This is a genomic window from Stenotrophomonas sp. NPDC047960 (assembly GCF_043204395.1).
GTDB lineage: Bacteria > Pseudomonadota > Gammaproteobacteria > Xanthomonadales > Xanthomonadaceae > Stenotrophomonas.
Genome location: NZ_JBIDBX010000003.1, coordinates 55,065 through 168,672, shown reverse-complemented (window position 1 = coordinate 168,672; position 113,608 = coordinate 55,065). Strand labels below are relative to the sequence as shown.

The 113,608-nt window shown below is 67.5% G+C and carries 98 protein-coding genes, 1 other RNA gene, 1 pseudogene and 2 riboswitches (2 of these 102 only partly in view); of the genes and pseudogenes, 65 read left to right on the top strand and 35 right to left on the bottom strand.

What is annotated here, in order from left to right; translation table 11 throughout:
• From ACGFZ3_RS08760 to pncB, 9 genes are all read left to right on the top strand, one after another.
• Positions 1-457, top strand: the 3' portion of a protein-coding gene (locus tag ACGFZ3_RS08760) for a type II secretion system protein J (protein WP_392919294.1). It extends 176 nt beyond the left edge of the window; 457 of the gene's 633 nt are visible here — the last part of the coding sequence; its start codon lies beyond the left edge, outside the window; it ends in the stop codon at positions 455-457.
• Complete coding sequence (locus ACGFZ3_RS08755) at positions 454-1,314, top strand: general secretion pathway protein GspK (protein ID WP_392919291.1); 861 nt, start codon at positions 454-456, stop codon at positions 1,312-1,314. The genes ACGFZ3_RS08760 and ACGFZ3_RS08755 overlap by 4 nt, the downstream gene beginning before the upstream one ends.
• Positions 1,311-2,468: a PilN domain-containing protein gene (locus ACGFZ3_RS08750; RefSeq protein ID WP_392919289.1), complete on the top strand. Its 1,158-nt coding sequence runs from the start codon at positions 1,311-1,313 to the stop codon at positions 2,466-2,468. Before ACGFZ3_RS08755 ends, ACGFZ3_RS08750 begins: the two co-directional genes overlap by 4 nt.
• A complete protein-coding gene (gspM, locus tag ACGFZ3_RS08745; RefSeq protein ID WP_392919286.1) occupies positions 2,443-3,171 on the top strand; it encodes a type II secretion system protein GspM in 729 nt (242 codons plus the stop codon). Before ACGFZ3_RS08750 ends, gspM begins: the two co-directional genes overlap by 26 nt.
• The gene (locus tag ACGFZ3_RS08740; protein ID WP_392919283.1) at positions 3,161-3,976 is read left to right on the top strand and encodes a hypothetical protein; all 816 of its coding nucleotides are present in this window, start codon (positions 3,161-3,163) and stop codon (positions 3,974-3,976) included. The genes gspM and ACGFZ3_RS08740 overlap by 11 nt, the downstream gene beginning before the upstream one ends.
• 9 nt (positions 3,977-3,985) lie before the next feature.
• On the top strand, positions 3,986-6,184 hold the full coding sequence (gene gspD / locus ACGFZ3_RS08735; protein WP_392919280.1) for a type II secretion system secretin GspD: 2,199 nt from the start codon (positions 3,986-3,988) through the stop codon (positions 6,182-6,184).
• 43 nt (positions 6,185-6,227) lie between these two features.
• Positions 6,228-7,088, top strand: a complete 861-nt coding sequence (locus ACGFZ3_RS08730; protein WP_392919277.1) for a glycosyltransferase family 2 protein — start codon at positions 6,228-6,230, stop codon at positions 7,086-7,088.
• Positions 7,085-7,921 (top strand): glycosyltransferase family 2 protein, encoded by an 837-nt coding sequence (locus ACGFZ3_RS08725; RefSeq protein ID WP_392919273.1) that lies wholly within the window; start codon positions 7,085-7,087, stop codon positions 7,919-7,921. The genes ACGFZ3_RS08730 and ACGFZ3_RS08725 overlap by 4 nt, the downstream gene beginning before the upstream one ends.
• A 123-nt stretch (positions 7,922-8,044) precedes the next feature.
• Positions 8,045-9,220, top strand: a complete 1,176-nt coding sequence (pncB, locus tag ACGFZ3_RS08720; RefSeq protein ID WP_392919270.1) for a nicotinate phosphoribosyltransferase — start codon at positions 8,045-8,047, stop codon at positions 9,218-9,220.
• Between the two features lie 68 nt (positions 9,221-9,288).
• Here the strand turns inward: pncB and ACGFZ3_RS08715 are convergent, their stop codons facing one another.
• Both ACGFZ3_RS08715 and ettA read right to left on the bottom strand, forming a co-directional pair.
• Positions 9,289-10,605 (bottom strand): NCS2 family permease, encoded by a 1,317-nt coding sequence (locus ACGFZ3_RS08715; protein WP_392919267.1) that lies wholly within the window; start codon positions 10,603-10,605, stop codon positions 9,289-9,291.
• Between the two features lie 155 nt (positions 10,606-10,760).
• The gene (ettA, locus tag ACGFZ3_RS08710; protein ID WP_392919264.1) at positions 10,761-12,425 is read right to left on the bottom strand and encodes an energy-dependent translational throttle protein EttA; all 1,665 of its coding nucleotides are present in this window, start codon (positions 12,423-12,425) and stop codon (positions 10,761-10,763) included.
• 234 nt (positions 12,426-12,659) lie between these two features.
• Here ettA and ACGFZ3_RS08705 point away from each other — a divergent pair, with 234 nt between their 5' ends.
• Complete coding sequence (locus tag ACGFZ3_RS08705) at positions 12,660-13,115, top strand: RcnB family protein (protein WP_392919261.1); 456 nt, start codon at positions 12,660-12,662, stop codon at positions 13,113-13,115.
• Between the two features lie 43 nt (positions 13,116-13,158).
• Here ACGFZ3_RS08705 and ACGFZ3_RS08700 read toward each other — a convergent pair whose 3' ends face one another.
• A complete protein-coding gene (locus tag ACGFZ3_RS08700; RefSeq protein WP_392919933.1) occupies positions 13,159-17,316 on the bottom strand; it encodes an autotransporter domain-containing protein in 4,158 nt (1,385 codons plus the stop codon).
• 246 nt (positions 17,317-17,562) lie between these two features.
• Between ACGFZ3_RS08700 and glyA the strand changes: the two genes are divergently transcribed.
• From glyA to ribD, 4 genes are all read left to right on the top strand, one after another.
• Positions 17,563-18,816 carry a serine hydroxymethyltransferase gene (gene glyA / locus ACGFZ3_RS08695; RefSeq protein ID WP_392919258.1) on the top strand — a complete coding sequence of 418 codons (1,254 nt, stop codon included), beginning with the start codon at positions 17,563-17,565 and terminating at the stop codon, positions 18,814-18,816.
• On the top strand, positions 18,816-19,259 hold the full coding sequence (locus ACGFZ3_RS08690) for a hypothetical protein (RefSeq protein WP_392919255.1): 444 nt from the start codon (positions 18,816-18,818) through the stop codon (positions 19,257-19,259). The genes glyA and ACGFZ3_RS08690 overlap by 1 nt, the downstream gene beginning before the upstream one ends.
• Positions 19,260-19,352: 93 nt before the next feature.
• The gene (nrdR, locus tag ACGFZ3_RS08685; RefSeq protein ID WP_392919253.1) at positions 19,353-19,874 is read left to right on the top strand and encodes a transcriptional regulator NrdR; all 522 of its coding nucleotides are present in this window, start codon (positions 19,353-19,355) and stop codon (positions 19,872-19,874) included.
• Between the two features lie 35 nt (positions 19,875-19,909).
• Positions 19,910-20,995, top strand: a complete 1,086-nt coding sequence (gene ribD / locus ACGFZ3_RS08680; protein ID WP_392919250.1) for a bifunctional diaminohydroxyphosphoribosylaminopyrimidine deaminase/5-amino-6-(5-phosphoribosylamino)uracil reductase RibD — start codon at positions 19,910-19,912, stop codon at positions 20,993-20,995.
• Between the two features lie 124 nt (positions 20,996-21,119).
• Here ribD and ACGFZ3_RS08675 read toward each other — a convergent pair whose 3' ends face one another.
• Complete coding sequence (locus ACGFZ3_RS08675; RefSeq protein WP_392919247.1) at positions 21,120-21,752, bottom strand: outer membrane beta-barrel protein; 633 nt, start codon at positions 21,750-21,752, stop codon at positions 21,120-21,122.
• Between the two features lie 156 nt (positions 21,753-21,908).
• Positions 21,909-22,053, top strand: a riboswitch (FMN riboswitch).
• Between the two features lie 76 nt (positions 22,054-22,129).
• Here ACGFZ3_RS08675 and ACGFZ3_RS08670 point away from each other — a divergent pair.
• The 5 genes from ACGFZ3_RS08670 to thiL all read left to right on the top strand — a co-directional run bounded on the left by ACGFZ3_RS08670 (position 22,130) and on the right by thiL (position 25,850).
• On the top strand, positions 22,130-22,741 hold the full coding sequence (locus ACGFZ3_RS08670) for a riboflavin synthase (RefSeq protein ID WP_392919244.1): 612 nt from the start codon (positions 22,130-22,132) through the stop codon (positions 22,739-22,741).
• The gene (gene ribB / locus ACGFZ3_RS08665; protein ID WP_392919241.1) at positions 22,738-23,835 is read left to right on the top strand and encodes a 3,4-dihydroxy-2-butanone-4-phosphate synthase; all 1,098 of its coding nucleotides are present in this window, start codon (positions 22,738-22,740) and stop codon (positions 23,833-23,835) included. The genes ACGFZ3_RS08670 and ribB overlap by 4 nt, the downstream gene beginning before the upstream one ends.
• Before the next feature lie 80 nt (positions 23,836-23,915).
• Entirely contained in the window at positions 23,916-24,383 is a 468-nt protein-coding gene (ribH, locus tag ACGFZ3_RS08660; RefSeq protein ID WP_068854542.1) for a 6,7-dimethyl-8-ribityllumazine synthase, read from the top strand.
• On the top strand, positions 24,380-24,859 hold the full coding sequence (gene nusB, locus ACGFZ3_RS08655; RefSeq protein WP_392919237.1) for a transcription antitermination factor NusB: 480 nt from the start codon (positions 24,380-24,382) through the stop codon (positions 24,857-24,859). The genes ribH and nusB overlap by 4 nt, the downstream gene beginning before the upstream one ends.
• Before the next feature lie 19 nt (positions 24,860-24,878).
• Positions 24,879-25,850: a thiamine-phosphate kinase gene (gene thiL / locus ACGFZ3_RS08650; RefSeq protein WP_392919234.1), complete on the top strand. Its 972-nt coding sequence runs from the start codon at positions 24,879-24,881 to the stop codon at positions 25,848-25,850.
• Positions 25,851-25,888: 38 nt separating this feature from the next.
• Here the strand turns inward: thiL and ACGFZ3_RS08645 are convergent, their stop codons facing one another.
• From ACGFZ3_RS08645 to ACGFZ3_RS08625, 5 genes are all read right to left on the bottom strand, one after another.
• On the bottom strand, positions 25,889-28,357 hold the full coding sequence (locus ACGFZ3_RS08645) for an autotransporter outer membrane beta-barrel domain-containing protein (protein WP_392919231.1): 2,469 nt from the start codon (positions 28,355-28,357) through the stop codon (positions 25,889-25,891).
• A gap of 44 nt (positions 28,358-28,401) precedes the next feature.
• Complete coding sequence (locus ACGFZ3_RS08640) at positions 28,402-30,888, bottom strand: autotransporter outer membrane beta-barrel domain-containing protein (protein ID WP_392919228.1); 2,487 nt, start codon at positions 30,886-30,888, stop codon at positions 28,402-28,404.
• 137 nt (positions 30,889-31,025) lie between these two features.
• Positions 31,026-32,411, bottom strand: coding sequence for an FAD-binding oxidoreductase (locus ACGFZ3_RS08635; protein ID WP_392919225.1), 1,386 nt, complete (start codon positions 32,409-32,411; stop codon positions 31,026-31,028).
• Between the two features lie 42 nt (positions 32,412-32,453).
• Positions 32,454-32,834, bottom strand: a complete 381-nt coding sequence (locus tag ACGFZ3_RS08630) for a YraN family protein (RefSeq protein WP_392919222.1) — start codon at positions 32,832-32,834, stop codon at positions 32,454-32,456.
• A gap of 4 nt (positions 32,835-32,838) precedes the next feature.
• The gene (locus ACGFZ3_RS08625) at positions 32,839-34,560 is read right to left on the bottom strand and encodes a penicillin-binding protein activator (RefSeq protein ID WP_392919219.1); all 1,722 of its coding nucleotides are present in this window, start codon (positions 34,558-34,560) and stop codon (positions 32,839-32,841) included.
• A 68-nt stretch (positions 34,561-34,628) separates the two neighbouring features.
• Between ACGFZ3_RS08625 and rsmI the strand changes: the two genes are divergently transcribed.
• The gene (gene rsmI / locus ACGFZ3_RS08620) at positions 34,629-35,450 is read left to right on the top strand and encodes a 16S rRNA (cytidine(1402)-2'-O)-methyltransferase (protein WP_392919216.1); all 822 of its coding nucleotides are present in this window, start codon (positions 34,629-34,631) and stop codon (positions 35,448-35,450) included.
• Here rsmI and ACGFZ3_RS08615 read toward each other — a convergent pair.
• Positions 35,438-36,367, bottom strand: coding sequence for a hypothetical protein (locus tag ACGFZ3_RS08615; RefSeq protein WP_392919213.1), 930 nt, complete (start codon positions 36,365-36,367; stop codon positions 35,438-35,440). The two genes, rsmI and ACGFZ3_RS08615, sit on opposite strands and share 13 nt — an antisense overlap.
• Positions 36,368-36,496: 129 nt before the next feature.
• Between ACGFZ3_RS08615 and rnpB the strand changes: the two genes are divergently transcribed.
• Positions 36,497-36,848, top strand: an RNA gene (rnpB, locus tag ACGFZ3_RS08610) — RNase P RNA component class A.
• Between the two features lie 4 nt (positions 36,849-36,852).
• Here rnpB and ACGFZ3_RS08605 read toward each other — a convergent pair.
• Positions 36,853-37,341 carry a DM13 domain-containing protein gene (locus ACGFZ3_RS08605; protein WP_392919211.1) on the bottom strand — a complete coding sequence of 163 codons (489 nt, stop codon included), beginning with the start codon at positions 37,339-37,341 and terminating at the stop codon, positions 36,853-36,855.
• Between the two features lie 91 nt (positions 37,342-37,432).
• Positions 37,433-38,224 carry an NRDE family protein gene (locus ACGFZ3_RS08600; protein ID WP_392919208.1) on the bottom strand — a complete coding sequence of 264 codons (792 nt, stop codon included), beginning with the start codon at positions 38,222-38,224 and terminating at the stop codon, positions 37,433-37,435.
• A 324-nt stretch (positions 38,225-38,548) separates the two neighbouring features.
• Between ACGFZ3_RS08600 and mraZ the strand changes: the two genes are divergently transcribed.
• The 15 genes and pseudogenes from mraZ (at position 38,549) to lpxC (ending at position 55,323) form a co-directional block, all read left to right on the top strand.
• Positions 38,549-38,995, top strand: coding sequence for a division/cell wall cluster transcriptional repressor MraZ (gene mraZ / locus ACGFZ3_RS08595; protein ID WP_070207774.1), 447 nt, complete (start codon positions 38,549-38,551; stop codon positions 38,993-38,995).
• Positions 38,996-39,009: 14 nt separating this feature from the next.
• Positions 39,010-39,975 carry a 16S rRNA (cytosine(1402)-N(4))-methyltransferase RsmH gene (gene rsmH, locus ACGFZ3_RS08590; protein ID WP_093536204.1) on the top strand — a complete coding sequence of 322 codons (966 nt, stop codon included), beginning with the start codon at positions 39,010-39,012 and terminating at the stop codon, positions 39,973-39,975.
• Entirely contained in the window at positions 39,975-40,238 is a 264-nt protein-coding gene (ftsL, locus tag ACGFZ3_RS08585) for a cell division protein FtsL (protein WP_068849221.1), read from the top strand. The genes rsmH and ftsL overlap by 1 nt, the downstream gene beginning before the upstream one ends.
• Positions 40,235-42,082: a peptidoglycan D,D-transpeptidase FtsI family protein gene (locus tag ACGFZ3_RS08580; protein WP_392919201.1), complete on the top strand. Its 1,848-nt coding sequence runs from the start codon at positions 40,235-40,237 to the stop codon at positions 42,080-42,082. The genes ftsL and ACGFZ3_RS08580 overlap by 4 nt, the downstream gene beginning before the upstream one ends.
• On the top strand, positions 42,079-43,557 hold the full coding sequence (locus ACGFZ3_RS08575) for a UDP-N-acetylmuramoyl-L-alanyl-D-glutamate--2,6-diaminopimelate ligase (protein WP_392919197.1): 1,479 nt from the start codon (positions 42,079-42,081) through the stop codon (positions 43,555-43,557). The genes ACGFZ3_RS08580 and ACGFZ3_RS08575 overlap by 4 nt, the downstream gene beginning before the upstream one ends.
• Positions 43,554-44,948, top strand: a complete 1,395-nt coding sequence (gene murF, locus ACGFZ3_RS08570; RefSeq protein ID WP_392919194.1) for a UDP-N-acetylmuramoyl-tripeptide--D-alanyl-D-alanine ligase — start codon at positions 43,554-43,556, stop codon at positions 44,946-44,948. Before ACGFZ3_RS08575 ends, murF begins: the two co-directional genes overlap by 4 nt.
• On the top strand, positions 44,938-46,023 hold the full coding sequence (gene mraY / locus ACGFZ3_RS08565; protein ID WP_392919190.1) for a phospho-N-acetylmuramoyl-pentapeptide-transferase: 1,086 nt from the start codon (positions 44,938-44,940) through the stop codon (positions 46,021-46,023). The genes murF and mraY overlap by 11 nt, the downstream gene beginning before the upstream one ends.
• Positions 46,023-47,348, top strand: coding sequence for a putative lipid II flippase FtsW (gene ftsW / locus ACGFZ3_RS08560; RefSeq protein WP_392919186.1), 1,326 nt, complete (start codon positions 46,023-46,025; stop codon positions 47,346-47,348). Before mraY ends, ftsW begins: the two co-directional genes overlap by 1 nt.
• Positions 47,345-48,430: an undecaprenyldiphospho-muramoylpentapeptide beta-N-acetylglucosaminyltransferase gene (gene murG, locus ACGFZ3_RS08555; protein WP_392919183.1), complete on the top strand. Its 1,086-nt coding sequence runs from the start codon at positions 47,345-47,347 to the stop codon at positions 48,428-48,430. The genes ftsW and murG overlap by 4 nt, the downstream gene beginning before the upstream one ends.
• 22 nt (positions 48,431-48,452) lie before the next feature.
• Complete coding sequence (gene murC / locus ACGFZ3_RS08550; protein ID WP_392919181.1) at positions 48,453-49,889, top strand: UDP-N-acetylmuramate--L-alanine ligase; 1,437 nt, start codon at positions 48,453-48,455, stop codon at positions 49,887-49,889.
• A complete protein-coding gene (locus ACGFZ3_RS08545; protein WP_392919179.1) occupies positions 49,886-50,869 on the top strand; it encodes a D-alanine--D-alanine ligase in 984 nt (327 codons plus the stop codon). The genes murC and ACGFZ3_RS08545 overlap by 4 nt, the downstream gene beginning before the upstream one ends.
• A pseudogene (locus tag ACGFZ3_RS08540) lies at positions 50,866-51,543 on the top strand (cell division protein FtsQ/DivIB); the annotation flags it as partial. The gene ACGFZ3_RS08545 and the pseudogene ACGFZ3_RS08540, both read left to right, overlap by 4 nt.
• Before the next feature lie 62 nt (positions 51,544-51,605).
• A complete protein-coding gene (gene ftsA, locus ACGFZ3_RS08535; protein WP_068849240.1) occupies positions 51,606-52,841 on the top strand; it encodes a cell division protein FtsA in 1,236 nt (411 codons plus the stop codon).
• A gap of 173 nt (positions 52,842-53,014) precedes the next feature.
• Positions 53,015-54,241, top strand: a complete 1,227-nt coding sequence (gene ftsZ / locus ACGFZ3_RS08530) for a cell division protein FtsZ (protein WP_392919176.1) — start codon at positions 53,015-53,017, stop codon at positions 54,239-54,241.
• Positions 54,242-54,411: 170 nt separating this feature from the next.
• The gene (gene lpxC / locus ACGFZ3_RS08525; protein ID WP_392919173.1) at positions 54,412-55,323 is read left to right on the top strand and encodes a UDP-3-O-acyl-N-acetylglucosamine deacetylase; all 912 of its coding nucleotides are present in this window, start codon (positions 54,412-54,414) and stop codon (positions 55,321-55,323) included.
• Positions 55,324-55,591: 268 nt separating this feature from the next.
• Here lpxC and ACGFZ3_RS08520 read toward each other — a convergent pair whose 3' ends face one another.
• Positions 55,592-56,032: a DUF721 domain-containing protein gene (locus ACGFZ3_RS08520; RefSeq protein WP_392919170.1), complete on the bottom strand. Its 441-nt coding sequence runs from the start codon at positions 56,030-56,032 to the stop codon at positions 55,592-55,594.
• Between the two features lie 12 nt (positions 56,033-56,044).
• Here ACGFZ3_RS08520 and ACGFZ3_RS08515 point away from each other — a divergent pair, with 12 nt between their 5' ends.
• From ACGFZ3_RS08515 to ACGFZ3_RS08505, 3 genes are all read left to right on the top strand, one after another.
• Positions 56,045-56,995 carry a peptidoglycan DD-metalloendopeptidase family protein gene (locus ACGFZ3_RS08515; protein ID WP_392919167.1) on the top strand — a complete coding sequence of 317 codons (951 nt, stop codon included), beginning with the start codon at positions 56,045-56,047 and terminating at the stop codon, positions 56,993-56,995.
• A 163-nt stretch (positions 56,996-57,158) separates the two neighbouring features.
• Entirely contained in the window at positions 57,159-59,891 is a 2,733-nt protein-coding gene (gene secA, locus ACGFZ3_RS08510; protein WP_392919163.1) for a preprotein translocase subunit SecA, read from the top strand.
• 136 nt (positions 59,892-60,027) lie between these two features.
• A complete protein-coding gene (locus ACGFZ3_RS08505; protein ID WP_392919160.1) occupies positions 60,028-60,507 on the top strand; it encodes a hypothetical protein in 480 nt (159 codons plus the stop codon).
• Here ACGFZ3_RS08505 and ACGFZ3_RS08500 read toward each other — a convergent pair.
• Positions 60,450-62,048, bottom strand: a complete 1,599-nt coding sequence (locus ACGFZ3_RS08500) for an MASE1 domain-containing protein (protein ID WP_392919157.1) — start codon at positions 62,046-62,048, stop codon at positions 60,450-60,452. The two genes, ACGFZ3_RS08505 and ACGFZ3_RS08500, sit on opposite strands and share 58 nt — an antisense overlap.
• Positions 62,049-62,619: 571 nt before the next feature.
• Between ACGFZ3_RS08500 and ACGFZ3_RS08495 the strand changes: the two genes are divergently transcribed.
• Positions 62,620-66,258: an autotransporter domain-containing protein gene (locus ACGFZ3_RS08495; RefSeq protein WP_392919154.1), complete on the top strand. Its 3,639-nt coding sequence runs from the start codon at positions 62,620-62,622 to the stop codon at positions 66,256-66,258.
• A gap of 96 nt (positions 66,259-66,354) precedes the next feature.
• Positions 66,355-67,311 (top strand): Nudix family hydrolase, encoded by a 957-nt coding sequence (locus tag ACGFZ3_RS08490; RefSeq protein ID WP_392919151.1) that lies wholly within the window; start codon positions 66,355-66,357, stop codon positions 67,309-67,311.
• Here ACGFZ3_RS08490 and ACGFZ3_RS08485 read toward each other — a convergent pair.
• Together ACGFZ3_RS08485 and metF are read right to left on the bottom strand one after the other, a co-directional pair.
• A complete protein-coding gene (locus ACGFZ3_RS08485) occupies positions 67,301-67,888 on the bottom strand; it encodes a DUF4124 domain-containing protein (RefSeq protein ID WP_392919148.1) in 588 nt (195 codons plus the stop codon). The genes ACGFZ3_RS08490 and ACGFZ3_RS08485 overlap by 11 nt on opposite strands.
• Positions 67,889-67,941: 53 nt before the next feature.
• Positions 67,942-68,769 carry a methylenetetrahydrofolate reductase [NAD(P)H] gene (gene metF, locus ACGFZ3_RS08480; RefSeq protein WP_392919145.1) on the bottom strand — a complete coding sequence of 276 codons (828 nt, stop codon included), beginning with the start codon at positions 68,767-68,769 and terminating at the stop codon, positions 67,942-67,944.
• 120 nt (positions 68,770-68,889) lie between these two features.
• On the opposite strand from metF, the gene ACGFZ3_RS08475 reads away from it, so the two are divergent.
• A complete protein-coding gene (locus ACGFZ3_RS08475; RefSeq protein ID WP_392919142.1) occupies positions 68,890-69,768 on the top strand; it encodes a TIGR01777 family oxidoreductase in 879 nt (292 codons plus the stop codon).
• Between the two features lie 41 nt (positions 69,769-69,809).
• Complete coding sequence (locus ACGFZ3_RS08470) at positions 69,810-70,367, top strand: DUF3228 family protein (protein WP_392919139.1); 558 nt, start codon at positions 69,810-69,812, stop codon at positions 70,365-70,367.
• Positions 70,368-70,369: 2 nt separating this feature from the next.
• Here ACGFZ3_RS08470 and ybaK read toward each other — a convergent pair whose 3' ends face one another.
• The 3 genes from ybaK to ahcY form a co-directional block, all read right to left on the bottom strand.
• Positions 70,370-70,840, bottom strand: coding sequence for a Cys-tRNA(Pro) deacylase (gene ybaK / locus ACGFZ3_RS08465; RefSeq protein WP_392919136.1), 471 nt, complete (start codon positions 70,838-70,840; stop codon positions 70,370-70,372).
• A 117-nt stretch (positions 70,841-70,957) separates the two neighbouring features.
• Positions 70,958-71,485, bottom strand: a complete 528-nt coding sequence (locus tag ACGFZ3_RS08460) for a hypothetical protein (RefSeq protein ID WP_392919134.1) — start codon at positions 71,483-71,485, stop codon at positions 70,958-70,960.
• A 132-nt stretch (positions 71,486-71,617) separates the two neighbouring features.
• Entirely contained in the window at positions 71,618-73,063 is a 1,446-nt protein-coding gene (ahcY, locus tag ACGFZ3_RS08455; RefSeq protein WP_392919131.1) for an adenosylhomocysteinase, read from the bottom strand.
• Positions 73,064-73,095: 32 nt separating this feature from the next.
• A riboswitch (S-adenosyl-L-homocysteine riboswitch) is annotated at positions 73,096-73,183 on the bottom strand.
• Positions 73,184-73,309: 126 nt separating this feature from the next.
• Here ahcY and ACGFZ3_RS08450 point away from each other — a divergent pair.
• Complete coding sequence (locus ACGFZ3_RS08450) at positions 73,310-75,832, top strand: prolyl oligopeptidase family serine peptidase (protein ID WP_392919128.1); 2,523 nt, start codon at positions 73,310-73,312, stop codon at positions 75,830-75,832.
• 244 nt (positions 75,833-76,076) lie between these two features.
• Positions 76,077-78,785 carry a phosphoenolpyruvate carboxylase gene (ppc, locus tag ACGFZ3_RS08445; RefSeq protein ID WP_392919125.1) on the top strand — a complete coding sequence of 903 codons (2,709 nt, stop codon included), beginning with the start codon at positions 76,077-76,079 and terminating at the stop codon, positions 78,783-78,785.
• Between the two features lie 135 nt (positions 78,786-78,920).
• Here the strand turns inward: ppc and ACGFZ3_RS08440 are convergent, their stop codons facing one another.
• On the bottom strand, positions 78,921-79,424 hold the full coding sequence (locus ACGFZ3_RS08440) for an acyl-CoA thioesterase (RefSeq protein ID WP_392919122.1): 504 nt from the start codon (positions 79,422-79,424) through the stop codon (positions 78,921-78,923).
• A 71-nt stretch (positions 79,425-79,495) separates the two neighbouring features.
• Positions 79,496-80,707, bottom strand: coding sequence for a methionine adenosyltransferase (metK, locus tag ACGFZ3_RS08435; RefSeq protein WP_392919119.1), 1,212 nt, complete (start codon positions 80,705-80,707; stop codon positions 79,496-79,498).
• Between the two features lie 453 nt (positions 80,708-81,160).
• On the opposite strand from metK, the gene ACGFZ3_RS08430 reads away from it, so the two are divergent.
• Positions 81,161-81,922, top strand: a complete 762-nt coding sequence (locus tag ACGFZ3_RS08430) for a UDP-2,3-diacylglucosamine diphosphatase (protein WP_392919117.1) — start codon at positions 81,161-81,163, stop codon at positions 81,920-81,922.
• A 250-nt stretch (positions 81,923-82,172) separates the two neighbouring features.
• Complete coding sequence (locus tag ACGFZ3_RS08425; RefSeq protein WP_392919114.1) at positions 82,173-83,201, top strand: metal-dependent hydrolase; 1,029 nt, start codon at positions 82,173-82,175, stop codon at positions 83,199-83,201.
• A gap of 1 nt (position 83,202) precedes the next feature.
• Here ACGFZ3_RS08425 and ACGFZ3_RS08420 read toward each other — a convergent pair whose 3' ends face one another.
• From ACGFZ3_RS08420 to ACGFZ3_RS08405, 4 genes are all read right to left on the bottom strand, one after another.
• Positions 83,203-84,027, bottom strand: coding sequence for a methyltransferase domain-containing protein (locus ACGFZ3_RS08420; RefSeq protein WP_068849287.1), 825 nt, complete (start codon positions 84,025-84,027; stop codon positions 83,203-83,205).
• Between the two features lie 40 nt (positions 84,028-84,067).
• On the bottom strand, positions 84,068-85,060 hold the full coding sequence (gene dusB / locus ACGFZ3_RS08415; RefSeq protein ID WP_093536202.1) for a tRNA dihydrouridine synthase DusB: 993 nt from the start codon (positions 85,058-85,060) through the stop codon (positions 84,068-84,070).
• A gap of 433 nt (positions 85,061-85,493) precedes the next feature.
• Positions 85,494-86,450 carry a ribokinase gene (locus ACGFZ3_RS08410; protein WP_282247624.1) on the bottom strand — a complete coding sequence of 319 codons (957 nt, stop codon included), beginning with the start codon at positions 86,448-86,450 and terminating at the stop codon, positions 85,494-85,496.
• Positions 86,451-86,475: 25 nt separating this feature from the next.
• On the bottom strand, positions 86,476-87,774 hold the full coding sequence (locus tag ACGFZ3_RS08405; RefSeq protein WP_392919108.1) for a NupC/NupG family nucleoside CNT transporter: 1,299 nt from the start codon (positions 87,772-87,774) through the stop codon (positions 86,476-86,478).
• 204 nt (positions 87,775-87,978) lie between these two features.
• Here ACGFZ3_RS08405 and ACGFZ3_RS08400 point away from each other — a divergent pair, with 204 nt between their 5' ends.
• The 6 genes from ACGFZ3_RS08400 (at position 87,979) to ACGFZ3_RS08375 (ending at position 94,202) form a co-directional block, all read left to right on the top strand.
• Entirely contained in the window at positions 87,979-88,950 is a 972-nt protein-coding gene (locus ACGFZ3_RS08400) for a potassium channel beta subunit family protein (protein WP_392919104.1), read from the top strand.
• 191 nt (positions 88,951-89,141) lie between these two features.
• A complete protein-coding gene (gene hemP / locus ACGFZ3_RS08395; RefSeq protein ID WP_392919101.1) occupies positions 89,142-89,339 on the top strand; it encodes a hemin uptake protein HemP in 198 nt (65 codons plus the stop codon).
• Between the two features lie 162 nt (positions 89,340-89,501).
• Positions 89,502-91,703, top strand: a complete 2,202-nt coding sequence (locus tag ACGFZ3_RS08390) for a TonB-dependent hemoglobin/transferrin/lactoferrin family receptor (protein ID WP_392919098.1) — start codon at positions 89,502-89,504, stop codon at positions 91,701-91,703.
• Positions 91,704-91,708: 5 nt separating this feature from the next.
• Positions 91,709-92,278 carry a Hemin transport protein gene (locus ACGFZ3_RS08385; protein ID WP_392919095.1) on the top strand — a complete coding sequence of 190 codons (570 nt, stop codon included), beginning with the start codon at positions 91,709-91,711 and terminating at the stop codon, positions 92,276-92,278.
• Positions 92,279-92,393: 115 nt separating this feature from the next.
• Positions 92,394-93,308, top strand: a complete 915-nt coding sequence (locus ACGFZ3_RS08380; RefSeq protein WP_392919929.1) for a DUF6607 family protein — start codon at positions 92,394-92,396, stop codon at positions 93,306-93,308.
• A gap of 84 nt (positions 93,309-93,392) precedes the next feature.
• Complete coding sequence (locus tag ACGFZ3_RS08375) at positions 93,393-94,202, top strand: hypothetical protein (protein WP_392919092.1); 810 nt, start codon at positions 93,393-93,395, stop codon at positions 94,200-94,202.
• 64 nt (positions 94,203-94,266) lie between these two features.
• Here the strand turns inward: ACGFZ3_RS08375 and ACGFZ3_RS08370 are convergent, their stop codons facing one another.
• The 3 genes from ACGFZ3_RS08370 to ACGFZ3_RS08360 form a co-directional block, all read right to left on the bottom strand.
• Positions 94,267-94,620: a DMT family protein gene (locus tag ACGFZ3_RS08370; protein ID WP_392919089.1), complete on the bottom strand. Its 354-nt coding sequence runs from the start codon at positions 94,618-94,620 to the stop codon at positions 94,267-94,269.
• Positions 94,621-94,741: 121 nt separating this feature from the next.
• Complete coding sequence (locus tag ACGFZ3_RS08365) at positions 94,742-97,225, bottom strand: ABC transporter permease (protein WP_392919086.1); 2,484 nt, start codon at positions 97,223-97,225, stop codon at positions 94,742-94,744.
• Complete coding sequence (locus ACGFZ3_RS08360; protein WP_392919084.1) at positions 97,222-97,821, bottom strand: ABC transporter ATP-binding protein; 600 nt, start codon at positions 97,819-97,821, stop codon at positions 97,222-97,224. The genes ACGFZ3_RS08365 and ACGFZ3_RS08360 overlap by 4 nt, the downstream gene beginning before the upstream one ends.
• 120 nt (positions 97,822-97,941) lie before the next feature.
• Between ACGFZ3_RS08360 and ACGFZ3_RS08355 the strand changes: the two genes are divergently transcribed.
• The 3 genes from ACGFZ3_RS08355 to ACGFZ3_RS08345 all read left to right on the top strand — a co-directional run bounded on the left by ACGFZ3_RS08355 (position 97,942) and on the right by ACGFZ3_RS08345 (position 100,816).
• On the top strand, positions 97,942-98,607 hold the full coding sequence (locus ACGFZ3_RS08355; protein WP_392919082.1) for an arylesterase: 666 nt from the start codon (positions 97,942-97,944) through the stop codon (positions 98,605-98,607).
• Between the two features lie 73 nt (positions 98,608-98,680).
• On the top strand, positions 98,681-99,394 hold the full coding sequence (locus ACGFZ3_RS08350; protein WP_019182442.1) for a response regulator transcription factor: 714 nt from the start codon (positions 98,681-98,683) through the stop codon (positions 99,392-99,394).
• Positions 99,395-99,544: 150 nt separating this feature from the next.
• Positions 99,545-100,816, top strand: a complete 1,272-nt coding sequence (locus tag ACGFZ3_RS08345) for a sensor histidine kinase (protein WP_392919079.1) — start codon at positions 99,545-99,547, stop codon at positions 100,814-100,816.
• Between the two features lie 144 nt (positions 100,817-100,960).
• On the opposite strand, the gene ACGFZ3_RS08340 is transcribed toward ACGFZ3_RS08345, so the two are convergent.
• Positions 100,961-101,689, bottom strand: coding sequence for an SGNH/GDSL hydrolase family protein (locus tag ACGFZ3_RS08340; protein WP_392919077.1), 729 nt, complete (start codon positions 101,687-101,689; stop codon positions 100,961-100,963).
• Positions 101,690-101,922: 233 nt separating this feature from the next.
• On the opposite strand from ACGFZ3_RS08340, the gene ACGFZ3_RS08335 reads away from it, so the two are divergent.
• The 9 genes from ACGFZ3_RS08335 (at position 101,923) to ACGFZ3_RS08295 (ending at position 107,957) form a co-directional block, all read left to right on the top strand.
• A complete protein-coding gene (locus ACGFZ3_RS08335) occupies positions 101,923-102,303 on the top strand; it encodes a diacylglycerol kinase (RefSeq protein WP_392919074.1) in 381 nt (126 codons plus the stop codon).
• 44 nt (positions 102,304-102,347) lie between these two features.
• Positions 102,348-103,097 (top strand): TerC family protein, encoded by a 750-nt coding sequence (locus ACGFZ3_RS08330; protein WP_392919071.1) that lies wholly within the window; start codon positions 102,348-102,350, stop codon positions 103,095-103,097.
• A 66-nt stretch (positions 103,098-103,163) separates the two neighbouring features.
• Positions 103,164-103,802, top strand: a complete 639-nt coding sequence (locus tag ACGFZ3_RS08325) for a LemA family protein (protein ID WP_392919069.1) — start codon at positions 103,164-103,166, stop codon at positions 103,800-103,802.
• A 4-nt stretch (positions 103,803-103,806) separates the two neighbouring features.
• Positions 103,807-104,694, top strand: coding sequence for a TPM domain-containing protein (locus ACGFZ3_RS08320; protein ID WP_392919066.1), 888 nt, complete (start codon positions 103,807-103,809; stop codon positions 104,692-104,694).
• On the top strand, positions 104,694-105,182 hold the full coding sequence (locus ACGFZ3_RS08315) for a TPM domain-containing protein (protein WP_392919063.1): 489 nt from the start codon (positions 104,694-104,696) through the stop codon (positions 105,180-105,182). Before ACGFZ3_RS08320 ends, ACGFZ3_RS08315 begins: the two co-directional genes overlap by 1 nt.
• 51 nt (positions 105,183-105,233) lie before the next feature.
• Positions 105,234-106,130, top strand: a complete 897-nt coding sequence (lgt, locus tag ACGFZ3_RS08310; RefSeq protein WP_392919060.1) for a prolipoprotein diacylglyceryl transferase — start codon at positions 105,234-105,236, stop codon at positions 106,128-106,130.
• Positions 106,127-106,921 carry a thymidylate synthase gene (locus tag ACGFZ3_RS08305; protein ID WP_392919058.1) on the top strand — a complete coding sequence of 265 codons (795 nt, stop codon included), beginning with the start codon at positions 106,127-106,129 and terminating at the stop codon, positions 106,919-106,921. The genes lgt and ACGFZ3_RS08305 overlap by 4 nt, the downstream gene beginning before the upstream one ends.
• Positions 106,918-107,466, top strand: a complete 549-nt coding sequence (locus ACGFZ3_RS08300; protein ID WP_392919056.1) for a hypothetical protein — start codon at positions 106,918-106,920, stop codon at positions 107,464-107,466. The genes ACGFZ3_RS08305 and ACGFZ3_RS08300 overlap by 4 nt, the downstream gene beginning before the upstream one ends.
• Complete coding sequence (locus ACGFZ3_RS08295) at positions 107,463-107,957, top strand: dihydrofolate reductase (RefSeq protein WP_392919053.1); 495 nt, start codon at positions 107,463-107,465, stop codon at positions 107,955-107,957. The genes ACGFZ3_RS08300 and ACGFZ3_RS08295 overlap by 4 nt, the downstream gene beginning before the upstream one ends.
• Positions 107,958-108,224: 267 nt before the next feature.
• On the opposite strand, the gene ACGFZ3_RS08290 is transcribed toward ACGFZ3_RS08295, so the two are convergent.
• The 6 genes in view from ACGFZ3_RS08290 to lptD are tightly spaced (at most 21 nt apart) and all read right to left on the bottom strand, a layout consistent with a single transcriptional unit that may run on beyond the window.
• On the bottom strand, positions 108,225-109,220 hold the full coding sequence (locus tag ACGFZ3_RS08290) for a symmetrical bis(5'-nucleosyl)-tetraphosphatase (RefSeq protein WP_392919051.1): 996 nt from the start codon (positions 109,218-109,220) through the stop codon (positions 108,225-108,227).
• A 13-nt stretch (positions 109,221-109,233) separates the two neighbouring features.
• Positions 109,234-109,614 (bottom strand): Co2+/Mg2+ efflux protein ApaG, encoded by a 381-nt coding sequence (gene apaG / locus ACGFZ3_RS08285; RefSeq protein ID WP_392919049.1) that lies wholly within the window; start codon positions 109,612-109,614, stop codon positions 109,234-109,236.
• Between the two features lie 21 nt (positions 109,615-109,635).
• Positions 109,636-110,451, bottom strand: a complete 816-nt coding sequence (rsmA, locus tag ACGFZ3_RS08280; RefSeq protein WP_392919046.1) for a 16S rRNA (adenine(1518)-N(6)/adenine(1519)-N(6))-dimethyltransferase RsmA — start codon at positions 110,449-110,451, stop codon at positions 109,636-109,638.
• A complete protein-coding gene (gene pdxA, locus ACGFZ3_RS08275) occupies positions 110,448-111,428 on the bottom strand; it encodes a 4-hydroxythreonine-4-phosphate dehydrogenase PdxA (RefSeq protein ID WP_392919043.1) in 981 nt (326 codons plus the stop codon). The genes rsmA and pdxA overlap by 4 nt, the downstream gene beginning before the upstream one ends.
• Before the next feature lie 10 nt (positions 111,429-111,438).
• Positions 111,439-112,773 carry a peptidylprolyl isomerase gene (locus tag ACGFZ3_RS08270; protein WP_392919040.1) on the bottom strand — a complete coding sequence of 445 codons (1,335 nt, stop codon included), beginning with the start codon at positions 112,771-112,773 and terminating at the stop codon, positions 111,439-111,441.
• Positions 112,770-113,608, bottom strand: partial view of an LPS-assembly protein LptD gene (gene lptD / locus ACGFZ3_RS08265; RefSeq protein WP_392919037.1) — the 3' end only. The gene runs 1,618 nt beyond the window's last position; 839 of the gene's 2,457 nt are visible here — the last part of the coding sequence; its start codon lies beyond the right edge, outside the window — the gene reads right to left on this strand; it ends in the stop codon at positions 112,770-112,772. The genes ACGFZ3_RS08270 and lptD overlap by 4 nt, the downstream gene beginning before the upstream one ends.

Sequence of the window (113,608 nt, the reverse complement as noted above, 5' to 3'; positions counted from 1 at the left end):
GCGCCGTCGCCTGAGCATGGCGCTGCCGACCGCCGCCGAGCCGCCCGATCCCACCCGCGAACCCCTGTATTTCCGGGGCGAGCCGCAGCGCATGCTGTTCGTCTCCGAACTGCCGGGGTATCTCGGCCGCGGCGGGCCCTACGTGCATGAGCTGCAGGTCAACCGCAACGGCGATGCGCTGCGGTTGGAGGTGGCCCTCACCCTGGTGCAGAACGGCGAGCGCATCGACGAAACCCCGCCGCGGGCGCCGGAACTGCTGGCCGACGCGCTGCGCGAGGTCGCGTTCCGGTATCGCGGCATCGACCCGCGCAATGGCCAGCTGGGCGAGTGGCAGACGCGCTGGGATGACACCCGGCGGCTGCCGCTGCTGGTGGAGATCCGCATCGTGCCGCAGCAGGGCCCGGCGTGGCCGCCGATGGTGGCGGCGTTGTCGCAGTCGCGCGGGCCGCGCTCGTGAGGCGCGCGCGTGGTGCGGCGCTGGTGCTGGTGCTGTGGCTGATCGCGCTGCTCACTGCCGTGGTCGGCGCGTTCGCGCTCAGCGCGCGCATCGAACACCTGCAGCAGCGGGTGATCGGTGACGATGCGATCGGCCAGGAGTACGCGCGCGCTGGGCTTGAGTACGCCCTGTTCCGCCTGCGTCCCTCGGCGCTGCAGCCGCCGTGGCAGGCCGACGGCCGTCGCTACCGCTGGACCTTCGATGGGCGCCGGATCGACCTGCGGATCATCGACGAGAACGGCAAGATCAACCTCAACCTGGCCGATACCGCCTTGCTGACCGCGTTCCTGCGCGCGCTGGACGTGGAACCCGCGCGCGCGCAGCAGCTGGCGGGCGCCATCGCCGACTGGCGCGATCCCGACAGCCTCAAACAGCCCGGTGGCGGTGCCGAGACGGCTGACTACCAGGCCGCAGGCGTGCCTTATGGCGCGCGCAACGGGCGTTTTGAGACGCTCGGCGAGCTGCAGCGGGTGTTGGGCATGGACGCCGACCTGTATGAACGGATGGAACCGATGCTGACCCTGTACAGTCGGCAGTCGCGCCCGGATCCGCGGTTCGCGGCCGGGCCGGTGTTGAACGCGCTCGGGCTGGATGCCGAGCGCCTGCTGGCCGAACGCGAGCGAGCCCAAGCGGCCGGCGACGAAAACGTGACCGGCGCGCTTGCCAGTGGCAGCGGCACCTATAGTATCGAGAGCCGCGCTCTGGACGAACGCGGACGGGTTTCGGTGTTGCGTGCGGTAGTGCGCATGGGCGCCGCAGGCACGCCGGGAACGACTTACACGGTACTTCGCTGGGAACAGGGAATGGCAGCACGATGACGGCATGGCGGGACAGTCTGGCGCAGGCACGGGGACGGTTCGCGCCCGGCGTGGGCAATGGCCTGCGCTGGTGGCGGCGTTCGCTGCTGGCGTGGCTGCCACTGCGCTGGCAGTGGGCCATGGGCTGGTCGCGCTCGCGCCTGCTGCTGTCGCGGCACGCCGAACAGCTGGTGCTGCGCCGCGACACCGCCGCCCAGCTGCAGGCCGTGGCCGAACTGCCGTGGCCGACCACGCCGGCCGACCTGGAACGGGTGCTGGATGCGCGCCTGCGCGCGCTGCCACGGCACTGGGTGCTGCCGGCCGCCGCCGTGCTGCGCCGCCCGCTGCGCCTGCCGGCGGCCGCCGCACCGCGCCTGCGCGATGTGGTGGGCTTCGAGATCGACCGGCAGACCCCGTTCGAGGCCAGCCAGGTCCATTACGACGTACGCGAACTGGACACCTTGCCCGACGGGCAGCTGCAGGTGGAGCTGGTGGTCATTCCGCGCCAGGCGCTGGAGCAGTGGTCGCAGCAGGCCGGCAGCTGGGCGCAGCAGCTGGCCGGCGTGGATGCCGATGACGGTACCGGGCAGCCGCTGGGCGTGAACCTGCTGCCGCCGACCCAGCGCCGGGTCACCCACGACCCGATGCGGCGCTGGAACCTGCTGCTCGCCGTCGCCACGGTGGTACTGCTGGCCTTGGCCGGCACCCAGTTGCTGGACAACCGCCAGGCGGCCGCCGATCGCCTGCGCGAGCAGGTCGATGCCGCCGCACACGACGCGCGCCGCGTGGCGGCGCAGCGCCAGCAGCTGCAGGAGCTGGTCGACGGCGCTGCGTTCCTGGAGGCCAAGCGCGCCGAACATGCCAGCACCGTGGAGCTGTGGAACGAACTGACCCGGCTGCTGCCCGATGGCACCTACCTGGAAAAGCTTTCTGTTGAAGGCAACACGCTGCAGCTCATCGGGCTGAGCCGTGAGGCCTCGCAGCTGGTGTCGCTGCTGCAGGATTCACCGCTGTGGCGCAAGGTCAACCTGACCGGCGTGCTGCAGGCCGATGGCGGCGCCGCCGGCCGTGACCGCTTCACCCTCACTGCCGAACTGCAGCCGTTGCCGGGTGCCCCGGCCGCCGCCACGCCTGCTCCGGAGGTTGCCGATGGCAATGCCGCCAACACGCCGTGACCGCTGGCTGGCACTGGCGTTGCTGCTGGCGGTGATCACGCTGGCCTACCTGCTGCTGGTGCACCCGTGGTTCACCCGGCCGCTGCTGGACATCAACCAGGGCATTGCCGGGCTGCAGGAACGCGAGCAGCGCGTGCAGGCCCAGCTGCAGCAGCGTGGGCAGGTGCAGCAGCGCCTGCAGCAGGTGCAGACGGCACTGGAAGGACGCCCGGGCTTCCTGCGCGAGCCCACCGCCGAATCAGCCGCGGCCGCGTTGTCGAGCCGGCTGCAGGATGCGGTCGCGTCGGCCAGCCCCGGCAACCGCAGCTGCACCATCAGCAACCGCTCGCCGCTGACCGATACCGCGCGCGATGCGCAGTTCCCGCGCGTGGCCCTGCAGGTCCGCCTGCGCTGTGGCGTGCCGGAAATGGCCGCAGTGCTGCACACGCTGGAAACCGGCAGCCCGCGCCTGTTCGTGAACAACCTCAACCTGCTGGCGCAGCGGTTCCAGGCCTCGCCCAACGAGACCGGCACCGGCCTGGACGTGTCGTTCGAACTGGTCGGCTACCTCCGACCCGGTGCAGGCAACGAGGCTGCCGCCGCGCCGCTCGTGCCGGCCCCCGAACCTGCGCCGGCAGGGCTGGAACCCGTGGGGTCGGCCATGGCGGCGCCGACCGACCCCGGCACGGCCGAACCGGTCGAGGAGGGCGCCAATGAAGATTGAGCTGGCCCCCCTGAGAAGCTGGTGGCTGGGCGGCGTGGCCGCCTGGGCGGCCGCGATCTGGATTGCCACGCTGTTCGGCGCGGGCGGACGCATCGCCCCGGCCGGTGCCGGCGACCGGGCCGCACCGCCGCTGCCGACCCTGGCCGCGGCCGCGCCGGAGCGCATCGCCTCGGCCGAGGCCTACGCCGCCATCGGCGCGCGGCCGCTGTTCGCCGAAGACCGCAAGCCGCGCCCGTACCTGCTGGGCGGCAGCGAGCCCGGCAGCAGCGCGAGCGCGGTGACCCTCACCGGGGTGCTGCTCACCTCCGAATTCGGCATGGCCATTCTCACCACCGACCAGAAGCAGTCGCTCCGCCTGCGCCTCAACGGCGATGCGGTCAATGGCTGGCAACTGCTTGCACTGGAGCCGCGCAGTGCCACCGTCACCGGTCCCGGCGGCACCCAGACACTGGAACTGGTGACCTTCAGCGGGCAGGGCGGCGAACCGCCTACCGTGCTGGGCACCGCGGCCGGCGCTGCGCAGGCCAACGGCGCGCGCCCGCCGGCTCCCGCGCCGCTGCAGAACGCGGGCCGCGGACCCACAACGAACTTCACCGGCGCGCCGCCGCCGGCGGCGCAGGCAGCGGCGGAAGCCGCCGCCAATGCAGCCGCTGAAGCCGCAGCCGCAGCGCAGAAACCGGCCGCGCAGGGTCCAAGCGAAGAACAGATGCAGGCCATCCGCGCCCGCATCCAGGCGCGTCGCCAGCAATTGCAGCAGCAACAGTCGCAGCAGCCGCCCGCAGGCGGCTCCGGCCAAACCAAATAGAGTGAAAGCATGACATTGCGTCTTTTCTCCCTGTCGTTCGCCGTGGCCCTGCTTGCAGGCTGCGCCTCCGTACCCGGTCCCGAGGTGCGGCGTGATGCGGTTCTTGATGGCAAGCACCAGGTGGTGGCCGGTGACGGCTCGCGCGACGGCGTGGACGCGCAGCCGCTGAACGCCGACGGCGCGCCGCAGCCGGTGATCCGCCGCGGCAGCGGCACCATGATCAACCGCAGTGCCGCCGCGGCACCGTCGCCCGCGCTGGCGCAGGCCAGCACCGGCACCGCCACCTTCAACTTCGAAGGCGAGTCGGTGCACGCGGTGGTCAAGGCGATCCTGGGCGACATGCTGGGCCAGAACTACGTGATCGCGCCGGGCGTGCAGGGCACCGTGACCCTGGCCACGCCCAAGCCGGTGTCCTCGGCCCAGGCCTTGAACCTGCTGGAAATGGTGCTGGGCTGGAACAACGCGCGCATGGTCTACAGCGGCGGCCGCTACAACATCGTCGCCGCCGACCAGGCATTGGCCGGCACGGTAGCACCGAGCACCGCGCCGGCGGCCAATGCGCGCGGTTTCGAAGTGCGCGTCATCCCGCTGCAGTACATCTCCGCCACTGAAATGAAGAAGGTGCTGGAGCCTTACGCGCGCCCGAACGCGATCGTCAACGTCGACAGCGGCCGCAACGTGATCACCCTCGGCGGCACCCGCAGCGAACTGGAAAACTACCTGCGCACGGTCGAGATCTTCGATGTGGACTGGCTGTCGGGCATGTCGGTGGGCGTGTTCCCGATCCAGACCGGCAAGGCCGAGCAGGTCGCGGCCGATCTCGAAAAGGTGTTCGGCGAAGAGAGCAAGACCCCCAGCGCCGGCATGTTCCGCTTCCTGCCGCTGGAAAATGCCAACGCGGTGCTGGTGATCACGCCGCAGGCACGCTATCTGGACCAGATCCAGCAGTGGCTGGAACGCATCGACACGGCCGGCGGCAGCGCCAGGCTGTTCTCCTACGAACTGCGCTATGTCAAAGCCAAGGACCTGGCCGAGCGCCTGGCCGAAGCCTTTGCCAGCGAAAACAGCCGCAGCGGGCGCGGCGGTGGCGGTTCTCTTGCACCGGGTGCGATCACCCAGGAGCTGGGCAGCCGCGACGGCACCAGTGGCAACAGCCTCAACAGCACCGGCAGCACGGGTACCTCCCGCACCGGCGGCATGGGCGATGGCACCATGAGCCTGCCGCAGCGCCAGCCGGGCAACGCCAGTTTCAACCTGGAAATCCAGGGCGATACGGTCGGCGTATCGGCGGTGGAGGAAACCAACACCTTGCTGGTTCGGTCCACCCCGCAGGCGTGGCGTTCGATCCGCGAAGTCATCGAGAAGCTCGACGTGATGCCGATGCAGGTACACATCGAAGCGCAGGTGGCCGAAGTGGCCCTGACCGGCGACCTCGCCTACGGCGTGAACTGGTTCTTCGAACAGGCGGTGGCCACCGGCAAGACCGAAAGCGGCATCGACCTGCCCAGCGCGCTGGGTCGTTCGATCTGGGGCAGCATTTCCGGCCGTGTGGGTGACAACGGGCTGGGCTGGACCTTCCTGGGCAAGAACGCCGCTGCGGTGGTCACCGCGCTGGACAAGGTGAGCAACCTGCGGCTGCTGCAGACCCCGTCCATCTTCGTGCGCAACAACGCCGAAGCCACGCTCAACGTCGGCACCCAGATCCCGATCAACTCCGTATCGGTCAACACCGGCGTGGGCGGCGACAACACCTACAGCCAGGTGCAGTACCTGGACACCGGCGTGATCCTGAAAGTGCGCCCGCGCATCACCCGCGATGGCGTGGTGTTCCTGGACATCGTGCAGGAAGTCAGCTCGGCCGGCGCCATTCCGTCCGGCTGCGATCCCACCCGCACCACCTGCAACCCGCCCATCAACACCCGCAAGATCTCCACCGAAGCGGCGGTGCAGAGCGGCGACACCATCATGCTGGCCGGCCTGATCACCAATTCCGACGAGAACGGCGCCAACGGCGTGCCGGGCCTGAGCCGGATCCCCGTGATCGGCGCGCTGTTCGGCAGGAAGACCCAGAATACCGACCGCTCCGAAGTGATCGTGCTGCTCACTCCGACCATCGTGCGCAACGCGCAGGAGTCGAGGAACCTTACCGACGAGTACAGCAACCGCTTCCGTGCCATGGAACCGTTCCCGTCCCGCCCCAAGCGCTGAGTCCTGTTACGCTGCGGCCACGACGCCGCACACAGGGGGACGGATGGGAACGATCGTGTTGCTGCCGATCGGAGTCGATGACAGCGCGCTGGACCGCTGCCTGGCCGCGCTGGATGCGGGCACGCCGGCGCGGACGCCGGTGTGGCTGGCCGACGATGGCCAGGCCGGGCCGCGCGCGCAGGCGGTGATCGAGCACTGGCTGGAAAGCACCCCGCTGCGGGCCGAATACACCCGCCGCGCCCGCGCGATCGGCGAAGTGGCGCACCTGGATGAAATGCTGCGCGCCTGCGAAGGCGGGGACGTGGTGGTGCTGGCGCCCGATGCGGCGCCCGCGCCGGGCTGGCTGCAGCAGCTGGAAGCCTGCTTTGCGCGGGATGCCTCGATCGGCTCGGCCACGCCGTGGTGCAATGCAGGTGAAACGGCGGCCTGGCCACGGCTGGGCGAGATCAACCCGGTGCCGGACGATCTGTCCGCGGTGGCGCAGGCGTGCGCCGCACTGCCCACGCTGGACCCGGAACTGCCTTCGGCGGTGACCCACGCGGTCTTGCTGCGTGCCAACGCGCGACGCAGGGCCGGCGGCCTGGACGTGCACAGCTATGGCTCGTGGAACGCGGCGTTGATCGACCTGAGCCTGCGGATGGCCGGCCTGGGCTGGCGCAACGCGCTGTGCGCCAATGCGTATGTCGCGCGCGACGGTGAGGCGCAGGCGTACGACGGCGACCTGGAGGCGCTGGGGACGCGTTGGCCGACCTGGCAGCCACGGTTGGCCGGTTTCCTGATGGGCGATCCATTGCTGCAGGTCAGGCAGGACCTGCAGCGCCTGCACCAGCAGGCGATAATGCCCCGGTCGCAGGGCGATCTGTTCGGATCGCCCGCCGCACCCGCTCCGGAGCCGCCTGTTTGAATCCCTGCATTGCCGTCATCATCGTCAGCTACCAGAGTGCCAGCACCCTGGACGCCTGCCTGACGCGGCTGCGCGCGGCCGACGAAGTCGCCGAGATCCGCGTGGTCGACAACAATTCCGACGACGGCACGCTGGAGATCGTGCAGCGCCACGCCACGGCAGACCTGCGCGTGCGTTTCATCGCCAACCCCGACAACCCGGGCTTCGCCGCCGCCAACAACCAGGGCGTGGCCGACAGCCAGGCGCCGTGGCTGGCCTTCATCAACCCCGACCTGATGGTCGAAGCCGGCACGCTGGCACAGCTGCGCGCCCGCGGTGAGGTGTTGGGCGATTGCGTGCTGGGCGTGGAGCAGGTGGACGAGCAGGGCCAGCCCGATGCGGCGGTGCGCCGCCGCGATCCCGATTTCGGCGCCATGCTGCGCCACCCGGGGCAGGGCGCGAAGCTGGCCATTCCGGCCGACCCGTCGCAGGTGCTGCAGGTGGTGCCGGCGCTGTCCGGGGCGCTGCTGCTGATGCCGCGTACGCTGTTCGACCGCATCGGCGGCTGGGATGCCGGCTACCGCCTGCATGCCGAAGACCTGGACCTGTGCCGCCGCGCACGCGAGGCCGGCGCGGTGGTGGCCATCGCCAACGACCTGCGGGTGGTGCACGTGCGCGGTGTATCCAGCCGCTCGCGGCCGTTCTTCGTGGAATGGCACAAGCACCGTGGCCTGTGGCGCTACTTCCGCCGGTTCGAGGCGCCCCGGCGCAACCTGCTGGTGCAGGCCGCCGTATGGGGCGCGATCTGGGCGCACGCCGCGGCCCAGATCCCGCGGTTGCTCCGCAACCGCTGAGGCGCGTACCGACCAACGGTCGGTACCTGCCGGGGCGTGGGCATGATCCCGGGTGTCACTGAGGCGCGGCGCGGTAGGTACCGACCGTTGGTCGGTACATGCGGGCAGGCGCATAATCCGGGCATGATCATCCAGTCCCTGCTCGACACCGACCTGTATAAATTCACCATGATGCAGGCGGTGCTGCACCAGCACCCCGGCGCGCAGGTCCAGTACCGGTTCAAGTGCCGCACGCCGGGCATTGACCTGGCCCGCTTCATCGACCAGATCAACGCCGAAATCGACCACCTGTGCCAGCTGCGCTTCAGCACCGAAGAGCTGGACTACATGCGCGGGCTGCGTTTCGTGAAGCCGGACTTCGCCGATTTCCTCGGCCTGTTCCACCTGGACCGCAAGTACATCGACCTGCGTCCGTCGCAGGCCGTCCCGGGCGAGATCGAGCTGGACATCACCGGGCCATGGCTGCACACCATCCTGTTTGAAGTGCCGCTGCTGGCGATCATCAACGAAGTCTGGTTCCGCAACACCAGTAACCCGGACTTCGCCGAAGGCGAGCGCCGCCTGCAGGCCAAGACCGCGCTGCTGCGCGATACGCCCGGCTTCGAGCTGTGCCGCATTGCCGACTACGGCAGCCGCCGCCGCTACTCGCGGGACTGGCACGCACGCATGCTGCCGATGATGCGCGATGCGCTGGGCGAGCAGTTCGTGGGTACCAGCAACGTGCATTTTGCGCGCCTGTACGGCATGACTCCGCACGGCACCATGGCGCATGAGTACCTTCAGGCCTTCCAGGCGCTTGGCCCGCGGCTGCGCGATTCGCAGGTGGCGGCACTGGAATCGTGGGCGCGCGAGTATCGCGGCGACCTCGGCATCGCGCTGTCCGACGTGGTCGGGCTGGACGCGTTCCTGCGCGATTTCGACATGTATTTCTGCAAGCTGTTCGATGGCGTGCGCCATGATTCGGGCGACCCCTTCAGCTGGGGCGACCGCATGCTGGCGCACTTCAAGGAGCGCCGCGTGGACCCGCGCAGCAAGGTGCTGGTGTTCAGCGACGGGCTCAACATCGAAAAAGTGATGCGCCTGTTCGATTACTTCCGTGGCCGCTGCCAGGTCGCGTTCGGGGTGGGCACCCACCTCACCAACGACCTGGGCCCGACCCCGCTCAACATCGTGATCAAGATGGTCCGCTGCAACGGCCAGCCGGTGGCCAAGCTGAGCGATTCGCCGGGCAAGAGCATGTGCGACGACCCGGGCTACCTGGCGTACCTGCGCCAAGTATTCGAACTTCCGCCGGAATAGCGTAACGACCAACGGTCGTTACCTACCGCCGATGACGCATTGACCGTGTACGGACCAACGGTCGTTACCTACTCCAACGCGTACCGGGCAACGAACAACGCGGCAACCAACCACACGGCCGGATGCACTTCCCGCCACCGCCCGGTACCGGCCTTCAGCACCGCAAAGGCAATGAACCCGAACGCCAACCCGTTGGCGATCGAATAGGTAAACGGCATCGCCAGCGCACACAGCGCTGCCGGCACCGATTCGGTCAGGTCATTCCATTCCACATCCACCAGCTCACGCAGCATCAGACCGGCCACGAACAGCAGCGCCGGCGCGGTGGCATAGCCGGGCACCATGCCGGCCAGCGGCGAGAACAGCAGCGCGGCCAGGAACAACGCGGCCACCACCAGCGCGGTGAGTCCGGTGCGGCCACCGGCCTGCACGCCGGAGGCGCTTTCGGCGAAGGCGGTGGTGCTGCTGGTGCCCAGCAGTGAGCCGGCGACGATGGCGGTGCTGTCGGCCAGCAGCGCACGCCCAAACCGCTTCTGCGCACCGGGCAGCTTGAGCAGGCCGGCACGGCCGACCACGCCATACAAGGTGCCGGTGGCATCGAACACCTCGACCAGCACGAACACCAGCACCACCTGCAGCAGCACGGCGATGGGCGCGCCGCCGTCGTGGTGCAGCAGGCCGGGCAGGTCCAGTTGCAGGAAGGTGGGCGCCAGGCTGGGCGGCAGCGAGATCACGCCCTGGTACTGCACGGCGCCCAGCAGCCAGGCGGCGCCGGTGACCGCGAGAATGCCGATCAGGATGGCACCGCGCACGCGCCGTGCTTCGAGGATGGCAATCAGCAGGAAGCCGGCCAGGGCCAGCAGCGGCGGGGCGGCATTGAGCGGGCCAAGCGCGACCAGGGTGTCGGGGTTGGCGATGATCACGCCGGACTTCTGCAGGGCGATGATGGCCAGGAACAGGCCGATGCCAGCCACGATCGAGGCGCGCAGCGAGGCAGGAATACCGGCCACCAGCCAGGCGCGCACGCCGGTCAGCGACAGCGCCAGGAACACCAGGCCGGAGATGAACACGGCGGCCAATGCCTGTTGCCACGGCAGGCCGGCGGCACCAACCACGGTGAAGGCGAAGAACGCATTCAAGCCCATGCCGGGGGCCATGCCCACGGGGAAGTTGGCGGCGAACGCCATCACCAGCGAGCCCAGCGCGGCGGCCAGGCAGGTGGCGACGAACACGGCGCCGGGATCCATGCCGGTGGTGGACAGGATGTCGGGATTGACGAAGACGATGTAGGACATCGTCAGGAACGTGGTCAGCCCGGCCAGCAGTTCGGTGCGCACGGTGGTGCCGTGCTGTTTGAGCTGGAACAGGTTTTCAAGCAGTTTCATGGTGGGGGTCCATGGGTGTTGGCAGCTTTCGAGGGAGGCCGGCGGCCTCCCTGCGCGCAGCAATGAAACGCTGCCGCTGACCTCGCGCCACGACCAACGGCCGTGGCCTACCACAATGCAAAACGGCCGCGCGAGCGCGGCCGTTTTCGCTTTTCTTATTTCAGCGCCTTGAAGCGCAGGCGCTTCGGGGCGGCGTCGTCGCCCATGCGGCGGCGCTTGTCTTCTTCGTATTCGCGGTAGTTGCCCTGGAAGAACTCCACGTGCGAATCGCCTTCGAACGCCAGGATGTGGGTCGCGATGCGATCCAGGAACCAGCGGTCATGCGAAATGACGAACGTATTGCCCGGGAACTCCAGCAGTGCATCTTCCAGCGCACGCAGGGTTTCGATGTCCAGATCGTTCGACGGTTCGTCGAGCAGCAGCACGTTGCCACCCTGCAGCAGCGTCTTGGCCATGTGCAGGCGGCCACGCTCACCACCGGACAGCGAGCCGACCAGCTTCTGCTGGTCCTGGCCCTTGAAGTTGAAGCGGCCGATGTAGGCGCGCGACTGGATCTCGATGCCGTTGATGTTGAGGATGTCCAGGCCGCCGGCGATTTCCTGGAAGACGTTGTGGTTGCCTTCCAGCGCGTCGCGGCTCTGGTCCACGTAGGACAGCTTGACGGTCGGACCGACCACGATCTCGCCGGAATCCGGCTTCTCCTGGCCCGTGATCATCTTGAACAGGGTCGACTTACCGGCACCGTTGGGACCGATGATGCCCACGATCGCGCCGGCCGGGACCAGGAAGCTCAGTTCGTCGAACAGCAGGCGGTCGCCGAACTTCTTGGACACGTTCTTGAACTCCATCACCGAATTGCCCAGGCGCTCGCCCGGCGGGATGAAGATTTCATTGGTTTCGTTGCGCTTCTGGTAATCGACCGACTGCAGCTCTTCCAGGCGGGCCAGACGGGCCTTGCCCTTGGTGCGGCCGCCCTTGGCGTTCTGGCGCGACCACTCCAGTTCCTTCTGGATCGCCTTCTGGCGCGACTTTTCCTGGTTGTCTTCCTGCTTCAGGCGCTCGTCCTTCTGCATCAGCCAGTCGGTGTAGTTGCCCTTCCACGGAATGCCGCGACCGCGGTCCAGTTCCAGGATCCACTCCGCCGCGTTGTCCAGGAAGTAGCGGTCATGGGTGACGGCCACCACGGTGCCGGTGTAGCGCGCCAGGAACTGTTCCAGCCATTCCACCGACTCGGCATCGAGGTGGTTGGTCGGTTCGTCGAGCAGCAACATGTCCGGCTTCTGCAGCAGCAGGCGGCACAGCGCCACGCGGCGCTTTTCACCACCGGACAGCTTGCCCACGATGGCATCCCACGGCGGCAGGCGCAGCGCATCGGCGGCCACGTCCAGCTGGTTTTCCAGGGTGTGCGAATCGCCGGCGGCCAGGATCGCCTCGAGGCGCTCCTGTTCCTTGGCCAGCTTGTCGAAATCGGCACCTTCTTCGGCATAGGCCAGATACACCGCGTCCAGCGCGGCCTGGGCCTGCAGCACCTCGCCCACGCCTTCCTCGACCGCTTCGCGCACGGTCTTGGTCGGGTCCAGCTCCGGTTCCTGGGCCAGGTAGCCGACCTTGATACCGGGCTGCGGGCGGGCTTCGCCCTCGAAGTCGGTGTCCACGCCGGCCATGATCTTCAGCACCGTGGACTTGCCGGCGCCGTTCAGGCCCAGCAGGCCGATCTTGGCACCCGGGAAGAACGACAGCGAGATGTCCTTGATGATCTGCCGCTTGGGCGGGACCACCTTGCTGACTTTGTTCATCGTGTAGATGTATTGCGAGGACATGAGCTCTCCGAAGACGCGACCCTGCGCCCGTTCCGTCAGGAACAAGCACAGATGAAAAGGGATGACGCCAATTATAGCCGGAAGCGCCGGCCACCGCCGGGCGGGCCGTCAGGCGGGGCTTGCCGCTGCCTGAATGGGTCGTCAAGCTGCCTGGAATGGAAACCGTTTCCAGCCGGAAACCGTTCAGACGACGTCAGCATGATGGAGCCATCACTCCACCAAGCGAGGCCAGTCATGCGTATGAATCGAATTGTGGTCGGGACCGTTGCCTCGCTGCTTGCCCTGGGCAGCATCGCCCCGGCGTTCGCCGACGACCATCGCGGCCGCGGCCACGACCGCCACCACGACGATCGTCACGACCGTCGCCACGACCGCCACGACTGGCGCGACGACCACCGCCGTGAAGCCCGCCACGATCGCCGCTACTACGACAACCGTGGCTACTACCGCCCGGCACCGCCGCCGCGCGTGGTCTACCGCCCGGCCCCCGGCCGGGGCTATGGCTGGGCACGCGGTCACCGCTACAACGAGTACTACCGGGGCCCGGTCTACGTGGTCAACGACTACAGCCGCTACTCGGTGCGCCGTCCACCGCGTGACCACCATTGGATCCGAGACGACCGTGGCAACCTGCTGCTGGTCGCCATCGCCACCGGCATCATCGCCGACTACGTGATCAACAACCGGTAAGCCCGGAACGCAACTTCTTCGTTCTACAGAGCGAAACAGCCGGTCAGAACGCCATCGACCAGTCCAGCTGCGCGCCCACATCGCGCTGGCCGTCACCCTCACGCCCCTGCATCTGCAGCGACAGCCGGCTGTTGGCGCTGGGGCTGACCGCCACGCCCAGCTGGGCCAGCACGCTGCTGCGTGCCAGCGGTGCACCGGCAATGGTGAAGTCCTGCGTACCGCCGACGAAGCGCGCGGTGGTGGTGGGCAGACGGTCGCCATCGGCGTACTGCCAGCCCACGCGCGCGGTCAGCACGGCGCGGTCCTGCAGGCCCCCGCTGATGTCCCAGTCGGCCTTCAGCGCGGCCAGGCCGGTGCGGTACCGGCTGTCGGCCGCACCCAGGCGCAGCGCGCTGTCGCCGCCGCGTTCCTGCCCGCCATCGCTTTCCAGCCGTACCTGGGCCAGTTCGATTTCCGGGGTCAGCTGCAGGCGCGGACCGCCGAAGGACCAGCCGGCGCGCACGAACGCGGTGGTGCCGGTGGCGTCCTCGCGGGCCAGCAGCTCCTCGCTGAAGGTCGTACCCACCTGCGCGGTGCGGGTGGTGTCGGTGCGGTAGTCGGCCCGGGTCACGCCGCCGCGCAGGCTCAGGCCCTGCCAGCGGTAGCTGGCGTACACGCCGTACTCGGTCGCATCGGTCTCAGCCACCGCCGCACGCTCGCGCAGGCGGTTGTCCAGCTGCTGCTGGCCAGCGGCCACGCCCAGTTCCAGCGTGTCACCCAGCTGCCAGCCGGCACCGGCCATCAGGCCGTGCTGCTGGACGCGGGTGGCCGCATTCTGCGCGCTCGCATCGGTACGCATCTGCCCACCGCTGCCGGCCACCCAGGCCTGCACACCCGGCGCGATGTCACCGCTGATCGCGCGGCCATCCAGGTGGCGGTCGATCCCATCGTGCAGGAAGCGGTTCTGCAGCAGCGCGCCACGCGTGGCCGCATGCACTTCACCAGACAGGCTGTCGAAGGCCGGTACCACCTGCGGCACTTCCAGGCGCACCACCGCGTCGTACACCGCGTTGCCATCGCCCAGCGCTTCCACGGCGGTCGCCACTTCGCGCTGGTTGTCATTGACCACCACCTCGGGGAACGCCAGTTCCACCTCGGGCAGCGCGATGTCGTTACGCGCCATGGTCAGGTACACGTTGTTGGTGTCATAGCTCAGGGTGGGATCGAGGAAGGCGAAGTTGCTGGTCACACCGGCAAACGTGCCGTCCACGCCGTCACCGGCAGTGAGCACGGTGTAGCGCGTGGACACCTGCCAGTCGCCGGCCGCGGCCACCGCCACGGTGCCCGCGCCGCCCAGCGAGGCGATGCCGGCCACGTCCACCCGATCGCTGCGGCCATCGGCGGCCACGTCCACCGAGAAGGTGGCGCTCGGGTCGAACAGCAGGTCGCCTCGGATCGACAACCGGCCGATACCGCCGCTGACGCGGCTGCCCGGCGAGAGCACGCTGCCGCCCAGCAGCTGCACGCTGCCCAGGCTGCCGTTGCCGGCCAGCAGCGCACTGTTGTCCAGCTGCACCCAACCGCCCAGCGCGCCCTCCACTGCCAGCATGCCGCCGTTGACCACGGTGGTGCCGGTGAAGCCGCTGCTGTCGCCGGTGAGGGTCAGGAAGTGGCGTCCCTGGCGCAGGGTGCCTTCGCCGCTGAACTGACCGGCGTAGGTCAGCACGCGGGTGGTGTCGATCTGGAGCGTGCCGGCGCCGTCAATCTGCACGTCGCCGCCGTTGAGCGCATTGCCGGTCACGCGCAGGGTGCCGTCCTCGACACGGGTGAGGCCGCCGGTGGTGCCACCGCCCAGGGTCAGGGTGCCGCCATCGCGCTTGACCAGCGTGCTGCTGCTGTTGCCGCTGACATTGCCGGACAAGGTGGCGCTTTCACCGGTGGCTACCGCCACAGCGACTTCGCCCTGCAGCTGTACCGAATTGTTGAGGGCCACTGCATCGCCCAAGGCCAGGGTGGTGCCGTCGGCCATGCCCAGCCAGCCACCGCCCAGCGCGGCGCCGTTGGCCAGGGTCACGCTGCCTTCGTCGACCAGCAGCGCGCTGTTCCAGCCGGTGCTGTCGCCACGCAGCGTCAGCGTGCCGCTGCCGGTCTTGTGCAGTTTGCCCGGACCGGTGAAAGCGCGCGAGGTGGTCAGGCTGCCGTCGACCTCCACGTCGAACGTGGCGTCGGCGCTCAGCAGTACGGCCGTGTCGACCGACAGCGCGGTGCCGGTGCGCAGGGTGCCGCCGGCCATATCGAAGCGGGAGGCACCTTGGCCGTCGGACAGCACGGCGCTTGCGGTGCCAGTGCCCACGGCGAGCACCGCATCCTGCCCTACGGTCAGGGTGCCGCTGCTGCCCGCGTTGCGGGCCAGGAGGATGTCGCCGGCGATGTCGGCGCTGGCGCCATCGGCAACCGTGAAGGTGGCTTGGCCCGATTCGCCCACGCTCAGCGAGCTGCTGCTCCAGCTGGAGCCCGCGCCCGTCACCCCGATGGTTCCCTGGCCTTGGGCGGAATCCCCCACCAGCACGTTGCCCAACGCGACCGTGCCGCCGTTGGAGATGTCGAGGTTACCCACGCCGGCGTTGCCCACCCGCGTGGTGCCGCCGGTCTGTTCGACGCGGGCCCCGGTGCCGGACACCAGCAGGTCACCCCGTGAGCGATCGCTGGCCGAGATGGCGCCATTGCCGACCGCCAGGTCGCCCTGGATGTCCAGGCGGGCACCGTCGAGAACCTTGACCGTCGCCTTGCCCAGCTCACCGATGCTGAGCGCGCCGGTGTTCAGCCACTGGCTGCCCGCACCGGAGATTTCCGCTGACGCGTCGCCGGTGCGGGCCACGCCCAGCACCGCCGCCGCGCTGCTCAGCTGCCCGCCATCGAGCACCTGCAGCGTGCCGTAGCCCACATTGGCGATCCGCAGGGTGCCGCCGGTGGTGAACTGCGCATCGGCACCGTTGACCACCAGCACGCCGGTGCCATTGACACCGGCGCCCAGCTCGACATCGTTGGCGACTGCGACGGTGCCGCCGTTGTCGACATCCACCCGGCCCCAGCCGCTGGCGCCCAGGGTCAGCGAGGCCGCCTCCAGGCGCGAGCCCACGCCGGTCGCCCGCGCGGTGCCCACGCCGCTGGAGGCCATGCCCAGCGTGGTGGCGCCGAAACCGGCGCTGGCGCCGTCGGACACTTCAATGGCGCCCACGCCCGCGTTGCCCACGACCGTCTGGCCGCTGGTCTGCACGAAGCGGGCATCGGCACCGGACACAACCAGGTCACCACGCGAGCGCAGGCTGGCGGACAGCGCCTGGTTGCCCAGGTACAGGTTGCCGCGCACCTCGGCGCTGGCGCCATCGAGCACCTTCACGGTGCCCTTGCCGTACTCACCGATGTTGAGCACGCCGGTGTTCAGCCAGCGGCTGCCGGCACCGGAGATCTCGGCGACGCCCACGCCGGTGCGGGTGTTGCCGACGTAGCCGGTCACGCTGGTCATCTGGGCACCATCGAACACCTTGACGGTGCCGTTGCCTTCATTGCCCAGGAGCAGGGTCCGACCACTGGTGAAGCGCGAGGTGGCACCACTGACGTTGACCAGACCGGTGCCGGTAGGGCCCGCGCCGACATAGGCGTCGGTACCGATGGCCAGGGTGCCGCCGTTGTCGACGTCGACCTGGCCATTGCCCAGGTGGCCGACGCCGATGGTGGTCAGCGCGGTCCAGGTCGAGCCGGCGCCGGAGATGAGGATGCGGCCGTCGGCCGTGGAGGCGGTCCCCGCGCGATCACCGGTGCCGACGAAGATGGTGGCCGAGGTCAGCTGGCCGCCGCCGAGGATCGACAGGTTGCCGCGGCTGGTATAGCCGACGTGGATATGGTTGGTGCGCTCCCCGGTAAGGGTGACGTCGGCGGTACGGTTGCCATCGATATAGGCGGCCACCGAGCCGCTGGTCGGCTCGCCGGCTTCCCAGTTGCCGGCGTTGTCCCAGCGGGTGTCGAGGGTGCCGCGGAACTCGTTCCAGCCGTTGAGGCCGGCGAAGGCGGACGGCGCGGCGCAGGCCAGCGCGATGCCGGCAACCAGCGGCGCCACGCGCGGCGCGCGCCGGTCGATGCGGCGGGTGGCACGGCCGCCACGGGCGAACTCGGACACTACCTGAAGGCACTTCAGCGCGTGATTGAAGACCACGCGATACACATGATTCACAGCCAACCCCCGTTTTTATGAAAGCGATTCCCTGAGGGGGCGATAACGGCCGGCGGATGAACGTCTTTAGGGTGTTGGATCGATTAATCTGAACAATTCAAGGAACAGTGTCTCAGTTCAGATTTTTGGCCGGATCTACGCGCCCGAGCGCAATCCCGCCCTTCGGCACGGGCCAGCCCCGGCCGCCGGCCTTACAATGGAAGGCTGTCGTTCCCCTCACCCTGTCTGGAGTAAGCGATGTTCCCGCGTGACGTCCGCATCGAAACCTACGATCCCGAACTGGCCAAGGCCATCGCTGCCGAAACCCAGCGCCAGGAAGACCACGTCGAGCTGATCGCCAGCGAGAACTACACCAGCCCGGCGGTGATGGAAGCCCAGGGCAGCCAGTTGACCAACAAGTACGCCGAAGGCTACCCGGGCAAGCGCTACTACGGTGGCTGCGAATACGTGGATATCGCCGAGCAGCTGGCGATCGACCGGCTCAAGCAGCTGTTCGATGCCGACTATGCCAACGTGCAGCCGCATAGCGGTTCGCAGGCCAACCAGGCGGTGTACTTCGCGCTGCTGCAGCCGGGCGACACCATTCTGGGCATGAGCCTGGCCCACGGCGGCCACCTCACCCACGGTGCCAAGGTCAACGCCTCGGGCAAGCTGTTCAACGCGGTGCAGTACGGGGTGAACGAGCAGGGCCTGATCGACTATGACGAGGTCGAGCGCCTGGCCCTGGAGCACAAGCCGAAGATGGTGGTGGCCGGTTTCTCGGCGTATTCGCAGGTCGTGGACTGGGCGCGCTTCCGCGCCATCGCCGACAAGGTCGGTGCCTACCTGTTCGTGGACATGGCCCACGTGGCCGGCCTGGTCGCCGCCGGCGTCTACCCCAGCCCGCTGCCGCACGCGCATGTGGTCACCTCCACCACCCACAAGACCCTGCGCGGCCCGCGTGGCGGCATCATCATCGCCAAGGGCGCCGGCGAAGAGATCGAAAAGAAGCTGCAGTCGATCGTGTTCCCGGGCATCCAGGGCGGCCCGCTGATGCACGTCATCGCCGCCAAGGCCGTGGCCTTCAAGGAAGCGCTGGAGCCGGGCTTCAAGGCCTACCAGCAGCAGGTGGTGAAGAACGCCCAGGCGATGGCCACCACGCTCATCGGGCGCGGCTACAAGATCGTCTCTGGTGGCACCGAGAACCACCTGATGCTGGTCGACATGATCGGCAAGGACGTCTCCGGCAAGGATGCGGAAGCCGCGCTGGGCAAGGCCCACATCACGGTCAACAAGAACTCGGTACCCAACGACCCGCGCTCGCCGTTCGTGACCTCGGGCCTGCGCCTGGGCACCCCGGCAGTGACCACCCGCGGCTACCGGGAAGCCGACTGCGTGGAACTGGCCGGCTGGATCGCCGATGTGCTCGACGCGCCGGCCGATGAGGCCGTGATCGCCCGCGTGCGTGACGCGGTCAGCGCGCAGTGCCGCAAGTACCCGGTCTACGGGTAATGGGCGAGACCCTGCAGCGGCGCTTTTACATCGCGCAGGCGCTGCTGCTGGGGTTGCCCGCGCTGGTCGCCGGTGGCGGCGTGGCCGGGCTGGCGGTGTATGTGTTCTTTGACCGCCACGGCCACATGGCCAATCGTGAAGGCCTGTTCCTGCTGGGTTGGGCCTTGGCCGGGGTCTGCGGCCTGCTGGGCTGGGCCTGGCTGAGCGTGGTCTACCTGCGCAGGGGGCGAGCCGCCCTGCGCAGCACCGGCCTGCTGCCGTGGGTGGGGCTGGGGCTGGGCGTGGTGGCCGCGCTGGGCGTGGTCGCCCTGGTCATTTACAACTCGTTTTCCGGCAGCTCGTGGCGGGCACTGGGCTACCTGATGGTCGGGCCGCCACTGCTGGCCTGCAGCGCGCATCTGCTCTGGTTGCGGGCGGTTCCGGCCGCTGCCGGCGAATCCTGATCGACATCGCGATTTGTACGCTGGGGTCTTCTCAGGTACCGTTGCGACGCTGCCGTGACCACGGCATGACGTTTTTCTGATGCAAGGCGTTCCATGTACTGTCCGTTCTGCCAGCATGCCGATACCCGGGTGATCGACTCGCGCGTCTCCGAAGACGGTGCGACGATCCGCCGTCGGCGTGAATGCGAGGCGTGCAGTGAGCGCTTCAGCACGTTGGAAACCATCGAATTGAAGCTGCCGGCGATCGTCAAGAGCGACGGCAGCCGCGAAGCGTTCGACGTACGCAAGCTGCGGGTCGGCTTCGACCGCGCGCTGCAGAAACGCCCGGTGCCCGAAGACAAGATCGAACTGGCGGTGCGCGCGGTGATGCAGCAGCTGCGCATGTGCGGTGAACGCGAGATCCCGTCGATCAAGGTCGGCGAGTTCGTGATGAACGAACTGCGCAAGCTCGACCACGTGGCTTATGTGCGGTTTGCATCGGTGTACCGCAGCTTCGAGGACGTGGCCGATTTCCGCGAGGAAATCGAAAAGCTTGAACGCGAGCTGCCGTCCAGTACCGAACAGCTGCAGCTGCTGGGCGATGTGATCGCCCTGACCAAGAAGAAGAAAGGGTAGGGCGGGGCTCTGCCCCGCTGCATTACCATCAGGTAATGACCACCTTCACCACCCTCGATCACCTGCACATGGCGCGCGCGCTGCGCGTGGCCGAACGCGGCATGTTCACCGCCCGTCCCAACCCAATGGTGGGTTGCGTCATCGCGCACGGCGACCGGGTGGTCGGCGAGGGCTGGCACCAGCGCACCGGTGGCCCGCACGCCGAAGTGTTCGCGCTGCGCCAGGCCGGCGACGAGGCGCGCGGCGCCACCGCCTACGTGACCCTGGAACCCTGCGCGCATCACGGGCGCACCCCGCCGTGCGCGCTGGCATTGATCGAGGCCGGCGTAGCGAGGGTGGTGGCCGCCATGCGCGACCCGTTTCCCAAGGTGGATGGCGGCGGCTTCGTGTTGCTGCGCGAGGCGGGCATCGAGGTGGCCGAAGGCTTGATGGCGGCGCAGGCGCGCGAACTCAATCACGGCTTCCTGTCGCGCGTTGAGCGTGGCCGTCCGTGGCTGCGGGTCAAGCTGGCCGCCAGCCTGGACGGCCGCACGGCCATGGCCGACGGCACCTCGAAGTGGATTACCGGCGCCGCAGCACGTGAGGATGTACAGCACTGGCGCGCCCGTGCCGGCGCGATCCTGACCGGCGCCGACACCGTGCTGGCCGATGACCCGCAGTTGACCGTACGTCTGACGGACACCGAAGTAATGGCGCCGCTGCGCGTAGTACTGGATTCCCGCCTGCGCTCACTGGAACGTGCCCGGGTCCGTGAGGGTGGGGCGCCGACGCTCTACCTGCACGACGCCGCCGTGAGCCCTCCCGTTGCGGCCGATGCCGAGTTCGCGCGCGTGCCCAGCCACAATGGCCGGCTCGATCTGGGAGCAGTGCTGACCCTGCTGGCGGATCGCGGCATCAACGAAGTGCACACGGAAGCAGGCGCCACCCTATGCGGCGCGCTGCTGGCCGGCGACTGGGTGGACGAACTGCTGCTCTACCAGGCGCCGACCCTGCTTGGCGAGCACGGCCGGCCGCTGCTGGGCGGGCTGGGCATCCACGCCATGGAACAGCAGCGTCGGCTGCGGCTGGTTGACCAGCGTCAGGTAGGCGACGACCTGCGCTTGCTGCTGCGGCCCCACTGACAGGTTGCGCTGCCGAACGCAGAACGCAGATCAATCGATTCGCGCGAATCGATGGGCAATAAAAAACGGGCCCCTCGCGGGGCCCGTCGATCATGGCGCGGGTTAGCGCTGCCCGATCAGTAACTCAGAAGCTGGCGCGCACGCCGACCGAGTACTGGGTGATGTCGTCGAAGTACTGGACTTCGCCGATCAGGCCCCAGTTGCGGTTGAAGCTGACCTGGCCGCCCAGGGTGCCGATCCACTCGCCGTCCATGTCGCTGCCGTCGATGTAGCCGGCCTTCAACCAGGCTTCGGTCGCGCGCGAGGGCTTGCCACGCAGGCCCAGCGAACCACGGCCGGCATTGGTGTGCACCTTTTCGGTTTCGCTGAACGTGCCGTCATCGAACTTGATTTCGTTGTTGATGCGCATCCAGGCGATGTCGGCGGTGAAGTCCAGGCGGTCGGAGAACGGCATGTGGTAGCCGATGCCTGCCTCCGGCTGGTCGATGGTGTTCTTGATGCGGTATTCGCCGATGCTGTCTTCCAGGTGGTAGGTCTTGGAAACAGTGCTGTAGCCGCCGAACACGTACACCTGCTCGGCAATGGCGAAGGAACCACGGAGGAAGCCACCGTCCAGCTTGGGGTTGCTGCCGGGATTGCTGACCTGCAGCTGGGTCCAGCCGCCTTCAACATAGGTGTAGCTCATGGCATCGGCAGCAGAGGCGGCCATCGGAGCGGCGGCCAGCAGGGCGGCGGCCAGGACGAGCATCTTGCGCATCAGAATTCCTTGGAGAGTGAGGTCCATTTCAGCCGGTCCGTCGTGGGCGGCAGGGCGGCGATCTTCGCCGCGCGGGGCGCATCTTAACAAATTGTTTACAGAAAGCGAGCGCTCAGCCTGCGCTGCTACAATGGCGGGGCCGGTTCGCCGGTATACAAACGTCTTCAGGGCGGGGTGCGATTCCCCACCGGCGGTAGGTGCGCAAGCACGAGCCCGCGAGCGCTTCCGGCCCCGCCGGAAGGTCAGCAGATCCGGTCCGATGCCGGAGCCGACGGTATAGTCCGGATGAAAGAAGACGGTGCTACAGGGCCTGCATGGCCCTGCGCCCGCCTGTTTGCCTTGCGGCGTTTTTCGCTCACTTTTCGCGGAGAACGTTAGTGTTTACTGGAATCATCACCGGCGTCGGCCATCTGGCCGCGCGCGATCCCCTCGGCGGCGATGTCCGCTTCACCTTCCATGTCGGCAGCCTGCCGTTCGAGCACGTGCAGCTGGGCGAGAGCATTGCCATCAACGGTGTGTGCCTGACCGTCATCGCCTTCGACGAGACCTCGTTCCAGGCCGATGCCTCGACCGAGACGCTGGGCCTGACCACGCTTGGCCAGCTGGCCCCGGGCGCGGTGATCAACCTGGAACGCGCCATGCGCCCCACTGACCGCCTGGGTGGCCACCTGGTCAGCGGCCATGTGGACGGCCTCGGCCAGGTGCTGTCCATCCATGAGGACGCGCGCGCCCAGCGCTGGCGCTTTGCCGCGCCGGCCGGTCTGCTGCGCTATATCGCCAGGAAGGGCTCGATCTGCGTGGACGGGGTCAGCCTGACCGTCAACGAGGTGGATGACGCCGGCTTCGAGGTCGCGCTGATCCCGCATACGGTGGCCAACACCGCCTTTGCCGCAACCGGCGTGGGCAGTGCGGTCAATCTCGAAATCGATCTGGTGGCCCGGTACGTCGAACGGCTGGTCGCCCCCCAGGTGCAGGACATCCGCGCATGAACTTTGCTTCCATCCCCGAAATCCTCGAGGACATCCGCCTGGGCCGCATGGTGGTCATCGTCGATGACGAAGACCGCGAGAACGAAGGCGACCTGATCATGGCCGCCGAGCTGGTCAAGCCCTCGGACATCAACTTCATGGTTACCCACGGTCGTGGCCTGGTGTGCCTGCCGCTGACCCGCGAGCGCGCCGCTGACCTCGGCCTGGCGCCGATGGTGCAGGCCAATACAGCCCAGTTCCAGACCAACTTCACCGTCAGTATCGAAGCCGCTGAAGGCGTCACTACCGGCATTTCGGCCTATGACCGCGCGCATACCATCCGCACTGCGGTGAAGCCCGATGCCAAGCCGGCCGACCTGCACCAGCCCGGCCATATCTTCCCGCTGATCGCCCAGCCGGGTGGCGTGCTCACCCGCGCCGGCCATACCGAAGCGGGCGTGGACCTGGCCATGCTGGCCGGGCTGGAGCCGGCTGGCGTGCTGGTGGAAATCCTCAACCCCGACGGCAGCATGGCGCGCCGCCCGGAGCTGGAAGTGTTCGCGCGCGAGCACGGCCTGAAGATCGGCTCGATCGCCGACCTGATCGCCTACCGACTGGCCACCGAGAAGACCGTCGAGCGCGTCGATGAGCGGGAAATCGACACCGAATTCGGCCCGTTCAAGCTGGTCACCTACCGCGACCGCATCGCCCACGACCTGCATTTCGCGCTGGTCCGTGGCACCCCGGACACCCAGCCGACCCTGGTCCGGGTGCAGGTGGAGAACCCGCTGGCCGACCTGCTGCACTGGCGCCGCGACGATTTCGGCGTGGCCTCCACCGACGCCCTGCGCGCCATCGCGGCGGCCGGGCGCGGCGTGATGGTGGTGTTGTCCGCCCCGCGTGACAGCAACAGCCTGCTGGCCCGCCTGCGCCAGCAGCCGCAGCCGGTCACTCCGGGCAAGGACAAGGACGTGAGCCAGTGGCGCCGCAACGGCGCCGGCGCCCAGATCCTGTCCGACCTCGGCCTGGGCCAGCTGCGGGTGCTGGGCACTCCGCGTCGCCAGGTCGGCCTGTCCGGCTACGGCCTGGAAGTCGTGGAAACGCTTGCTCCGTGAGCTGACCCCGACCGCCGTACCTCCGGGCGATGCCTGGAGGTACGGTAGAATGTCCCTCTTTATTGAACAACCTGCCGATCATGAGCCACTACGAAGGCGATCTCCGGACACCGGAACAGGCCCGCTTCGCCATTCTCGCCAGCCGCTGGAACGCGCGTATCACCGACGTGCTGGTGGCCGGCGCGCGCCAGAGCCTGGCCGGCAACGGGATCCAGGAAGCGGCCATCGACGTGATCCGGGTACCCGGCGCGTGGGAACTGCCGTTGGTCGCCGCCCGCCTGGCGGCCGCGCACGAACATGCCGCGATCATCGCCCTGGGCTGCGTGATCCGCGGCGACACCCGCCACTACGAACACGTGGCTGACCGCTGTGCGGAAGGCCTGATGCGTGTCCAGCTGGATTTCGGCGTGCCGGTGCTCAATGGCGTGCTGGCGGTCGAACGCGCCGAGGATGCCGAGGCCCGCGCCGGTGGCAGCCACGGCAACAAAGGTGAGGAAGCCGCACTGACGGCGTTGGAAATGGTCAATCTTCTGGAGCAGTTGCCGTGAACAAGTCAAACCCGGGCAAGCCCTCCGGCAAGCCGGTCCGCCGTGATGGCATCGACCCGGTGCTGCGCTCGCGCGCGCGCCGTCGTGCCCTGCAGGCGATCTACGCCTGGCAGATCTCCGGCGGCAACGCACAGGCCCTGATCGCCCAGTTTGCCCACGAGCAGGCGCGCGAGATTGCCGACCTGGCGTACTTCGAAGCGCTGGTGAGCGGCGTGCTCGACCACCGCAAGGACCTGGACGAAGCGCTGGATCCGTTCGTGGACCGCGGCATCGAGGAAGTGGACGCCATCGAACGCGCAGCGCTGCGTGTGGCCGCGTTCGAGCTGCGCTACCGCATGGATGTGCCGTACCGCGTGGTGATCAACGAAGCGATCGAATCGACCAAGAAGTTTGGTTCCGAACACGGCCACACCTACGTCAACGGCGTGCTGGATCGCGCGGCGGTGGAGTGGCGCAAGGCTGAAAGCGGGCACTGAGCCGGGTTGGGGAACGCCCATGTCCCTCGCCGAATTCTCCCTGATCGAACGCATCCGCACGCGCACCCGCGCGCGCGCCGATGTGGTGCTCGGCATCGGCGACGATGCCGCGCTGCTGCAACCGCGAGCCGGCGAGCAGCTGGTGGTCACTGCCGATACGCTCAACAGCGGTGTGCATTTCCCCGCTGAAACCCCGGCGTACGACATCGGCTGGAAGACCTTGGCGGTGAACCTGTCCGACCTGGCCTCGATGGGCGCGCGACCGGCCTGGTGCGTGCTGGCGCTGTCGCTGCCGGATGCCGATCCGGAGTGGGTTGATGCGTTCGCTGATGGCTTCTTCGCCCTGGCCGACGTCCAGGACATCGTGCTGGTCGGCGGTGACACCACGCGCGGGCCGTTGTCGCTGTCGGTGACGGCGATGGGGCAGGTGGTTCCCGGCGCGGCATTGCGCCGTGATGGCGCACAGGTGGGTGACGATGTCTGGGTGAGCGGCACGCTCGGCGATGCGGCCGTGGCGTTGCGCGCCTGGCAGGGGGGAACCCTTGACGTGCGCACGCCCGCCGAGGACGCGCCGGTCGACTACCTGCGCCAGCGCCTGGCCCGGCCAACGCCGCGCGTTGCACTGGGCAGCGCACTGGTCGGCGTGGCACATGCGGCCGTCGACATCTCCGATGGCCTGTTGGCTGATCTCGGCCACATCTGTGAACGCAGCGGTGTCGGTGCGCAGCTGGATCCGGAGTGCCTGCCGGTGTCGGCCGCCGCACGTGCGCGCGTCGGCCTGGCGCATGCCCGCGACGCGGCCTTGCGCGGTGGCGATGACTACGAACTGTGCTTCACCGCCGCGCCGGCGCAGCGCCTGGCGATCGAGGCGCTGGCCACGCGCCTGGCGCTGCCACTGACCCGCATCGGCGGGATCGTGGCAGGCCAGGGCGTCACCACCGGCACCGAGCTGGATGGCCAGCGCGGCTATGAGCACTTCACCGAGCTGTAAACCGGACGGTAGCGAGGACGGTTGGTCCGCTGCCTTTCTCACCAGCGCCAGCCAACCCCCAGGCGCGCGCTGCTCTCGCGGAACCCGCCATCGCCGCGCACGTGGCTGATGCCCCCCCACGCCGACAGGCCCGGACGCCAGGCGAAACGCGCACCGGCATCCAGCCCGTAGCGGTTGGCCGGCGTACCTGCCTCCAGCAGCGCATCGTCGAACGCGATCCCGGCCCGCGTGTCGTCGCGATACCAGTTGGCCGCCAGGTACGGACTGATCCGTGCGCCGCTGTCGTCGCGCGGATTGCCCTGAAGCTGCACGCCCAGCCGGGTAGACAGTCCGTCCGTCCCCAGGCTGCGCACCACCGTGCCATTCACTTCGCGATGTTCGACGGATCCGGCAACGGCATGCACCAGCTGCAGTTCCGGTTGCAGGTGCACCGCCATCGCGCCCAGCTGCCCGATCCCGATGCGGTAGCCGGCTTCCAGCGAGGACTGCCACAGGCGGGCGCTGTACTGCTCTGCGTCCAGCCCATCGCCCTTGACGCGGTGGCGGAACCGGCCGTGCTGCATCGACGCATCCAGGTAAACGACGTCATTGCTCCAGCTGCCATACACGCCGGCGGCACCGCCTTCGATCAAACCCCGGGCCCGGTAGCCGGTGAGGCGCGACTGTGACGTGCTATCCGCCCTTGCGGCGGTCAGCATCACGCCCGCCCGTCCCCGCCCTGCATCGAACAGGCCGATATCCGCGCCCAGCTGCAGGCGTGAGCGCTCCTGTGTGACGTCAAGCTGATCGGCCACGACCGCCAACCGGCTGTCGGTCGCGTCGATGCCCGCCCACACATGGACACCTTCGGCCCCCTTCGCCCGTTCACCGTCGCGCTCGCGCCAGGTGTGGCGCAGCACATGGTGGAGTGCGAACTGGTTGGCCAGGTAGACGCCCGCCTCCGGTCGCAGCACGGGCATCGGGTTTACGGGGTCGATCGGATCAATGGGATCCACCGGGTCAACGGGATCTACCGGATCTACCGGATCAGCCGGATCAACGGGATCTACCGGATCTACCGGATCAACCGGATCAACCGGATCTACGGGATCCGTCGGCCCGCATTGCGGAAGCGTGGGGTCGATCTCGCACGGGTCCGGTGCCGTTGGCTGTTCCGAGCGCAGATACCAGTTGCCATCGATACCCTTGACGAGGAAGTACTCGTATTGCCCGCCCACGGCACGACCGATCAGATCGAACTGGGCGTTGGATTGGCCGGCGACATGGATCAGTTCGATACCCTGGTCGGTCTTCGCGCCCGCGCCGCCGGCGTTGAGCACGCGCACACCGGCCTGGCCGCTGGCATCGCCGCGGACCACCAGGGTGTCGGTGGCCGAGGTGTCATCACCCAGGACCGTGTTGAACACCAGCGTGCCGCCGTCACCGTCGAATCTGGCGACGCTGAGCGCGTTGAACGTGTTGCCATCGCCCAGCGCCACAGTACCGTTGCCATCAAGCGCGAGATAGGAAACGCTGCTGTCGCCGGTCAGCAGCCAGCTGCTGCCGCTGCCGACTCTGGTGGAGCTGACGTTGGTGAAGCGACCGGTGAGGCGGGCATTGTTCTCCAGCCGGATGTCGATGCGCCCGTAGCCAGCACTGCGATCCAGGGTGATGTCGCCGTCCAGTCTTGCGTTGTCGACCGTAAACAGGACGTGGGGCTGGCCGGCTCCGTCGCCGTCGACCGAATTGTGGACGCGCAGCAGATGGCCATCGCCACCGCTCAACGTGGCGTTGTTGGCGACGCGCACGTCGTAGCTGTAGTTGGCATCGTATACGTCGATGGCCGCGCCGCGCCGGGAAATGATCGTGGAGGCGTCCACGGTCAGGGTCGCGTGGTCCCGGTTATCGTGCAGCATCACACCGACGTTGCCCGCATCGATCAACGAGCCGTGTTCAAGGTGCACCCGCCCCGCACCCTGTCGGATGCCCAGGCCCCGCATGTAGTGGGGATCGGCCGGCTTGTCCAGCACGTGGATGCTGCTTCCCACCAAAGACACATTCGCTTCGCGGCTGCTGCCGACCATGACGATGCCGATGTTGGCGAGCGAGTCTGGCGTGTCCTCTGCGATGCGCACGGTGCTGTAATGCAGGTAAACACTTGAGCTGTCCCACGCGCGCACGCCGGCGCCCCTGATCTGGGAGTAACTGGATATCAGTTCCGACCCGGAGCGCAGCTGGATCAAATGGGAGGCCGATGGTCCCAGGTTGACGCGTGCATTGCTCAGCGTGACCAGGCTGCCGTTCTCTGCGTCGATGCTGTAGGTATCGCCCCCATTGACGAACAGGGATGCGCCGTTGGTCAGATGCCATAGTTCGGGGTGGTCGCCATAGCCGACTTCATGGAACTCGTTGTCCAGGTCGCGTGCAGACAGTGGCAGGCACCAGAAGCTGGTCGCCGCCAGTACCACGGCGTGGGCGAGCGGGCGCAGTGCAGGAATGCGACGACGAGCGCCGCAGTGGGTAGACATGAGGGTGTGATCCTGTGGGGGGAGGGAATCGGTGCGGACCTGGCCTACCAGCGGTAGGCCAGGTCCAGCTGCACCTGGGTCTGACGGAAGCCGCCATCGCCGCGCATGTGCCTGATGCCGGCCGATGTGGCCAGCCCGGTTCGCCATGCCACGCGCGCACCGGCGTCTACTGCATACCGGTTGCGCGGTGCGCTGGAGTCCAGCACCTCGTCGTCAAACGCCATGCCGCCGGGGTCACCGTCGCGGTACCAGTCGGCGGCCAACCACGGGCGGAGCGCAGGTGCACTGCTGCCGGTGGCGTCGCCCTGGAGGCGCAGACCGACCCGCCCGGACAGCCCGTTCCCGCCCATGCTGCGCACCACGGTGCCGTTGGCTTCGCGGTGGTGCACGCTTGAGGCTGCGGTATGCACCAGCTGCACCTGCGGCTGCAGGCGCATTGCCATCGCGCCCAGCGTGCCGATCCCGAAGCTGTAACCCGCCTCCACCGCAGATTGCAGCAGGTCGGTGTCGTGGCGCTCGACGCTCAGGCCATCGCCTTCGATGCGGTGGCCGAACCGACCGCGCTGCACCGAAGCGTCCAGATACAGCGCGTGGTTGCTCCAGCTGGCGTAGGCGCCGGCGGCGCCGCCTTCCACCTTGCCGCGCGCGCGGTACCCGGTGAGCCGCGAGCGCGAGGTGGCATCCGACTGCGCCGCAGTGAGCATGACGCCAACGCGACCACGGTCGGCGTCGAACCGGCCGATATCCGTACCGATCTGCAGGCGGGAGCGATCCACCTCCAGGGCGAGCTGGTCCTGCATCGCGCCCAGCCTGCTGTGGGTCGTGTCAATGCTGGACCAGGCGCGCGCTTTCGAGCCAGAGCGACCGTCGCGGTCGCGCCAGGTGTGTCGCAGCACGTGGTGCAGGGTGAACTGGTTGGCGAGATACGCGCCCGCTTCCGGTCGCAGCACGGGGGAGGGATCTGCGGGGTCGACCGGATCACCCGGATCACCCGGTCCACCCGGATCACTCGGATCGCTCGGATCAGCTGGATCCTCTGGATCAATTGGATCAATTGGATCAACCGGATCAACCGGATCAACCGGATCGCACTGGGGCAGGCTGGGATCCACTGCGCACGGGTCCGGAACAGGGGTCATCTCCGAACGGAGATACCAGTTGCCGTCCGTACCCTTGTGCAGGAAGTAGTCGTATTGTCCGCCGACCGCGCGACCGATCAGGTCGAAATGGGCATTGGACTCGCCACCGACGGTGATCAGCCGGATTCCCTGCGCGGTCTCGGCCCCCGCACCACCGGCGTTGCGCACGCGTACGCCGGCCTGGCCATTGGCATCGCCGATGATCCGAAGCGTATCGGTGGACGAATGGTCATCGCCGAGGACCGTGTTGAACAGCAGCGTGCCTCCGTTGCCTGTGAAGTCATCCACGCTCAGGGTGTTGAAGGTGCGGCCATTGCCGAGCGCCACGGTGCCATCGGCATCCAGCTGCAGCTGGCCCACGTTGCTGTCGCCGGTCAACCGCCAGGTGCTGTGGCTGCCAATGGCGGCCGACGCGACGTTGAAGAAGCGGCCGTCAATCCTGGCCCCGTTGCGAAGGGCGACGTCGACGCGCGTGCTGTCATCCGGCGCGTCTACGTTGATGTTCCCGGCGAGCTGCGCGTCATCGACGGTGAAGTTGACCCAGCGCCGTCCCGTATCGGGCAGGCCATTCACGCGCAGAATCTCTCCATTGCCCGCAATCAGCTGCGCGCCGTTGGCAATTTCGATGTCGTAAATCCGGTCGGTGTGATCGCGGTAGAGTGCACCGACTTGGATGGCCGCGCCCCGTCCCGTGCGGATCGTGGAATCGTCCAGGCGCAACCGTCCGACCCCTTCCCTGGACATGAGGCTTTCGAACAGCACGCCTACATTGTCCACGTCGATGGACGAACCGCCGACGATCTCAACATGGCCATGGTCCATGCGGACGCCGATTCCGCTGTCGCGGTCCGCCAGTCCCTCCACGTCGCGGACGAGAACTTCGGTGCCATCCAGGACGACATGCATCACCCCTGGCTCCGCGTCTCCATGGGGAAGCAGGCTCACGGCGACGCTGCTTCCACGGAAGTCAGCGCCCAGGTTGTCCATCCGGATGCTGCTGTTGACGAGGTGGGCCGAGGCGGGGCCCTTCAGCCAGACCCCGCCACCCATGAAGCTGGTGCGAACAGCCTCCAGGGCCGCACCGCCGCTCAGCCGCACGGTGATGTTGTCGTACGCGTTGCGGGTAACCCGGGCGCCGGAAAGGGTGACATGCGAGCCGCTGTCGGCGTCGATCAGTCGCGCCTGCCCAAGGTGCACCACCAGCCGTGCACCATTGCGCAGGGTCCACGCCTCGGCGCCGTCGCCGTCGCCCACCACCGCCTCCTGATCTTCCCCATCCAGCTCCCGTGCGGCGAGACCGCCCGGCGGAAGTGCCAGCAGCGCAAGCATCACGCTGCATGCCAGCGGTCGCATCGAAAGCGGGGAAGGGGCGGTACTGCGGGGTGGCGTCATCGTCGTACTTCAGGGGGCGAAGGGGCGACGAGAATGCGTAGCCAGGCGCAGGGCGCCCATACAATGAATTGCAAGCGTCCCAATCGAAGCGTGACGTGCGTGCGCCTTTGCGCCGTTCCAACGATAGGCTCAGCCGATCAATCCGGCGGCAGCACCTTGCCTGGATTGAGAATCCCGTCCGGATCCAGAGCGTGCTTGATCGCACGCATCGCCGTCAGCGTGGCGGGAGTGAACGCCTGTGCCATGAAGTCGCGTTTGGCCAGGCCGATCCCATGTTCGCCCGACAGCGTGCCGCCCAGTGACAGGGTCAGCCTGAAGATCTCCGGCAGCGCCGCGTGCGCACGTGCGTTCTCGTCCGCATCGTCAGGGTGGTACAGGATGTTGACGTGCAGGTTGCCATTGCCGGCATGACCGAACGTGACAATGGTCAGCGCGTAGTCGCGGGCAAGCGCCTGTACCCCGGCCACCAGATCGGGAATGCGCGATACCGGAACCACCACGTCTTCGTTGATCTTGCCCGGGGCGATGCTGCGCAACGCCGGCGAGAGTGCCTTGCGCGCGGCCCACAGCTTCTCGCGCGCGCTGCCGTCCATTGCCACGTCCAGCGCCAGCATGCCCTCGCCTTCGGCGGCCGTGGCCAGGGCCTGCAGCAGATAGGGCAGGGTATCGTGATCGCCATCGGCCTCGACCAGCAGCATTGCACCGGCCTCCGGCACCTCGGCGCCGTTGCGGCGCAGCAGCTCCAGGCTGCGCGCATCCATGAACTCCAGGCGGGTCGGTACCACCGGCTGCGCCATCAGCCGCGACACCGCCGCCGCCGCCGCGTCCGCGTCGCGGTACAGCACCCGCAGCCCGGCCTGGGTCACCGGCAACGGGGTCAGCTTCAACGTGGCTTCCACGATCAGCGCAAGCGTGCCTTCGCTGCCCACCAGCAGGTGGGTGAGGTCGTAGCCGGTGGCGTCCTTGGTATAGGCGCCGCCGCACTGGATCAGTTCACCGGTCCCGGTGACCGCGACCAGCCCGAGCACGTTGTCGCGGCTGGTGCCGTATTTCACCGCGCGTGGGCCGCCCGCGTTACAGGCCAGGTTGCCGCCGATGCTGCAGATCTCGGCGCTGGAGGGGTCAGGTGCCCAGAACAGACCGTGCACCGCCAGCGCGTGCTGCAGGTCGCCGTTGAGCACGCCGGGTTCGACCACCGCGCAGCGGTCGCCCGGCTGGATGGCAAGGATGCGGTTCATGCGCGCGAACGACAGCACGATGCTGCCGTTGACCGGTACCGCCGCGCCGGTGGTGCCGGTGCCGGCGCCGCGCGCCACCACCGGCACGCCATACGTGCGGCAGGCGCGGACGATCTGCACCACCTGCCCGCGCTCGCGCGGCAATGCCACGCCGTTGGGCAGGGCATGCCGCCAGGAGTTGTCCTGCGCGTGCGCGGTCAGCGTGGCGGCATCCGTCCGCCAGCCATCCTCGCCAAGCAGTGCCAGCAGGGTGGCGGAAAATCCAGCAGGCAGGGTCGTCGTCATTCCAGCCATCCGGTAGCGCCGCCCGTGGGGCGGCCCTCCTCATCATCGATCAAAACCACAGTCTTCCAGCCGGAACGCATCGCGCAACCAGTCCAGCCGGGGCGGGTCGCCACTGGCATCGACCACATCAAAGCGGCAGGGCCCCTGCGCCAGCGCCGGGTGCGACTGCAGGAACAGCTGCGCGGCCAGCACCAGCTTGCGTCGCTTGCGCAGATCGACCGAGGCAGCGCCGCCACCAAAATCGGCCGTGGCGCGGTAGCGCACTTCCACGAATACGGTAGTGTCGCCCTCGCGCATCACCAAGTCCAGTTCACCGCCCTTGTAGCGGACATTGCGGGCAACCGGGGCAAGTCCGGCGCGCCGCAGCTGCGCCAGCGCGGCGCTTTCAACCGCCGCCCCACGCTGTGCCCGTCCGGTGGGCACGGCGTCAGTTGTTGCTGGCTACGGGCATCGGCCGGCCGCCGCTGAAGGTCGACCACGCCGGCACCCGCAGCACATTGCCGTTGCTGTCCAGGAACAGGGTGCCGGTGGCGCCGGCCAGGCCGCCTTCGGTGGCCACCTTGTCCAGGTAGGCGCTGATCTTCCAGGCGTCGAAACCGAAGGCGAACAGGCGACCGGCCGCGCCGCGCGCGCTCGGCAGGATCTGCCCGGCGGTAGCGGCCGACGGCAGGCCGGCGACGCCGCGCACGTTCCAGGCCTCGTTCGGGTAGACGATGCCGTCCAGTGCCATGTCTTCTTCCGGCTTGCCGGTGCCCAGGGTCAGCTGCGAGGTGCCCACGCGGGTGGCACCGCCCGCGCCGGCCAGTGCAAGCTGCGGGGCCAGCGCGCGTGCCTGCGGTGCCTTTACCGCCAACAGCACGCCATCCACCGCGCCGGCCGCACGCACCTGCGCGCCGATATCGCCCACGGTGTCGCTCACGCCCACGGTGGCCAGCACCTGGCCGCCGCGCTGGGTGAAGCGCTCGCGGAAGGCGGCCGCAGTACGGCGGCCGCTGTCGTCATTGCTGTGGATCACCAGGACCTTGCTGCGCTCGCGGCCGCGCAGGTATTCGGCGGCGATGATGCCGTCGTCTTCCGGGGCCAGCGAGAAACCAGCGCTGCCGGCAGGCGGGCTGCTCTTGCCACGGTTAAGTGCCAGCACCGGCACCGGCAGTTCGGTGCGGCCGAATACCGCGTCTACTTCATCGCGGCCCAGCGGTCCGACGATGAAGTCCACCCCGGCAACGACGGCTTTGTCATAGGCGGCCACGGCACCGGCCGGCGTGCCGACGGTATCGATGAACTGGATGTCCGGGCGCTGCCGGCTTTCACCGTAGTAACCGCTGAGCAGGCCGTCGCGCACGGGCTGGGCAGCAGTGGCCAGACGGCCGCTGAGCGGCAGCAGCACGGCCATCTTCACCGGCGGGCGGTAGCCATCGCTCATCGCGGGCGGGCGCTTGCTGGTGTCGAACTGGGCCACACCGTCCCGATCAAACGGGCGCGGCAGCGGCAGGCCGCGCGCGATCAGGGCGCGGCCTGCGAAGTTGTACAGCGGTTCGTTGGCCGGCAGCGCGGCGGCGCGCGCGCGCAGGGTGGCATCATCCAGGGTGCCGAGCAGCCCGGCGATGGCCTGCTGGTTGTCGGTGCGGGCCTGGCCGGTCAGCGCCGCATGCGCGCGGGCGCGCTCGGTAGCCGCGCCGATCGCATCGCCGGTGGCCTGCAGTGCATCGGCGCGGGCCAGCTGCCAGCGCGTGCGCAGCGGTGGGGCGACCGTATCGGAGGATTCCTTCAGGAACGCCAGGGCCTGTGCGGGCTGCTTGTCGGCCAAGGCCAGCTCGGCGCTGGTCAGGTGGAAGCGCTGCAGTCCGACGCCGCTGAGCTGGCGTGCCGTGACCTGCGCAAGCAGGCTGCGCGCGCGGGCGTTGTCGCCGGCCTCGTGCCAGGCGAAGGCCGCATCGGCCAGCGCGGCGGCGCGGGCGTTGCCGCGCAGGGTGTTGGCCAGCGCTTCAAGCTGCACGGCGGCATCACGCGGCCTGCCCTGGTCGATCAGCACCAGCGCCTGGCTCTGCGCCGGCGATTCCGGGGCGCTGGTCAGGCTGGTCGTGGCGCAGCCGGCAAGCAGCAGCAGCGACAACGACAGGGCGGAGAGGCGTGCGGCGGGCTTGTTCATGATCAGGTCCATTCGAGGGTGGCTCGTACACGTTAGGATTCTACCCCTGACCTGTGAGTACCGTTGCGATGAGTGCTGTCCCCACGCTGTATGTCGTTGCCACCCCGATCGGCAACCTGTCCGACCTGACGCCGCGGGCGCAGGAGGTGCTGCGCTCGGTGGCTGCGATCTGCGCCGAGGACACCCGCCGCAGTGGCCAGCTGCTGGCCCACTTCGGTATCCAGCAGCCGCTCGTTGCGCTGCATGACCACAACGAAGAGGCGCTGGCCCAGCGCATCGTGGCGCGGCTGCAGGCCGGCGAATCACTGGCGCTGGTCAGTGATGCAGGCACGCCGCTGGTCAGCGATCCCGGCTACCGGTTGGTCCGCGCCGCGCGCGAGGCGGGCATCCGGGTCAGCCCGGTGCCCGGCGCCTGCGCGGCCATTGCCGCACTGAGCGTGGCCGGCCTGCCCAGCGACCGCTTCACCTTTGAAGGCTTCCTGCCGGCCAAGGGTTCCGGCCGCCGCGAACGCCTGCAGGCGCTTGCGGGGGAAACCCGCACGCTGGTGTTCTATGAATCCTCACACCGCATCGCGGAGTCGCTTGCGGACATGGTTGCCGCATTTGGCGCCACACGGCCAGCGGTGGTGGCGCGCGAATTGACCAAGCTGTTCGAGACCGTGCTGGACGGCGACCTGGCCAGCCTGCTGCAGCAGGTCGAAGCCGACGACAACCAGCGCAAGGGCGAATTCGTGGTGATGGTGCAGGGCGCGGCCAACGACGAGGAGTCCCAGCTGGCCCAGGGCCGGCGCCTGTACGCGAAACTCAGTGAGCACCTGCCGCCTTCCACCGCCGCCAAACTGGCCGCGGAACTCACCGGCGCCCCCCGCAAGGCGCTCTACGGCAGTTGAATGTCGGGCACATGCCCCTGTGCCGCTGGTGCTGTTGGTTTGGAGAGTGATTCCAGCAGCTTCACCTGCGGTTGGCGCTGGCTGGAGCTGGCCATGTGACCCCACGCGGTTACGGTGCTCGTGAAACCAAACCGGCGGTTGACCATCGCGGCGTGTTGGTAGGCTTCTGCTGCCAAGCGGCGGACGCGTTCGCGGCAGGCGTCGCGCGTCGCACGTGCTGCGGTGCTGTCGCTACCCCGGCTTGCGTCGAGCGCGGCGGTAGCCTGCTGCAGAGCGGTGGCGCGCGCGGGTGGCAGCAGCAGATCCAGCGTTGGCGCGAAATCGCGTACCCGCGTGCCGCTGTGGGGCGCATCGCTCTCTACATCCACAATCTCGGGCGTGTCTGCTTCCTCAAGGCTCAGGCCAAGCAAAGCACGCAGTGTGGCGGGCCGGCTGCCCACGTCACGCAGTACCCTGTACAGCTCAAGGCGCTGGGTGGGCGACAGTTCGCCCACGCGCATCCCGCGCAGCACCTCGGTCAGGCCCGCGTGCTGGATGCGCAGCTGCAGCCTGCCCGGGTCCAGCCTGGCGCCACTGTCCAGTTCGTCCAGCCAACGATGCAGGGTGGTGCTGGCGCGGCGGGCCAGCAGCCCCCGGAGTTCCTCCAGGGTTTCGATGGTATGGATGACGCGTTGCCGCCCGGGCGGATCCGCGCAGCGGGTGGGACGCTGCGCCATCCACTGGCACAGAAAAGCATCTCCTTCCGCAATACGCGCCATGAGCACTGCCGACGAAGGCGCGGACGCTTCTGGCCAGGTGGACGGGGCGTTGCTGACGGTATCAGGGGCAGAGGGCGCGGTGCGGACCGGGTGGCGAACCTCGGCTGCCGGGGCGGCCGGTAACGACGCGGTGGTGGCGGGCGATGCAGATCGGATCATGCGGGCGCTCCAGGGATTGGTGTGGCAAGCCTGTACGGTCCGGCTGCCAACGACTTCCAGAATTCCTCCCTGGTCGCGGGCCGCAGTGCGCTGGTCACCTGCGGCACGCTGTGGGATGATGTTCCTGGCAGAGTCGGCCAGGCAGTCGCGTCATTCCTTCGGGAATGCCGAGGAAAGTCCGGGCTCCGCAGGGCAAGGTGCCAGGTAACGCCTGGGCGGCGCGAGCCGACGGAAAGTGCAACAGAAAGATACCGCCTACGTTCCCTCCGGGGAGCCGGTAAGGGTGAAATGGTGCGGTAAGAGCGCACCGCGAGTCTGGCAACAGACCGGCACGGCAAACCCCACCTGGAGCAAGACCAAATAGGGTCCTCATGGCGCGGCCCGCGTCGGGACCGGGTAGGTTGCTTGAGCGCCACGGTGACGTGGCGCCTAGAAGAATGACTGTCCACGACAAAACCCGGCTTATCGGCCGGCTCTGCCTCTTTTCAGGATCCCGGTCCCGCCCGGTACTGCGCCGCCGAGATGAATTGACTGAAGGCTTCGCACCAGACCACCACGGTGGTGTAGTCCTCGATGTCCACGTGGTCGGGCACCTCCAGAAGGAAGCGATTGAAGGTCTTCACTTCACCGATCAGCGTGGCGTCCTGCTTGATCCGCAGGAAATCGCCCCGGGTGTCAACGAACTCGCGCGACAGGTACACCTTGTAATCCGGTCCCGGGCCCATGCGGCCATCGAAGGCGATCCGGTCGTGGCTCACGCTGACCTTGCCGTCGGCCCAGTGCACTGCGTCGCTGCCCTTGAGGTCACGGCGGAAGCGGGCTGCATGGGGGCTGTTGGCCATTGCGTCGGCAACGCTGGCGGCGCTGGGGCCCTTCGGTGCGGTCAGGACCGGCAGCAGGTATACGCCGCCACCGAAGCCGGCTGCCAGGGTGAGTACATGGGTGGCAAGAAACAGGGTGAGTCGTCGGTTCATCAAAGATCTCGAATGGCGGGGCGCTTACTGCGCCGGTACCAGACGAGAGGAACGGGCGAGCCGGATCGATCCGCGCGGCGCGCGGCGTCATTCACCCTGCGGCGGGGCTGGGCAGTGGCCCAGGTGGGCCGACCGTCAACGACGTTTCGCCGACGCACGCACCCGACGGGTCGAACCGACGCTCGCGGATGAAGCCCTGGCCCTGCGCGTCCAAGGCGATCACGGTGCTCGCGCGGGTGCCGTACTCCGGGCTGCGGATGAAGGCCGACGACAGCCAGCGCTCGCGTTCCAGGCCAATCCCGGTGTCGGGCAGGCGGGCGTCGTCGGCCTGATGCTCGTCGGCCAGTGCCGCCCACAATGGCGCAGGATCGTCTCGGCCGGCGTCCACCCAGGCGCGCATGGCCGCCTTCAAGGCCAGGGTTTTCGGCCACGGCGCGTCCAAGGGACCGTTGGACATGCCGTGGATCCCCGGGGCCAGCGACAGGCGCAGCAGCGGGTGGTTGCCAAGGAACTGGCAGCTTTCGCGGTCGGCCAGCAGCAGGTTGAACGGAGCAAAGGCCGGGGCGTTGCCGGCCAGGGTGTCGGCACATGCAGCCGCAGAACCGCTGCCGCGCAGGTAGTCGGCCACCAAGGCGCCGCGTGACGGGCCAGTCTGCCGGGCCAGTGGGTCGCGCACGTTGGTCACCACTGCCATCCGCCCCTCCCGGCCCACGCCGGCCCAGGTGCCGCCGGAGCGGAGGTCGCGCCCGGCGAGCACGCCGAGGTCCGGGGCGGGCCAGGCGGCCAGCCCGGCGGTCGGGCGCGCGTGGAGTTCATCGCGGTTGCCAGCCATCAGCAGCTGCCAGCGGGGGTGGACCTTCCAGGCCAGGGCGAGCAGACACATGCCGCACATTGTGCCGGGTTTGCGCAGGAGCGCGTCAACGGCGACGTGAAGGCCGATGAATGCGCAGCGCTGTTTCACGCGGCCTGCACAGGCCTGAACTTCGAGCAAATCTCAAAAGATGAGACGAAACAGCAACTTGTGGATAAGCCTTGAACAAGTCTCTAAACATTGCTGCAAGCCCTTGATGTCCAAGGCGATTTCCCCTTCGCAAAACTGTTGACAACCCAATCGGCACTGCTAAGGTGGGCAACAGAGGAGAAACCGGGTTTTTTGTGGTTTTTCGTGGTTCAATGTTTCACCGGGCGAAGGAAAGGTGCACGCGTCGTGTTTCAAGGCGAGACGGCCATCACGGTTGACGATAAAGGACGCATGGCGGTTCCCACCGCGCATCGCGACCTCGTCGCGCGTGTGAGCAACAACCGCCTTGTGCTGACCTACAACCCGTTTGAGTCCGGCTGCCTCTGGTTGTATGCCGAGCAGGAGTGGGAGCGGGTCCGTGACGACGTCATGGCCAAACCCAACACACAGCGCGTCGTGCGCCTGCTGCAACAGAAGCTGGTCGGTTCGGCCGCGCATCTGGAGCTGGATGGCAACGGCCGCATCAGTATTCCGGCAAGCCACCGCGGCGCTGTTGGCATTGAAAAGAAGGCGGTGTTGCTCGGCATGGGCGACAAATTTGAATTGTGGAGCGAGCAGGCTCATCGCGCATTGATCCAGCAGACGTTGTCTGACACGGATCTGGGCGATGGGTTGCTCGACCTGAAGTTGTGACCCGGGGTGCCCGGGTGCGCGGAGGCGCGCAGGCCGGTCACCTTCCGGTGTCGCAGTCGCCGGCGGGCCATCTGCCGGTGCTGTACACGCAGGTCCTGGACGGCCTGAGGGTGATCGAAAACGGAACGTATCTCGATGGCACGTTTGGTCGCGGCGGTCACGCCCGCGGCGTGCTCGAGCAACTCGGTCCTGGAGGCCGGCTGCTGGTCATGGACAAGGATCCGGAAGCAATCGCGGTAGCCGAGCGTGATTTCGCACCGGACCCGCGTGTCTCGATCTTCCGTGGCAGCTTCGCCGACCTGCTGCACTGGAACGCCACCGCTGACGGCCTGGATGGGGTGCTGTTCGACCTCGGCGTGTCCTCGCCGCAGCTGGACGTGGCCGAGCGCGGTTTCAGCTTCGGCAAGGACGGCCCGCTGGACATGCGCATGGACCCGGACAGCGGCGAAAGCGCGGCGCAGTGGCTCAACCGCGTCGAAGAACGCGAACTGATGGACGTGCTGTGGACCTATGGCGAAGAGCGCCAGGGGCGCCGCATCGCCCGCGCGATCATCGCGCGCCGCGACAAGCAGCCGTTCACCCGCACCGCCGAACTGGCCGAACTGATCGCTTCGGTGATGCCGCGTGGCAAGGACAAGATCCACCCGGCCACGCGCAGCTTCCAGGCCATCCGCATCCACATCAACCGCGAACTGGCCGACCTTGAAGCCGGCCTGGACGCGGCGATGGCGCGGCTCAAGCCCGGTGGCCGGCTGGCGGTGATCAGCTTCCATTCGCTGGAAGACCGCATCGTCAAGCAGTTCATGAACCGCCACGCCAAGGCGCCGCCGACCAATCGCCGGCTGCCCGAGCTGGCCGCGTTCGTGCCGACACTGGATCTGATCGGCGGCGCCATCAAGGCCGAGGACGACGAGCTGGCGGTCAATCCGCGCTCGCGCAGCGCCGTGCTGCGTGTGGCCGAAAAGCGCGGGGTGGCCTGATGAGCCGCCTGCTGCTGGTCGTGCTGCTGGCCTGCACCATCGCCTCGGCGATCGGTGTGGTGTTCATGCGCCACCGCCACCGGCAGACCTTCGTCGAGCTGTCGCGGGTCGAGCGCGCCCGCGACGAACTGAATATCGAGTTCGGCCGCCTGCAGCTGGAGCAGGCGACCCTGGCCGAAGCCACCCGGGTCGACCGCGTGGCGCGCGAGCGGCTCGGCATGAAGTTTCCCGAAGCGGCCGATGTCGTGGTGGTACGGCCATGAACAAGACCGGCCGCAACCGCACCCGCAACGCCTTCAACCTGCGCCAGCGCCTGAAATGGGTCGGCCTGGCACTGGGCCTGTGCTCGGTGTCGCTGGTGGGCCGCGCCGCCTACGTGCAGATCATCAACAGCGATTTCTACCAGCGCCAGGGTGAAGCCCGTTACCTGCGTGAGCTGCCGATCAATACCTCGCGCGGCATGATCACCGACCGCAACGGGGAACCGGTGGCGGTGTCCACCCCGGTCGCCTCGATCTGGGTCAACCCGCAGGAGCTGATGCGCTCGCCGGACCGCATTCCGGAACTGGCCACCGCGCTGGGCATGCCGCTGGACGAGCTGACCTCCAAGCTGAGCCAGAAGGCGGACAAGGAATTCATGTATCTGCGCCGCCGGATCAATCCTGACGACGCCGAAAAAGTGGTTGCCCTGAAGATTCCCGGAGTGGCCTCGCAGCGCGAGTTCCGCCGGTTCTATCCGCAGGGTGAGGCGATGGCGCACGTGCTGGGCTTCACCAATATCGACGACCGCGGCCAGGAAGGGCTGGAACTGGCCTTCGACGAGTGGCTGCGTGGCAAGGCCGGTGCCAAGCGGGTGATCCGCAACCGCAAGGGCGAAACTGTCGAGAGCGACCTGCTGCGCGCTGCCGAGCCCGGCAAGGACCTGACCCTGAGCATCGATCGCCGCATCCAGTTCCTGGCGTTCAAGGAACTGCGCAACGCGCTGATCGAGAACAAGGCCGCCGGCGGTTCGATGGTGATCATGGATGTGGCTACCGGCGAAGTGCTGGCCATGGTCAACCTGCCGACCTACAACCCCAATGCGGTAGGCGGGGCTGCACCGGACACCCGCCGCAACCGCGCCGTGACCGACCTGGTCGAGCCGGGTTCGACCATGAAACCGCTGACCATCGCCTCGGCGCTGCAGTCCGGCGTGGTCACCAAGGACACCACGGTCGACACCAACCCGGGCTACATGGCAATCGGCCGCTACACCATCAAGGATGTGCCGCGGAACAACGGCGTGCTCAACGTCACCGGCGTGATCACCCGCAGCTCGAACATCGGTGCGGCCAAGATCGCCGCCAAGATGCCGGACCAGGTGTTCTACGACCACGTGCACAGCTTTGGCTATGGCAGCGCGCCGCACAGCGGCTTTCCCGGCGAATCGGCCGGCGTGTTGCCGCGCCCCGCGCGCTGGAGCGGTTCATCCAAGACCACCATGTCCTACGGCTATGGCATGAATGTCACCCCGCTGCAGATCGCCACGGCTTACTCGGCGCTCGGCAACGGCGGCAAGCTCATCGCGCCGACCTTCGTCAAGGGCCAGCGCAACGAAGGCAAGCAGATCATCGACGAGAAGATCGCCAAGGAAGTCGTGGCGATGATGGAAACCGTGGTCACCCAGGGCGGCGCCAAGCAGGCGGCGGTGCTGGGCTACCACGTGGCCGGCAAGACCGGCACCGCGCGCAAGGCCGGCCCCGGCGGCTACGAGCGGGGCCATTACAACGCGCTGTTCGCCGGCGTGGTGCCGGCCAGCAACCCGCGCTTTGCCACGGTGATCGTGATCAACGACCCGCAGGCCGGCAAGTACTACGGCGGGCTGGTGTCCGCGCCGGTGTTCCACAACGTCATGGAAGGCGCGCTGCGCCTGATGGACGTGCCGCCGGACGACATCGATTCCTGGCTGGCTGCCCAGCAGTCCGGGAAGATGGGCCACGCCGCTTCGTCGCTGCCGACCCCGCCGCCGGCGGAAACGGTGGCCGCGCCCGACGCCGCCGCCGAATTCGATGCCGCGCTGCCCAGCGCGCACGCCACGTTGCCGCCCGCGCAGGGAGGCACGCAATGAGCCAGATGATGTTGCTTTCGCAGTTGCTTCCCGATGTGGCGTTGAGCCACGACCCGTCCATCACCGGCCTGGTGCTGGACAGCCGTGACGTGCGTCCCGGCAATGCCTTCGTGGCGATCGCCGGTTTCGGCGCACACGGGCTGGGCTTCGTCGACCAGGCCAGGGCCGCCGGCGCCGCCGCCATCCTGTTCGAACCGCCGGCACCGGCGGAACTGCCGGCACCGGCCGACGCCATTGCCGTGCCGGGCCTGCGTGCGCGCATGGGCGGCATGGCCGACCAGTTCCACGGTCATCCCTCGCGCGCGATGACCATGGTCGGAGTGACCGGCACCAACGGCAAGACCTCCACCGTGCAGCTGCTGGCCCAGGCCTGGCACCTGCTCGGCACTCCCAGTGGCAGCATCGGTACGCTCGGCGTGGGCCTGTATGGCAATGTGGTGCCGACCGGCTTCACCACGCCGCTGGTGCTGCAGATGCATGAAGTGCTGGCGCAGCTGCGTGACCAGGGCGCCAAGGCCGTCGCCATGGAAGTGAGCTCGCATGCGCTGGACCAGGGCCGCGTGGATGCCGTGCACTACGACGTGGCGGTATTCACCAACCTCACCCGCGACCATCTCGATTACCACGGCGACATGGACCAGTACGGCGCGGCCAAGGCCAAGCTGTTCCATCGCGCCGGCCTGAAGGCGGCCGTGGTCAACCTGGATGACAGCTTCGGCAGCGAACTGCTGCGCACGGTCGATGCCAGCATCGCCCGGATCGGGGTCAGCTCGCGCGGTGCGCAGCAGGCCACGCTGCGCGCCGACTCGCTCAAGCTCGATGGCCGTGGCATCGCCTTCGACCTGGTGGTCGACGGTGCACGCCACCCGGTGCAGTCGCCACTGCTGGGCCGCTTCAACGTGGACAACCTGATGGCCGTGGCCGGCGTGCTGCACGCGCTGGGCCACGCCCCGGAGGCGATTGCCGCGCTGGTGTCGCAGCTGCAGCCGATCGCCGGACGCATGAACCGCCTCGGCGGCGAGCGCGGCCTGCCGACCGTGGTGGTCGATTACGCGCATACCCCCGACGCACTGGAACAGGCGCTGCAGAGCCTGCAGGGTCACCTGCAGGGCAGGCTGTTCTGCGTGTTCGGCTGCGGCGGAGAGCGCGACGCGGGCAAGCGCCCGCAGATGGCGGCCATCGCCGAGCGCCTGGCCCAGCAGGTGATCGTCACCGACGACAACCCGCGCGGCGAAGAGGGTGACGCGATCGTGGCCGACATCCTGGCCGGATTCACCGCGCCGGACGCGGTCACCGTGCAGCGCGACCGCGCGCGCGCGATCGGCCTGGCGGTGAAGCTGGCCGGCCCGGGCGACATCGTGCTGCTGGCCGGCAAGGGCCACGAGCCTTACCAGGAAGTGCGTGGGGTCAAGCACGACTTCGACGACACCCTGGTGGCCGCCGCCGCGCTCAACGCCAAGGAGGCCATCCTGTGAAGCGCACGCCGCTCTCGCTGATCGCCCACTGGGCCGGTGGTGACATCCATGGCGATGACACCGCCATCGACGCCATCAGCAACGATACCCGCACCCTGGCGCCCGGCAGCCTGTACGTGGCACTGCGTGGCGAGCGCTTCGACGGCCATGACTTCGCCGCTGATGCGGTGGCGCGTGGCGCCAGCGCGATGCTGGTCGAACGCCTGCTGGACGTGGCCGTACCGCAGATCGTGGTCGGCGACAGCGAACACGCACTGGGCCGCATTGCCGCGGGCATGCAGCGCGACCGCGCCGCACGCGTATTCGCCATCACCGGCAGCAACGGCAAGACCAGCGTCAAGAGCCTGCTGCTGGCGATCCTGGAACAGGTGGCGCGCGAGCAGCGCACGGTGGTGTATGCCAACCCGGGCAACCGCAACAACGAGATCGGCCTGCCGCTGGCGGTGATCGATGCGCCGGAAGATGCCGACTACGCCATCTACGAGATGGGCGCCGGCAAGCCGGGTGACATCGCCTACCTCACCGACATCGCACGCCCGCAGTACGCGCTGGTCAACAACATCGCCCCGGCCCACCTGGAGCGGATGGGCAGCCTGCAGGGCGTGGCCAGCACCAAGGGCGCCATCTACGCCGCACTGCCGGCCGACGGCGTGGCGGTGATCAATGCCGATGACGCTTTCGGCATCTGGTTCGAACAGCACATCGTCGGCCGCCCGCCGCGCAGCCGCGTGTTGCGTTATGGCCTGGACCACAGCGCCGACGTGACCGCCAAGGACATCCGCGCGACCGCCGACGGCAGCCGGTTCCAGCTGGTCAGCGCGCTCGGCAGCATGGAGATCGCATTGGCACTGCCGGGCCGGCACAACGTCAGCAATGCCTTGGCCGCCGCATCGCTGGCGCTGGCGGCCGGCATCGGCCTGGCCTCGATCGCCGCAGGCCTGGCACGCGCCGAACCGGTGCCCGGCCGCCAGATCGCGCACCGGCTGCCCAATGGCGCCGTGCTGATCGATGACAGCTACAACGCCAACCCCGGCTCGCTGGCCGCTGCCATCGACGCGCTGGCTGCGTCGAAGGACGAGGCCTGGCTGGTGCTGGGCGACATGCGCGAACTCGGCCCGGATGGCGAGGCGCTGCATGCGCAGGCCGGTCGCCGCGCCCGCGACGCCGGCCTGAAGCGGCTGTACACGCTGGGCACGTTGAGCGCGGCGGCATCGCAGGCGTTCGGCGACGGGGGTCGCCACTTCCAGAGCCACGACGCCCTGGCGGCCGCGCTGGCCGCCGAACTGCATGCTGGCGTGCGCTGCCTGGTCAAGGGTTCGCGTGGCAGCGCCATGGACAAGATTGTAAAAGCGCTGCTGGCGCGAGGAGAGGAAACCCCCCATGTTGCTTGAACTGGCCCGATGGTTGCAGCAGTTGGAGAGCCTGTTCGGGCTGTTCGGCTACCTGACTCTGCGAGGCATCCTGGCCGCGCTTACCGCGCTGTTCCTGTCGCTGTGGCTGGGCCCGGCGATGATCCGCAAGCTGGCCCAGTTCAAGGGTGGCCAGCCGATCCGCAGCGACGGACCGCAGACCCACTTCTCCAAGGCCGGCACGCCGACCATGGGCGGCTCGCTGATCCTGCTCACCATCACGCTGTCGGTGCTGCTGTGGGCCGATCTGCGCAACCGCTACGTGTGGGTGGTGCTGGCGGTGATGCTGTGCTTCGGTGCGATCGGCTGGTACGACGACTGGATCAAGATCGTGCGCCGCGACCCGAATGGCCTGAAGTCGCGCTGGAAGTACCTGCTGCAGTCGATCTTCGGCCTGGCGGCCGGCCTGTTCCTGTTCTACACCGCCGACGTGCCCGCCGCGCTCACGTTCTACATCCCGATGTTCAAGTCGGTGGCGCTGCCGCTGGCCGGGATCAGCTTCGTGGCCATTGCCTACTTCTGGATCGTCGGCTTCTCCAACGCGGTCAACCTGACCGACGGCCTGGACGGGCTGGCGATCATGCCAACCGTGCTGGTGGCCTGCGCGCTGGGCGTGTTCGCCTATGCCTCGGGCAACGTGGTGTTCTCCAACTACCTGCAGATCCCGCAGATCCCCGGCGCAGGCGAACTGGTGATCATCTGCGCGGCGATCGCCGGCGCAGGGCTGGGCTTCCTGTGGTTCAACACCTACCCGGCCATGGTGTTCATGGGTGATATCGGCGCGCTGGCGCTGGGCGCGGTGCTGGGCACGATCGCGGTGATCACCCGCCAGGAGCTGGTGCTGGTGATCATGGGCGGCGTGTTCGTGATCGAAACGCTGTCGGTGATGATCCAGGTCGCCTCGTTCAAGCTGACCGGCAAGCGCGTGTTCCGCATGGCGCCGATCCACCACCACTTCGAGCTTAAGGGCTGGCCCGAGCCGCGCGTGATCGTGCGCTTCTGGATCATCTCGGTGGTGCTGGTGCTGATCGGCCTGGCCACGTTGAAGGTCCGCTGATGAACGATCTCTCGCGCCAGGCAACCCGCCTTGAAGCCATCGGAGGCCACTTCGACAAGTGGCTGCTGGGCGCGATCATCACGCTCACCGGGCTGGGCGTGGTGATGGTTGCGTCGAGCTCGATCGCGCTGATGAGCAGCCCGTTCTATTACCTCAACCGCCACCTGATCTTCCTGGCAGTGGGCATCGTGCTGGCCGGCCTGGCCATGCGCACCGAGCTCAAGAGCATCGAGCAGTACAACCAGATGCTGCTGCTGGGCTGCTTCGCCCTGCTGGTGGTAGTGTTCATCCCCGGCCTGGGCAGCAGCGTCAACGGCGCCCGGCGCTGGATCAACCTGGGCTTCTCCAAGTTCCAGACCGTCGAAGCGGTGAAGGTGCTCTACATCGTGTGGCTGTCCAGCTACCTGGTGCGTTTCCGCGACGAGGTCAATGCGACCTGGCCGGCGATGCTCAAGCCGCTGGGGGTGGCCGGCGCGCTGGTGGTGCTGCTGCTGCTGCAGCCGGACTTCGGCTCGTCGACCCTGCTGCTGGCGATCACCGCCGGCATGCTGGTGCTGGGCGGCGTGAACCTGCCGCGCATGTCGATGCCGATCGTGTTCGGTCTGGTGGCGATGAGCGCGCTGGCGATCATCGAACCGTACCGCATGCGCCGCATCACTTCGTTCTGGGACCCGTGGGCAGACCAGCAGGGCGACGGCTACCAGCTGTCCAACGCACTGATGGCCGTGGGCCGCGGCGAGTGGACCGGGGTGGGCCTGGGCAACTCGGTGCAGAAGCTGTACTACCTGCCCGAAGCGCATACCGACTTCATCTTCTCGGTCACCGCAGAGGAACTGGGCTTCATCGGCACCTGCCTGATCGTGGCGCTGTATGCGCTGCTGGCCGGCCGCGCGTTCTGGATCGGCATGCGCTGCGTGGAAATGAAGCGCCACTTCTCCGGTTACATCGCCTTTGGCATCGGCCTGTGGGTGAGCATGCAGAGCTTCGTCTCGATCGGCGTCAACCTGGGCATCCTGCCGACCAAGGGCCTGACCCTGCCGCTGATCTCGTCCGGCGGTTCCAGCATCCTGATGACCTGCGTGGCGATGGGCCTGCTGCTGCGCGTGTCCTACGAACTGGACCGTGCCGAGCGCCGCCAGGCGGTGCGCATGGGCGCGGCCGAGCTTGACGATGCGGCACCGGTCGGCGCGCCCACCAGTGCCAGCGCCGTGGCCGCCGCCATGCAGGACAGCACCGCGCGGGCGTCCGCGCACCGCGACAGTGCCCCGCGTGGGACCAGCCGCATGCAGCAGCGGATCGAACCGACCCTGGGGAGGATGGGATGAACGCCCCGATTCCGCAGCGCCCGGTGATGATCATGGCCGGCGGTACCGGTGGCCACATCTTCCCCGGCCTGGCCGTGGCCAAGGTGTTGCGCGAACGCGGCATCCCGGTGACGTGGCTGGGCAGCGTCGGTGGGATGGAAACCCGCCTGGTGCCGCAGCACGACATCCACATCGACACGTTGGCCATCAGTGGCCTGCGCGGCAAGGGCACGCTGGCGCTGCTGACGGCCCCCGGCCGCCTGCTGCGCGCCGTGCGCTCGGCCGGCTTCCTGATCCGCGACCGCCAGCCGCGTGCGGTGATCGCCTTTGGTGGTTTTGCTTCCGGTCCCGGTGGCCTGGCCGCACGCCTGCACGGCCTGCCGCTGCTGGTGCACGAACAGAACCGCGCGCCGGGCCTGACCAACCGCGTGCTGTCGCGCTTCGCGCGGCGCGTGCTGACCGGTTTCCCGGGCAGCTTTGCCCAGCGCGAAGAGGCCGTCGGCAACCCGGTGCGTGCCGAGATTGCCGCCATTGCCGGACCGGAACAGCGCCTGGCCGGCCGCCAGGGCGCGCTGCGGCTGCTGGTACTCGGTGGCAGCCAGGGCGCACGCGCACTCAACACCGCCGTGCCGCAGGCGCTGGCCGCACTGGCGGCCGGCGTTGCGGTCGACGTGCGCCACCAGAGCGGTGAAAAGCTGCACGCCGAAGCGCTGCAGGCATACCAGGATGCAGGCGTCAGCGCCCGGGTCGAACCGTTCATCGCCGACATGGCCGAGGCGTTCGGCTGGGCCGACCTGGTAGTGTGCCGCTCCGGCGCCTCCACCCTGGCCGAGCTGTGTGCGGTCGGCGTGGGCAGCGTGCTGGTACCGTTCGCGGCCGCCGTTGATGATCACCAGACCCGCAACGCGGAGTATCTGGTCGAGCGCGGCGCAGCCGTATTGCTGAAGCAGGACGAAACGCTGGCCATGCGCTTGCAGGACGTGCTGCGCGATCTGTCCGAAAATTCCGCCCGCCGCATGCAGATGGCAACCGCCGCGCGTGCCCTGGCCAAGGTCGATGCCGCCGAGCGCATCGCCGACATCATTCTCGAGGAATCCAAATGAACACCGTTACGCGAGGCCGCGCATGATCCGCCGCCTGCACGACACCAATGACCTGGTGCGCGCCTTCCCGCGCGTGCATTTCGTCGGCATCGGTGGCACCGGCATGAGCGGTATCGCCGAAGTGATGCTGACGCTGGGCTATGAAGTGTCCGGTTCGGACAACGCCGACAACGCCGCCACCCGCCGCCTCGCCGGGCTGGGTGCGCGCGTGATGCGCGGCCACTCGGCCGCCAACGTGCTGGGCACCGACTGCGTGGTGGTGTCCAGCGCGATCCGCGACGACAACCCGGAGCTGATGGAAGCGCGCAGCCAGCGGATTCCGATCATGCCGCGCGCGGCCATGCTGGCCGAGCTGATGCGCTTCCGTCGCGGCATCGCCGTGGCCGGCACCCATGGCAAGACCACGACCACCAGCCTGACCGCAGCGGTGCTAAGCGAAGGCGGGCTGGACCCGACGTTCGTGATCGGTGGCCAGCTGCTTGCGGCCGGTGCCAATGCCAAGCTCGGCAGTGGCCAGTGGCTGGTGGCCGAAGCCGATGAGAGCGATGGCAGTTTCCTGCGCCTGAACCCGCTGGTGTCGGTGATCACCAATATCGATGCGGATCATCTGGAGAACTACGGCAACGATTTCTCCCGCGTGCAGGCCGCCTTTGCCGAGTTCCTGCAGCGCCTGCCGTTCTACGGGCTGGCGGTGCTGTGCATCGACGACCCGGAAGTGGCCGCGCTGGCCGCGCAGACCCCGCGCCATGTCATGAGCTACGGCATGAGCCCCAATGCGGACGTGCGCGCCGAGGACGTGTTCCAGGACGGTCCGCGCATGCGCTTCACCCTGCGCCTGCCCGAAGGCAGCAGCTACCCGGTCACCCTGGCGCTGCCGGGCGCGCACAACGTGCTCAACGCGCTGGCCGCTGCTGCGGTGGGCTGGCAGCTGGGCGTGGCCCCGGATGCGATCGCGCGCGCGCTGGAAAGCTTTGCCGGCATCGGCCGCCGCTTCAATGACCTGGGCATCGTTACCACCCGCACCGGTGCCAAGGTGCGCGTGATCGACGACTACGGCCATCACCCCCGTGAGCTGGCGGCGGTGTTCGCCGCCGCGCGCGGCGGCTGGCCGTCGCAGCGCCTGGTGGTGGCCTTCCAGCCGCACCGGTACAGCCGTACCCGGGACCAGTTCGACGCCTTCGCCGCGGTGCTGTCCGAAGTGGATGCGCTGGTGCTGAGCGAGGTCTACCCGGCCGGTGAAGCGCCGATTCCCGGTGCCGATTCGCGCTCGCTGGCCCGCGCCATCCGCGCACGCGGCCGCAGTGAACCGGTCGTGGTCGGCCAGGCGGCGGAACTGCAGCACGTACTGCCCGATGTCCTGCAGGACGGCGACCTGCTGTTGATGATGGGCGCCGGTGACATCGGCCATGTCGCCCATCTGGTCGCCACCGATGGCTTCAACGAGGCACCCGCCGCATGAGCATGCTGACCTTCCCGCCGCTGCGCACCACCGACCCGGCCGTGTTCGGCCGCGTTGCCGTGCTGCTGGGCGGCACCTCCAGCGAACGCGAAGTCTCGCTGGATTCCGGCCGCAACGTGATCGAGGCCCTGCGCGCGCGTGGGGTCAACGCCACCGCGGTGGACGGCATTCCGGCGCTGGCGCTGGCGCTGGTGGAAAAGCGCTTCGATCGCGTCTTCAACATCCTGCACGGCCACAACGGCGGCGGTGAGGACGGCATCGTGCAGGGGCTGATGGAAGCCTTCGGCGTGCCGTATACCGGTTCGGACGTGCTCGGCTCGGCGTTGGGCATGGACAAGATCCGCACCAAACAGGTGTGGCTGTCGCTGGGCCTGCCCACCCCGCAGTACCGGAAGGTGGACAGCAGCAACGTCCACGCGCTCGCGGCCGAGCTCGGCCTTCCGGTGGTGGTCAAGCCGGCCAATGAAGGGTCCAGCGTCGGCATCAGCCGGGTCACCGACGAGGCCGGCCTGGATGAGGCCGTCGCGTTGGCGGCACGCTACGACGGCCAGCTGCTGATGGAGCAGATGGTGGTTGGCGATGAGCTGACCGTGGGCATCCTCGGCGATCAGGCGCTGCCGTCGATCCGCATCGTGCCCAAGGGCCAGTGGTACGACTACAACGCCAAGTACATCGCCGAAGACACCCAGTACCTCTGCCCGGGGCTGGAAGGCGACGACGAGGCGGAGATCCGCCGGATCGCGCTGGAAGCCTTCCGCGCCGCCGGCTGCCGGGGCTGGGGCCGCGTCGACGTGATGCGTGACCGCAACAGCGGCGCGTTCTACCTGCTCGAAGTAAACACCGCGCCGGGCATGACCAGCCATTCGCTGGTGCCCAAGGCGGCCGGCCAGGCCGGTATCGGCTTTGAAGAGCTGGTCTGGCGTGTGCTGGAGCAGACGTTGCCGGAAGGCTTCGGCACCACGGAGGCCTCCTACGCATGAACGCGGTGCTGCGCATCTTCGTCTGGTTGCTGGCCCTGTCGTTGGTAGCGCTGCCCGTGGTGGCGGTGCTCAACGGCTGGGTTGGTGCCGAACGCTGGCCGTTGGCCAAGCTGCGCGTGCACGGTGAATTCAAGCGGGTCCCGGCCGAGCAGCTGCAGCAGGTGGTGCTGCCGTATGCGAAGTCCGGCTTCTTCGCGGTAAAGCTGCAGGACGCGCAGGACGCCATCGAAAAGCTGCCCTGGGTGGAAAGCGCGCAGGTGCGCAAGCAATGGCCCGACGTGCTGGAAATCACCCTGGTCGAGCACAAGCCGTTCGCGCGCTGGGGCAAGGACAGGCTGCTGTCAGAGCAGGGCAAGCTGTTCGCCACCCCGCAGAAGCTGCAGGACCTGGCATTGCCGAACCTGGACGGTCCCGATACCCAGACCGAAGAAGTCGTGGCGCTCTACAACGATGCGCGCGCGCTGTTCGCCCCGGCTGGAGTCGATGTCACCCGGGTCAGCATGGATGCGCGCGGCAGCTGGTCGCTGCAGCTGAGCAATGGCACCGAAGTGGTGGTCGGCCGCGACGACGCGCGCTCGCGCCTGCAGCGCTTCGTGCGCGTGCTGCCGCAGCTGGCCAACCAACAGGCGCCGATCGAACGCGCTGACCTCCGCTATACCAATGGTTTCACGCTGAGCTGGGGTACCCCGGCCGCGGCCGCGCCGGCCACTGTGGCGCACAGCACGCAGGACAGGACATGAATCGCAAGGGTGACAAATCGCTGATCGTCGGGCTCGATATCGGCACCTCCAAAGTGGTGGCGCTGGTCGGCGAGTATTCGCCGGGCAACCCCATTGAAGTGATCGGCATCGGTTCGCATGAGTCGCGCGGGCTCAAGCGCGGTGTGGTGGTGGATATCGAATCGACCGTGCAGTCGATCCAGCGCGCGGTCGAAGAGGCCGAGCTGATGGCGGGCTGCGAGATCCGCTCGGTGTATGCCTCCATTTCCGGCAATCACGTGCAGTGCAAGAACTCGCCGGGGATCGTGCCGATCCGCGACGGCGAAGTGACCTGGGGCGACCTGGACCGCGTGCTTGATGCCGCCAAGGCCGTGGCGATCCCGGCCGACCAGAAGATCCTGCACGCCATCCCGCGCGAATACGTGCTGGACGATTCGCAGGAAGGCATCCGCAACCCGGTCGGCATGACCGGGGTGCGCCTGGAGGTGCACGCGCACCTGGTGGTGTGCGCGCAGTCGGCCGCGGCCAACATCAGCAAGTGCGTGCAGCGCTGCGGCCTGCAGGTGGACGATCTGGTGCTCTCTTCGCTGGCCTCCAGCGTGGCCGTGCTGACCGCCGACGAGCGCGAGCTGGGCGTGGTGCTGGTCGACATGGGCGCCGGCACCACCGACCTGGCCGTGTTCGTGCAGGGCGCGATCTGCCACACCGCCTCGCTGCCGATCGCCGGCGACCACGTCACCAACGACATCGCGCACATGCTGCGCACGCCGACCCCGGAAGCCGAGCAGATCAAGGTGCGATACGCCTGCGCCCTGGCCCAGCTGGCCACCGCCGAGGAAAGCATCCAGGTGCCCAGCGTCGGCGACCGTCCGCCGCGCCGCATGCCGCGCCACGCGCTGGCGCAGGCGGTGCAGGGCCGTTACGAGGAAATCTTCGAGATGGTGCAGGCCGAACTGCGCCGTTCCGGCTTCGAGGAACTGGTGCGCGCCGGCATGGTGCTCACCGGCGGTGCCTCGAAGATGGAAGGCGTGGTCGAACTGGCCGAGGAAATGCTGCAGATGCCGGTACGCGTGGGCATTCCGCAGCACGTCACCGGACTGGGCGAGGTGGTCGGCAACCCGGTGCACGCCACTGGCGTGGGCCTGCTGCTGATGGGCAGCCAGATCGAACACCCGCGCCGCCCGTCGCTGCCCACCGGGCGCGCAGGCAGCATGTTCAACAAACTGAAAACCTGGTTCCGCGGCGAGTTCTGAAAGAGCTCGCTGCAGCCGACTGTCGGTCGGCTGGCGTCAAACCGGCCCCCGCCGGTGCAACAAAAGAGAAAAGCAACACACAACCCACACAGCCGCAACGGCAACATGCAGCGCGACGGCAGGACGCCAACACGCCCATGCCAACCAGAAGCGGATACAACGAGGACACGGACATGGCGCATTTCGAACTGATTGAGAAGATGGCACCCAATGCGGTGATCAAGGTGATCGGCGTGGGCGGCGGCGGCGGCAACGCCGTGGCGCACATGGTCAGCACCAGCGTGGACGGCGTGGAATTCATCACCGCCAACACCGACTCGCAGGCCATCAAGAATTGCGGTGCCAAGCTGCAGCTGCAGCTGGGTACCAACGTCACCAAGGGCCTGGGCGCGGGCGCGAATCCGGAAGTGGGCCGCCAGGCCGCGCTGGAAGACCGCGAGCGCATCATGGACGCCCTGCAGGGTGCGGACATGGTGTTCATCACCGCCGGCATGGGCGGTGGCACCGGTACCGGCGCTGCACCGGTGGTGGCACAGCTGGCCAAGGAGATGGGCATCCTGACCGTGGCCGTGGTCACCAAGCCGTTCCCGTTCGAAGGCCGCCGCCGCATGCAGGTTGCGCTGAAGGGCATCGAGGAACTGAGCCAGCACTGCGACTCGCTGATCACCATCCCGAACGAGAAGCTGATCACCGTGCTGGGCCGCAACGCCACCATGATCCAGGCCTTCCGTGCCGCCAACGACGTCCTCCAGGGCGCCGTGCAGGGCATCGCCGACCTGATCGTGCGCCCGGGCCTGATCAATGTCGACTTCGCCGACGTGCGCACCGTCATGTCCGAAATGGGCCTGGCCATGATGGGTACCGGCACCGCCCGTGGCGATGACCGCGCCCAGGCCGCCGCCGAAGCCGCCATCCAGAACCCGCTGCTGGACGATGTGAACCTGGCCGGCGCCAACGGCATCCTGGTCAACATCACCGCCGGCGCCGACTTCACCATGGCCGAGTTCGACGAGATCGGCCGCACCATCGATGGCTTTGCTTCCGAAGACGCCACCGTGGTGGTCGGTACCGTGCTGGACCCGGACATGCAGGACGAAGTCCGCGTGACCGTGGTTGCCACCGGCCTGAACCGTGCCGTGGCCGCCAAGTCGCAGCGTCCGGGCGAACGCGCGCCGATCAAGCTGGTCCGCAACGCCACCACCGGCCAGCCGGAGTTCGGCGACTTCGACAACGGCGGCGACGCGGTGTCCAAGGCGGTCGGCGGCATGGGCCTCGGCCTGCGTCGTCCCAGCGCCGACACCGTGACCCCGTCCGCACCGTCGTCTTCGGGTCCGGCCGCGGCCGAACTGCCCAACGATTACCTGGACATCCCGGCGTTCCTGCGCCGCCAGGCGGACTGAGGAAAGCAGCCGGGGTCTTGTCCTCCCCGGTGAGCGCCTCCATGTCCCTTGCTGCCGGGCCAGGATAGGCCCGGCAGTCTGCCGCCTCCGGTTCAGAAAGGAGTCGCGGTAGTGCGTGTTATTCTTGTTTGTCACTGTCGCGCTGACCGCGCGCTACCCGGCCGGCCCCCATGATTCCGCAACGCACCCTCAAGAACACGATCCGCGCCACCGGCGTTGGCCTGCACAGCGGCGACAAGGTCTACATGACCCTGCGTCCGGCACCGGTCAACCATGGCATCGTGTTCCGGCGCGTGGACCTGGACCCGGTGGTGGAGGTGCCCGCACGTGCGGATCTGGTCACCGAGGTGACCCTGTGCACCGGGCTGACCTGCAACGACGCCAAGATCCAGACCGTCGAACACCTGATGTCGGCCCTGGCCGGCCTGGGTGTGGACAACATCATCGTGGAGCTGTCCTCGGCCGAGCTGCCGATCATGGACGGTTCCTCGGGCCCGTTCGTGTTCCTGCTGCAGTCGGCGGGCATCGCCGAACAGGACGCGCCCAAGCGTTTCATCCGTATTCTCAAGACCGTGGAAGTCACCGACGGCGACAAGGTCGCCCGCTTCGAGCCGTATGAAGGCTACAAGCTCGGTTTCACGATCCAGTTCGACCACCCGATGATCCCGGCCAAGCAGTCGCGCGCCGAGATCGAGTTCTCCACGGCGGCCTACACCAAGGAAATCTCCCGCGCGCGCACCTTCGGGTTCATGCGTGACCTGGAGTACATGCGCGAGCGCAATCTCGGTCTGGGCGGTTCGATGGACAATGCCATCGTGCTCGACGAATTCCGCGTGCTCAATGACGACGGCCTGCGGTACGCCGACGAATTCGTGCGGCACAAGATCCTCGACGCGATCGGTGACCTGTATCTGGCCGGCGGCCAGGTGCTGGGGGCGTACGAGGGCTTCAAATCCGGCCATGCGCTCAACAACAAGCTGGTGCGGGCCCTGCTGGCCGACGCCAGTGCCTGGGAGTGGGTGAGCTACGAGGCGCCCAGCAGCGAGGTTCCGGTGGTCTACGCCGCGCCTGCTTACGCCTAAGTCATTGAAATGAAACCAAAAGGAACGGCGCCTCGGGCGCCGTTCGGCGTTTCGGGGCATGGGCGTGGTGTGATGTTGATGTCAATGAACCGTGTACGTACTGCGTCACGGATTTGTGAACCCGATCCGGTTCTGAGCTGAATTTAACTTATTTTTAATAAAAGACTAACGACTGGACGGCCCGGCACGGCTACGATGGCCGCCGGCTCCCCACCCGATTCACGTGATCGTGACGACGGTAGGGAAGGGGCGGGATGCCCCGATGTCTTCAGGAGGTGGAAGAATCCACGTCCTTCAGACAGGCCAACGCGTCGCGTAGCCCTTTGTGCGTGGCGGCTGAAACTGCGTGGGGGCCATTCCTGTCATCGATCGCTGGGGAGCGTGGAGGAGCGGCAGCCGCAGTTTTGACGGTCACCTTGGTGACCTTCAGCCCGATGGACCGGGCCGCGTCGATCAACTGCGCCTCGGCAAGCCGCACTTTGGCGTGCCAGACAGGAGATTCGACGAGAAAAACGAGGTGTTCGCCGTTCACATTCGCCAACCGGCAACGGGCGGCCAGGGTGGGCGGCAAATGGGGGCGCAACTGACGGTCCAGCGCATCGAGCCACAGGGCACGACGCAGCGGATTGCCGGCTTTGTCGCCCATGACTGCATCCAGCGCCGGTTTCGGTGTTGAGGCAGGACGGGCACTGGATTTCGGCTCAGACATGAAAACTCACTGATGGCATTCAAAAAGATCGTAATCAAAACGCGTGAAGGACAGGCCAAGACGCCGCTGGCGCGTTTGCGTTTCTACTTCGAGGACAGGCCCCGCGCCCTGCTGGGCAGCGTACTTGGGCTGGGTTGCCTGATCGGCTTCGGTGCCGGTCTGGGTGGCAGCATGTTCAACGATTCCCGGCTCCACGCCAAGGTCGCCCAGCAGGAACGCGACCTGGCGCAGGCCCGCAAGGACGCCCAGACCCAGGTCAACGCCCTGGCCGCCCGCATGGGCGAGCTGCAGGCGCAGGCGACCCGGCTCAATGCGCTGGGCGAACGGCTCACCCAGATGGGCAAGCTGGAGGACGGCGAGTTCGACTTCAACGAGACCCCCGGCCTCGGTGAAGGCGAGCCTGGTCCGACCCAGGACATCCCGGCCAGCGCGGTCAACGCCGACTTACAGGTGCTGGAGCAGCGCTTCGCTGCTTCAGGCCGCCAGTTGTCGGTGATGGAATCGCTGATGTTCGACCACCAGCTGGAGCAGGACGCGGTGCCGGGTCGCATGCCGATCCGCAACAGCTACATCACCTCCGGCTTCGGTGGTCGCAACGACCCGTTCGGTCGCGGTCGCGGCAACCACAAGGGCATCGACTTCCACGCCAAGGTCGGCGACCCGGTCATGGCCGTGGCCGATGGCGTGGTCAGCTTCTCCGGGGTCAAGGGCGGCTATGGCAACGTGGTCGACGTGGACCATGGCAATGGCTACGTGACCCGCTACGCGCACAATTCGCGCCTGGTGGTGAAGGCTGGCGACCTGGTCCGCGCCGGGCAGGAAGTGGCCAAGGCCGGCTCCACCGGTCGTTCCACCGGTGCCCACGTCCACTTTGAAGTGTGGGAGCGCGGCAACGTGGTCAACCCGCGCAAGTTCCTCGGCGATGGCGGCAACACCCCGGTCGGGCGGGTTTCACGCGGCTGAGGGGCCATCTGGCCGATCGTGGGCGCTTGAAACCAAGTGCCCTCGTCCCAAGCTACAATGGGTGTTGCCATAGACAGGGCGCGATGCGCCCTGTTTCGTTTGCGGCGGGCGGCTCCCGAGGGAGCGTCGCCGTTGGGGCGTCTCATTCCAACCGGTTCCTTCAATGATCAACAGCCTGCTTACCCGCGTCTTTGGCAGTCGTAACGAACGCCAGCTGCGCCAGCTCAACCGCATCGTCGCCAAGATCAATGCGTTGGAGCCGGACATCGAAAAGCTCTCCGACGAGCAGCTCAAGGCCAAGACCCCGGAGTTCAAGCAGCGCATCGCCGACGGTGAAGCCCTGGACAAGGTGCTCCCGGAAGCCTTCGCGGTCTGCCGTGAAGCCAGCCGCCGCGTGCTCGGCATGCGCCACTACGACGTCCAGCTGATCGGCGGCATGGTGCTGCACCTGGGCAAGATCGCCGAAATGCGCACCGGTGAAGGCAAGACCCTGGTGGCCACGCTGCCGGTGTACCTGAACGCGCTGGAAGGCAAGGGCGTCCACGTGGTCACCGTGAACGACTACCTGGCCCGCCGCGACTCGGCGCAGATGGGCAAGCTGTACAACTGGCTGGGCATGAGCGTCGGCGTGGTCTACCCGGGCATGCCGCACAGCGACAAGCGCGAGGCGTATGCCAGCGACATCACCTACGGCACCAACAACGAATTCGGCTTCGACTACCTGCGCGACAACATGGCGCTGTCGCGGGCCGACCGTTACCAGCGTGGCCTGCATTACGCCATCGTCGACGAAGTCGACTCGATCCTGATCGACGAAGCGCGTACCCCGCTGATCATCTCCGGCCCGGCCGACGATTCCCCGGAGCTGTACATCCGCGTCAACCGCGTGGTGCCCAGCCTGATCCGCCAGGAAGCCGAAGAAGGCGAGGGCGATTTCTGGGTCGATGAGAAGGGCAAGCAGGTGCACCTGTCCGAAGCGGGCATGGAGCACGCCGAGCAGCTGCTGGTCGAAGCAGGCATCCTCAGCGCTGAAACCGAAGGCCTGTACGCGGCGCAGAACCTCACCGTGGTCCATCACCTCAATGCGGCCCTGCGCGCGCATGCCATCTACCAGCGCGATGTCGATTACATCGTGCGCGACGGCGAAGTGGTGATCGTGGACGAATTCACCGGCCGTACCCTGGCCGGCCGCCGCTGGTCCGACGGCCTGCACCAGGCGGTGGAAGCGAAGGAGGGCGTGCCGGTCCAGCGCGAGAACCAGACCCTGGCCAGCATCACCTTCCAGAACCTGTTCCGCATGTACAGGAAGCTGTCCGGCATGACCGGTACGGCCGACACCGAAGCCTACGAATTCCAGAGCATCTACGGCCTGGAAGTGGTGGTCATTCCGACCAACCGCCCGACCATCCGCAAGGACTCGCCGGACCAGGTGTTCCTCAACCGCAACGGCAAATTCAACGCGGTGCTGGCCGACATCCAGGAGTGCAACAAGCGCGGCCAGCCCGTGCTGGTGGGCACCACCTCGATCGAAACCTCGGAAATGCTGTCCGAGCACCTGCGCAAGGCCGGCGTGCACCACGAAGTGCTCAATGCCAAGCAGCATGACCGCGAAGCGACCATCATCGCCAACGCCGGCATGCCCGGTGCGGTGACCATCGCCACCAACATGGCCGGCCGTGGTACCGACATCGTGCTGGGTGGCTCGCTGGAAGCGCAGCTGCACGAGCTGGGCGACGACGCCACCGCAGAGCAGCGCGCCCAGGTCAAGGCCGACTGGCAGGCCCGCCACGACAAGGTGAAGGAAGCGGGCGGCCTGCACATCGTAGGCACCGAGCGCCACGAATCGCGCCGCATCGACAACCAGCTGCGCGGCCGTTCCGGCCGCCAGGGCGACCCGGGTTCGTCGCGCTTCTACCTGTCGCTGGAAGACAACCTGATGCGCATCTTCGCCTCGGACTGGGTCCAGAAGGCGATGCGCATGATGGGCATGAAGGAAGACGACGTCATCGAAGACCGCCTGGTCAGCCGCCAGATCGAGAAGGCGCAGCGCAAGGTGGAAGCGCACAACTTCGACATCCGCAAGAACCTGCTCGATTTCGATGACGTCAACAACGACCAGCGCAAGGTGATCTACGCACAGCGCGACGAGCTGCTGGACGCCGAGTCGGTGAAGGACAACGTCGACGGCATCCGTGGCGATGTGATCTACGACATCGTGGCCCGCTTCGTGCCGCCGAACTCGATCGACGAACAGTGGGACCTGCCGGGCCTGGAAGCCACCCTGGCCTCCGATCTGGGGGTGCAGATGGACGTCACCGGCCTGGTCAGGGAACACGAAGAGCTCGACGCCGAAGCCATCGCCAACAAGGTGCAGGCCCGCGTGGACGAGCACTTCGAGCAGAAGGAAACCGGCGTCGGCGAAGAGACCATGCGCGCGCTGGAGAAGCACGTCATGCTCACCGTGCTCGACCAGAGCTGGAAGGAGCACCTGGCCCGCATGGATTACCTGCGACAGGGCATCTACCTGCGCGGCTACGCGCAGAAGCAGCCCAAGCAGGAATACAAGAAGGAAGCGTTCGAGCTATTCTCGGAAATGCTGGAGAACGTCAAGCGCGAAGTGGTGACCCTGCTGTCGCGCGTGCGCATCCGCAGCGAAGAAGAAGTGGCGGCGCTGGAAGCAGCCGAACGCCAGCAGGCCGAAGCGCGCCTGCTGCAGTCGCAGTTCCAGCACCAGAACGTGGGCGGCTACGGCGCCGATGAGGAAGCCGCGGACGTGGAAGCCGAGCGCAACGGCGTGGGCCAGTTCACCCGCGAAGAACCCAAGGTCGGGCGCAACGACCCGTGCCCCTGCGGCAGTGGCAAGAAGTACAAGCACTGCCACGGCCAGCTGAGCTGATCAAAGAGAACCCCGCGAAAGCGGGGTTTTTTCTTGCCGGCGCCGCCTGCGATATTTCGGACGCTGTTCAACGCGGCAGCGCATTGCGCTGGCTACAGTCATCTCCGGGTACAACTTTTGAAACCTGGAGGTAGGTGTGGGCCAATTTCAGCGTAGTGCTGCGATAGCTGCGGTGCTGTTCACAGCGATGCCGATACCGAAGGTGGCGGCCGAGGGATCTGGTACGAAGCAGGCGATTGCCGCTTGTTGCCTTGGGGACGACAATACGTCGCAGCTCAAGGGCATCGGCTTGGGCCAGGAAAATCCTTCGGCTGCCAATCTGAGTGTGGACCCGAGGTGGCGGGTCTATGGATTTGCGCGCGACGGTATCTCCTACTACCAGGTCAATGACGCTGCGGGTCGCGTCCAGTTGATCATCGGAACCTTGGACGGCGTGTTCTGGGCATTGCCAGCCGGCGAGACGTCCAGCCAAGTGGTGCTGCCGCCACAGCGCGCGGCGGTAATCGACGCCATGGATCGGTCCGAGGTCTACCAACACCCCACATTTACACTCGTGCGCTATCGAAACGGCGGGGCCACGGTGTGGTCGGTCGAGCATCCAGGGACGGGCCGTTGAACGACGGGGGAGTCCACGAGGACCATGCGAATACGATTGTGGCGGCACTGAACGGTGCCGCCGTAGGCGAGCGCCCGACCAGAAAGCCGATCGATTGCCAAGGCTCGGGTCGCTTCGGAAAGGCGATGGCGTGGGTCAAGAAGCGCCACAACCACAACGATGCCTTCGCGGCCTCCCGCGCGGCCGCAACGAGCACTGACGCGAATCCGTGAGGATTCATTCTGCAGCAACAGAGAAACTGCCTCGGTGAGGGTGCGGTACGTGGCCAGCTGCAGCGGGACTGTCAGCCGGCACGGATCGCCTACAAGTCGCGGTTGCGCGATGCTTCCCGTGTTCGACCATGCCTCGCTGATTCCGCCGACCTGGAGGGCAAGATACAGACCAACATGCTCCAGTGCTGTCGGGTAGACCATGCTGGCCTGCTCGCGGAACTTGAGCGAGTAGAGACTGGAGGTCCGGATCAGGCTGCTGGCAATCTCGTCATGGCCCTGGCGTTTAAGCCAGTCGGCTGTTTCACTGAGGTAGGCGTCAATGCCGTCGCCGATCCTGTTGATCTCCTGCGCGCGGTGCCGCAGATCATTTTCACCCGTCAGGTGCGATGTCTTGGTCAGGGATATTACCTGTCTGCTATGCCAGTCTCGCGTCCTGTAGCGATGGTAGTAGTGACTGATGGTCGAACCCAGGGCAAACAGCGCAGACCCTGCGACGGCCAGGATCACCTGGACGGTGAACGTTTCAGAGTCGAAGGACCAGGCGCGACCAGTGGTCGGCATGCTCAGTCCGACGATGAGGTTCAGCAGCGGGACGCCGAGCACAGCGCCGCGCCAGCCGTACAGGCACGTCAGCAGGATGGCCGGGAGTGCCATCATCAGCTGCAAACTGGGTCGTAGTCCCTCGTACGCCACCGGAAGCTGCGTCGCAGAAAGTCCAAGGGCGAGCATCAGCAGGAGCAACCCTGCGGTCGCAATGGGAAGGCGCGGATTCTGGTTCAGGGGCTGGCGCTGCCGTTGCAGCCACAGCAGTGCCAGTGGAGCCACGGTCAGAATGCCGATGAAGTTTCCAGGGATCTGATGTGCTGCCCTCGTTGGGAGGGGGATGCTGGAAGCTACCGGCCAAAGCAGCTGGGCAGTGCCAATGTTGATCAATGCGGCGGCCATGGAGGTCGTTGCGGCAAGCAGGAGCAGCCTTGCGCCTGGGGCCTCGGGAAGCAGGTTTCGATGAAGCCGGACGATCAACGCAACAGTCGGCATCAGAAGGGCCGAGCTGATGATGGCCCACGCCGTGCCGTACTTTTCAAGCAAGGGATACCGAACCTGCGCAAGGTGGGCATATTCTCCGAGGATCAGATAAGGCCAGAGTCTGGTCGGGAAAAGTAGTAGTGCGGCAATCCGAATGCCCGCCAGCAGGTTGAACTGATCAACGGATATCTGGCGCGCGGCCAGGCAGGCCAGTGCATACAGTGCGGCGAGCAGTAACCCATCTGGGTAGATGCGCATCTGAAACTTCAACTGAAGTCCATTCTTCCACCAGTTCACCAGCACATCTCGCCTCCTGTTCAGTGCACGACGACATCAGCGGAGACGTGTCTTCGCTCGTCGGTGCGGGGAAGGTATCGGCGGTGGCGAAGGGGTGCAATCCGGTCGGCGAACTTTCAGAATGGGCTGATTTTCGCGTTCTGCTCTCGAAGTGTGGTGGCTATCACCAGGGCGATAGGATGCAATGCCGAACCGGGTGTCGAATGCGGCTTCTCATGCTGGGTTTCAGAGCGTTTGACGTACTGAGCCACTTGGCGTAATCGGCCCGCCACGTGTAGCGATTCAATGTGTCCACTTCGGATCATGCGTTGCATCATCCCGAACGCTGTGCGATCGCATGGCGGTGCGGTTCTGTGACCGGCTTCTCTTATGCAGATCTTTCAGAAAAACCTGACACAGATGCGTGGCGCATCCCCACGCGAGAGTCAGATGCGACCCACGGGTGGAATCACGACAGCACGTTAACGTGTTCAGCGCTGTCGCGAATGCGTTGCGTTCGGGGCAGACTCGACGCGCATTGCGCTCCGCAGGCTGCGGCAGCGTCGCGTTTCCCCTGAGTCGCCATCCATGGAGTTTCATGAACAGGATTTATCGCCTGGTGTACAACCGCACCACCGGCCTGATGCAGGTCGCATCCGAACTCGCCACGTCCCCCACTTCCCCGTCTCGGGCCACCGACAACCGTCGCCGGCGTTCGCCGCTGAGCGCGGCCATGCTGGTTGCGCTTGGCCTGTCGGCCGCATCGTTGCCCACCGCCTTCGCGGCGGTGTATGACTTCAATGCGCCGGACATCGTCAATGATTCGCGTGCGTACGTGGATGGCTTCCGCGTCGGGCCCAATGGCCAGGTGCAGGTCGACGTCCGCGCCGGTGGCAGGATCACCTCCAACGGCCTGGTGTCGGTGGGCACGTCGGTAGGCAGCGACGGCAAACTGTACTTCACCGGGCCGACCTCGACACTGACCGTGAACAGCGCATCGGTGCGCGTGGGTGATGCAGGCAACGGCGAGCTGCGCCTGAGCGACGGCGCTGCAGCCACCGTTTCCGGCGGCACCGTGTCGTTCGGATTCGGGGCCGATGGCTTTGGCATCGGGCGGGTGGAGGGTGCAGGCTCCTCGCTCAGCGCACGCCAGCTGCTGGTGGGTCGCGAAGGAGCGGGTCTGCTCGACATCGTCAATGGCGGTCGCGTTGAAGTGACCCAGCCATGGCCGCTGGCGGGTACATCCTTCGGCATGAGCGTCGGCACTGAAGCGGGTGGCATGGGCGTGGTCAACGTAAAAACCGGCGGCGAGCTGGTCGTCACCGACAATGAGCTCCGGGTTGGCGAAGCCGGGACGGGCACGCTCAACATCGACAATGGCACTGTCAGTGTCGGTCGCAACCTCGTGCTCGGCGCTGCCAAGAACGCAGAAGGCACGGTAAACGTGCGCAATGGCGGTAAGGTCAACGCACAGCTGCTCAGTGTTGGCGCTGCGCAGGACTCTGGCGGCACGCTGCTGGTGACGGGCATCGGTTCCACCGTTGCCGCCGATGTACTGCGCGTTTCCGCAAATGGCAACGGCAAGCTGCGCGTTGAAGACGGCGCCGTCGTTGCGGTCACCGGCAACGTCACCGCCGAGGATGAGCAGGGCCTGCCGAGCAGGCACGCGCGCACCGGCCGCATCGAGGTGTCCGGCGCCGGCTCGGTGCTGAGCGGCGACCGCGTGATGACGAGCACGCATCTGCTGGTCGACAACGGTGGCCAGATCCAGTCCAACAGCGCCCGCATCAAGGACTCCTACAGCAGCACTGGGACCGCAACCCTCACCGGTACCGGCAGCCGCTGGACCAACCAGGGTGAGATGGACATCCGCACCGGCGTGGACGTGCTGGATGGTGCGGTGATCACTACCGATACGCTGCTGGTTTCCGGCGGCAGCAACTCGATGACGCTCAAGCTTGAGCGCGTGGATGAGCAGGTCCGTGTGAGCGGGGCCGGCTCGGCCATCGAGGCGGCCGGCGACATCATCGTGGGCAGCCACCTCGTCGGCGAACCGTCGGGCTACCTGACCGTGTCCAACGGCGGGCGCATCGCGGCGGGCGGTGACCTGGTGCTGGGCACCACAGGCTTCATTACCGTCGGCGGTGGGATGGCCGGCTGGCCCAACGGCGTGGAAACCTGGGCCGCGGCCGAAGCCGCTGGCGAACTGGGCAGTGCTGACATTGTCATGCAGTCGTCGTCGGGCGGTCTGGTGTTCAACCATACCGGGGACATCGCGCTCGCCAATACGCTGCGCAGCGAAAACCCCGACAGTGGCATGGTCAAGAACATTGCAGGCACCACCACGTTGAACGGTGACCTGACCGACTTCGGCGGCACCATCGCCGTCAACGGTGGCACGCTGCGCATCAACGGCGACATGTACACCGGCCAGAACCTGGTGGGCAGCAGCACGGCGCCGACGCAGCAGATCCACATCGCCGGTGGCACCCTGATTCTCAATGGCAGCGCCGGCTTCAACCAGACCATCAACTACGGCACCAGCACCGACGTGCAGCGCAGCGCCATCGTGACGGTAGGCAGGGGCGGCATGCTGGCGGGCAACGCGACGGTGGGCGAAACCGATGTGTACAACGGTGGCGTGCTGTCGCCGGGCGATGGCGGCGTGGGCACGATCACCATCGATGGCGACCTGTACATCAACACCGGCGGGCTGGTCCCGGCCAGCGTCGCACAGAAGGCCTTCTATGACGTGGACCTGCTCGGCAACGGCAAGGCCGACTTCGTCAAGGTGACCGGCAACGCATACGTTGGCCGCACGTCGGGACTCGACGGCAGCAGCGGCGACACCGGCGTGCGCGTGACCGGGCTTGACCCGCTGGCCAGCTACCAGAACGGCCAGACCTACGTAATCCTCAACGCGGCAGAGGGCCTCAAGGGTGGCTTCGACGATGTCATCTCCAACTCCGCCTTCCTCACTCCGACCCTGACCTACACCGGCAATGATGTCCTGTTGACCGTTGCGGTCAACAGCCCGGTGGCGCCGGTGGATCCTGTCGATCCGGTCACCCCGGTGGACCCGGTGACGCCGGTGGATCCGGTCACGCCCGTCGATCCCGGCTTCCCGGGCACCCCGGGCGTGACCCCGCCGATCGTGTTCGGCGCGGTGGCCGTCACCGGCAACCAGCGCGCCACCGCCGCGGCGCTCGATTCGCTGCAGCAGTCCGGCGACGCACTGGCCCTGTACAACGGCCTGCTGATGCTGGACGAGGCCGGTGCGCTGGTTGCCTTCGATGACCTCGGCGGCGAACTGCATGCCAGCAACCGTGCGCTGCTGCTGGATGACCGCTTCCTGCGTGAAGGCATCTCCCAGCGCCTGCGCCCGGCCCCGGACACCAAGCTCAACGGCTCCTCGGTGTGGGTGGCCGGCAGCGGCGCCTCCAAGCGCCAGGACAGCGACGGTAGCGCCTCGCGCACGCAGGAAACCCGCCAGGGCCTGATGGTGGGCTACGACTGGACCTTCGGCGACCGCTGGACTGTCGGCGTGGCCGGTGGCCCGGAATCGCTGCGCCAGCAGATCCACGACCGCAATGCGATCACCGAGGTCGACGCGGTGCACGGCGGTCTGTACGCCGGCTTCCGTGGCGAGCAGGCCTGGATCAACGGTGGCGCCAGCTATGCCGACTACGAGCTGGACACCCGTCGTGCGCTGGGTGCGGGCACGTCCTGGGAACAGACCCTGGACAGCCGCCATGACGCCCATGCGGTGCAGGCCTTTGCTGAAGGTGGCTGGGACTTCCAGCTCAGCGCGCTGACCCTGAGCCCGTACCTGGCCGTGGCCTACACCCGCCTGTCGAGCGAAGCCGCCACCGAAACCGGCGGCACCGCAGCCTTGTCGGTGTCCTCCAGCAAGGACGAGGTCTGGACCACCACCGCCGGCATCCGCGCGGCGTGGGACATCAGCGGCGGCCAGACCGACGGTGCCCGCCTGGAGGCCGGCCTGGCCTGGCAGAACGCGGCCGGCGAACTGCGTGCCGACTCGCGCAACCGCTTCGTGGCCGGCAGTGACAGCTTCACCGTCAGCGGCCTGCCGCTGGCGCGCAACGTGGGCATTGCCGAACTGGGCGTCTCGCTGAACACCTCCGACAACAGCCGCCTGTCGATGTTCGCGCAGGGCCGTGCCGGCAATGGCCAGCGTGAACTGGGGGCCCAGCTGAACTGGAACGTGACGTTCTGACCGAACCCACCTCCTGATCCACCCGAAGGGCCCCGCACGGGGCCCTTCGTCTGTCCGGCATTGCGCATGCCCGGCCCGATTGGGCATTCTGGCCCCATGCCATCCCCCACACGATCGATCCACGTCGTGGCCGGCGTCATCACCGACGCCCGCGGCCGCATCCTGCTCAACCGCCGTACCGAGAACCGCGACATGGCCGGCCTGTGGGAATTCCCCGGCGGCAAGCGCGAAGCGGGCGAGAGCTCCGAACAGGCGCTGGTGCGTGAACTGCGCGAGGAACTGGGGATCGAGGCCGAAGTGGGCGACTGGATCATGGACGTGCCGCAGCTCTACCCGGACAAGCACCTGCGCCTCGAAGTGCGGCACATCCGCAGCTGGAAGGGCTCACCGCGCGGCCGCGAAGGCCAGGCCATCACCTGGGTGGCGCCGGACAAACTGTCGCGGTATTCGATGCCGCCGGCCGACCTGCCGGTGGTGGCCGCGCTGCGCCACCCGGACCGCTACCTGATCACCCCCGAGCCGGACGCCGACGAGGACGCCGCGCACCGGGACTGGTATGCACGTCTGGCGCGGGCGCTGGAGGCCGGCGTGCGCCGCGTGCAGCTGCGTACCCCGACCAGCCCGGCCCGCATCGCGTTGGCCGAGCAGGCCGTGGCCCGCCACCGCAGTGGCGTGCAGTGGCTGCTCAACCGCGATATCGAACTGGCCCGGCGGCTCGGGGTAGGCGTGCACCTGGGCGGCGAGCAGCTGCTGCAGCTGGAGGCGCGGCCATTGCCGGCCGACCAGCTGGTGGCCGCGTCCTGCCACGACCTGGCGCAGCTGCAGGCCGCGCAACGCCTGGGCTGCGATTTCGCTGTGCTTGGCCCGGTCCAGGCCACCGACAGCCACCCCGGCAGCACACCGATGGGCTGGGACGCCTTTGAGACCCTGCGCGCGCAGGTTTCGCTGCCGCTGTATGCGCTGGGCGGCCTGCACCCGGACGACATCACCCAGGCGCGCCGCCATGGCGCGCAGGGCATCGCCGCCATCCGCGCGTTGTGGCCTACAGCGTGATCCAGAAGCACCCATACTGACGGCGCAATCCAAACACCGTCCGCGCCGGCGTGGCCGACGTGCCCAACGTCTGCTCCAACCGCAGCCCGATCGGCCGCGCCCGGCGGGCCGACGGCGCTGCCCCTTCCACCGCCTCGACCAGGCTCGCGTTCGGGTCGATCGGCAGCGGTGGCGGCGCGTCTATCTCCGGGTACACCGGTGCGATGTCCAGCAGAGGCCGCTGCACCACCGATTCCAGGCGCCCGATGATCTGGTTGGCGGTGGCATTGGACACGTTGCCCCACAGGTAGATGGACGACAGCCGGTTGACGTCCTGCAGGCTCACCGCATCGCGGATCTGGGCGGTCAACTCGCTCAAGCGGCGCGCACACCCGGCGCGGTAGATGCCGGTGTTGCCCACCGAGTCACCGCGCGGCGGCATCCGCGCCGTAGCGCCCAGCGCATCGCAGCTGCGGTCGGTGAACACCGTTACCCCCTGCGCATTGGTGCAACGGTTCACACGCTGCGCCTGCGCCTGTGCCCACGGGGCCCAGCACAGCACGCACAGCGACAGCAGTAACGGAACGACCGGTCTCATCGCAGCAGGGTAGCGGCGTGCGCGTTATCTGCAAGCAGTGGCGTGGGCGATGTTCAGCGGCCCAGCAGCTTCAATACCTGGGTGGTGGGTTTGGCCAGGTTGAGGGTGTAGAAATGCAGTCCCGGTGCGCCACCGGCCACCAGCCGCTCGCACAGCTGGGCAACCACTTCGGCGCCGAAGGCGCGCACCGCCTCGGCGTCATCGCCATACGCCTGCATGCGCTTGCCGATCCAGCGCGGGATCTCGGCACCGCATTGTTCGGAAAAGCGGCGCAGCTGGCTGAAATTGGAGATCGGCATGATGCCCGGCACGATCGGCACCTGCACCCCCAGTCTGCGCACCGCATCGACGAAGTGGAAATAGGCGTCGGCGTTGAAGAAGTACTGGGTGATGGCAGCGTCGGCGCCGGCGTCGATCTTGGCCTTGAAGTACCTCAGGTCGCGCAGCGCATCGTCGGATTGCGGATGGGTTTCCGGGTACGCACCGACCTCGATGTGAAAGGCGTCGCCGTGTTCGGCGCGGATGAAGGCGATCAGTTCGGATGCATAGCGCAGGTCGCCGGGGTGGCCCATCCCCGAGGGCAGATCCCCGCGCAGCGCCACCAGGCGCCTGCAGCCGATGGCCCGGTAAAGCTTGAGCAGCTCGCGGATCTCTTCGCGGCTGCCGCCCACGCATGACAGGTGCGGTGCGGCGTCGAAGCCATGGTGCTGCTTGAGGTGGCGCACTGTTTCGGAGGTGTAGCTCAGGGTCGAACCGCCGGCGCCGAACGTGCAGGACACGTATTCCGGCGCGTAGGCCTTGAGTCTGGCCGCGGTACGGTCGAGCTGGGCGCGCTGGTCGTCAGTCTTGGGCGGGTAGAACTCGAAGCTGAGAGCGGTCATGGGCGGCGGCGGCAGCGGGTGTGCCTACATCATATCGCTTCATCGCGATGAATGTAAAAGAGCGCGGGCGGGGCGTTTACACCGGGGCAGGTACAGTAGCGTTCCCCACGGAGAGCACGCATGGACATCCTGATCACCGGCGGCACCGGTTTCATCGGCCAATGCCTTTGCCAGCGCCTGCTGGCGGCTGGGCACCAGGTGACGGTGCTGACCCGCAGCCCGGGCCGGCCCGGTCTGGACGGCGTGCAGTACGTCGCCGCGCTGGGAGATGTGGGCCCGGTTCACGCGGTGGTAAACCTCGCGGGCGAACCGCTGGTGGAGGGCCGCTGGAGCCCGGCCCGCAAGCAGGCCATGCTCGAGTCGCGGATCGACACCACGCGCGCCCTGCTGGACTGGATGCGCGGATTGCCGTCCCGCCCACAGGTGCTGGTATCGGGCTCGGCGATCGGCTACTACGGACCACGCGATGCCACCCCCCTGGATGAGTCGGCCTCGCCCGGGCATGACTTCGCCGCCACGCTCTGCCGGCGCTGGGAGGCCGAGGCGCTCAAGGCCGAGGCGCTCGGCGTGCGCACCTGCCTGCTGCGGACCGGCATCGTGCTGGATCGTGACGGGGGTGCGCTGGCGCGCATGCTGCCGCCGTTCCGGATGGGGGCGGGCGGGCCGATGGGCGACGGCACGCAGTGGATGAGCTGGATCCATCGTGAGGATCTGGCAGGCCTGATCCTGTGGCTGTTGGCCGATCCCGAAGCGCGGGGTGCCTGCAACGGCACCGCCCCGGCGCCGGTCACCAATGCGGAATTCGCCCGCACCCTGGCGCATGTGCTGAAGCGCCCCGCGTGGGTGAGAACGCCTGGCTTCGCACTGAAGCTGGCCTTCGGCGAAATGGCGGGCCTGCTGTTGACCGGCCAGAACGTGGTGCCTGCGCGCGCGCTGCGGGAAGGCTATCGGTTCCGGTACCCGACACTTGAACCGGCCCTGCGCGCGATCCTCGGCTGAGGGCGGTTACCCTGTGCACCTGTTTTCCAGCTGTGTGTGCCATGTCCATCGTCCTGACCGAATTCGCCCGTCCCCGTCTGTTTCCGCGCGTGCCACGTGGCAACACCATCCAGGACTGCAGCGCCGAGCAGTTCCAGGCGCATCTCAACGCGCATGCACCGTTCAGGGTGCTTGATGGCTATGCCCCGTTCTGCAAGCTGTTCGTGTACGAAAACTGGACATCCACGCGCTGCCTGACGGTGCCGATCACCGACGCCAACCGCCACCAGCTGCGCAGTGCCTATGAGGCGCGCAATCGGGAAGAGCTGCCGGTGCTGGTGCGCTGGTTTGAAGGCGTGGAGTCGCCGCGCGCGAATTACCTGGTGGTGATCCTGTACAGCGCCGAACAGCTGGCCAAAGAGGGCTCGCCCATCGACGCCGACTGGGGCATCGTGGGCTGCATCTATACCGCCGAACCGGAAGAGGTGCCGATGGCCCCGATCACCATGATGCGCAATGCGCTCGGGGTGGAAGAGGGGGGTTCAGGCGTGCCGCTGGACCGCGAGGCATACCAGCGCGCGGTGACGTATTGGGAAAGCCACGCCAATTGGCGGCCGTGACGTTACGGGCGACCGATGCACGCCATGCTTGCGTCGGTCAACGCGATCAGGTCGGCCGGGGCCAACGCTACCTCCAACCCGCGCCGCCCGGCGCTGACATGCATTGCCGGTAACGCCTGCGCGCTGGCATCGATGAAGGTACGGAGCTTTTTCTTCTGCCCCAACGGGCTGATTCCGCCGACCAGGTATCCGGTGGCACGCTGTGCCGCATCCACCGCCGCCATCTCGCACTTCCGGCACCCGGCCGCGTCGGCCAGCGCCTTGAGGTCCAGTGTCCCGGCGACCGGTACGATCGCCACCAGCAGTTCGTGCCTTTCGGTGCTGGCCAGCAGCGTCTTGAACACCGTCGTGGCGTCCAGCCCCAGCTTCTCCGCAGCTTCGCTCCCGTAGGAGGCGGCGTTGGCATCATGGTGGTAGGACAGCACGCTATGGGCGATGCCGCGTTTCCTGAGCAGATTGATGGCCGGGGTCATGGGAAGGCAGCTGGTTGGGTCGTACCACCTTAGCGTCGGCGCGACCGCAAAATCTTGACCCGGACTATTGGTTCCGCTGCTGACGGCAATGGGGCCGCCAGCAGCAGGAATACGAACTCAACCCTTGGGCGCGCACTCGACAGAGTCGACTTTCCCGGCCCCGTACTTTGCTTCCGCACTGGTCTTTGCCAAGCCATCAGCCACGTCACCGTTGCTGGCGGCGACCTCGAAGTAACCCTCCGCCTCGCCCCTGAGTACATTGCCGTCCGCATCGTGCACGGCACACCGGTAGGTACTGGTTGCACCTGTCGCTGGGGTGGATGGAGCCGTTGGCGTCGGATCGGTACTCGTGGTCGGTGCCGACGTCGCAGTGTTCGTTGCTCCTGCGACCGCATCGCATTGGGCCTTGGTCAGCGTGACGCTGTTCTTCTTGTAGCGCGTGGCAGCAGCCAGTGCACCTGCTTCCGCTGCTTTCAGGTCGGCCGCCTTGATGGCGTATTTCCCGTCAGCGTTGCTGCTCGCTTCCGGCGTTTTGCCGTCTGCACCGGAAAACACCATGCACCGATAGTCGGCGGCGTGGACGGGGGACACGTAAGCGGCACCGCACAGCACCAGCAGCGCGGGAAGTACGAACTTGATGGTCATGGAAGTCTCCGGAATGCACCAGATATTCCCCCGCGCGCTGATGATCCTGGCCCGGAGGTGAGGACCGGGTGCAGTGCGGGTGAAGCCCGCATAAAGAAAAACGGGCGCCCGAAGGCGCCCGTCCCCCAACCATCAGTAGCGGTAATGCTCCGGCTTGAACGGACCTTCCACCGGCACGCCGATGTAATCGGCCTGTTCCTGGGTAAGGGTGGTCAGCTTCACACCGATCTTTTCCAGGTGCAGGCGCGCCACTTCCTCGTCCAGCTTCTTCGGCAGCAGGTACACCTTCTTCTCGTAGCTGTCCTTGTTGGCCCACAGGTCGATCTGGGCCAGGGTCTGGTTGGCGAACGAGTTGGACATCACGAAGCTCGGGTGGCCGGTGGCGCAGCCCAGGTTGACCAGGCGGCCTTCGGCCAGCAGGAAGATCGCGTTGCCGTTCGGGAACACGTACTTGTCCACCTGCGGCTTGATGTTGATGTGCTGCACGCCCGGGAAGCCGACCAGCGCATCGACCTGGATCTCGTTGTCGAAGTGGCCGATGTTGCAGACGATGGCCTGGTCCTTCATCGCGCTCAGGTGCTCGATGCGGATGATGTCCTTGTTGCCGGTGGTGGTGACGTACAGGTCCGCACGACCCAGGGTGGATTCGATGGTGTTGACCTCGAAGCCTTCCATCGCCGCCTGCAGGGCGCAGATCGGATCGATTTCGGTGACCACCACGCGCGCGCCGTAGGCACGCAGCGACGCGGCGCAGCCCTTGCCCACGTCACCGTAGCCGCAGACCACGGCGACCTTGCCGGCGAGCATCACGTCCATCGCGCGCTTGAGGCCATCGGCCAGCGACTCGCGGCAGCCATACAGGTTGTCGAACTTGGACTTGGTGACCGAATCGTTGACGTTGATCGCCGGGATCAGCAGGGTGCCGGCCTGGGCCAGCTGGTACAGGCGGTGCACGCCGGTGGTGGTTTCTTCGGACACGCCCTTCCAGTCCTTGACCACGCGGGTCCAGTAACCCGGACGCTCCCTGGCCACGCGCTTGAGCAGGTCCTTGATGACCTGTTCTTCGTGCGAGGACGCCTTTTCGTCGACCCAGGTGCTGCCGTTCTCGAGCTCATAGCCCTTGTGGATCAGCAGGGTGACATCGCCGCCATCATCGACCACCAGTTCCGGGCCGGTCAGGGTGCCGTCGGGCAGGGTGAAGGTCAGCGCATCCAGGGTGCAGTCCCAGTACTCTTCCAGCGTTTCGCCCTTCCAGGCGAACACCGGGGTGCCGGACGCGGCGATCGCGGCAGCGGCGTGGTCCTGGGTGGAGAAGATGTTGCAGGACGCCCAGCGCACGTCCGCGCCGATGTCCTTCAGCGTCTCAATCAGCACCGCGGTCTGGATGGTCATGTGCAGCGAACCGGTCACGCGCACGCCCTTCAGCGGCAGGCTGGCGGCGTGCTTGCGGCGGATCGACATCAGGCCCGGCATTTCGTGCTCGGCGATATCCAGCTCCTTGCGGCCCCAGTCGGCCAGCGAGATATCGGCGATCTTGTAATCACCTTCGGTAGAGAAGGTCTTGGCAACAGCGTTCATGCAAAAGCTCCGGTAATGGACGAATGGCTCGTCTTCGCCGGGCGCCGTTGGAACCAGCCCTGCCACCGAGCCTGGCCGTGCGGAACAGGTCCGGCAGCGGTCGCAGCGCCCCTCGGTGGAGGGGATGCCCATTATATCCCGGCGCACCGCCCAGGCATGAATCGGTGCCCGCCCCCAACCATCGGCAGGGGGGTAAACCGCGCCCCGCTGTTAAGGTCCAAGGTTTGCACAGCATGGGGTGGGAAGATGACAGGCAATGACCATACGCGCCGCGCGCGCTGGAGCAGCCGGCTGATCGTGGGCATGGCTCTGCTGGCGGTGGCGCCGCTGGCGCTGGCGGCAACGCCCACCGCGGGACAGAAGCCGGCCCAGGCTGCTGCGGCGCCGGCCGGGCAGGGTTACCAGCTGCCATCGGCGGCGCTGCAGGCGGTGGCCAACGCTCCGCGCGCACCCACCCTGAGCCTGTCGCCGCGCCGTGATATCGCCGCCCTGCTGCAGACCCCGCCGCTGCCGTCGATCAACGAGGTGGCCCAGCCCGAGCTGAAGCTGGCCGGCGTGCGGATCAACCCGGCGACCTTCTCGGCCAGCACGTTCACCTTCGCCGACAAGCTGTGGCTGATGAACATCGCCGACGGCAGGGAGCGCCAGATCACCGGGCTGCCGCAGCCGCTGTCGGTGGCCTCGCTGGCGTGGTCGCCGGACCAGAAGTACCTGGCCTTCAACCATGTGAACGCGGCCAGTGGTGCCAATGAGCTGTGGATCATCGACGTGGACAGCGGCAGTGCGCGCCGCCTGCTTGCCGACCTCAACACCGTGTTCGGCAGCGGCTACGACTGGCTGCCCGACAGCCGCGGGCTGGTGGTGACCCAGCAGCTCAAGGGCCAGGGCCCGGCGCCCGCCGCCGACGGCATTCCGACCGGGCCGGCGATCCAGCAGACCCAGGCCGACGCAGGCGTGCGTGCGATCCGCACCTACCAGGACCTGCTCAGCAACGAGGCCGATGCGCGCCTGTTCGAGCATTACGCGCGGTCGCAGCCAGCCCGTGTCGCGCTCAATGGTGTGACCGCACCGCTGTCCACTGCCGGGGTGTATCTGGACCTGAGTGTGTCGCCGGATGGCCAGCACGTGCTGGCCCAGCGCGTGCAGCGCCCATACTCCTACCTGGTGCCGGTCGATGATTTCCCGCGGCGCATCGAAGTGCTGTCTGCCGCTGATGGCCGGTTGCAGCACACCGTGGCCACCCTGCCGCTGGTGGAAGGTCTGCCCACCGGCAACGACGCGGTGCCCACCGGCGTGCGCGAGGTGAGCTGGCGCGCGGATGCGCCGGCCACGCTGGTCTGGGCCGAAGCCCAGGATGGCGGCGACCCCGCCCGCGACTCCAAGGTGCGTGACGCAGTGCTGATGCAGGCCGCGCCGTTCGAGGCGCCGCCGGTCACGCTGGCGCAGTTGGGCAGCCGCTATGCGGGCATCCAGTGGGGCCGTGGCGACCTGGCGCTGCTCAACGAATCGTGGTGGAAGTCGCGCGTGGTCAAGCAATGGCGGATCGCACCGGACCAGCTGGACCGGGCCCCGCAGCTGCTGTCCGAGCGTTCTTCGCAGGACCGCTACAACGATCCGGGCAAGCCGGCGCTGGTGCGCGACGTGAACGGGCGTTCGCGCCTGCAGATCACCGAAGACGGGCGCAGCATCTTCCTGCTCGGGCAGGGCGCATCGCCGGAAGGCGACCGGCCGTTCGTGGACCGCTTCGACCTTGAGAGCCGCACCACCACCCGTCTGTTCCATTCGCAGGCGCCGACCTATTCGCTGCCGCAGGCACTGCTTGACCAGGAAGGCACCGCGGTGCTGCTCACCCGTGAGTCACCCGACACGCCGGCCAACTACTTCGTGCAGTCGCTGGCCGATGCCACGGCCGCGCCGCGCGCGCTGACCCGGTTCGAACATCCGCTGCCGCAGCTGCGTGGAGTGAGCAAGGAACAGATCCGCTACAAGCGCAACGACGGCGTGGACCTCACCGCTACCCTTATGCTGCCGCCGGGCTACAACGCGAAGAAGGATGGCCCGCTGCCGATGCTGATGTGGGCCTATCCGGGTGAGTTCAAGACCGCCGCCGCGGCCAGCCAGGTGACCGATTCGCCGTACCGTTTCAACGCCATCGGCTACTGGGGTCCGCAGGCGTTCCTGGCCAAGGGCTATGCGGTGCTGGTCAGTCCGTCGATGCCGATCATCGGCGAAGGCGACAAGGAACCCAACGATACCTACCTGCCGCAGCTGGTGGCCAACGCCGAAGCGGCGGTCGATGAGGTGGTGCGGCGTGGGGTGACCGACCGCGAGCACATTGCCATCGGCGGGCATTCGTATGGGGCGTTCATGACCGCCAACCTGCTGGCCCATACGCGGTTGTTCAAGGCCGGCATTGCCCGTAGTGGTGCCTACAACCGCACACTGACGCCGTTCGGGTTCCAGGCCGAGGAACGCAACTTCTGGCAGGCCCAGGACGTGTACCTGAAGATGTCGCCGTTCAATTTCGCCGACAGGATCAAGGATCCGATCCTCTTCATCCATGGCGGGGACGACAACAATTCCGGTACGTTCCCGATCCAGAGCGAGCGCATGTTCGCGGCGGTGAAGGGGTTGGGGGGCACGGCGCGGTTGGTGATGCTGCCCAACGAGTCGCACCATTACCGTGCGCGCGAGTCGTTGATGACCATGCTGGCCGAAAGCGAGCGGTGGTTGGAACAGACCATCGGGCCGGGAATGAAGATCAAATGATGCCGCGCCGGGGATTACCCCGGCGCTTGCTTCGCTTCTTCGGCGTTTTCCAAACGCCGGAGGGATACCGGGGACGAATGCCGCGCGGCGTCGGATGCTTGAGCCGCGCTGGCGCGCGGTTGCCACGCAGGGCGTGGCACTACGTCACCAACACATGCAATTGAAACTATCTGTGCGGCGTCGATCACCGCGCGATCTGCGTTAGGCTTGACTGGATTCCGTTCCCGAGGCCAGTGCGTCGCAGATGAACGAGTACCGCAGCAGCATCGTCTTTGCCACCCCCGACATTCCCCTGCGTGACGATGTGCGCCGACTCGGCGCACTGGTCGGCGACCTGCTTGCCGAGCAGGTCTCCACGCAGTTCTTCGATGATGTGGAACAGGTGCGCACCCGCGCCATCGCGCGCCGTGAAAGCGATGCGCCGCTGTCAGATCTCAATGATGCGCTGACCGGGCTGCCGCCCGAACGCGCCGAAGCGATGGTGCGTGCGTTCAGCACCTACTTCCAGGTGGTCAACATCGCCGAGCGGGTGCACCGCATCCGTCGACGCCGGGATTACCAGCGCGCCGGCACCGCGCCGCAGCCCGATGGCCTGCAGGACGCACTTCAGCAGCTCAAAGCGCAGGGCGTCACCCTGGATGAGCTGGCCAGCTGGCTGCCGCGCATCGACATCGAGCCGGTGTTCACCGCGCACCCGACCGAAGCGGTGCGCCGCGCCCTGCTGGAAAAAGAACAGCTGATGGTGGCCAGCCTGGTCGACAACCTCGACGGCCAGCGCACCCCGTGCGAAGCTGCGGCCGATGCGGCGCGTTTCCGCATGGCGCTCACCGCGTCCTGGCAGACCACCGATTCCTCACCGGTGCGCCCCACCGTGGACGATGAGCGCGAACACGTGGGCTTTTACCTGGTGCAGGTGCTGTACCGGGTGATCCCGGTGCTGTACGAGTCGCTGCAGCAGGCACTGCTCGATACCTATGGCGACAGCGTGCCGCTGCCCCGGCTGCTGCGCTTCGGCACCTGGGTGGGCGGCGACATGGACGGCAACCCGAACGTGGATGCCGGCACCATCCGCAGCACGCTCGACGCGCAGCGCCAGGCGGTGCTGGGACGCTACCAGAAGGACCTGCTGCAGCTGGCAAGCCTGCTCAGCCAGTCCACCGAGCGGGTGGCGGTCAGCGACGCACTGCAGGCCCGGGTGGCGCATTACCAGCAGCTGCTGCCCACGGTGGTCTCACGCCCGCGGCATGCCGACATGCCGTACCGCCTGCTCAACGACCGCATGCGCGCGCGCGTGCAGGCCACGCTGGAGGACGCCGAGGGCGCCTACGCCTCGCCACGGGAACTGGAGGACGACATCTCGCTGATCCTCGACAGCCTGCATGCCAACAAGGGCGACCACGCCGGTGGCTTCGCGGTGCGCCGGCTGCTCTGGCGGGTGCGCACGTTCGGTTTCCACCTGGCGCGCCTGGACGTGCGCCAGGAATCGAGCGTGCACGGGCGTGCGCTGGCCAGCGTGCTGGATGGACAGGACGCCTGGGACGCGGCCGACGCGATTGCGCGCGCGCAGCGGTTGGCGCCGTTCGCGAGTGGCGAGCAGGCACTGCCGGCCAGCACGGAGGCCGGCGGCCAGCGCCTTGATGCGGTGTTCGCCGCGCTGGCCGATGCCCGCCGCCGCCACGGCGCTGATGCCCTGGGCAGCTACATCATTTCCATGGCCCACGACCGCAGCGATGTACTCGCGGTGCTGGCGCTGGCACGGCGTGGCGGGCTGGTGGACGAGGCCGGGGCGGTGCCGCTGGATATCGCCCCGCTGTTTGAAACCGTGGACGACCTGCAACGCGGCACCGACACGTTGCGCGACCTGCTGGCCGACCCCGTGTACCGCGCGCACCTGGCCGCGCGCGATGACGTGCAGATGGTGATGTTGGGCTATTCGGACAGCGGCAAGGATGGTGGCATCGCCGCGTCGCGCTGGGGCCTGCAGCGCGCCCAGGTGGAGCTGCTGGAAGTGGCCGCCGAAAGCGGCATCCGATTGACCTTTTTCCACGGCCGCGGCGGCTCGATCAGCCGCGGTGGCGGCAAGACCACTGATGCGGTGGACGCCTCGCCACGCGGCAGCATTGATGGCCGCCTGCGCGTGACCGAACAGGGTGAGGTGATCCATCGCAAGTACGGCATCCGCGCGCTGGCGCTGCGTTCGCTGGAGCAGTCCACCGGCGCGGTGCTGCGCTCCAGCCTGCGGCCGCGGGCACCGGAACCGCGCGAGGCGCAGTGGCGCCCGGTGATGGACCTCGTGGCCGGGAAGAGCGCGGAAGCCTATCGGGCGTTCGTTGGCCAGCGCGATTTCATGCAGTACTTCCGCCAGGCCACCCCGATCGATGTGATCGAGCGGATGACGCTGGGTTCGCGGCCGTCACGGCGGCTCGGGCAGGACGCCGCGTTGACCAACCTGCGCGCGATTCCGTGGGTGTTCGCCTGGAGCCAGGCGCGCGCGGTGATTCCCGGCTGGTATGGGGTGGGCAGTGGCCTGCAGGCGGCGATCAATGCCGGGCATGGGACCACGCTGCAGGCGATGGCGCGCGACTGGCCGTTCTTCAGCACCTTCCTGGACGACATCGCGATGGTGCTGTCCAAGGGCGACATCACCATCGCCGAGCAGTTCTCCCGGCTGGCCGGCCCGCTGCACGCCATGTTTTTCCCGCAGATCCAGCGTGAGCTGGCGCTGACCGGCAAACTGATCCTGGAGATCACCGGCCAGGACGAGCTGTTGCAGCACGACCAGCGCCTGGCGCTGTCGATCCGCCTGCGCAATCCGTACATCGATCCGATCAGCGTGCTGCAGGTGGACCTGCTGCGCCGCTGGCGCGAAAGCGGTGGCGAGGATGACGAGGTGCTGCGCGCCCTGGTGGCGTGCGTGAACGGCGTCTCCCAGGGCGTCCAGAACACGGGGTGAGGCACATATCGACCAACGGTCGATACCTACCCGGGCACGACCCGGATCGCCCTGCGAGATGGGGTCACGACCATTGGTCATGACAACCTCGACCGACGTGCCACAACGGCAGGTCACGACCGTTGGTCGTGACGCTTATTCCGGCGACGGCGGATTGGATGCCAGCAACTCGCGCTGGCGCTGCTCCATCTCCGCGCGCAGCTGCCGGCGCAGCAACGCGGCGGCATGGCGGCGGCGCTGGTCGCTCGATTCCAGCTGCAGCGCCGGAACCGGGGTCGGCTTGCCGTCGTCATCGACCGCCACCATGGTGAAGAAGCAGCTGTTGGCGTGCCGCACGCTGCGCTTGAGGATGTCCTCGGCGACCACTTTCACCCCGACTTCCATCGACGAGGTGCCGGTGTAGTTCACCGAGGCCAGGAAGGTGACCAGCTCACCGACCGCGATCGGCTCGCGGAACGTCACCTGGTCCACCGACAGGGTCACCACATAGCGGCCGGCATAGCGGCTGGCACACGCGTAGGCGACCTGGTCGAGCAGGCGCAGGATCGCCCCGCCATTGACCTTGCCGGAGAAATTGGCCATCTCCGGCGACATCAGCACGGTCATGGTCAGCTGGTGGGATTTGATGTCGGAAGGCATGCAGGGATTGTAACGACGACGGCCCGCGTTCGCGGGCCGTCGGTTTCACATGCTGCGCGGGCGGTTGGCCCTTATTTCAGCTTCGCATCGGCGCGCAGGGCGGCGGCGCGGTCGGTCTTCTCCCAGGAGAAGGCCGTGGCGTTGACCGTGTCACCGGCAGCGTTGAGGTAGCTGAAGTCCTTCGGCTTGCGGCCGAAGTGACCGTAGGCCGCCGTCTGCTGGTACATCGGGTGGATCAGGTCCAGCATCTTGATGATGCCGTACGGGCGCAGGTCGAAGTGCTTGCGGATCAGCTTTTCGATCTTGTCATCGCTGATCTTGCCGGTACCGAAGGTGGTGACCGAAATCGAGGTCGGCTCGGCCACGCCGATGGCGTAGGAGACCTGCACTTCGCAACGGTCGGCCAGGCCGGCCGCCACGACGTTCTTGGCCACGTAACGGGCCGCGTAAGCCGCCGAACGGTCAACCTTGGACGGATCCTTGCCCGAGAACGCGCCACCACCGTGACGGGCCCAGCCGCCGTAGGTGTCGACGATGATCTTGCGGCCGGTCAGGCCGCAGTCGCCCACCGGGCCGCCGATCTCGAACTTGCCGGTCGGGTTGATGTGGAACTTGGTGCCCTTGTGCAGCCACTTGGCCGGCAGCACCGGCTTGATGATCTCTTCGCGGACGGCCTCGATCAGGTCCTTCTGCTTGATGCCCGGGGCATGCTGGGTCGACAGCACCACTGCATCGATGGCCGCCACGGCGCCGTTTTCATAGCGCAGGGTGACCTGGCTCTTGGCATCCGGGCGCAGCCACGACAGCGGCGAGTTCTTCTTCTTGCGGATCTTGGCCTGCTGCTCGACCAGGCGGTGCGACAGGTGGATCGCGGCCGGCATGTAGCTGTCGGTTTCGTTGGTGGCATAGCCGAACATCAGGCCCTGGTCGCCGGCACCCATTTCTTCGGGCTTCTTGCGGTCCACGCCCTGGGCGATGTGCGGCGACTGCTTGCCGATCAGGTTCAGCACGCCACAGGTGGCGCCGTCGAAGCCGACGTCGGAGCTGTCATAGCCGATGTCCAGGATCACCTTGCGGGTCAACGCTTCCAGGTCGATCCAGGCGGAGGTGGTGATTTCACCGGCCACGATCGCCACACCGGTCTTGACCATCGTTTCGCAGGCCACGCGGGCGCGCTGGTCCTGGGCAAGGATCGCGTCCAGCACCGCATCGGAGATCTGGTCGGCAATCTTGTCCGGATGGCCTTCGGAGACCGATTCGGAGGTGAACAGGTAGCTGGACATCAGGCGTAATATCCTTTGATTCGGATGGAAAGATGGGCGCGCATGATACACGGCAAGTCGCGCCATTGCATTGTGGCTCAGCGGGGGTTGCCCGTGGTTAAGCCGGCGTGCCCACCGGCAGGGGCCGCCGGAGCGTGATTGGGGCCCAGCGTCGTGGCCCAGTGTTCCACCAGCGTGACAACGGGGCGCGCAGGGCGGGGTCCTGCCGGCCGCCGTCATCGGTCTGCCCCGAAACGGTCACGCCGCTGCCGTGTCGCAGGCGCAGGCTCCCGGCCATTCAGCCGCCGGGAAGGAGCACGCGCCATGCACGCCATCGAGCAGCGTCCGGGGTATCACGGGATGGATCGGGTCGCGGTCAGCCGACGGGCCGGGTCGGCTGGCCTGGCAGCGCATGATCGGGAGGCAGCAGGCCGGTCATCCCCGGCCGGGGGGCCGGCCCCCAGGCGGCGCACGGTGTTCCTCTCCGACGTGCATCTGGGCTCGCAGCATTGCCACGCCGCCGAACTGGCGGGGTTCCTGGGCCGGCTGCGCTGCCAGCGGCTGTACCTGGTCGGCGACATCATCGACCTGTGGTGGCTGGCCCATCGACGGGCCAGCTGGCAGGCGGCCCACAGCGATGTGATCCACGCGCTGCATGCGCTGCGCCGGGCCGGCACCGAGATCGTCTACATCCCCGGCAACCACGATGCGTCGCTGCGCCAGCTGTGCGGGTTGATGCTGCCGGCGATGCAGGTGCGCCGCCGCGCCATCCACACCACCGCCGATGGCCGCCGGCTGCTGGTGGTGCATGGCGACGACTACGACGGCGCCACCCACTTCGGTGGGCTGCAGGAACGCTTCGGCGACTGGCTGTACTACCGCATCCTCACCGGCAACCGGCTGCTCAACGCCGCACGGCGGCGGCTGGGAATGCGCTACTGGTCGCTGTCGGCATTCCTGAAGCAACGCAGTGGTGCCGCCGAGCGCTACATCGAACGCTTCGTGCAGGCCGGCCTGGCCGATGTGCGCCAACGTGGCCTGGACGGCATCGTGTGCGGGCACATCCATCGCGCCGCTTTGGTCGAACGCGACGGCCTGGTCTACGCCAACGACGGCGACTGGGTCGAAAGCCTGACCGCGCTGGCCGAAGACCCCGACGGAAGCCTGCGCCTGTTGGACCACCACGGCCACACCCAGGTCCGACTGGTCGCGCCCAGACAGTCGGCCGCCGCCTGACACCCAGACACGCATTGCGTGTCCCTACGCGTGCAGCCCACCATCACGCGACGTTGCAGCCCACGCCCAACATGCGTCCCCACAACGGGTGCACCCACCCCCAACATTCGACCCCAAACCCAAGCGACCAAGGATCGTAGTGACACGCCATGCTTGTCAAAGCCATCATCCTGCGCACGTAACCGAGCCATGCGTGTCAAAGCCACGCCCCTGTGCACGTAACCCACTGGACGTCCCGTAACATCCCCAAATGGATTCCCTAAGCCAGATAGTCTTGGGCGGCGCCGTCGCCGCCGCCATCGCCCCTGCCGGCCACCGCCGCGCCGCGCTGCTTGCCGGCGCCGCGCTGGGCACCCTGCCGGACCTGGATGCCCTGCTGCTGGCCTTCACCGCCACCGATCCGGTCGCGCTGATGACCGAACACCGCAGCTACAGCCACTCGCTGCTGGTGCTGCCCTGGGTGGCGCTGTTGATCTGGTGGGGTTTCAAGCGCTTCGGCCACGGCCGCGTGGCGCAGGCGCCGGCGCGCTGGTTCTGGGCGATCCTGCTGGCGCTGATCACCCATCCATTGCTCGATGCGTTCACGGTGTACGGCACCCAGCTGTGGTGGCCGTTCACTCCGCCGCCGACGATGTGGTCCAGCGTCTTCATCATCGACCCGCTGTACACGGTGTGGCTGCTGCTGGGCTGCGCGGTGGCATGGTTCGCGCGCAGCCGCCCGCTGGCGCAGAAGGCGCTGCTGGCGGGGCTGGTGCTGAGCACCGGGTACCTGGGCTGGTCGCTGGTGGCCAAGCACCAGGTCGACCGCGAAGCCGACCGTGCGCTGGCGGCGATGGGGCTGGGCGATGCGCCGCGGTTCTCGGTCGCCACGCCGTTCAACACGCTGCTGTGGCAGGTGGTGGCGATGACGCCCAGCGGCTATGTGATTGGCGAGCGTTCGCTGGTGGCCGACCGTGGGCCGATGACGTTCCGTGGCTATCCCTCAAACGTGCAGGCGCTGCGCCAGGCCGCGCACCTTCCCGCCGTTGCGCGGTTGAACTGGTTCAACCGGGGCTTCATGCGCGCGCAGGTGGTCGATGGCCAGCTGCAGTTGAGTGATCTGCGCATGGGGCTGGAACCGGATTACACCTTCACCTTCGCGGTGGCTCGCGCGGAGGGGGACCGCTGGGTGGCGATCCCGCCGGAGCAGCTGCGCCCGGCCTACGAAGGCGAGCAGGGCAGGGCGCGGGTCAAGCGCCGGTTCGCGGTGATGTGGGAGCGGATCTGGAACGCGCCCTGATTCAATACACCGTGGCGCGGGCCTGCACGAACGAGAAGAAGAACACGGCGTTCGGGTCGTTCTGCACCAGGCTGAACTCGCGGCGCATGCCGTCCACGGTTTCCTGGTCGACCAGGCCGGCTTCCAGCAGCGGGTCGGCGGCCGACAGCAGCAGCTGTTCCCAGAAGGCGATCATGGTCTTGCGCCGGGCCGGTTCGCGGTTGTCCAGGTGGATGGTCTTGATCTCGGTGTGCACGTCGCGGAAGCCGCCGGCCAGCAGCAGGTTGCCGAGCTTGGCGCCGACGAACGGGTCGCCGCCGTGGTCGTACTGGAAGTCGTTGAAGGCCATCCAGTAGCGCCAGATGTGCGGCGAGTACGGGTCGAGCAGGAACGAGGCGTTCATCACTTCGGTGACGTAGACAGGCGAGCCGGGCACCAGCACACGGCGCACTTCGTTGAGCACGCGGGCGGGCGAGGGCACGTGTTCGAGCACCCAGCACAGGAACGCGGAATCGAACTCGCGCGCGCCGAACGGCAGGTTGCCTGCGTCGGCCTGCAGCAGGGTGTAGCGCTCGCTGCACCACGGTGTTTTCTCGAGGTTCTGGCGGGCGGTGGCCAGCTGCGTTTCGCTGAGGTCCACGCCGGTGACGTGCAGTTCGGGGAAGCGGCGCAGCAGGATCTCGGTCTGGGCGCCAACGCCGCTGCCGACTTCGAGCAGGCGCTGGGCGCCGCTGTAGTCGATGTTGTTGAAGATGGACGATTCCAGCAGGCGGGCCTGGGTGACCAGGCGGTGCTGTTCGGTGCTGGAGAAGCCGTGCAGGTAGGTGGGGGCGGCAATCGGGGTCATGGCGGTCACGTGGCGCGGGGCAGGCCCGGCGATGGGGGGATCAGGCGGCGGAAGACAGCGGTTCGCCGGCGGCCAGTGCGGTGAAGTAGTCGGTGGTCAGGGCGATCTGGCCTGCGGCGTCTTCGGCGCGGTTGACCACGGCGCGGAAGGCGGCATTCTCGGGGCGGTCCTTGGCATACCAGCCCAGGTGCTTGCGGGCGATGCGCACACCCTGGGGTTCGCCGTAGAAATCGTGCAGGGCATGCAGGTGGCCGAGCAGGATGTCGCGTACTTCGTGCAGGCTGGGCGGCGGCAGCAGGGTGCCGGTGGCAAGGTAATGGGCGACTTCGCGGAAAATCCACGGTCGGCCCTGTGCCGCGCGGCCGATCATGACGGCGTCGACGCCGGTCTGGGCGAGTACGTGGGCGGCCTTCTGCGGGCTGTCGATGTCGCCGTTGGCGATCACGGGGATGCGCAGGGCGGCCTTGATGGCGGCGATGGTCTCGTATTCGGCGCTGCCGGTGTAATGCTGGTCGCGGGTGCGGCCATGCACGGCGAGGGCGGCGATGCCGCTGTCTTCGGCGATGTGGGCGATGCGGGGGCCGTTGCGGTGGTCGCAGTCCCAGCCGGTGCGGATCTTGAGGGTGACCGGGACATCGACCGCGCCGACGACGGCGCTGAGGATGCGGGCGACGAGGTCTTCGTCGCGCATCAGGGCGGAGCCGGCCCAGGCGTTGCAGACTTTCTTGGCGGGGCAGCCCATGTTGATGTCGATGATCTGGGCGCCGTGGTCGACGTTGTAGCGGGCGGCGTCGGCGAGCTGCTGGGGTTCGGTGCCGGCGATCTGGACGCTGATGGGGTCGGGTTCGCCGGCATGGTCCATGCGGTGGATGGATTTGCGGGTGGTCCAGAAGCGGGGGTCGGAGATGGTCATTTCAGACGCGGCCAGGCCGGCGCCCAGGCGCTTGCACAGCAGCCGGAACGGTTTGTCGGTGACGCCGGCCATGGGGGCGAGCACCACGTTGGGCTGGATGTTGTAGGGACCAATCTGCATGCCGGCATTGTAGTGCCGGCCGATGGCCGGCAACCAAGCAGACCCCGGCGATCCGGCCCCACATTCAGGCCTATCCGGAAGGCCCTGATGCCGTACGGGCATGAGCAGATGCTTGACGGTTGCTTCCCGCGCCCCCAGTGGTGGGTGATGTTGGGCGGTTATGTTGCGTTGAAACCCAGAGCAAGAGCAACTTCAAAGGCGTCGGCTCTGCTTGGTCCCACGGCTTGGCAGGTCAGTGTGGGTTTGCGGGGGACGCCGTAAACCCATCCATGGGGGCTTGGTCGCGGCATCCATGCCGCTCACACCCCCGCAAACCCACCCCGACCTGCCTTTGAGACATTGTCGGTGACGGTACGAACGTCAAATGCAGAGGCAGAAAAAAACCGGCGCTTTGCGCCGGTTCTGGTAGAGCACGACCGTTGGTCGTGCTGCGTTACACGTCCGCGGGCGTGTAATGCGGCATGGCGACGGCGGCGCCTTCCTTTTCGGTTGAGCGGCCGGCGAACTGGTTGGCGAAGCGGACGTGGCGGGCGAAGGCGGCGTCCGGGTCCTGGGCCAGGGAGGCGACCAGGGCGCCGTTGAAGGCGTCGCCCGCGCCGGTGGTGTCGAGCACCTGCACCTGTTCGGCGCCTACGCGGTAGTAGGGCTGGGTGTCGCCGCGCAGGTTCTCTTCGGCGTGCGAGACGAACACGCCGACGGCGCCGAGGGTGACCACCACGGTGCCGTTGCCGACCAGCTTGCGGCACAGGGCGTGCAGGCTGGCGCCGTCGAGGGCGGCAACGTCGTCGGCGTCGACGCGTTCGCCGACATGGCGGCCGAGCAGGGCGGCGAATTCGGTTTCGTTGGGGGTCAGCACGTCGGCGAGCTTGAGCAGGCCGATGCTGGAGGGAGCGTCGGCCGGGGCGGCGTTGAGGACGGTGGTGGCACCGGCTTCGCGGGCGATGGCCAGGGCCGCTTCGATGGTTTCGACGGGGGATTCGAGCTGGGCCAGCACGACCTTGGCCCCGGCCAGCAACGCGCGCTGCTGTTCGATGTAGGCGGTGCTGAGCGCGGCGTTGGCACCGGGGCCGATCACGATGGTGTTGCGGCCGCGGCTGTCGACGTAGATGCCGCCGGTGCCGGTGGGCTCGGTGCTGGCCTCGGCGCTCAGGGCGAAGCCGTCCTGTTCGGCCAGGCCGCGGGCCATGGCGCCGCCGGCATCATCGCCCAAGGCGCACAGGAAGGTGGTCGGGGCGCCGGCACGGCGGGCGGCCACGGCCTGGTTGAAACCTTTGCCGCCGGGGCCGGTGCTGTAGCGGCCGGCGATGGTCGCACCCGGGGCCGGGAGCGATTCGCAACGCCACACATGATCCACATTGAAGGAACCGACAACGACGACACTGCTACTCATAAAGACTGTTTCTCGGGAACGGATATCAGCTGAAATGCGTCAGCACGCCGGCGATGGTCGCCGTCATGAAGGTGGCAATGGTACCGCCCAGTACCGCGCGCAGGCCGAACTTGGCCAGGTCGTGGCGGCGCTCCGGTGCCAGCCCACCAATACCACCGATCTGGATGGCGATCGAGCTGAAATTGGCGAAACCGCACAGGGCGTAGGTGGCGATCAGGCGGCCTTCAGCCGACAGCGACACGCCGGGGACCTGGCCGTTGACGATCTCGGAGAGCTTGGAATAGGCGACGAATTCGTTGATGACCACTTTCTGGCCGATCAGCGAGCCGACGGTGGTGGCATCGGCCCACGGCGTGCCGATCACCCAGGCAATCGGGGCCAGCAGGTAGCCGAAGATGGTCGAGAGGTCGGTCGGGCGGCCGATCATGGCCTGCAGGCCGGTGATTTCGCCGAACCAGGTCAGCGGGGCGTTGAGCAGGGCGATCAGGGCGATGAAGGCCAGCAGCATGGCGCCGATGTTGAGGGCCAGCTTGAGGCCGTCGCCGGCACCGGCGGCAGCGGCGTCGATGATGTTGCTGGAGGTTTTCTCCACTTCCATCTTGACGGTGCCACGGGTCAGCGGGGTGCCGGTTTCGGGCACCAGCAGCTTGGCCACCACCAGGGTGGCGGGGGCGGCCATGATGCTGGCGGCCAGCAGGTGCTTGGCGTAGAAGGCCTGCTGCACCGGGTCGTTGCCGCCCAGCATGCCCACGTAGGCGGCCAGCACGCCGCCGGCGATGTGGGCCATGCCGCCGATCATCATGGTGATCAGCTCGGACTGGGTCATCTTGGCGATGTAGGGGCGCACCGTCAGTGGTGCTTCGGTCTGGCCGATGAACACGCTGGCGCAGACGCTGGTGGTTTCCGCGCCGGACACGCGCATCACCTTGGTGATCGCCCAGGCCATGCCGCGCACGATCAGCTGCATCACGTTGAGGTGGTACATGACCCCCATCAAAGCCGAGAAGAAGATGATCGTCGGCAGCACCTGGAAGGCGAAGATGAACCCGAACTGGTTGGTGTCCATCAGGCTGCCGAAAATGAAGCGCGAGCCTTCGTTGACGAAGCTGAGCACCTTGACGAAGCCGTCGCCCAGCCACGAGAACGCTTCACGCCCGCCGGGCATCAGCAGCACCACCGCAGCGAAGGCGATCTGCAGGGTGATGCCGGTGATCACCAGCCGCCAGTCGACCGACCGCTTGTTGTTCGAGAACAGCCAGGCGATGCCGATCAGCACTGCCAACCCGAACAGGCCGAAGCCAATCCTGCCCAAACCTTCGACCATGTGACTTCCCTTGGGGCGCCGCGAAAAACGGGAAGCCTAGAGCAGCGGCCGGGGCGGAGCAAGGAAAAGCAGCGTACGGGGGCCGACCGGGCGTGATCAGGCAAGGATCCACATGGGTTCGGGCCCGCCGGGCGATACACTGATGCGACTCATTCCGGCCGCGCTCCCGGTGTCCTGGCGCGGCCATCCAGCAGGAGAAAACGCATGCACTACCGCCGCCTGGGCTCGTCCGGGTTGAAGCTGTCGGCCCTGTCCTTCGGGGCCTGGGTCACCTTTGGCGACCAGATCAGCCGTGACGAGGCCCGCAACCTGGTCGCCTGCGCCTGGGACCATGGGATCAACTTCTTCGACAACGCCGAGGGCTATGCGCGCGGCCGTGCCGAGCAGGTGATGGGCGATGTGATCGCCGACCTGCGCCTGCCCCGCGACGGGGTGTGCGTGTCCAGCAAGGTGTTCTTCGGCGCGGTGGACGAGCCTCGGCCGACCCAGCACGGCCTGTCGCGCAAGCACGTGACCGATGCCTGCCACGCCGCGCTCAAGCGCCTGCGGGTGGACTACCTGGACCTGTATTACTGCCACCGCCCGGATCCGGACACCCCGATCGCCGAGACGGTGCTGGCCATGGACACGTTGATCCGGCAGGGCAAGGTGCTGTACTGGGGCACCTCGGAGTGGTCGGCCGCACAGATCCAGCACGCGGTGGACGTGGCACGCCGCCACAACCTGCACCTGCCGACGATGGAGCAGCCGCAGTACAACCTGCTGCACCGCGAGCGGGTCGAGCGCGAGTACGCGCCGCTGTACGCCGATCCCGGTCTGGGCACCACGATCTTCTCGCCACTGGCCTCGGGCCTGCTGAGCGGCAAGTACAACGCCGGCTTCGAACCGGACTCGAGGCTGGGCCAGGCCCAGATGGGCTGGCTCCGCGAGCTGGTACTGGGTGATTCGGCAGAGGACCGCCTGGACAAGGTACGCGCCTACACCGCGCTGGCCGCCGAACTGGGCCAGTCGCCGGCGCAGCTGGCCATTGCCTGGTGCCTGCGCAACCCGAACGTGTCCAGCGTGATCCTCGGCGCCAGCCGGGTCAGCCAGCTGGAACAGAACCTGGGCGCCCTCGACGTGCTGGAGCAGGTGGCCGACGCCGACTGGCACCGCGTGGAAGCCATCTTCGCGTAGCGCCACGCCCTGCGTGGCTTCGCGGTGCCGGCGCCCTGCGGACAGCTACGCAGGGCATGGCTCCAACGATAGATTGTATCAATCGATTTACGAAAATCGATCATCAATTCCATCAATCAACATGAGAATGGTTGTTGATTGTGTACTGAGAATCATTATCATCTGACGTGTCCCTCGCACGAGTCCAGACAATGAACACTCAAGCCGCTGTACTGCTGCGCCCCGAAACGCTGTCCCTGCGCGACCGTCCGGTCCGCGTTGTTCCAGCCGAAGAAGTGATCGACAGCGAAGCCCTGCTCAAGGGTCGCCGCGAAATCCTGATCCAGCATGGCGACCGCTTCTATCGTCTGCGCCACACCAGCAACGACAAGCTGATCCTCACCAAATAACGGCCCGCCTCCCCCACGGGGTGCATCCGCGCGGCCGCGCGGAGCACTCCAGGCCCACCGCCCGCACCGCTCTCTCCCCCTCGGCACGTCGCCCGCGACCGTTCTGGTCGCCGGCGTCTGTCGGGGGTCTCCTTCCGCGTCCAGCCGACCCTGCCCATCCACATGACCCGTCCTACTGCGTTGAGCCTTGCCTTGTGGCTGGCGTTGCCCATGGCCGCCGCCCACGCTGCTGCCCCTGCCAGCTCCGATGCCGGCACTGACGCGCGCGACTTCGACCGCGTGCAGGTCACAGCCACCCGCACCGAACGCGCGCTCGGCGATGTGGCCGCCACCGTCGACGTGATCGACCGCGAGCAACTCGACGCCCACCTGGTGCGCAGCATCAAGGACCTGGTCCGCTACGAGCCGGGCATCTCGGTGACCAGCAGCCCGGCCCGTTTCGGCCTGGGCGGGTTCCGCATCCGCGGGCTGGATGGCAACCGCGTGCTGATCCAGACCGACGGCATCGCCATGCCCAAGGCCTTCACCATCGGCAGCTTCGCCGATGCCAACCGCAACTTCACCGACCTGGAAACGCTCAAGCGGGTCGAAATCGTGCGCGGCCCGGCCAGCGCGCTGTATGGCTCCGATGCACTGGGCGGGGTAGTGGCCTTCGTCACCAGGGACCCGGCCGATTACCTCAAGGATGGCAAAGACAGCCATATCGGCCTTAAATTCGGCTATGACGGCGAATGGAACGGCCTGCTCGGCAGCGCCACCACCGCCTTCGGCGGCGACCACTGGAGCGGCATGGTCAACGTCAACCATCGCCAGGGCCAGGAAACCGAAAGCATGGGCGACGTGCGCAGCAACGACCGCACCCGCACCGCCGCCAACCCGCAGGACCGCGATGGCCGCAGCGTGCTCGGCAAGCTGGTCTACGCGCCCAGCGAGGACCAGCGCTTCCGGCTGACGGTGGATGGCAACGAAGACCGCGTGGACACCGATGTGCTGTCGGCCATCGACCACACCACCACCACCGGCATGCAGGCGCGCGACCACCAGACCCGCGCGCGGGTGTCGTTCGCGCACGAGATGGACACCCTGGCCGCCGGGTTCGCCGACAGCCTGTCCTGGCAGCTGTACCGGCAGGACAGCGAAACCACCCAGCGCACCGATGAACAACGGGCCAACCGCACCACGCGCCACCGCGAGTTCAACTTCGACCAGCGCGTGTACGGCCTGCAGGCCGCGTTCCACAAGGCCCTGCAGACCGGCGCGGTCGAGCACGCGCTGACCTACGGTTTCGATGGCACCTGGACCCAAACGCGGCAGAAGCGCGACGGCTACCAGGTGCTGGCCAACGGCCAGATCAGCACCACGATCCTGCCCGATGCGTTCCCGGTGCGCGATTTCCCGATCAGCAGAACCACCGAGCTGGGCCTGTACGTGCAGGACGAACTGCGCTTTGCCAATGGCCGCTTCTCGCTGGTGCCGGGCGTGCGCGTGGACCACTACGAACTGCGCCCGGACGTGGACCCGATCTTCGCCGCCGACAACCCGGGCATGCCGGTATCGGACCTGACCAAGACCAGCGTGTCGCCCAAGCTGGGCATGGTGTGGCGCTTCGCCGATGACTGGTCGCTGTTCGCCGGCTACTCGCACGGCTTCCGCTCGCCACCGTACAACGACGTCAACCTGGGCTTCACCAACGTGATGTTCGGCTACACCGCCATTCCCAACCCTGACCTCAAGCCGGAAACCAGCGATGGGCTGGAGCTGGGTCTGCGTTACGTCAGCAAGGCCGCGTATGTCAGCCTGAGCGGCTACTACAACGACTACAAGGACTTCATCGAGTCCCAGCGGCAGGTGGGCATCAACCCGCAGGGGCTGATCGTGTTCCAGTCGCAGAACATCGCCGACGCGGAAATCTACGGTGCCGAGCTCAAGGCCGGGGTCGAGTTCGGCGAACTCAGCACCGCACTGGCCGGCTGGTCGTTGAACGGCGCGGTGGCGTGGTCGCGCGGCCAGGACAAGACCGACGACGTACCACTGGAATCGATCGATCCGCTGCGCGGCACACTCGGTGTGGCCTTCGACCGCGATGCGTGGGGCGTGGAGCTGCTGGGCACCTTCGCCAAGCGCAAGGACCGCATGGCCAGCGCCACCGCATTCCGCCCGGCCGGCTATGGGGTGCTGGACCTGGTGGCGCACTGGGACTTCGCGCCCGGCGCCAGGATCAACGTCGGCGTGTTCAACCTCGGCGACCGGAAATACATCGATTACTCCGCGATCACCTCCGCGCTGGCCTCCAGCAGCACGGTGATCGACCGTTACACCAACCCTGGCCGGAACGTCTCGGCCAGCCTTGCCGTGAGCTGGTAGCCATCATGAGCCGAGCCCTTTCCGCACTGCGAACCCCCGACCGGTACCTGCGCCCTGGCCAGCTGCCATCCCCGGAACAGCTGGCGGCACTGGGCACGGTGCTGTGTCTGTACCGGCCCGAAAGCAGCGAGCTGGGTGGCTGGAAACATGCCGTTTCCGCCCATGCCTGCCAGGGCATGGACAGCGAGGGCATCCGCGAAAGCCTGTGCTTTTCCGACGCGCGCGGCCGCTGCTGCTGGCGGCTGTACCTGTTGCCCGACAGCGACTTCCTGGCCTGGGACCGCCTGATCTCTGCGTTTCCGGCGCGGCCGGAGCCGGCCAATGAGGGCGGCGTGGCCGAACGTCTGTGGCGCCGGCTGGCCACGCGCCTGGGCGGCGAGCCCTGGCGCATGTGCGCGCTGCGCCTGCACGCCCGCACCGGCCAGGCACTGGCTGCCAGCGTGGCGCCATTGTCGGCGCTCGGCGCCATCGCCGCGCGCCGCATCGCGCGGGTCGAGGGCGCCGATGGCGAGCTGTGGGTGGACGAGTCCAACGTCGTACCGCTTGTCCATCTTCCTTCCACCCGACCTTCCTGAGGGATCTTCGTAGATGCAGTCGACGACCGTAGCGACACGCCATGCGTGTTCCACGCAATCTCCCGTCACCCCGAAAGACACGCATGGCGTGTCACTACGCGCCGGCTGTGCGTGGCTGCTGCTTGCCGCCAGCGGCATCGCTCACGCCCAGCCCTCCGACCTGCAGCGCGACCGCGCCAGCATCCTGGCCATGAAGGGCGAGCACATCGTCGATTTCGCCTTCGACGAAACCGTGCTGCTCAAGCCCGGCTATGAGCGTGCGCCGGCCGTGCGCAGCGGCGGCAACGAAGTGGTGATCGTGGTCGAGGACAGCCCGAAACGGATCGTGCTCCAGCACCTGCTGGTGGATGGAAAGAGCGGCCACGTGACCAAGCACTGGCGACAGGACTGGGTGTATCAAGCGCCGAACCGGTTCGAGTTCAGCGCCGACCAGACCTGGCAGGTGCGTTCGATCGATCCGGCGGTCAACGCCGGCGCGTGGACCCAGTGTGTGTATGAAGTGAGCGATGCCCCGCGTTACTGCGGCACCGGCCGGTGGGACTACCGCAACGGCGTGGCCACCTGGACCAGCGACCTCAGCTGGCGGCCGCTGCCGCGCCGCGAATACACCCGCCGCAGCGACTACAACGCGCTGGCGGTGGTCAACCGGCACACGCTCACGCCCAACGGTTGGACCCACGAACAGTTCAACACCAAGATCCTGCGCGGCGCCGACGGCAGCCAGCAGGAGATCGCGCGCGAGTTCGGCTTCAACGATTACAACCGCACCACCGAGGTCGACTTCAAGCCGGCCTACGACTACTGGAACGCGACGGCCGACTACTGGGCCAAGGTGCGCGCGCGCTGGAACGGCTACCTCGGGCAGGCGCCGGGCGTGCACCTGAAGACCAAGGTGGACGGCATGGCGATGATCATCCCGCTGTTCACCCAGGCCCAGGACATCCAGGACGGCAGGAGAGTGAAGGATCCGCAGATCGACGCGGTGTTCAGGCAGTGGGTGGAAAAGGCCCCGGCCGACGCCGCGCGCTGAGTGATGTAATGATCGAAACCTGAAGGTTATCCCGGCATCGAAGGTGACTACTTACTGCACCTGCAGATCGGGATACTTCTTGCGATGCAATTCTCCACACTGTTCACCGCGCTGGTCGGCGCCGCCGTGTTCCGGGGCGCGGGTGCCGCGCCGGTCGCCACGCCACAAACCGATGTGTTCCCACTGACTGATATCTGCAATGGCGGCCAGTCGTGGCCCGATGAAGTGCTCACACCGTTGAGTCGCAACTACGCCGCGTGTCACCGCCGGATGGAGGAAAATCCGCGCCTTTTCGGTGAAATCAGTCCCGTTGGCAGGCAGGCACTGTGTGTGGCCGAGGCGGGGTTCAAGGCCGGCTTGAGACGCGCGCTGGACGAGAAATCCAGCGAAATTCCGGTACGCCGTGAGGGGCTTCATCGGCTTGCCGCCAGCTATGCCGTCAATCCGATGCCCAGTCCCCGCACCGCAGGACACAGCTTGGACGAGCTCCGCAAGATCAACTTCGACGACTACCGGTTGAGCGCTTCCACGCAGTACAACAGCCAGCTGGAAGAGCAGGTGGCGATGCTGCCTGCATCGCAGCACCTGTCCTCGCCGCAGGACGATCAGCCAACACCCTGGCAGAACCACGAGCCGAAGTGGGTGCGTAGCGAGATCGCGGAACGCAATGCGCTGGTCACCTTGCGCGAAGTGGGAAAGCCTGAATCGCTCAGCCATGCGCAGGCCGATGCACTGCGTGCCCAGGTAGAGAAGATGCGCTTCGGCCATACAAAGATGAAACGCCGCATGCTCAAGGATGCGCGAAGGGAACTGGTGAACAAGCTTCGAATGGCAACCGAGCAGACCCCGACCGACCAGAGGCCGACCAGCCAACGGTCGGTTGCGACCGGATGACGGCGAAAAGCGTGGGATGCCAACCGACCAACGGTCGGCTGCTACCCGAGTGAGCGCGTGGCGCTCACTCTTTGAACATCAGAAACGCCGCGATCACGATCAACCCGAATGCGGCGTAATGGTTCCACTTCAACGGCTGGTCCAGGTAGAAGGCGGAGAACACCGCAAATACCACCAGGGTGATCACTTCCTGCATGCCCTTGAGCTGCGGCGCCGAGTACACCGCACTGCCCAGCCGGTTGCCCGGCACCTGCAGGCAGTATTCGAAGAAGGCGATGCCCCAGCTGACCAGGATCACCATCATCAGCGGCGCGCTCTTGTACTTGAGGTGGCCGTACCAGGCGAAGGTCATGAAGATGTTGCTGCCCAACAGCAGCAACACGGGGTAGAGGTAAGCGGTGAACGACGTACCGGGCATCGCGGGGGATCTCAAGGACGGGGAGGGGGATTATCCCTGCATGGTAGCCCCGGCCGGCGGCCGGACCGTGTGATGCCGGCGACGTGGCGACCGGTTCCTGTCGTTCTCTTCGGCGCCACCGTCAGGCTTCCCGCAGCGCCAGCGCCGGCGGGGTGTGCAGGATCCGCCGCGTACCCCACCAGCCGGCCAGCATGCTCAGCGCCACGCCCAGCGCGCCGCCCACCAGCAGCGGTCCCCAAGGCGGACTGAGCTGCAGTTCGAACACCTGGCGGGCCACCACGCTGCCCAGCAGCGCCGCGGTACCCACCGCCAGCAGCGAGGACAGCAGCCCCAGCGCGCCGAACTCCACCAGCACCGCGCCGCGCAGCTGGGTGCGGGTAGCGCCCAGCGTCCGCAGCACTGCGCTGTCGTAGCGGCGTTCACCGGCCGTGGCCTGCAGCGCCGCCAGCAGCACCAGCACCCCGGCCAGCAGACTGAAGCCCATCACCAGTTGCACCGCCTGGGTCACCCGGTCCACCACCTCGCGCACCCGTTGCAGGATGCTGTCGATATCCAGCAGGGAAATGTTCGGGTACTGCCGGGTCAATCCGGCCAGGGCCGGCGCCTGTTCGCGCGGCAGGTGGAAGGCGGTGATCAGGTTGTACGGCGCATCGCCGACCGCGCCTTCGTTGAGAAGCAGGAAGAAGTTGACCCGGAACGAATCCCAGTCGGCCTTGCGGATGCTGGTCACCGTGAAGCGCCGTTGCTGTTCGCCCATCTGCAGGGTGACCGTATCGCCCAGCTTCATCCCATAGCGCTCGGCCCAGCCCTGTTCGATGGACGCTTCGGCCGCGGTGCTGTCCGGCGCCCAGTACCTGCCGCTCAACAGGGCATTGGCCGGCGGGAAGTCATGTCGCCAGGAGAAATTGACCGGGCGGTTGGCGTCGTCGTCATCATTGCTGTTGTCTTGGCGCTCCAGGCGTCGCGGCGGCGCGTCGTTCACCGCCAGCAGCCGACCGGTGCTGAACGGCTCGATCCCCGGCGATGCCACCCCCAACCCGTCCAATGCCGCCAGCACCGCCTGGCGCTGCTCGGGCTGGATGTTCATCAGGAAATAATTGGGGGTATCGCTGGGCAGACGGTCGCGCCACTGCGCCAGCAGCCCCGGGCCGATCACCGACAGCAGCAGCAGCGCGCACAGCGACAGCGACAGCCCTACCAGCTGCATCACCGCCAGCCCGCGGCGACGGGTGAGCGCCGCAAGGCCCAGCTTCCAGCGCCCACGCAGGCGCGGCTGCAGGCCGCGCAGCAGCCACAGCAGAGCGGCACCGGCGGCGCCCGCCAGCAGCGCCAGCGCGGCCAGTCCACCCAGTACCCAGGCCGCCAGCCGAATGTCGCCGGTGGCCTGCACGGTGAGGGCCACGGTGGCTGCCAGCGCGGCGGCATACACCAGCAGCGAACTCGGCGGCAGGGTGGCGAAGCTGCGGTTGAGCACGCGCATCGGCGGCACCCTGCGCAGCCGCAGCAACGGCGGCAGGCCAAAGCCGAGCAGCAGCACCAGCCCGATCCCGGCCCCGCTCAGCGCGGGGGTGGCCTGCGGCAGCGGCAACCGGCCCGGAATCAGCCCGCCCAGCGCCTGCACCAGCCCGGCCTGGGCGGCCATGCCCAGCCCGATCCCGACCAGGCAGGCCGGGATGGCCAGCAGCACCAACTGCAGTGCCATGGCGCTGAGGATGTCGCGATTGCGCGCGCCCAGGCAGCGCAGTACCGCTACCTGGTCGATCCGGCGCAGGGCGAAGCGGTTGGCGGCCAGCGCGGTGGCCACGCCTGCCAGCAGCACCGCCAGCAGTGCGGCCAGCGACAGGAAGCGGCCGGCAAGGTCGAACGCGCCGCGCACGCCGCGCTGCGCATCGGCGATGCCGACGATGCGCAGGCCTTTGGCGCGCGGCTGCAGCCAGCCGCGGAAATCGGCGATCGCGTTGGCATCGCCGGCAAACATCATGCGGTACGAAGCACGGCTGCCCGGTCCGAGCAGGCCTGCGCGGTCCACATCGAGCCGGTTGACGAGCAGCGGTGGTGACAGCTGCATCAGCTCGCCGGAGGTATCGGGTTCGGCCTGCAGCACGCGGGTCACGGTAAGCGTGCCGGCGCCGAACTCGAGTGCATCGCCCACCTTCAACCCCAGGGCCTGCATCAAACGTGGGTCGGCATACGCTTCGCCCGCGGCCGGGGTGCCGGCTACTTCGCCGGCTCCTCCCGGAGCGCGGCTGACCCGCAGTTCACCGCGCAGTGGATAGCCGGCGCTGACCGCCTTGATGTTGGCCATCTGGCTCTCATCGCCATGGAACAGCACGCTGGGGAAGCTGACCATGCGGGTGCTGGCCAGGCCGCGCGTTCTTGCCTCGTCGGCAAAGGACTGCGGCACGTCCTGGCGGCCACCCAGGCCGAGGTCGCCACCGAGCATTTCCGCAGCGCTGCTGGTCAACGCCAGCGTGACCCGGTTGACCAGCGTGCCCACTGCGGTCATTACCGCTACGCCCAGCACCAGCGCGGCGAACACGGTCAGCAGGTCACCGGCCAGGAACTCCCGGCGAAGCGCGCGCCCGGCATGTCGCAGCACGTTCATGCGGTGATGCCGGCGGCATCGACCAGACGGCCGCCGTCGAGCCGGTAGATGCGCTCGCAACGCTGGGCCAGGCGCAGGTCATGGGTGACCAGCACCAGCGTGGTATCGCTGGTGGCGTTGAGTGCGAACAGCAGGTCGCTGATCTGCTGCCCGGTGGCCTGGTCCAGGCTGCCGGTGGGCTCATCGGCAAACAGGATGCGCGGCCGCGCTACGAAGGCACGCGCCAGCGCCACGCGCTGCTGCTCGCCGCCGGACAGCTGGCGCGGGTAGTGGCGGGCGCGGTGGGTCAGCCCGACCTGCGCCAGCACCTCGCGCACCCGCGCGGGATCCTCGCGCCCGGCCAGTTCCAGCGGCAACGCGATGTTCTCTTCAGCGGTCAGCGCCGGCAGCAGGTGGAAGCTTTGGAACACGAAGCCGACCTCGCGCGCGCGCAGCTGCGCGCGGGCTTCCTCATCCAGCGTGCCCAGCGTGGCGCCGGCCAGGGCGATGTCGCCACGGCTGGGAAGGTCCAGTCCAGCCAGCAGGCCAAGCAGGGTGGTCTTGCCCGAACCGGAAGCGCCGACGATGGCCACGCTCTCGCCTTCATGGACGGTCATGTCAATGTTGTCCAGTATGTGGACTTCACCCTCCGGGCCACGTGCGGACTTGCCCACGTTGTGGGCGGCAATGGCGACCGGCGCGCTGCGGGGGGACAGGCTGTCGATGAGGATTCTCCAATGTACCGAGCAAATTGGGCGGGCCGCATGGCCCAGGTGTTCCTGCTTCTGGCAGGGTTGCTGCTGTTGCCTGCACTGGCATGTGCCAAAGGTGCCGCCCCCCGGCACACGGTGCTGGTGGTCGGCGACAGCCTCAGTGCCGCCCACAATATCCCGGCTGCATCGGGCTGGGTAAACCTGCTTCAGCAGCGGGTTAGCCAGCAGATCACGCCACCGCCGGCGATCATCAACGCGAGCATCAGCGGCGAAACCACTGCCGGCGCACTGACCCGCCTGCCCGCGCTGCTGCAGAAGCACCGCCCGTCGGTGGTGGTGATCGAACTGGGCGGCAATGACGCGTTGCGCGGGTTGAGCCCGGCGCAGCTGCGGGGCAATCTGGAAAAGATGATCGTGGCCAGCCAGAAGGCTGGCGCGAAGGTCCTGCTGCTGGGCATTGACGTGCCGCCCAATTATGGGCCGGCCTACCGGGACCGCCTGCGCCAGACGTACACCGGGCTCGCCAGCCAGTACAAGGTGGCGCTGCTGCCCTTCCTGCTTGAGGGAGTGGCCCTGCAGCCCGGGTTGATGCAGGGCGACGGGCTGCACCCCACCGCCAAAGCCCAGCCGAAGGTGCTGGACAACGTCTGGCCGCTGCTCAAACCCCTGCTGACTGCCCCGCCCGGATGATCGGTGAGCAGCTTCACGCCGCCTCCACCGACGATCCGGCATGTTTCACAAAGCTGAAGAAAGAGGGACTCCCATGCGTCAGACAAAGGAAACCTCCGGCCTGGTGCTGGTGGTCGAAGACAACCGCAACATCTCCGAGATGATCGGGGAATACCTGGAAGGCCGCGGGTTCGAAGTGGACTACGCCCAGGACGGGCTGGACGGCTATCGTCTGGCGGCGGAAAACAGCTACGACGTGGTGGTGCTGGACCTGATGCTGCCGCGCCTGGACGGCATCGAAGTCTGCCGCCGTCTGCGCAACGACGCGCGCAAGTCGACGCCGGTGCTCATGTTGACCGCGCGCGATACGCTGGATGACAAGCTCACCGGTCTGGGCTTCGGCGCCGACGATTACCTGACCAAGCCGTTTGCGATCCAGGAGCTGGAAGCACGCCTGCGCGCGTTGATCCGGCGCGAGCGCCGCCAGGTGGGCTCGGAAGTGCTGAAGGTCGCCGATCTGGTGCTGGATCCGGTCAGCATGCGCGCCACGCGTGCGGGCACCGAGCTGCAGCTTTCGCCCATCGGCCTGCGCCTGCTCACCATCCTGATGCGCGAATCGCCGCGCGTGGTGACCCGCCAGGAAATCGAGCGCGAGATCTGGGGCAACGGGCTGCCGGATTCGGACACGCTGCGCAGCCACCTGTACAACCTGCGCAAGATCATCGACAAGCCGTTCGACCGTCCGCTGCTGCACACCGTGCAGAGCGCCGGCTACCGTATTGCCGATATCGCCCAGCCAATGAGCTGATGGGCACACCGCAGGCCGCACGATGACGCGGGCCTTCGTCGGCCCCGATGTACACGATGCCCCGGCACTTGTCGGGGCATCGTCTTTGCTTGCACGATGGAATAACGGCGCGCTTTCCTATAATCGCGGCGACCCGACCTGGACTTCGTAATGCCGCACGGTCTGCCGCGCAAGATCCGCATTGTCTTCATCCTGCAGGCCGTACTGGCCAGCCTGGCCATTCTGCTGGGCGCGTGGCTGGTGTCGCTGGTGATCAAGCACAGCCTGGTCAGCAGCGCGCTGAAGGAGGAGGCGGCCTACTTCTGGGAGCTGCACGCCGCTTCGCCCGCGCAGCCGCCGCCGAACACGCGCAACATCCGCGGCTACCTTCTGGAGACAGGGCAATCGGCGCTCAGCCTGCCCGGCAACCTGCGCACGCTGGCGCCTGGCTTTCACGAGTTGAAGGCCGACGACCAGCTGGTGCTGGTCGACGCACGCCCGGAAGGGCAGCTGTACCTGGTGTTCCTGCGTTCGCGCGCGGAAATGCTGGCGTTCTGGTTCGGGATCGTGCCGGTGCTGTTGACGCTGTTGGCGGTGTACGGGGCGTCGTGGATCACGTACCGCGCGTCGAAACGGCTGGTCTCACCGGTGAACTGGCTCGCGCGGCGGGTTTCGCGCTGGAACCCGGGACATCCGGAAGCATCGGACCTGGCACCGGACAAGCTGCCGGCCGACATGCAGGGCGAAACGCGGCAGCTGGCGGCGGCACTGCATTCGCTGGCCACGCGGGTCACCGCGCACGTGGCGCGCGAGCGCAACTTTACCCGTGATGCGAGCCATGAGCTGCGCACGCCGCTGACGGTGATCCGGGTGGCCAGCGACATGGCCCTGGGCGACCAGGACATGACCCCGCGGCTGCGCCGCGGCCTGCACCGTATCCAGCGCGCGGGCCGCGACATGGAGGCCGTGATCGATGCCTTCCTGATTCTCGCCCGCGAGGCGGACGTAGAGCCGCAGATCGAGCTGTTCGACGTCAACGAAATCGTGCGTTACGAGGTGGACAACGCGCGCGAGCTGATCGTCGGCCGGCCGGTGGAGATCCACCTGCACAGCGAGGCACCGGTGCACCTGCACGCCCCGCCCCGGGTGCTGCAGGTGGTGGTCAGCAACCTGCTGCGCAACGCGTGCAGCTACACCGATGAAGGCCGTATCGATGTGGACGTGCTGGACGACCGGGTGGTGGTGCGCGACACCGGCATCGGCATGTCGGCCGAAGCGTTGTCGCGGGCGTTCGAGCCGTTCTACCGCGCCGAACCCAGCCGCCCGCAGGGCACCGGCCTGGGCCTGTCGATCGTGCGCCGCCTGTGCGACCGCTTCGGCTGGAAGATCGCCCTGACCAGTGAGCCCGGCGTCGGCACCCAGGCCACCATCATCTATCGCTGAGGCATTGAGCGAACGGCGGTGGCGATTCGATTGCCTGCCCGCCACCCCTTCGACAGTTGGCCGCGGGCGGTAGGGTCGGTTCCCAAACGACTGCCGACTATGCTGATCGGCCCTTTGACGCATGACCTCGAACAACGTGCGCTGTTACCGCTTTTCCGTTGCACCACACTGCACCTTGCTTGCCAATGCCTTCCGCCAGATCGCATACCCTTCCGGCTTCATATGCAGCATGTCCTCGCGGAACAACGCCGCGCGCGGCTGCCCATCCGCGCCCAGCATCGGGGTGTAGATGTCGGTGTAACCGGTGTTGGGCAGCTTCGCCAAGGCCCGCTGGATCAGTCCATTTGCTTCCTGCACGGCCGGCAGCAGCTGCGCGCGCGACGGGCTGGGCTTGATCGAGATGACCTCGACGGTGGTCTTCGGCAGGTCGCGGTGCACGCGCTGCACGAATGCCACGACGTCGTCGCGGACCTGGATGGGCGTGCGACCGCTGTTGAGGTCGTTGTCGCCGGCGTAGAAGAAGACTTTGCAGGGCGCGTACGGGATCACGATCTGGTCGGCGTACCAGGTGCTGTCGCGCACTTCGGAGCCGCCGAAGCCACGGTTGAAGACCTTCTGGCCGGGGAAGTCGGCCGCCAGGGTGTCCCACATCCGGATCGAGGAACTGCCGATGAACTCGATGCCGCCGCGCGGGGGCGGGGTGGTGGCGTCGGCCCTGGCGAAGGCGGCCATGTCGCCGGCCCAGGCCACGTTGGAAACCTGTTCGGGGATCTGCGGCGGGGCCGGCACCGGGGCAGGCTTCAGGGCCAGGGCGGGCAGGCTGGCGGTCATGGCCAGGGCGAGCAGCAGGGGGCGGGCGAAACGCTGGGACATGCAGGACTCCTGTAGTGCGTCCGGCCATTCTAGGCGCGCGGATGGCATCCGGCGCCGCCTGGGCCGGCCAACGGCCGGCGCTACCAGCCGTCAGGCACCGGTTCAACCGGGAGGTACCCCCCTTCCTTGTGGCAAAATGTCGGATTCTTCGCCTTCCGTCGCGCCGCCCATGACCCCTTGTCGTGCCCCGCACCTGCCGTGCTGCCTCGCTTTCCGTCGTGGGGTGACGCTGCGTGGCGGATGAAATCGGGCACATGCCGCGCGGCCCCAAGCGCATCTTCAAGGCGGCGGTGTGGTCCTGGCAGGGCCTGCGGGCCGCCTGGCTGCACGAATCCTCGTTCCGCCTGGAGGTCTACCTGCTGGTGGTGCTGGCACCCGTGGCGCTCTGGCTGGGCCAGTCCCCGGTCGAGCGCGCGCTGATGATCGGCTCAATGCTGCTGGTACTGGCCATGGAGCTGGCCAATTCGGCGATTGAAGCGGTGATCGAGCGCTACGGCGCCGAATTCCATGAGCTGGCCGGCCGTGCCAAGGACATGGGGTCGGCGGCGGTGTTCGTGCTGATGATGAATGTTCTGCTGTGCTGGGGCCTGGTCCTGGCGCCGCGCGTGCTCTGAAGCGCCTCACGTTTGTTTTCCCCCCTTTGTAAGGATCCAGGTCCATGTTTCTTGAGCTGCTGTCCGACCCGAATGTCTGGTTGACCCTGTTGACCCTGAGCGCACTGGAGATCGTGCTCGGCATCGACAACCTGGTGTTCATCTCCATCGCCGTGAGCAAGCTGCCCGAAGCGCGCCGTCCGTTCGCGCGCAAGCTCGGCATCGCGGTGGCGTGCATCACCCGCATCCTGCTGCTGGTGTCGCTGGCTTACCTGGCGCACATGCAGGCCAACCTGTTCACCGTGGCCGGCATGGGCATCTCCATCCGCGACCTGGTGCTGATCGTGGGTGGCCTGTTCCTGATCATCAAGGGCGGCATGGAAATCCGCGAGCTGATCACCGGCGGCGAAGATGAAGACCCCACCACCACCAAGGCCTCGGCCGTGTTCGGCATGGTGATCGCGCAGATCGCCATCATCGACATCGTGTTCTCGCTGGATTCGGTCATCACCGCGGTCGGCATTGCCGAGCACGTGCCGGTGATGGTCGCGGCGATCCTGCTGTCGGTGGCGGTCATGCTGCTGGCGGCCAACCCGCTGGGCCGCTTCATTGACGCCAACCCGACCGTGAAGATGCTGGCCCTGGCCTTCATCCTGCTGATCGGCGCGGTGCTGATCCTGGACGGCCTGGACGTGCACGTGCCCAAGCCCTACATCTACGCCGCCATGGGCTTCTCGGTGCTGGTGGAGTGGCTGAACCTGCTGATGCGCCGCCGGGCGCTGGCGCACCACGTGCCCGGTGCCGGCAACTGGTGATGACGGGGTATTAACCCCTATTCATGGCATGCTCCGGCTCCCGACCATCCCGCTCCGGAGCCGGACATGCGTACGTCCCGATTGATCCTGCTGGCCTTGCTGGCCAGCCTGTTGTCTGGGTGCGGCTACAACGCGATCCAGCAGAAGGATGAACAGGTCAAGGCAGGCTGGGCCGAGGTGCTCAACCAGTACAAGCGCCGTGCCGATCTGATCCCCAACCTGGTGCAGACCGTGGAAGGCTATGCCAACCAGGAACGCCAGGTGCTGACCGATGTGACCAACGCGCGCGCGCGCGTGGGCCAGGTCAACGTCAATGCCGATGATGCCGAATCGCTCAGGCAGTTCCAGCAGGCCCAGGGCGAGCTGAGCGGTGCGTTGTCGCGGCTGCTGGTGGTGACCGAGAACTACCCGAACCTGAAGTCCGACCAGGGATTCCGCGACCTGCAGGCGCAGCTGGAAGGCACCGAGAACCGCATCACCGTGGCGCGCGGCCGTTACATCCAGCAGGTGCAGGACTACAACACCTACGTTCGCTCCTTCCCGCAGCTGATCACCGCCAAGATCTTCGGCTACAAGGAAAAGCCGAACTTCACGGTGGAGAACGAAGCGCAGATCTCGCAGCCGCCGGCGGTGAAGTTCGGTTCGCAGGCCCCGGCTCCTGCGCCCGCGTCGCCGCCGCAGCAGGCCCCGGCGCCGGCCCGGTAAGGCGGTGAATACCCGCCTGCTGCTGCGCGTGCTGGTGCTGCTGTGCCTGTGCCTGGCCCTGCCTGCGTGGGCACAGACCGACGCGGCGATTCCGCCGATGACCTCGCCGGTGGTGGACACCACCGGCACCCTGGATGCCGCGCAGAAGCAGGCGCTGGAAGCCCAGGCGCTGGCGTTGCAGCAGCGCAAGGGCAGCCAGCTGCAGATCCTTATGGTGCCCACGACCCAGCCGGAAACCATCGAACAGTACGCGGTGCGCGTGTTCGAGCAGTGGAAGATCGGGCGCAAGGGCGTCGACGATGGCGTGCTGCTGGTGGTGGCCAAGGACGACAAACGGGTACGCATCGAAGCCGGTTACGGGCTGGAGGGAGCGATCCCTGATGCCATCGCCAACCGGGTCATCCAGGAATACCTGGCCCCCCGTTTCCGCACCGGCGATTACGCCGGCGGCCTGGCCGACGGCAGTGCGGCGCTGGTCAAACTCATCGATGGCGAGGTGCTGCCGGCACCGGTCAGTACCCACCGCGACGCCCGCGGCAGCGGCGGCGATGGCTTCACGATGGCATTGGTGATCGGCTTCTTTGTCGGCACCTTTGCCCGCGCCCTGCTGGGCTGGCTGCCGCGTCCGGTGCGCGCGCTGCTGGGCGGTGGTGGCGCCGCGGTGGCCGCATTCCTGTTCACCTCCCTGTGGCTGGCCAGTGGCCTGGCGGGGCTGATCGGCCTCTTCGTGGGCTTCTCCTCCGGCCGGGTCGGCCGCTTCGCCCGCAACAGCGGGTGGGGCGGCGGCGGCTTCGGCGGCGGCTGGGGCGGCGGAGGCGGCGGTTTCGGCGGTGGCGGCTGGGGCGGTGGCGGTGGGCGATCCGGGGGCGGTGGCGCCTCGGGAGGGTGGTGATGCGCATCTGGCGCCATCTGTTCGCGCCCTCGCTGCGGCGGACCTTCCCGCCGGCCGCGCTGCAGGCCATCACCGACGCGATTGCCGCAGGCGAGCGTCGCCACGGCGGTCAGGTCATGTTCGCGGTGGAAGCCGACCTGCCGCTGACCGCGCTCTGGCAGCGGGTCACGCCCCGCCAGCGGGCCGAGCATGCCTTCGCCCAGTTGCGCACCTGGGATACCGAGAACAACAACGGCGTGCTGGTCTACCTGCTGCTGGCCGACCACGCCATTGAGCTGGTGGCCGACCGTGGCCTGCGCGGCAGGGTGGGTGAGGCGCAGTGGCAGGCGGTGTGCGCGCACATGCAGCAGCAACTGCGCGACGGCGCCCTGCAGGACGCGGTGCTGCTGGCCATCGGCGAGGTATCGGACATACTGGCCGGGCACTATCCGCCCGAAAGCGGGTCCAAGGATGACGCCCTGCCCAATACGCCGCAGTTCCTTGGTTGAGGTACGGCGGCGCTGGCCCGAGAATAGCCGCTTACCTGCAAGGCATTGCCCATGATCTATCTCCACGACATCGACCCCATCGCCATCTCGCTTGGGCCGGTCAAGGTGCACTGGTACGGCATCATGTACCTGCTCGGATTCACTGCGGCCTGGTGGCTGGGGCGCCGGCGCATCGCGGCGGGGCGCCTGCCGGGCGTGGATGCCAACGGCTTCTCCGACCTGCTGTTCTACGCCATGCTCGGCGTGGTGGTGGGTGGCCGTGTCGGGTACATGCTGTTCTACGCGCTGGGCGATTTCCTGCACAACCCGCTGCTGCTGTTCAAGGTATGGGACGGCGGCATGAGCTTCCACGGTGGCCTGCTCGGCGTGCTGGCCGCGTCGTGGTACTGGTCGCGCAAGCACCGGCTGCACCTGGGCGACACGATCGACTTCATGGCGCCGCTGGTGCCGCTGGGCCTGGGCTTCGGCCGCATCGGCAACTTCATCGGCGCCGAGTTGTGGGGCAAGTACACCGACGGCACGTGGGGCGTGGTGTTCCCTTCCGGCCTGCCGGCTCCGCTGAACCAGCTGGACATGCCAGCGCTGCGCGAGCAGTTCGCCACCGGCGCGCTCAACCCGTACGCCCGCCACCCCTCGCAGCTGTATGAAGCGCTGCTGGAAGGGCTGGTGATGTTCGTGGTGCTGTGGGCAGTGTCGGCCACGCCGCGCCACCGCTACCTGGTGTCGGGCCTGTTCGCACTGATGTACGGCGTGTTCCGCTTCGCGGTGGAATTCGTGCGCATGCCTGACAACGGCGTGTACCTGGCGTTTGACTGGTTCACCCGCGGCCAGCTGCTGAGCCTGCCGCTGGTGGCGCTGGGCCTGGTGCTGCTGGCCCTGTCGCGCCGCGCGCCGGTTCTGCAGCCGATGCCGCCGGTCACCCCCGCGACCGCCGGGAGCAAGGCATGAAAGCCTACCTGGACCTGCTCGAGCATGTGCTCGAACACGGCACGGAAAAGTCGGACCGCACCGGCACCGGCACGCGCAGCGTGTTCGGCTGGCAGATGCGTTTCAACCTCAACGACGGTTTTCCGCTGGTCACCACCAAGAAGCTGCACCTGCGCTCGATCATCCATGAGCTGCTGTGGTTCCTGAAGGGCGACACCAACATCGGCTACCTGCAGGACAACCAAGTGCGGATCTGGGACGAGTGGGCCGACGGCAACGGCGACCTCGGTCCGGTCTACGGCAAGCAGTGGCGCAGCTGGGCCACTGCCGATGGCGGCAGCATCGACCAGATGCAGTGGCTGGTGGACGAGATCAAGCGCAACCCCGATTCACGCCGGCTGGTGGTGAGCGCCTGGAACGTGGGCGAGCTCTCGCAGATGGCGTTGATGCCCTGCCACAACCTGTTCCAGTTCTACGTGGTGGACGGCAAGCTGAGCTGCCAGCTGTACCAGCGCAGCGGCGACATCTTCCTCGGCGTGCCGTTCAACATCGCCAGCTACGCGCTGCTGACCCACATGGTGGCGCAGGCCACCGGGCTGGGCGTGGGCGATTTCGTGCACACGCTGGGCGATGCGCACCTGTATTCCAACCACTACGAACAGGCCCGCGAGCAGCTGGCGCGCGAACCGCGGGCACTTCCGACGCTGTGGCTGAATCCGGAGGTGACCGATCTGTTCGGTTTCAAGTTCGAGGACATCCGCATCGACGGCTACCACCCGCACCCGGCGATCAAGGCGCCGGTGGCGGTATGAGGCGGGCGCTTCGGGTCGCACTGCTGATGCTGTTGCCGGCGGCCGCTCAGGCCGCCGCGCCGTCGGAACCGTTGGCCGCGCAGGTCAACGCGCAGATCGTGCAGCGCCAGGTCAACGAAGGCGTGGCGGCGATGGCCGGTGCGTCCGGCGTGGGCATGATGCCGAGCGACCTTCCGGCGGCCTGTGAGCCGGGCATGCGCAGCGCCGTGGCGGGCATGTCCGGCGCGCTGGTGCGCTTCATGCAGGGCGCCTTCAATGATCCGGCCTACCAGCGCACATTCGAGCAGCAGCTGGCCCAGGCGTACTCGCCGGCGCAGCTGCAGGCGTTCCTGGACCGTGCGGCGGCTGGAGATCTCAGCTCGTTGAGCACCGAGGTAATGTCCGCACCGGGACTGCAGGCCACCCAGGACGCGCATCTGGCCCGGCTTACCGAGCAGGCTGACCAGGCCATGGAAGCCGACCCGAGCCTGCAGAGGGCGTTGGTCGATGTGCGCGCCGCGCAGGATCGCTGCGACGAGATGCGCATGGAGGCGGACGAATCATGAAACTCTCGCTGATCGTCGCGCTCGACCACGACCATGGCATTGGCCATGCCAATCAGCTGCCCTGGCAGCTGCCGGACGACCTCAGGCGTTTCAAGGCACTGACGATCGGCAAGCCGATCCTGATGGGGCGCAAGACCGCGCAGTCGCTGGGCCGCGCGTTGCCGGGTCGCCCGAACCTGGTGCTGACCCGCTCGGGCCAGGTGCCGTTCGACGGCATGCAGGCGGTAGGCAGCATGGACGAGGCACTGCAGTTCGCGGCCGATGCCGGCGCGGACGAACTGTGCGTGATCGGCGGCGGCGAGATCTACCGCCTCGCCATGGCGCAGGCCACCGACCTGCACCTGACCTGGGTGGATACCCGCGTCCAGGCCGACACCCATTTCCCGCCGGTCGATCCGCAGCTGTGGGTTGAAACGGCGCGCGAGCACCACGCTGCGGATGCGCGCCATGCATTCGCGTTCGATTTCGTGGATTACACGCGGAAGGCGTAACGTCAAACCCACCGCCGCCAGCCTTTGACAGTTGGCAGGTCGCCGTGGAAAAAGCGAAGCGCACGATGCGGGTAGGGTCGGTTCCCAAACGACTGCCGTGAACAGATCAACGCGCGGTAACGCATGGAAATGATCGAACCGCTGTTGATTTCCCTTGGCCCCCGCCGGCCCACTGCAGATACGTTCGCAGGCCAAGGCTTTGGCTTTTGGCGCAGAGCAACGGCGTACCGACCAACGGTCGGTACCTACCAACATGGAAGAGACGCGCTAAGCGGCAGTCGGGGTACCGTCGCCCGCATTCCCGGCCGGCTCACGCGAACGACGCGGCTGCTGCTGTTGATTCTGGCGCTGCCCACGCGGCGGCCGGCCATTGCCGTTGTTGCCCGGATTACCTTCGCCGGCCGGACGCCGTGCCGGCGGACGCGGCGGCGCAACCGGCTTGGGTACATCACGGCCGGGTACCTGCACCACGCGCAGTTCTTCGGTATCCAGCTGCAGTGCGGTGAGCTTGCCGCCCCACACCGCGCCGGTATCGATTGCGTGCACGCCCTGGGTGATCGTCAGGCCCAGCGCCGACCAGTGGCCGCACACGATCTTCAGATCGCGCTCGACCCGGCCCGGCACCTCGAACCAGGGGTAGAGCCCCTGTTCCTGGGTGCCCGGCGTGCCCTTGTCCTCGATCCCGATCCGCCCTCGCGGCGTGCAGTAGCGCATGCGCGTAAGCAGGTTGATGATCGCCCGCGACCGGTCGTACCCGGCCAGACCCGGCGACCAGCCGGGCTTGTCGCCGTACATGTTGCGGAACAGCTTGCGGTAGCCGCTGCCGTGCAGCTGCACCTCCACCTCGCGTGCGTGCTTCTCGGCCAGCTGTGTGGTCCACTTCGGGGCCAGGCCCGCGTGCACCATCATCCAGCCCAGCTCACGGTCCACGTGCACCAGCTTCTGCAGGCGCAGCCATTCCAGCAGCACGTCGCGGTCCTCGGCCTGCACGATCCGCAGCAGGTCCGGGTTGACCTTGCGCTGCTCTTCCTCGGTGCGTGCACCGACGGCCAGCAGCGACAGATCGTGATTGCCCAGCACCACCACGCTCTGCTCGCGCAGCGAATGCACCAGGCGCAGGGTTTCCAGCGACTGGCCGCCGCGGTTGACCAGGTCGCCACAGAACCACAGTCTGTCCACCGCCGGATCAAAGCGGATCTTCTCCAGCAGGCGCTGGGTAACGTCATAACAGCCCTGCAGGTCGCCGATGGCCCAGACACTCATGCGTGCGCCTCCATCAATGCAGCGTGCGCGGAATGGTCAACACGAACGGCGCGATCGGGGCGGCGAACTCGGTGCCGTCGTCGGCGACCATGTCGTAATGCCCCTGCATCGTGCCGTGTTCGGTTTCCAGCATGACACCGGAGGTGTAACGGAAGTCTTCACCCGGGCGCAGCCGCGGCTGCTCGCCGATCACGCCATCGCCGTCCACATGTTCTACCCGGCCGTTGCCGTCGGTGATCCGCCAGTGACGGGCCACCAGGCGCGCGGCCACGCGGCCGCGGTTGTGGATGCGGATTGTATAGGCGAAGGCAAAACGCCCGTCTTCGGGCGTGGACTGGTCATCAAGGAAGCGCGGGGCGACCTCGACCGAGATCGCATAGTTTGCGTCGTTCATGCGGGCAGTTTAGAGGGAGTTTCAATCTTCCGCGCGCGGCACGTTGGCCAACGCGATGAACTGCGCCACTTCCAGCTGCTCGGCGCGCGCATCACTGCGCACCCCGGCCGCATCGAACTGGTCTGGCGTCACCACCCCGTTCAGTGCGTTGCGCAGCGTCTTGCGGCGCTGGCCGAAGGCGGCACGGACCACATCCGCGAAGCGGCGACGGTCGATGATGCCCACCGTGTCGGGATCGCGCGGCACCAGCCGGACCACCGCCGAGTCGACCTTGGGTGGTGGCCGGAATGCGCCCGGCGGCACCACGAACAGCGAGGTCACCTTGCACCAGGCCTGCAGCATCACGCTCAGCCGGCCGTAGACCTTGCTGCCCGGCGCGGCGGCCATGCGGTCCACCACTTCCTTCTGGAGCATGAAGTGCATGTCGCGGATCACCGCTGCATGGTCCATCGCATGGAACAGGATCGGCGATGAGATGTTGTAGGGCAGGTTGCCCACCAGCCGGATCTGCCCGTCGCCGGCCAGCTCGGTGAAGTTCACCTGCAGCACGTCGCGGTGCACGATGGTGAGCTCACCCAGCGGCGCTGCGGCGGCCGTCAGCGGCGCGATCAGGTCCCGATCGAACTCGATCACGGTCAGGCGCGGGTGGCGGCGCAGCAGCGGCAGGGTGATGGCGCCCTGACCCGGTCCGATTTCGACCAGGCGATCGTCGTCCTTCGGGTTGACCGCCATGACGATCTTGTCGATGTAGCTGCGATCGGCCAGGAAGTGCTGGCCCAGCTGCTTTTTGGCCGGCGCGGTAAACCCGGCGGCCGAGGGGGAATGCGGGGAAGTCATGGCACCAGTGTACGTTGGCGCGCCAGCCGGGCACACCATTGCGTGGCTGCGAGCAGGCTGGACGGGTCGGCGATGCCCTGCCCAGCCAGATCCAGCGCGGTGCCGTGATCGACCGCCACGCGTGGGTAGGGCAGGCCCAGGGTGATGTTGACCGCCTGTTCGAAACCGCTGTACTTGAGCACTGGCAGGCCCTGGTCGTGGTACATCGCCAGCACGGTGTCGAACCCGGCCAGCTTCTGCGGCAGGAAGGCGGTGTCGGCCGGCAGCGGGCCGATCAGGTCCATGCCATCGGCGCGCAGCTGCTCCAGCAGCGGAATGATCACATCCAGTTCCTCGCGCCCCAGGTGCCCGTCCTCGCCCGCGTGCGGGTTCAGCCCCAGCACGGCGATCCGCGGTGCAGTGAGGCCGAAATCTCCCCGCAGCGCGCCGTGCACGATCCGCAGCGTCCGCGCCAGGCCATCCGCGCTGATCGCGTCGGCCACCGCGCGCAACGGCAGGTGGGTGGTGGCCAGTGCCACGCGGACGATATCGTTGGCCAGCATCATCACCACCTCCACCCCGGCCTGTTGGGCCAGCAGTTCGGTGGTGCCGCTGTAGGCGATGCCGCCCTGGTTGATGACCGCCTTGTGTACCGGCCCGGTTACCACCCCGTGCAGGTGGCCGTCCAGGCAGGCCTGGCCGGCCTGCAGCAGGGCGCCGATCACCGCGCCGGCGTTGGCCGGGTCGGCCCGACCGAAACATGCGGGGGTCGCATTGCGGACGTCCCGCAACGGCAGATCGCCCGGATGGCGGGCGATGGCGTCTTCAGGCAGCAGGTTCAGGGGCAGCGAAAGCGCCGCTGCGGCCGCCCGCAACGTGTCCGGGTCGGCGAAGGCCAGCAGCCGGCAATCGGTGCGCGGCTGCTGGACCAGGCGAACGCAGAGTTCGGGACCGATCCCGGCGGGCTCGCCCGGTACCAGAGCGAGCTGCGGGATCATCGCCGGTGCCTCAGGGCTTGGCCGGGGCCGGGGCGGCGGCCGGGATGCGCAGGTCCACGTAGGCTTCGCCGCGCAGTTCCTGCAGGTAGCGGTTGTACTCTTCTTCCAGCTTGCGGCGGCCGATCGTCTCGCGGATCTGCGCACGCTTGTTGTCGGTGCCCGAATCGGTCTGGCGGGTGGCGACGCGCTGCACGATGTGCCAGCCGGCGTCCGTGCGGAACGGCTGGCTGACGCCACCGTCGCTCAGGCCGGTAACCTGCTTGCCGAAGTCCGGACCGAATGCGTCGGCCGGGAACCAGCCCAGATCGCCGCCCTGGCCCTTGCTGTTGGTGTCCTCGGACGATGCCCTGGCTTCAGCCTCGAAGTCGGCGCCACCGGCGATCCGCGCACGGATCGAGTCGATCCTGGCCTTGGCGGTGGCATTGTCCTGCTGGTCATTGACCCGGATCAGGATGTGCCGGCCGTGGTACTCGGTGATGGTCTGGCCGGTGGCGGCGGCGCTGGCATCGCGCACCTCCACCAGCTTGAGCAGCTGGAAGCCGCTCGGGCCGCGCAGCGGGCCGACGACGTCACCGGCCTTCATGCCGGTCATCATCTGCGCGAACGCGCCCGGAATTTCATCCAGCGAACGCCAGCCCAGGTCGCCGCCTTCCAGCGCGTTGGGGCTGTCGGAGTAGCGGACAGCGGCCGCGTTGAAGTCCAGCTCACCCTTGTCCAGCAGGCTCTTCACCCCGTCGACCTTCTTCTGCCCGGTGGCGATCTGCTCGGCGGTGGCGCCTTCCGGCAGCGCGATCAGGATGTGGGCCAGGTGGTACTGGGTGCCCGCCGTCGCTTCCTGCTTCAGCGCGGCATCCACTTCACCCTCGCTGACGCTGATGCGGCTCTGGGCGAAACTCTGGCGCAGGCGCTGCACGGTGATTTCATCGCGGACCGAGTTGCGGAAATCGTTGAAATCCACGCCATCGCCGGCCAGGCGCTGGCGCAACGCGTCGAGGTTGGAGCCGTTCTGCTGGGCAATCGCGTTCAGGGCCTGGTTGAGCTCCTGGTCGCTGACCTTGATGCCGCTGCTTTCGGCACGCGTGACCTGCAGCTTGACCAGCACCAGTCGCTCCAGCACCTGGCGGCTGAGCACGTCGTCGGGCGGCAGCTGGCCTTCGCGCCCGGCGTACTGGGCCTTGATGTTCACGATGGCGCGGTCCAGCTCGCTCTGCAGCACGACATCCTCGTCGACGATGGCGGCGATGCGGTCCAGCGACTGGCTCTGCTGGGCCAGCACCTGAAGCGGGGCGGAGACGGTGCTGACCGCAATCAGGGAGGCGAGTAGGACGGGGAAGGTCTTGGTCATGGGATCAGATTGGGATCGTAGTCTTCGCGCGTGGGGGCGCCCGTGTTGGCGGGCGGCACGAGATAGAGGTCGTCTCGGTAGTAGCCGAGAATAGCACGGCGCAAAGTGCGGTCCGTGTTCTGGCCAATGGAGCTCAGGCCCTTGAGCACGAACTCGATCTGGAAGGAATTGTTCAGCTCGCCTTCGCGGTTGCGCACGTAGCGGCGGGCCAGGGCGCGTACCGCGAGGCAGCAGCTGTCCCACTGGACGCCGCCGATGATTTCCAGCGGCGCCTTGTCCTCGATGGAGTAGTAATAGCGCCCCACCAGGCTCCAGGTCTGGTTGATCGGGTACAGGAAGGACAGGTCCACCTGTTCCAGCAGGGTGCGTTCTTCCTTGGTCGCGGTCGCCGGTGCGGCCGTGTTGAGGCGGTGGCGGTAGGTCAGGTTGACGATGCCGTCGTTGGACATCAGGTAGCGCGCGCGCACGCTGGCCAGGTCCTCGCGCTTGTACTTCGGATCCCACTGATAGGTGGCACCCAGGTTCCAGCGGTCGTTGATGGCGTAATTGGCATCGGCGATCCAGGCCGACTTGCCCTGTTCCACCTGCGAGGTGGTGCCCGGCAGCGTCACCCGGGAATCGTCGAAGTACAGGATCTGACCGATGCTGCCGGAGAAGCGCTCGCGGCCGGTTTCCTGGTTGATGAAGCGGGTGCTCAGCGCCATCGTCAGCTGGTTGGCGTCGTTCTGGCGGTCCGCGCCGGTATAGCGGGAATCGCGGAACAGCTGGCCCCAGCTGAAGGTGAAGTCGCGGGTATCGAAGATCGGCAGGTCGCTCTGGTCGCGGTACGGCGTGC

What these genes read in the sequence shown, in the direction of transcription:
- ACGFZ3_RS08750 (WP_392919289.1), top strand. Translation starts at nt 1,311, where the DNA reads ATGACGGCATGGCGGGACAGTCTGGCGCAGGCACGGGGACGGTTCGCG.
- gspM (WP_392919286.1), top strand. Translation starts at nt 2,443, where the DNA reads ATGGCAATGCCGCCAACACGCCGTGACCGCTGGCTGGCACTGGCGTTG.
- ACGFZ3_RS08740 (WP_392919283.1), top strand. Translation starts at nt 3,161, where the DNA reads ATGAAGATTGAGCTGGCCCCCCTGAGAAGCTGGTGGCTGGGCGGCGTG.
- gspD (WP_392919280.1), top strand. Translation starts at nt 3,986, where the DNA reads ATGACATTGCGTCTTTTCTCCCTGTCGTTCGCCGTGGCCCTGCTTGCA.
- ACGFZ3_RS08730 (WP_392919277.1), top strand. Translation starts at nt 6,228, where the DNA reads ATGGGAACGATCGTGTTGCTGCCGATCGGAGTCGATGACAGCGCGCTG.
- pncB (WP_392919270.1), top strand. Translation starts at nt 8,045, where the DNA reads ATGATCATCCAGTCCCTGCTCGACACCGACCTGTATAAATTCACCATG.
- ACGFZ3_RS08715 (WP_392919267.1), bottom strand. Translation starts at nt 10,605, where the DNA reads ATGAAACTGCTTGAAAACCTGTTCCAGCTCAAACAGCACGGCACCACC.
- ettA (WP_392919264.1), bottom strand. Translation starts at nt 12,425, where the DNA reads ATGTCCTCGCAATACATCTACACGATGAACAAAGTCAGCAAGGTGGTC.
- ACGFZ3_RS08705 (WP_392919261.1), top strand. Translation starts at nt 12,660, where the DNA reads ATGCGTATGAATCGAATTGTGGTCGGGACCGTTGCCTCGCTGCTTGCC.
- glyA (WP_392919258.1), top strand. Translation starts at nt 17,563, where the DNA reads ATGTTCCCGCGTGACGTCCGCATCGAAACCTACGATCCCGAACTGGCC.
- ACGFZ3_RS08690 (WP_392919255.1), top strand. Translation starts at nt 18,816, where the DNA reads ATGGGCGAGACCCTGCAGCGGCGCTTTTACATCGCGCAGGCGCTGCTG.
- nrdR (WP_392919253.1), top strand. Translation starts at nt 19,353, where the DNA reads ATGTACTGTCCGTTCTGCCAGCATGCCGATACCCGGGTGATCGACTCG.
- ribD (WP_392919250.1), top strand. Translation starts at nt 19,910, where the DNA reads ATGACCACCTTCACCACCCTCGATCACCTGCACATGGCGCGCGCGCTG.
- ACGFZ3_RS08675 (WP_392919247.1), bottom strand. Translation starts at nt 21,752, where the DNA reads ATGCGCAAGATGCTCGTCCTGGCCGCCGCCCTGCTGGCCGCCGCTCCG.
- ribB (WP_392919241.1), top strand. Translation starts at nt 22,738, where the DNA reads ATGAACTTTGCTTCCATCCCCGAAATCCTCGAGGACATCCGCCTGGGC.
- ribH (WP_068854542.1), top strand. Translation starts at nt 23,916, where the DNA reads ATGAGCCACTACGAAGGCGATCTCCGGACACCGGAACAGGCCCGCTTC.
- thiL (WP_392919234.1), top strand. Translation starts at nt 24,879, where the DNA reads ATGTCCCTCGCCGAATTCTCCCTGATCGAACGCATCCGCACGCGCACC.
- ACGFZ3_RS08645 (WP_392919231.1), bottom strand. Translation starts at nt 28,357, where the DNA reads ATGTCTACCCACTGCGGCGCTCGTCGTCGCATTCCTGCACTGCGCCCG.
- ACGFZ3_RS08640 (WP_392919228.1), bottom strand. Translation starts at nt 30,888, where the DNA reads ATGACGCCACCCCGCAGTACCGCCCCTTCCCCGCTTTCGATGCGACCG.
- ACGFZ3_RS08635 (WP_392919225.1), bottom strand. Translation starts at nt 32,411, where the DNA reads ATGACGACGACCCTGCCTGCTGGATTTTCCGCCACCCTGCTGGCACTG.
- ACGFZ3_RS08625 (WP_392919219.1), bottom strand. Translation starts at nt 34,560, where the DNA reads ATGAACAAGCCCGCCGCACGCCTCTCCGCCCTGTCGTTGTCGCTGCTG.
- rsmI (WP_392919216.1), top strand. Translation starts at nt 34,629, where the DNA reads ATGAGTGCTGTCCCCACGCTGTATGTCGTTGCCACCCCGATCGGCAAC.
- ACGFZ3_RS08615 (WP_392919213.1), bottom strand. Translation starts at nt 36,367, where the DNA reads ATGATCCGATCTGCATCGCCCGCCACCACCGCGTCGTTACCGGCCGCC.
- ACGFZ3_RS08605 (WP_392919211.1), bottom strand. Translation starts at nt 37,341, where the DNA reads ATGAACCGACGACTCACCCTGTTTCTTGCCACCCATGTACTCACCCTG.
- ACGFZ3_RS08600 (WP_392919208.1), bottom strand. Translation starts at nt 38,224, where the DNA reads ATGTGTCTGCTCGCCCTGGCCTGGAAGGTCCACCCCCGCTGGCAGCTG.
- ftsL (WP_068849221.1), top strand. Translation starts at nt 39,975, where the DNA reads ATGAGCCGCCTGCTGCTGGTCGTGCTGCTGGCCTGCACCATCGCCTCG.
- ACGFZ3_RS08580 (WP_392919201.1), top strand. Translation starts at nt 40,235, where the DNA reads ATGAACAAGACCGGCCGCAACCGCACCCGCAACGCCTTCAACCTGCGC.
- ACGFZ3_RS08575 (WP_392919197.1), top strand. Translation starts at nt 42,079, where the DNA reads ATGAGCCAGATGATGTTGCTTTCGCAGTTGCTTCCCGATGTGGCGTTG.
- mraY (WP_392919190.1), top strand. Translation starts at nt 44,938, where the DNA reads ATGTTGCTTGAACTGGCCCGATGGTTGCAGCAGTTGGAGAGCCTGTTC.
- ftsW (WP_392919186.1), top strand. Translation starts at nt 46,023, where the DNA reads ATGAACGATCTCTCGCGCCAGGCAACCCGCCTTGAAGCCATCGGAGGC.
- murG (WP_392919183.1), top strand. Translation starts at nt 47,345, where the DNA reads ATGAACGCCCCGATTCCGCAGCGCCCGGTGATGATCATGGCCGGCGGT.
- murC (WP_392919181.1), top strand. Translation starts at nt 48,453, where the DNA reads ATGATCCGCCGCCTGCACGACACCAATGACCTGGTGCGCGCCTTCCCG.
- ACGFZ3_RS08545 (WP_392919179.1), top strand. Translation starts at nt 49,886, where the DNA reads ATGAGCATGCTGACCTTCCCGCCGCTGCGCACCACCGACCCGGCCGTG.
- ftsA (WP_068849240.1), top strand. Translation starts at nt 51,606, where the DNA reads ATGAATCGCAAGGGTGACAAATCGCTGATCGTCGGGCTCGATATCGGC.
- ftsZ (WP_392919176.1), top strand. Translation starts at nt 53,015, where the DNA reads ATGGCGCATTTCGAACTGATTGAGAAGATGGCACCCAATGCGGTGATC.
- lpxC (WP_392919173.1), top strand. Translation starts at nt 54,412, where the DNA reads ATGATTCCGCAACGCACCCTCAAGAACACGATCCGCGCCACCGGCGTT.
- ACGFZ3_RS08520 (WP_392919170.1), bottom strand. Translation starts at nt 56,032, where the DNA reads ATGTCTGAGCCGAAATCCAGTGCCCGTCCTGCCTCAACACCGAAACCG.
- ACGFZ3_RS08515 (WP_392919167.1), top strand. Translation starts at nt 56,045, where the DNA reads ATGGCATTCAAAAAGATCGTAATCAAAACGCGTGAAGGACAGGCCAAG.
- secA (WP_392919163.1), top strand. Translation starts at nt 57,159, where the DNA reads ATGATCAACAGCCTGCTTACCCGCGTCTTTGGCAGTCGTAACGAACGC.
- ACGFZ3_RS08495 (WP_392919154.1), top strand. Translation starts at nt 62,620, where the DNA reads ATGAACAGGATTTATCGCCTGGTGTACAACCGCACCACCGGCCTGATG.
- ACGFZ3_RS08490 (WP_392919151.1), top strand. Translation starts at nt 66,355, where the DNA reads ATGCCATCCCCCACACGATCGATCCACGTCGTGGCCGGCGTCATCACC.
- ACGFZ3_RS08485 (WP_392919148.1), bottom strand. Translation starts at nt 67,888, where the DNA reads ATGAGACCGGTCGTTCCGTTACTGCTGTCGCTGTGCGTGCTGTGCTGG.
- metF (WP_392919145.1), bottom strand. Translation starts at nt 68,769, where the DNA reads ATGACCGCTCTCAGCTTCGAGTTCTACCCGCCCAAGACTGACGACCAG.
- ACGFZ3_RS08475 (WP_392919142.1), top strand. Translation starts at nt 68,890, where the DNA reads ATGGACATCCTGATCACCGGCGGCACCGGTTTCATCGGCCAATGCCTT.
- ACGFZ3_RS08470 (WP_392919139.1), top strand. Translation starts at nt 69,810, where the DNA reads ATGTCCATCGTCCTGACCGAATTCGCCCGTCCCCGTCTGTTTCCGCGC.
- ybaK (WP_392919136.1), bottom strand. Translation starts at nt 70,840, where the DNA reads ATGACCCCGGCCATCAATCTGCTCAGGAAACGCGGCATCGCCCATAGC.
- ACGFZ3_RS08460 (WP_392919134.1), bottom strand. Translation starts at nt 71,485, where the DNA reads ATGACCATCAAGTTCGTACTTCCCGCGCTGCTGGTGCTGTGCGGTGCC.
- ahcY (WP_392919131.1), bottom strand. Translation starts at nt 73,063, where the DNA reads ATGAACGCTGTTGCCAAGACCTTCTCTACCGAAGGTGATTACAAGATC.
- ACGFZ3_RS08450 (WP_392919128.1), top strand. Translation starts at nt 73,310, where the DNA reads ATGACAGGCAATGACCATACGCGCCGCGCGCGCTGGAGCAGCCGGCTG.
- ppc (WP_392919125.1), top strand. Translation starts at nt 76,077, where the DNA reads ATGAACGAGTACCGCAGCAGCATCGTCTTTGCCACCCCCGACATTCCC.
- ACGFZ3_RS08440 (WP_392919122.1), bottom strand. Translation starts at nt 79,424, where the DNA reads ATGCCTTCCGACATCAAATCCCACCAGCTGACCATGACCGTGCTGATG.
- metK (WP_392919119.1), bottom strand. Translation starts at nt 80,707, where the DNA reads ATGTCCAGCTACCTGTTCACCTCCGAATCGGTCTCCGAAGGCCATCCG.
- ACGFZ3_RS08425 (WP_392919114.1), top strand. Translation starts at nt 82,173, where the DNA reads ATGGATTCCCTAAGCCAGATAGTCTTGGGCGGCGCCGTCGCCGCCGCC.
- ACGFZ3_RS08420 (WP_068849287.1), bottom strand. Translation starts at nt 84,027, where the DNA reads ATGACCCCGATTGCCGCCCCCACCTACCTGCACGGCTTCTCCAGCACC.
- dusB (WP_093536202.1), bottom strand. Translation starts at nt 85,060, where the DNA reads ATGCAGATTGGTCCCTACAACATCCAGCCCAACGTGGTGCTCGCCCCC.
- ACGFZ3_RS08410 (WP_282247624.1), bottom strand. Translation starts at nt 86,450, where the DNA reads ATGAGTAGCAGTGTCGTCGTTGTCGGTTCCTTCAATGTGGATCATGTG.
- ACGFZ3_RS08405 (WP_392919108.1), bottom strand. Translation starts at nt 87,774, where the DNA reads ATGGTCGAAGGTTTGGGCAGGATTGGCTTCGGCCTGTTCGGGTTGGCA.
- ACGFZ3_RS08400 (WP_392919104.1), top strand. Translation starts at nt 87,979, where the DNA reads ATGCACTACCGCCGCCTGGGCTCGTCCGGGTTGAAGCTGTCGGCCCTG.
- hemP (WP_392919101.1), top strand. Translation starts at nt 89,142, where the DNA reads ATGAACACTCAAGCCGCTGTACTGCTGCGCCCCGAAACGCTGTCCCTG.
- ACGFZ3_RS08390 (WP_392919098.1), top strand. Translation starts at nt 89,502, where the DNA reads ATGACCCGTCCTACTGCGTTGAGCCTTGCCTTGTGGCTGGCGTTGCCC.
- ACGFZ3_RS08385 (WP_392919095.1), top strand. Translation starts at nt 91,709, where the DNA reads ATGAGCCGAGCCCTTTCCGCACTGCGAACCCCCGACCGGTACCTGCGC.
- ACGFZ3_RS08375 (WP_392919092.1), top strand. Translation starts at nt 93,393, where the DNA reads ATGCAATTCTCCACACTGTTCACCGCGCTGGTCGGCGCCGCCGTGTTC.
- ACGFZ3_RS08370 (WP_392919089.1), bottom strand. Translation starts at nt 94,620, where the DNA reads ATGCCCGGTACGTCGTTCACCGCTTACCTCTACCCCGTGTTGCTGCTG.
- ACGFZ3_RS08365 (WP_392919086.1), bottom strand. Translation starts at nt 97,225, where the DNA reads ATGAACGTGCTGCGACATGCCGGGCGCGCGCTTCGCCGGGAGTTCCTG.
- ACGFZ3_RS08360 (WP_392919084.1), bottom strand. Translation starts at nt 97,821, where the DNA reads ATGACCGTCCATGAAGGCGAGAGCGTGGCCATCGTCGGCGCTTCCGGT.
- ACGFZ3_RS08355 (WP_392919082.1), top strand. Translation starts at nt 97,942, where the DNA reads ATGTACCGAGCAAATTGGGCGGGCCGCATGGCCCAGGTGTTCCTGCTT.
- ACGFZ3_RS08350 (WP_019182442.1), top strand. Translation starts at nt 98,681, where the DNA reads ATGCGTCAGACAAAGGAAACCTCCGGCCTGGTGCTGGTGGTCGAAGAC.
- ACGFZ3_RS08345 (WP_392919079.1), top strand. Translation starts at nt 99,545, where the DNA reads ATGCCGCACGGTCTGCCGCGCAAGATCCGCATTGTCTTCATCCTGCAG.
- ACGFZ3_RS08340 (WP_392919077.1), bottom strand. Translation starts at nt 101,689, where the DNA reads ATGTCCCAGCGTTTCGCCCGCCCCCTGCTGCTCGCCCTGGCCATGACC.
- ACGFZ3_RS08330 (WP_392919071.1), top strand. Translation starts at nt 102,348, where the DNA reads ATGTTTCTTGAGCTGCTGTCCGACCCGAATGTCTGGTTGACCCTGTTG.
- ACGFZ3_RS08325 (WP_392919069.1), top strand. Translation starts at nt 103,164, where the DNA reads ATGCGTACGTCCCGATTGATCCTGCTGGCCTTGCTGGCCAGCCTGTTG.
- ACGFZ3_RS08315 (WP_392919063.1), top strand. Translation starts at nt 104,694, where the DNA reads ATGCGCATCTGGCGCCATCTGTTCGCGCCCTCGCTGCGGCGGACCTTC.
- lgt (WP_392919060.1), top strand. Translation starts at nt 105,234, where the DNA reads ATGATCTATCTCCACGACATCGACCCCATCGCCATCTCGCTTGGGCCG.
- ACGFZ3_RS08305 (WP_392919058.1), top strand. Translation starts at nt 106,127, where the DNA reads ATGAAAGCCTACCTGGACCTGCTCGAGCATGTGCTCGAACACGGCACG.
- ACGFZ3_RS08300 (WP_392919056.1), top strand. Translation starts at nt 106,918, where the DNA reads ATGAGGCGGGCGCTTCGGGTCGCACTGCTGATGCTGTTGCCGGCGGCC.
- ACGFZ3_RS08295 (WP_392919053.1), top strand. Translation starts at nt 107,463, where the DNA reads ATGAAACTCTCGCTGATCGTCGCGCTCGACCACGACCATGGCATTGGC.
- ACGFZ3_RS08290 (WP_392919051.1), bottom strand. Translation starts at nt 109,220, where the DNA reads ATGAGTGTCTGGGCCATCGGCGACCTGCAGGGCTGTTATGACGTTACC.
- apaG (WP_392919049.1), bottom strand. Translation starts at nt 109,614, where the DNA reads ATGAACGACGCAAACTATGCGATCTCGGTCGAGGTCGCCCCGCGCTTC.
- rsmA (WP_392919046.1), bottom strand. Translation starts at nt 110,451, where the DNA reads ATGACTTCCCCGCATTCCCCCTCGGCCGCCGGGTTTACCGCGCCGGCC.
- pdxA (WP_392919043.1), bottom strand. Translation starts at nt 111,428, where the DNA reads ATGATCCCGCAGCTCGCTCTGGTACCGGGCGAGCCCGCCGGGATCGGT.
- ACGFZ3_RS08270 (WP_392919040.1), bottom strand. Translation starts at nt 112,773, where the DNA reads ATGACCAAGACCTTCCCCGTCCTACTCGCCTCCCTGATTGCGGTCAGC.